103 protein-coding genes, 1 tRNA gene, 1 other RNA gene and 1 pseudogene are annotated in these 115,343 nt (G+C 42.9%); 22 read left to right on the forward strand and 84 right to left on the reverse strand.

The features are described from left to right. From ADH92_RS07720 to rlmB, 6 genes are all read right to left on the reverse strand, one after another. A partial coding sequence (locus ADH92_RS07720) for a Spy0128 family protein (protein WP_049498025.1) occupies positions 1 to 2,798 on the reverse strand: 2,798 nt, incomplete at its 3' end. A 695-nt stretch (positions 2,799 to 3,493) separates the two neighbouring features. Continuing rightward, positions 3,494 to 3,886, reverse strand: a complete 393-nt coding sequence (gene rpsI / locus ADH92_RS07725; protein WP_000075969.1) for a 30S ribosomal protein S9 — start codon at positions 3,884 to 3,886, stop codon at positions 3,494 to 3,496. A gap of 18 nt (positions 3,887 to 3,904) precedes the next feature. Beyond that, the gene (gene rplM / locus ADH92_RS07730) at positions 3,905 to 4,351 is read right to left on the reverse strand and encodes a 50S ribosomal protein L13 (RefSeq protein WP_002876943.1); all 447 of its coding nucleotides are present in this window, start codon (positions 4,349 to 4,351) and stop codon (positions 3,905 to 3,907) included. Between the two features lie 153 nt (positions 4,352 to 4,504). After that, positions 4,505 to 5,368: a DegV family protein gene (locus tag ADH92_RS07735; RefSeq protein WP_049498026.1), complete on the reverse strand. Its 864-nt coding sequence runs from the start codon at positions 5,366 to 5,368 to the stop codon at positions 4,505 to 4,507. Next, positions 5,368 to 5,880 (reverse strand): NYN domain-containing protein, encoded by a 513-nt coding sequence (locus tag ADH92_RS07740; protein ID WP_049498027.1) that lies wholly within the window; start codon positions 5,878 to 5,880, stop codon positions 5,368 to 5,370. The genes ADH92_RS07735 and ADH92_RS07740 overlap by 1 nt, the downstream gene beginning before the upstream one ends. Positions 5,881 to 5,898: 18 nt before the next feature. Next, positions 5,899 to 6,627, reverse strand: a complete 729-nt coding sequence (gene rlmB, locus ADH92_RS07745) for a 23S rRNA (guanosine(2251)-2'-O)-methyltransferase RlmB (RefSeq protein ID WP_049498028.1) — start codon at positions 6,625 to 6,627, stop codon at positions 5,899 to 5,901. A gap of 96 nt (positions 6,628 to 6,723) precedes the next feature. Between rlmB and ADH92_RS07750 the strand changes: the two genes are divergently transcribed. Next, positions 6,724 to 7,686: an aromatic acid exporter family protein gene (locus ADH92_RS07750; RefSeq protein ID WP_049498029.1), complete on the forward strand. Its 963-nt coding sequence runs from the start codon at positions 6,724 to 6,726 to the stop codon at positions 7,684 to 7,686. 95 nt (positions 7,687 to 7,781) lie between these two features. On the opposite strand, the gene ADH92_RS07755 is transcribed toward ADH92_RS07750, so the two are convergent. The 10 genes from ADH92_RS07755 to ADH92_RS07800 all read right to left on the reverse strand — a co-directional run bounded on the left by ADH92_RS07755 (position 7,782) and on the right by ADH92_RS07800 (position 19,643). After that, a complete protein-coding gene (locus tag ADH92_RS07755; protein WP_049498030.1) occupies positions 7,782 to 9,449 on the reverse strand; it encodes an alpha-glucosidase in 1,668 nt (555 codons plus the stop codon). A 66-nt stretch (positions 9,450 to 9,515) separates the two neighbouring features. Then, positions 9,516 to 10,646: an ABC transporter ATP-binding protein gene (locus ADH92_RS07760; RefSeq protein WP_049498031.1), complete on the reverse strand. Its 1,131-nt coding sequence runs from the start codon at positions 10,644 to 10,646 to the stop codon at positions 9,516 to 9,518. 124 nt (positions 10,647 to 10,770) lie between these two features. Continuing rightward, positions 10,771 to 11,631 (reverse strand): helix-turn-helix domain-containing protein, encoded by an 861-nt coding sequence (locus ADH92_RS07765; protein WP_049498032.1) that lies wholly within the window; start codon positions 11,629 to 11,631, stop codon positions 10,771 to 10,773. After that, positions 11,628 to 12,026, reverse strand: coding sequence for a Mini-ribonuclease 3 (locus ADH92_RS07770; protein ID WP_003004765.1), 399 nt, complete (start codon positions 12,024 to 12,026; stop codon positions 11,628 to 11,630). Before ADH92_RS07770 ends, ADH92_RS07765 begins: the two co-directional genes overlap by 4 nt. Beyond that, a complete protein-coding gene (gene cysS / locus ADH92_RS07775; protein ID WP_003004399.1) occupies positions 12,019 to 13,362 on the reverse strand; it encodes a cysteine--tRNA ligase in 1,344 nt (447 codons plus the stop codon). The genes ADH92_RS07770 and cysS overlap by 8 nt, the downstream gene beginning before the upstream one ends. Positions 13,363 to 13,382: 20 nt before the next feature. Then, entirely contained in the window at positions 13,383 to 14,249 is an 867-nt protein-coding gene (locus ADH92_RS07780) for a GNAT family N-acetyltransferase (protein WP_049498033.1), read from the reverse strand. A gap of 12 nt (positions 14,250 to 14,261) precedes the next feature. After that, entirely contained in the window at positions 14,262 to 14,879 is a 618-nt protein-coding gene (gene cysE, locus ADH92_RS07785; protein WP_003018264.1) for a serine O-acetyltransferase, read from the reverse strand. A gap of 24 nt (positions 14,880 to 14,903) precedes the next feature. Beyond that, positions 14,904 to 17,126 carry a polyribonucleotide nucleotidyltransferase gene (gene pnp, locus ADH92_RS07790; protein ID WP_049498034.1) on the reverse strand — a complete coding sequence of 741 codons (2,223 nt, stop codon included), beginning with the start codon at positions 17,124 to 17,126 and terminating at the stop codon, positions 14,904 to 14,906. Between the two features lie 367 nt (positions 17,127 to 17,493). Next, positions 17,494 to 18,225 carry a hypothetical protein gene (locus ADH92_RS07795; RefSeq protein WP_049498035.1) on the reverse strand — a complete coding sequence of 244 codons (732 nt, stop codon included), beginning with the start codon at positions 18,223 to 18,225 and terminating at the stop codon, positions 17,494 to 17,496. Between the two features lie 101 nt (positions 18,226 to 18,326). Further along, complete coding sequence (locus ADH92_RS07800; protein WP_049498036.1) at positions 18,327 to 19,643, reverse strand: DUF6287 domain-containing protein; 1,317 nt, start codon at positions 19,641 to 19,643, stop codon at positions 18,327 to 18,329. A 155-nt stretch (positions 19,644 to 19,798) separates the two neighbouring features. On the opposite strand from ADH92_RS07800, the gene pepF reads away from it, so the two are divergent. After that, positions 19,799 to 21,595 carry an oligoendopeptidase F gene (gene pepF / locus ADH92_RS07805; RefSeq protein WP_049498037.1) on the forward strand — a complete coding sequence of 599 codons (1,797 nt, stop codon included), beginning with the start codon at positions 19,799 to 19,801 and terminating at the stop codon, positions 21,593 to 21,595. A 127-nt stretch (positions 21,596 to 21,722) separates the two neighbouring features. Next, positions 21,723 to 22,376 carry a hypothetical protein gene (locus ADH92_RS07810; protein WP_049498038.1) on the forward strand — a complete coding sequence of 218 codons (654 nt, stop codon included), beginning with the start codon at positions 21,723 to 21,725 and terminating at the stop codon, positions 22,374 to 22,376. Positions 22,377 to 22,421: 45 nt separating this feature from the next. Here ADH92_RS07810 and trxA read toward each other — a convergent pair whose 3' ends face one another. The 8 genes from trxA to ADH92_RS07850 form a co-directional block, all read right to left on the reverse strand. Next, positions 22,422 to 22,736 (reverse strand): thioredoxin, encoded by a 315-nt coding sequence (trxA, locus tag ADH92_RS07815; protein WP_049498039.1) that lies wholly within the window; start codon positions 22,734 to 22,736, stop codon positions 22,422 to 22,424. A 12-nt stretch (positions 22,737 to 22,748) separates the two neighbouring features. Beyond that, positions 22,749 to 22,973, reverse strand: a complete 225-nt coding sequence (locus ADH92_RS07820; protein WP_049498040.1) for a DUF4649 family protein — start codon at positions 22,971 to 22,973, stop codon at positions 22,749 to 22,751. A gap of 187 nt (positions 22,974 to 23,160) precedes the next feature. Then, on the reverse strand, positions 23,161 to 23,805 hold the full coding sequence (locus ADH92_RS07825) for a CadD family cadmium resistance transporter (RefSeq protein WP_049498041.1): 645 nt from the start codon (positions 23,803 to 23,805) through the stop codon (positions 23,161 to 23,163). 422 nt (positions 23,806 to 24,227) lie between these two features. Further along, positions 24,228 to 24,497, reverse strand: coding sequence for a 30S ribosomal protein S15 (gene rpsO / locus ADH92_RS07830; protein WP_003004251.1), 270 nt, complete (start codon positions 24,495 to 24,497; stop codon positions 24,228 to 24,230). Positions 24,498 to 24,698: 201 nt separating this feature from the next. Then, positions 24,699 to 25,127, reverse strand: coding sequence for a hypothetical protein (locus tag ADH92_RS07835; RefSeq protein ID WP_031576193.1), 429 nt, complete (start codon positions 25,125 to 25,127; stop codon positions 24,699 to 24,701). 56 nt (positions 25,128 to 25,183) lie between these two features. Further along, on the reverse strand, positions 25,184 to 25,912 hold the full coding sequence (locus tag ADH92_RS07840) for a pseudouridine synthase (protein WP_049498042.1): 729 nt from the start codon (positions 25,910 to 25,912) through the stop codon (positions 25,184 to 25,186). Then, the gene (locus tag ADH92_RS07845) at positions 25,903 to 27,066 is read right to left on the reverse strand and encodes an MFS transporter (RefSeq protein WP_049498043.1); all 1,164 of its coding nucleotides are present in this window, start codon (positions 27,064 to 27,066) and stop codon (positions 25,903 to 25,905) included. Before ADH92_RS07845 ends, ADH92_RS07840 begins: the two co-directional genes overlap by 10 nt. Positions 27,067 to 27,171: 105 nt before the next feature. Continuing rightward, positions 27,172 to 28,335 (reverse strand): MFS transporter, encoded by a 1,164-nt coding sequence (locus ADH92_RS07850; protein WP_049498044.1) that lies wholly within the window; start codon positions 28,333 to 28,335, stop codon positions 27,172 to 27,174. Positions 28,336 to 28,480: 145 nt separating this feature from the next. Between ADH92_RS07850 and ADH92_RS07855 the strand changes: the two genes are divergently transcribed. Continuing rightward, positions 28,481 to 29,167 (forward strand): cyclic nucleotide-binding domain-containing protein, encoded by a 687-nt coding sequence (locus tag ADH92_RS07855; protein ID WP_049498045.1) that lies wholly within the window; start codon positions 28,481 to 28,483, stop codon positions 29,165 to 29,167. Between the two features lie 60 nt (positions 29,168 to 29,227). Beyond that, positions 29,228 to 29,842 (forward strand): peptide deformylase, encoded by a 615-nt coding sequence (gene def / locus ADH92_RS07860; protein WP_031576207.1) that lies wholly within the window; start codon positions 29,228 to 29,230, stop codon positions 29,840 to 29,842. A 203-nt stretch (positions 29,843 to 30,045) separates the two neighbouring features. Here the strand turns inward: def and ADH92_RS07865 are convergent, their stop codons facing one another. The 5 genes from ADH92_RS07865 to ADH92_RS07885 form a co-directional block, all read right to left on the reverse strand. After that, the gene (locus tag ADH92_RS07865; protein ID WP_049498046.1) at positions 30,046 to 31,287 is read right to left on the reverse strand and encodes an aminopeptidase; all 1,242 of its coding nucleotides are present in this window, start codon (positions 31,285 to 31,287) and stop codon (positions 30,046 to 30,048) included. Between the two features lie 98 nt (positions 31,288 to 31,385). Then, positions 31,386 to 34,238: an AAA family ATPase gene (locus ADH92_RS07870; protein ID WP_049498047.1), complete on the reverse strand. Its 2,853-nt coding sequence runs from the start codon at positions 34,236 to 34,238 to the stop codon at positions 31,386 to 31,388. Positions 34,239 to 34,388: 150 nt separating this feature from the next. Beyond that, positions 34,389 to 34,538 carry a hypothetical protein gene (locus ADH92_RS11075; RefSeq protein WP_003004689.1) on the reverse strand — a complete coding sequence of 50 codons (150 nt, stop codon included), beginning with the start codon at positions 34,536 to 34,538 and terminating at the stop codon, positions 34,389 to 34,391. Between the two features lie 17 nt (positions 34,539 to 34,555). Then, complete coding sequence (locus ADH92_RS07880; protein ID WP_049485803.1) at positions 34,556 to 34,834, reverse strand: type II toxin-antitoxin system YafQ family toxin; 279 nt, start codon at positions 34,832 to 34,834, stop codon at positions 34,556 to 34,558. After that, positions 34,827 to 35,090: a type II toxin-antitoxin system RelB/DinJ family antitoxin gene (locus ADH92_RS07885; protein WP_009732165.1), complete on the reverse strand. Its 264-nt coding sequence runs from the start codon at positions 35,088 to 35,090 to the stop codon at positions 34,827 to 34,829. Before ADH92_RS07885 ends, ADH92_RS07880 begins: the two co-directional genes overlap by 8 nt. Positions 35,091 to 35,281: 191 nt before the next feature. On the opposite strand from ADH92_RS07885, the gene ADH92_RS07890 reads away from it, so the two are divergent. Continuing rightward, positions 35,282 to 36,865: an ATP-binding cassette domain-containing protein gene (locus ADH92_RS07890; RefSeq protein ID WP_049498048.1), complete on the forward strand. Its 1,584-nt coding sequence runs from the start codon at positions 35,282 to 35,284 to the stop codon at positions 36,863 to 36,865. A gap of 9 nt (positions 36,866 to 36,874) precedes the next feature. On the opposite strand, the gene ADH92_RS07895 is transcribed toward ADH92_RS07890, so the two are convergent. The 12 genes from ADH92_RS07895 to ADH92_RS07950 all read right to left on the reverse strand — a co-directional run bounded on the left by ADH92_RS07895 (position 36,875) and on the right by ADH92_RS07950 (position 56,890). Continuing rightward, a complete protein-coding gene (locus ADH92_RS07895) occupies positions 36,875 to 37,738 on the reverse strand; it encodes a helix-turn-helix domain-containing protein (protein ID WP_049498049.1) in 864 nt (287 codons plus the stop codon). A 286-nt stretch (positions 37,739 to 38,024) separates the two neighbouring features. Next, the gene (locus ADH92_RS07900; protein WP_049498050.1) at positions 38,025 to 42,419 is read right to left on the reverse strand and encodes a PolC-type DNA polymerase III; all 4,395 of its coding nucleotides are present in this window, start codon (positions 42,417 to 42,419) and stop codon (positions 38,025 to 38,027) included. A 195-nt stretch (positions 42,420 to 42,614) separates the two neighbouring features. After that, the gene (locus tag ADH92_RS07905; protein WP_049498051.1) at positions 42,615 to 43,154 is read right to left on the reverse strand and encodes a DUF3592 domain-containing protein; all 540 of its coding nucleotides are present in this window, start codon (positions 43,152 to 43,154) and stop codon (positions 42,615 to 42,617) included. Positions 43,155 to 43,163: 9 nt separating this feature from the next. Further along, entirely contained in the window at positions 43,164 to 43,529 is a 366-nt protein-coding gene (locus tag ADH92_RS07910) for a hypothetical protein (protein WP_239681864.1), read from the reverse strand. 196 nt (positions 43,530 to 43,725) lie between these two features. Then, positions 43,726 to 46,308, reverse strand: coding sequence for an SA1320 family protein (locus ADH92_RS07915; protein ID WP_049498052.1), 2,583 nt, complete (start codon positions 46,306 to 46,308; stop codon positions 43,726 to 43,728). Further along, positions 46,305 to 46,985, reverse strand: coding sequence for a hypothetical protein (locus ADH92_RS07920; RefSeq protein ID WP_049498053.1), 681 nt, complete (start codon positions 46,983 to 46,985; stop codon positions 46,305 to 46,307). Before ADH92_RS07920 ends, ADH92_RS07915 begins: the two co-directional genes overlap by 4 nt. A 63-nt stretch (positions 46,986 to 47,048) precedes the next feature. Beyond that, on the reverse strand, positions 47,049 to 51,458 hold the full coding sequence (essC, locus tag ADH92_RS07925; protein ID WP_049498054.1) for a type VII secretion protein EssC: 4,410 nt from the start codon (positions 51,456 to 51,458) through the stop codon (positions 47,049 to 47,051). A 3-nt stretch (positions 51,459 to 51,461) separates the two neighbouring features. Continuing rightward, on the reverse strand, positions 51,462 to 52,751 hold the full coding sequence (gene essB, locus ADH92_RS07930) for a type VII secretion protein EssB (RefSeq protein ID WP_049498055.1): 1,290 nt from the start codon (positions 52,749 to 52,751) through the stop codon (positions 51,462 to 51,464). 1 nt (position 52,752) lies between these two features. After that, positions 52,753 to 52,995, reverse strand: a complete 243-nt coding sequence (locus ADH92_RS07935; RefSeq protein ID WP_003013697.1) for an EsaB/YukD family protein — start codon at positions 52,993 to 52,995, stop codon at positions 52,753 to 52,755. After that, positions 52,996 to 53,451 carry a type VII secretion protein EssA gene (gene essA, locus ADH92_RS07940; protein ID WP_049498056.1) on the reverse strand — a complete coding sequence of 152 codons (456 nt, stop codon included), beginning with the start codon at positions 53,449 to 53,451 and terminating at the stop codon, positions 52,996 to 52,998. Beyond that, positions 53,448 to 56,471 carry a type VII secretion protein EsaA gene (esaA, locus tag ADH92_RS07945; protein WP_049498057.1) on the reverse strand — a complete coding sequence of 1,008 codons (3,024 nt, stop codon included), beginning with the start codon at positions 56,469 to 56,471 and terminating at the stop codon, positions 53,448 to 53,450. The genes essA and esaA overlap by 4 nt, the downstream gene beginning before the upstream one ends. 131 nt (positions 56,472 to 56,602) lie before the next feature. Beyond that, positions 56,603 to 56,890 carry a WXG100 family type VII secretion target gene (locus ADH92_RS07950; RefSeq protein WP_049498058.1) on the reverse strand — a complete coding sequence of 96 codons (288 nt, stop codon included), beginning with the start codon at positions 56,888 to 56,890 and terminating at the stop codon, positions 56,603 to 56,605. Between the two features lie 486 nt (positions 56,891 to 57,376). Here ADH92_RS07950 and ADH92_RS07955 point away from each other — a divergent pair, with 486 nt between their 5' ends. Next, the gene (locus tag ADH92_RS07955; protein ID WP_049498059.1) at positions 57,377 to 57,937 is read left to right on the forward strand and encodes a hypothetical protein; all 561 of its coding nucleotides are present in this window, start codon (positions 57,377 to 57,379) and stop codon (positions 57,935 to 57,937) included. Between the two features lie 53 nt (positions 57,938 to 57,990). Here ADH92_RS07955 and ADH92_RS07960 read toward each other — a convergent pair whose 3' ends face one another. The 14 genes from ADH92_RS07960 to ADH92_RS08025 all read right to left on the reverse strand — a co-directional run bounded on the left by ADH92_RS07960 (position 57,991) and on the right by ADH92_RS08025 (position 71,770). Next, positions 57,991 to 59,841: a proline--tRNA ligase gene (locus tag ADH92_RS07960; RefSeq protein ID WP_003009975.1), complete on the reverse strand. Its 1,851-nt coding sequence runs from the start codon at positions 59,839 to 59,841 to the stop codon at positions 57,991 to 57,993. A gap of 15 nt (positions 59,842 to 59,856) precedes the next feature. Beyond that, a complete protein-coding gene (gene rseP / locus ADH92_RS07965; protein WP_049482393.1) occupies positions 59,857 to 61,116 on the reverse strand; it encodes an RIP metalloprotease RseP in 1,260 nt (419 codons plus the stop codon). A gap of 36 nt (positions 61,117 to 61,152) precedes the next feature. Next, complete coding sequence (locus ADH92_RS07970; protein WP_023919527.1) at positions 61,153 to 61,956, reverse strand: phosphatidate cytidylyltransferase; 804 nt, start codon at positions 61,954 to 61,956, stop codon at positions 61,153 to 61,155. A 9-nt stretch (positions 61,957 to 61,965) separates the two neighbouring features. Further along, the gene (locus ADH92_RS07975; protein ID WP_049498060.1) at positions 61,966 to 62,715 is read right to left on the reverse strand and encodes an isoprenyl transferase; all 750 of its coding nucleotides are present in this window, start codon (positions 62,713 to 62,715) and stop codon (positions 61,966 to 61,968) included. Positions 62,716 to 62,869: 154 nt separating this feature from the next. After that, entirely contained in the window at positions 62,870 to 63,196 is a 327-nt protein-coding gene (gene yajC / locus ADH92_RS07980; RefSeq protein WP_003004444.1) for a preprotein translocase subunit YajC, read from the reverse strand. A gap of 156 nt (positions 63,197 to 63,352) precedes the next feature. Beyond that, positions 63,353 to 63,598, reverse strand: coding sequence for a hypothetical protein (locus tag ADH92_RS07985; RefSeq protein WP_003009969.1), 246 nt, complete (start codon positions 63,596 to 63,598; stop codon positions 63,353 to 63,355). Between the two features lie 225 nt (positions 63,599 to 63,823). Then, complete coding sequence (locus tag ADH92_RS07990; RefSeq protein ID WP_023919529.1) at positions 63,824 to 65,953, reverse strand: AAA family ATPase; 2,130 nt, start codon at positions 65,951 to 65,953, stop codon at positions 63,824 to 63,826. Positions 65,954 to 66,311: 358 nt separating this feature from the next. Next, positions 66,312 to 67,076, reverse strand: a complete 765-nt coding sequence (locus ADH92_RS07995; RefSeq protein WP_049498061.1) for an amino acid ABC transporter ATP-binding protein — start codon at positions 67,074 to 67,076, stop codon at positions 66,312 to 66,314. A gap of 19 nt (positions 67,077 to 67,095) precedes the next feature. Then, positions 67,096 to 67,782 (reverse strand): amino acid ABC transporter permease, encoded by a 687-nt coding sequence (locus ADH92_RS08000; protein WP_049498062.1) that lies wholly within the window; start codon positions 67,780 to 67,782, stop codon positions 67,096 to 67,098. A 3-nt stretch (positions 67,783 to 67,785) separates the two neighbouring features. Next, positions 67,786 to 68,478 (reverse strand): amino acid ABC transporter permease, encoded by a 693-nt coding sequence (locus tag ADH92_RS08005; RefSeq protein ID WP_049498063.1) that lies wholly within the window; start codon positions 68,476 to 68,478, stop codon positions 67,786 to 67,788. 66 nt (positions 68,479 to 68,544) lie between these two features. After that, positions 68,545 to 69,423 (reverse strand): transporter substrate-binding domain-containing protein, encoded by an 879-nt coding sequence (locus ADH92_RS08010; protein ID WP_049498064.1) that lies wholly within the window; start codon positions 69,421 to 69,423, stop codon positions 68,545 to 68,547. 27 nt (positions 69,424 to 69,450) lie between these two features. Continuing rightward, on the reverse strand, positions 69,451 to 70,452 hold the full coding sequence (locus tag ADH92_RS08015) for a uroporphyrinogen decarboxylase family protein (protein ID WP_049498065.1): 1,002 nt from the start codon (positions 70,450 to 70,452) through the stop codon (positions 69,451 to 69,453). 98 nt (positions 70,453 to 70,550) lie between these two features. Continuing rightward, on the reverse strand, positions 70,551 to 70,751 hold the full coding sequence (locus ADH92_RS08020) for a hypothetical protein (protein ID WP_003009954.1): 201 nt from the start codon (positions 70,749 to 70,751) through the stop codon (positions 70,551 to 70,553). A gap of 17 nt (positions 70,752 to 70,768) precedes the next feature. Next, positions 70,769 to 71,770 carry a uroporphyrinogen decarboxylase family protein gene (locus tag ADH92_RS08025; protein WP_049498066.1) on the reverse strand — a complete coding sequence of 334 codons (1,002 nt, stop codon included), beginning with the start codon at positions 71,768 to 71,770 and terminating at the stop codon, positions 70,769 to 70,771. A gap of 435 nt (positions 71,771 to 72,205) precedes the next feature. Between ADH92_RS08025 and ADH92_RS08030 the strand changes: the two genes are divergently transcribed. Beyond that, positions 72,206 to 73,063: a 5'-nucleotidase, lipoprotein e(P4) family gene (locus ADH92_RS08030; protein WP_003004374.1), complete on the forward strand. Its 858-nt coding sequence runs from the start codon at positions 72,206 to 72,208 to the stop codon at positions 73,061 to 73,063. A gap of 203 nt (positions 73,064 to 73,266) precedes the next feature. On the opposite strand, the gene glmS is transcribed toward ADH92_RS08030, so the two are convergent. The 7 genes from glmS to ADH92_RS08065 form a co-directional block, all read right to left on the reverse strand. Continuing rightward, positions 73,267 to 75,075, reverse strand: coding sequence for a glutamine--fructose-6-phosphate transaminase (isomerizing) (gene glmS, locus ADH92_RS08035; protein ID WP_049498067.1), 1,809 nt, complete (start codon positions 75,073 to 75,075; stop codon positions 73,267 to 73,269). Between the two features lie 380 nt (positions 75,076 to 75,455). Continuing rightward, positions 75,456 to 76,841 (reverse strand): glycoside hydrolase family 1 protein, encoded by a 1,386-nt coding sequence (locus tag ADH92_RS08040; RefSeq protein WP_049498068.1) that lies wholly within the window; start codon positions 76,839 to 76,841, stop codon positions 75,456 to 75,458. A 134-nt stretch (positions 76,842 to 76,975) separates the two neighbouring features. Further along, complete coding sequence (locus ADH92_RS08045; protein ID WP_049498069.1) at positions 76,976 to 77,671, reverse strand: gamma-glutamyl-gamma-aminobutyrate hydrolase family protein; 696 nt, start codon at positions 77,669 to 77,671, stop codon at positions 76,976 to 76,978. A 178-nt stretch (positions 77,672 to 77,849) separates the two neighbouring features. Next, a complete protein-coding gene (locus ADH92_RS08050) occupies positions 77,850 to 79,370 on the reverse strand; it encodes an ABC transporter permease/substrate-binding protein (RefSeq protein WP_049498070.1) in 1,521 nt (506 codons plus the stop codon). Next, positions 79,363 to 80,091, reverse strand: a complete 729-nt coding sequence (locus ADH92_RS08055; RefSeq protein WP_049498071.1) for an ATP-binding cassette domain-containing protein — start codon at positions 80,089 to 80,091, stop codon at positions 79,363 to 79,365. The genes ADH92_RS08050 and ADH92_RS08055 overlap by 8 nt, the downstream gene beginning before the upstream one ends. After that, entirely contained in the window at positions 80,084 to 80,938 is an 855-nt protein-coding gene (locus ADH92_RS08060) for an SDR family oxidoreductase (protein ID WP_049491031.1), read from the reverse strand. The genes ADH92_RS08055 and ADH92_RS08060 overlap by 8 nt, the downstream gene beginning before the upstream one ends. 18 nt (positions 80,939 to 80,956) lie before the next feature. Next, complete coding sequence (locus tag ADH92_RS08065; RefSeq protein ID WP_049491032.1) at positions 80,957 to 81,406, reverse strand: MarR family winged helix-turn-helix transcriptional regulator; 450 nt, start codon at positions 81,404 to 81,406, stop codon at positions 80,957 to 80,959. A gap of 256 nt (positions 81,407 to 81,662) precedes the next feature. Here ADH92_RS08065 and cbiM point away from each other — a divergent pair, with 256 nt between their 5' ends. From cbiM to ADH92_RS08080, 3 genes are read left to right on the forward strand one after another with little or no spacing between them, the layout of a single operon-like run. Further along, positions 81,663 to 82,646: a cobalt transporter CbiM gene (gene cbiM, locus ADH92_RS08070; protein WP_049491033.1), complete on the forward strand. Its 984-nt coding sequence runs from the start codon at positions 81,663 to 81,665 to the stop codon at positions 82,644 to 82,646. Further along, positions 82,639 to 83,427, forward strand: coding sequence for an energy-coupling factor transporter transmembrane component T (locus tag ADH92_RS08075; protein WP_049491034.1), 789 nt, complete (start codon positions 82,639 to 82,641; stop codon positions 83,425 to 83,427). The genes cbiM and ADH92_RS08075 overlap by 8 nt, the downstream gene beginning before the upstream one ends. Before the next feature lie 12 nt (positions 83,428 to 83,439). After that, on the forward strand, positions 83,440 to 84,165 hold the full coding sequence (locus ADH92_RS08080; RefSeq protein WP_049491035.1) for an energy-coupling factor ABC transporter ATP-binding protein: 726 nt from the start codon (positions 83,440 to 83,442) through the stop codon (positions 84,163 to 84,165). 55 nt (positions 84,166 to 84,220) lie between these two features. Here the strand turns inward: ADH92_RS08080 and ADH92_RS08085 are convergent, their stop codons facing one another. The 3 genes from ADH92_RS08085 to ADH92_RS08095 form a co-directional block, all read right to left on the reverse strand. After that, positions 84,221 to 84,634 carry a YjdF family protein gene (locus ADH92_RS08085; RefSeq protein ID WP_049498072.1) on the reverse strand — a complete coding sequence of 138 codons (414 nt, stop codon included), beginning with the start codon at positions 84,632 to 84,634 and terminating at the stop codon, positions 84,221 to 84,223. A gap of 259 nt (positions 84,635 to 84,893) precedes the next feature. After that, positions 84,894 to 87,395, reverse strand: a complete 2,502-nt coding sequence (gene leuS / locus ADH92_RS08090; RefSeq protein WP_049498073.1) for a leucine--tRNA ligase — start codon at positions 87,393 to 87,395, stop codon at positions 84,894 to 84,896. A 123-nt stretch (positions 87,396 to 87,518) separates the two neighbouring features. Then, the gene (locus ADH92_RS08095; RefSeq protein ID WP_049498074.1) at positions 87,519 to 89,498 is read right to left on the reverse strand and encodes a peptide ABC transporter substrate-binding protein; all 1,980 of its coding nucleotides are present in this window, start codon (positions 89,496 to 89,498) and stop codon (positions 87,519 to 87,521) included. A gap of 144 nt (positions 89,499 to 89,642) precedes the next feature. On the opposite strand from ADH92_RS08095, the gene ADH92_RS08100 reads away from it, so the two are divergent. Next, entirely contained in the window at positions 89,643 to 90,965 is a 1,323-nt protein-coding gene (locus ADH92_RS08100) for a DUF1958 domain-containing protein (RefSeq protein WP_049498075.1), read from the forward strand. A gap of 65 nt (positions 90,966 to 91,030) precedes the next feature. Here ADH92_RS08100 and ADH92_RS08105 read toward each other — a convergent pair whose 3' ends face one another. Both ADH92_RS08105 and ADH92_RS08110 read right to left on the reverse strand, forming a co-directional pair. Further along, the gene (locus ADH92_RS08105; protein WP_049498076.1) at positions 91,031 to 92,122 is read right to left on the reverse strand and encodes a glycerol dehydrogenase; all 1,092 of its coding nucleotides are present in this window, start codon (positions 92,120 to 92,122) and stop codon (positions 91,031 to 91,033) included. 402 nt (positions 92,123 to 92,524) lie between these two features. Next, positions 92,525 to 94,420: a M13 family metallopeptidase gene (locus ADH92_RS08110; protein WP_049489274.1), complete on the reverse strand. Its 1,896-nt coding sequence runs from the start codon at positions 94,418 to 94,420 to the stop codon at positions 92,525 to 92,527. Positions 94,421 to 94,612: 192 nt separating this feature from the next. Here ADH92_RS08110 and ADH92_RS08115 point away from each other — a divergent pair, with 192 nt between their 5' ends. The 4 genes from ADH92_RS08115 to tpx all read left to right on the forward strand — a co-directional run bounded on the left by ADH92_RS08115 (position 94,613) and on the right by tpx (position 97,688). Beyond that, positions 94,613 to 95,335, forward strand: a complete 723-nt coding sequence (locus ADH92_RS08115; RefSeq protein WP_023919584.1) for a metal ABC transporter ATP-binding protein — start codon at positions 94,613 to 94,615, stop codon at positions 95,333 to 95,335. Beyond that, entirely contained in the window at positions 95,332 to 96,174 is an 843-nt protein-coding gene (locus ADH92_RS08120) for a metal ABC transporter permease (protein WP_003004302.1), read from the forward strand. The genes ADH92_RS08115 and ADH92_RS08120 overlap by 4 nt, the downstream gene beginning before the upstream one ends. A gap of 11 nt (positions 96,175 to 96,185) precedes the next feature. Next, entirely contained in the window at positions 96,186 to 97,115 is a 930-nt protein-coding gene (gene fimA / locus ADH92_RS08125) for a metal ABC transporter substrate-binding lipoprotein/fibrin-binding adhesin FimA (protein WP_049498077.1), read from the forward strand. A gap of 78 nt (positions 97,116 to 97,193) precedes the next feature. Further along, positions 97,194 to 97,688, forward strand: coding sequence for a thiol peroxidase (gene tpx / locus ADH92_RS08130; RefSeq protein ID WP_021154333.1), 495 nt, complete (start codon positions 97,194 to 97,196; stop codon positions 97,686 to 97,688). A gap of 34 nt (positions 97,689 to 97,722) precedes the next feature. Here tpx and ADH92_RS08135 read toward each other — a convergent pair whose 3' ends face one another. After that, the gene (locus ADH92_RS08135; protein ID WP_049498078.1) at positions 97,723 to 98,748 is read right to left on the reverse strand and encodes a DUF3114 domain-containing protein; all 1,026 of its coding nucleotides are present in this window, start codon (positions 98,746 to 98,748) and stop codon (positions 97,723 to 97,725) included. Between the two features lie 124 nt (positions 98,749 to 98,872). On the opposite strand from ADH92_RS08135, the gene ADH92_RS08140 reads away from it, so the two are divergent. Continuing rightward, a complete protein-coding gene (locus ADH92_RS08140) occupies positions 98,873 to 99,526 on the forward strand; it encodes a metal-dependent transcriptional regulator (protein WP_023919592.1) in 654 nt (217 codons plus the stop codon). Positions 99,527 to 99,547: 21 nt separating this feature from the next. Here the strand turns inward: ADH92_RS08140 and dtd are convergent, their stop codons facing one another. From dtd to ADH92_RS08200, 12 genes and pseudogenes are all read right to left on the reverse strand, one after another. Next, on the reverse strand, positions 99,548 to 99,991 hold the full coding sequence (gene dtd, locus ADH92_RS08145) for a D-aminoacyl-tRNA deacylase (RefSeq protein ID WP_024054704.1): 444 nt from the start codon (positions 99,989 to 99,991) through the stop codon (positions 99,548 to 99,550). Positions 99,992 to 100,268: 277 nt separating this feature from the next. Then, positions 100,269 to 102,488, reverse strand: coding sequence for a RelA/SpoT family protein (locus ADH92_RS08150; RefSeq protein WP_049498079.1), 2,220 nt, complete (start codon positions 102,486 to 102,488; stop codon positions 100,269 to 100,271). A gap of 83 nt (positions 102,489 to 102,571) precedes the next feature. Next, positions 102,572 to 102,865, reverse strand: a complete 294-nt coding sequence (locus tag ADH92_RS08155) for a hypothetical protein (protein ID WP_049498080.1) — start codon at positions 102,863 to 102,865, stop codon at positions 102,572 to 102,574. Further along, positions 102,852 to 103,241 carry a hypothetical protein gene (locus ADH92_RS08160; RefSeq protein WP_049498081.1) on the reverse strand — a complete coding sequence of 130 codons (390 nt, stop codon included), beginning with the start codon at positions 103,239 to 103,241 and terminating at the stop codon, positions 102,852 to 102,854. Before ADH92_RS08160 ends, ADH92_RS08155 begins: the two co-directional genes overlap by 14 nt. Before the next feature lie 3 nt (positions 103,242 to 103,244). Next, positions 103,245 to 104,561, reverse strand: coding sequence for a hypothetical protein (locus ADH92_RS08165; RefSeq protein WP_049498082.1), 1,317 nt, complete (start codon positions 104,559 to 104,561; stop codon positions 103,245 to 103,247). Between the two features lie 5 nt (positions 104,562 to 104,566). Continuing rightward, positions 104,567 to 104,959: a DUF1310 family protein gene (locus ADH92_RS08170; RefSeq protein WP_049498092.1), complete on the reverse strand. Its 393-nt coding sequence runs from the start codon at positions 104,957 to 104,959 to the stop codon at positions 104,567 to 104,569. 57 nt (positions 104,960 to 105,016) lie between these two features. Next, the gene (locus ADH92_RS08175) at positions 105,017 to 105,409 is read right to left on the reverse strand and encodes a DUF1310 family protein (RefSeq protein ID WP_049498083.1); all 393 of its coding nucleotides are present in this window, start codon (positions 105,407 to 105,409) and stop codon (positions 105,017 to 105,019) included. A gap of 93 nt (positions 105,410 to 105,502) precedes the next feature. Then, positions 105,503 to 106,246, reverse strand: coding sequence for a 16S rRNA (uracil(1498)-N(3))-methyltransferase (locus tag ADH92_RS08180; protein ID WP_049498084.1), 744 nt, complete (start codon positions 106,244 to 106,246; stop codon positions 105,503 to 105,505). A 1-nt stretch (position 106,247) separates the two neighbouring features. After that, positions 106,248 to 107,198 (reverse strand): 50S ribosomal protein L11 methyltransferase, encoded by a 951-nt coding sequence (gene prmA / locus ADH92_RS08185; RefSeq protein WP_152904307.1) that lies wholly within the window; start codon positions 107,196 to 107,198, stop codon positions 106,248 to 106,250. A 137-nt stretch (positions 107,199 to 107,335) separates the two neighbouring features. After that, positions 107,336 to 107,809: a GNAT family N-acetyltransferase gene (locus ADH92_RS08190; protein WP_049498086.1), complete on the reverse strand. Its 474-nt coding sequence runs from the start codon at positions 107,807 to 107,809 to the stop codon at positions 107,336 to 107,338. 445 nt (positions 107,810 to 108,254) lie between these two features. Continuing rightward, positions 108,255 to 108,692 (reverse strand): annotated as a pseudogene (locus ADH92_RS11445) (NUDIX hydrolase); the annotation flags it as partial. A 12-nt stretch (positions 108,693 to 108,704) separates the two neighbouring features. Further along, positions 108,705 to 109,175, reverse strand: a complete 471-nt coding sequence (locus tag ADH92_RS08200) for a DUF3013 family protein (protein WP_003014200.1) — start codon at positions 109,173 to 109,175, stop codon at positions 108,705 to 108,707. Positions 109,176 to 109,289: 114 nt separating this feature from the next. Here ADH92_RS08200 and ADH92_RS08205 point away from each other — a divergent pair, with 114 nt between their 5' ends. The 3 genes from ADH92_RS08205 to ADH92_RS08210 all read left to right on the forward strand — a co-directional run bounded on the left by ADH92_RS08205 (position 109,290) and on the right by ADH92_RS08210 (position 110,898). After that, entirely contained in the window at positions 109,290 to 110,561 is a 1,272-nt protein-coding gene (locus tag ADH92_RS08205; protein WP_049498088.1) for a replication-associated recombination protein A, read from the forward strand. A 66-nt stretch (positions 110,562 to 110,627) separates the two neighbouring features. Continuing rightward, a non-coding RNA gene (gene ssrS, locus ADH92_RS10400) (6S RNA) lies at positions 110,628 to 110,820 on the forward strand. A gap of 5 nt (positions 110,821 to 110,825) precedes the next feature. After that, a tRNA-Lys gene (locus tag ADH92_RS08210) sits at positions 110,826 to 110,898 on the forward strand. Between the two features lie 86 nt (positions 110,899 to 110,984). Here the strand turns inward: ADH92_RS08210 and ADH92_RS08215 are convergent. From ADH92_RS08215 to ADH92_RS11530, 4 genes are read right to left on the reverse strand one after another with little or no spacing between them, the layout of a single operon-like run. Then, positions 110,985 to 112,124 (reverse strand): site-specific integrase, encoded by a 1,140-nt coding sequence (locus tag ADH92_RS08215; RefSeq protein WP_048770538.1) that lies wholly within the window; start codon positions 112,122 to 112,124, stop codon positions 110,985 to 110,987. 1 nt (position 112,125) lies between these two features. Continuing rightward, positions 112,126 to 112,314 (reverse strand): DUF3173 domain-containing protein, encoded by a 189-nt coding sequence (locus tag ADH92_RS08220; RefSeq protein ID WP_000369785.1) that lies wholly within the window; start codon positions 112,312 to 112,314, stop codon positions 112,126 to 112,128. Beyond that, entirely contained in the window at positions 112,304 to 113,302 is a 999-nt protein-coding gene (locus ADH92_RS08225; RefSeq protein ID WP_049498089.1) for a replication initiation protein, read from the reverse strand. Before ADH92_RS08225 ends, ADH92_RS08220 begins: the two co-directional genes overlap by 11 nt. Positions 113,303 to 113,347: 45 nt before the next feature. After that, positions 113,348 to 113,530: a hypothetical protein gene (locus ADH92_RS11530; protein WP_046164674.1), complete on the reverse strand. Its 183-nt coding sequence runs from the start codon at positions 113,528 to 113,530 to the stop codon at positions 113,348 to 113,350. Positions 113,531 to 113,743: 213 nt separating this feature from the next. Between ADH92_RS11530 and ADH92_RS08235 the strand changes: the two genes are divergently transcribed. Then, positions 113,744 to 114,256 (forward strand): helix-turn-helix domain-containing protein, encoded by a 513-nt coding sequence (locus ADH92_RS08235; protein WP_003004059.1) that lies wholly within the window; start codon positions 113,744 to 113,746, stop codon positions 114,254 to 114,256. 218 nt (positions 114,257 to 114,474) lie between these two features. After that, positions 114,475 to 114,990 carry an HdeD family acid-resistance protein gene (locus tag ADH92_RS08240; protein WP_003004261.1) on the forward strand — a complete coding sequence of 172 codons (516 nt, stop codon included), beginning with the start codon at positions 114,475 to 114,477 and terminating at the stop codon, positions 114,988 to 114,990. The last annotated feature ends 353 nt before the right edge of the window (positions 114,991 to 115,343 follow it).

The raw sequence follows: 115,343 nt of genomic DNA on the forward strand, positions 1-115,343 counted from the left end.
ACATGGCCATTTTCAAGCAATTCAAAGGTGAAGGCATCAGCTTCAAGCGTTTTTCCTTCCAATTTCTTAGTGAAATTAAATTGTGCTGTAGTTGCACCTGGTGTAAAGGTATTATTGAACTCAGTATCTGTTGGAAGGGCTTTGGTTGCTGTAAGAGTATGACCATCTTTCGTTACAGTCACTGTCACCTCTGCCTTCATTGGGTCATAAGTTACCCCAGTAAGTGAACCTTGAACCTCACGTACGATGTACTTATGCGTTCCTTCTTGACCATTCTTGAAGGTAAGAGCATCAAATTTCACAAGTCCATTGGCATCATTTGTCTTCGTTTGAAGAACTTTTCCGTTTGGATCTGTTGAAGTATCGCTTGGGTCTACCAACTCAAAGCTAAATTCACCAGCATTCAACTGACGACCTGCAAGAGCTTTAGTGAAGTCAAATTGCGCAGTGACAGGAGCAACGACATGGTTATTGAAAGTTGTATCATCTGTACCAGTTGCTTCACCACCTGTTGATTTCATTTCGGTTTGGGCAGTTAACAAACCAGAGTCTTCATCTTTTGTTACAGTCACCTTCACTGCGATAGTCATATCATCGTAGTCTACATCAGGTTTGTTCCCCTTCACTTCTTTAACAGTGTAGTTGTAGACACCCACTTGATCGAACGACAATTCGTTGAAGTTAATCTTCCCATCAGCCTTGTTGGTCACCGTTTCATTAACATTGTTATAACCAGTCAATGTAAAACTGAAATCTCCTGCATTTAAATTACCATTTGAAAGTGCTTTATTGAATTCCAGATTTACTTTAACAGGAGATGATTTGAAGGTATTGTTGAACTCAGTATCAGCTGGCATACTTGTTTGAGCTACGTAGGAATCTCCGTTAGCATTTACCGTGATTGTTACGTTAGCTTTCATTGGATCATAAGTCATACCAGTTTCTGAACCAATGACTTCCTCAACTGTATAATGATAGGTCCCTACAGAATTAAACAAGAGTGGATCAAAAGTAATATTTCCCAAACTATCATTTTTTTGAGTGTCAACAACTTGACCCGTACTATCGTCAATCAAATTAAAAGTGAACTCGCCACGTTTTAAATTTCTTCCTTCCAATTGTTTCGTAAATGATAAATCGACCCTTGCTGGTTTTTTTGCTTTTGTAGCTGAGCCAGATCCTCCTGCCTTAAAGGCAAAAGTTGCTTGGTAACTATACTCTTCTCCATTGTTATAGGTGATTTTAATATCATTTCCGTGTTTTTGTTGCAATTCTTCAAGTGTAGGGTTCGCTGAAACATTCTTCAATCTGGTCATATAACGAACGTAAATCATTTCATTCAGTTGTGCTATCTTGAATGAAAAACCAGACGAACTTGTTTTGATATTTTCTAATAATTGAATTGCATTTCCTTTAGATACCCACGGTGAAATTGACTGAACCTTTTCTGCTCTAAGAGCTTTTCCATTCCACAAATCCACATGATCGGAAGGAATATCATCAGCATGCCCTGCTCGCCATGTTGCTTTTGTTTTATTATCAAACTCTGTTAATACTGCATCACCATCTTGAACCAATTCTTGATCATCTGGAAGACTATCAATCAATTGGTAGTTGTTTAAAACCTGTGGAGCTACTAGACTTCCTGCATTTAAACGGAGGGTCCATCTGATTAATTCAGGATGTCCTGTTACTGCTTCTCCGTATTTTTCAACCTTTGATTTTGCTGCTGGTGTTGGAGCATTTTCGGGGCCTACTGTTACTGTAATCTTGGTTCCATTGAAATCTAGTTCTGTTGGAACATTTGGTCTAACAGTTGATTTCCAACCTGTACTAATGTTTAACGTATAATTTTTTCCAAGATTATTTCTTTCAAAGTAATCTGTAAAAGTGGTGATCACTTTGTTATTGATTGAATCCAAGAAAGCATTCCCGATAACTTGACCACCTGGTCCCGTCACATCATAGTGCAAACTTGTAGGAATTCTTATAGCTTCCGGAATATCAACCACCAGTTTATCATTGCGATTGATGGTTAAACTATCAGGCATATTCATGCGAATGACAGTTTCTACTGGGGCATACAATCCGTTACCATTTGGAAAATTCACCTCAACATCTGGATTTTGTACGGTAATCGTATCACCTGTTTTTACATAGGTTGTTGCACCACCTGATGAAGGCAGTTCTCTTTTAGACCGTCTTGATCTAGTTGTAGGTTGCACCTCAGTTTTTTTCTCGCTAGCTGCAGATGAAGAGGCTTCGGCATTGGCTTTTGAAGTTGGAGAAGTTGGAGAAGCTGACTCAGCTGGTGCAACACTAGTGCTAGCTGGTGTTGCAACTTCATTTGATTGTTTTTCAGTCTTTTCCCCTTTAACCACATGTGCAGGGGCTTCGGCACTAGCTTGTGAAGTTGGAGAGGTCGACTCAGCTGTTGTAGTACTAGTTCTAGCTGGTGCTACAACTTCATTTGATTGTCTTTCAGTCTTTTCCTCTTTAATCATATTTGCAGAGCTTTCGGCACTAGCTTGTGACGTTGAAGAGGCTGATTCACTCGGCGTAACACTAGTGTTAGCTTGCGTTACAGCTTCATTTGCTTCAAGACCAGATTCCTTGTGTCTCTCACCTTGATTTTCTTGTGTGACAACTGAAGTTTGTGAATCTGTATTATTCTTCACTTCGTCCGCAAAAACACTTCCACAAGCAAAAAATAACGTCGATAATAAAACAGAAGCAACTCCGACAGAATACTTTCGGATAGAAAAACGTTCTTTTGTTTCAAAAAAATTGTGTCTCATTGCATAACTCCTTTAATTATAGTCACTATATTATTTCTTTGATTATAGCACTACTTAAAGATAATTGCAAATATTTTATGACAACTAATATTCTAATAGAAACTGAGGCCATTGAAAGAATTATTAATTTATAGCCAACATTTATAAGAAATCCTGACAAAATATAAGAATCCCTTAGACATCTATTTCAACTATTGCATAAGCAATATGTCTTAATAAAAGAAAATGCCAAATAAGCTTCATCTATCAATATCCATCATATTCTATTTCAAAAATTCAGTTGTCCTCATACAAAAGTATCAAAGAATCAAAAGATATTAAGACGACAATCATATATCATATCAACTAAAAATTTAAGGTAATTAACTTCGTCGAATTGCAGCCATATTTGTAAGCGACTAAATTCGCAACAACTGTGTCAATTGCACCAATTTAGTAAAAAAATCTAAAAAAGAACACCTTGAAAGGTGCTCTTTGTATGTATAGTAATTCTTTCGAATTAACGTTTTGAGTGCAGTGGTTGCCATCCAATCAAACATCGCTTCGCTTGTTTTCTTGGGGCAACTGTGCATAGCATATCTCTACGCGACTAAAGTCGCTAGAGCTGTCCTAATTGCGCACCGCCAGTTCTCATACAAAAAACACCTTGCAAGATGCAAAGTGTTTTCGTTTGTATTCTGCTGTCCAGTAACGAATTAACGTTTAGAGAACTGGCTAGCTTTACGAGCTTTCTTAAGACCTGGTTTCTTACGTTCAACTTTACGTGAGTCACGTGTAAGAAGTCCTGCGCGTTTCAATGAATCGCGGAAGTCTGGGTCTACTTGAAGAAGGGCACGAGCGATACCGTGACGGATTGCTCCTGCTTGACCTGCGTATCCACCACCTACAACGTTAACGAAAACGTCGTATGAACCTACAGTTGAAGTAACTGCGAATGGTTGGTTGATTACCAAACGAAGGTCAGCGTGTGGGATGTACTCTTCAACATCTTTTTTGTTAACAGTGATTTTACCAGTTCCTGGAACAAGGCGAACGCGTGCAACAGCGTTTTTACGACGTCCAGTACCTGCATATTGTGCTTGTGACATACTTTATTGTTCCTTTCCTTAGATAAGTCCTGAAATATCAAGAACTTCTGGTTGTTGTGCAGCGTGAGTGTGCTCAGCTCCAACGAATACTTTCAATTTCATACCTTGAGCGCGGCCAAGAGTATTGTGTGGAAGCATACCTTTAACTGATTTCTCGATCAAACGTACTGCATTTTTAGAACGAAGTTCACCAGCAGAGATTGATTTCAATCCACCTGGGTGGTTTGAGTGAGTGTAGTAGATCTTATCAGTTGCTTTTTTACCAGTCAATTTAACTTTTTCAGCATTGATAACGATTACGAAGTCACCTGTATCAGTGTGAGGTGTGAATGTTGGTTTGTTTTTTCCGCGAAGCACGCTAGCAACAACTGCTGAAAGGCGTCCAAGAGGTACATCAGTTGCGTCAACAACGTACCATTTGCGTTCTACTTGGCCTGGTTTAGCCATGAATGTAGTTTTGTTCATGATTTCTCCTATATGAATGTCGTTTTTGTTTACAGGGCGGATGTTCCGGTCCGCAAGTTATTTGAAAGGTTCCGGGGCCTTACAAATGGGGTAAACAATACCGCCTACTATTGTATCAAAATTCTAAGATAAAAGTCAACCGATTTGGAAAAATTATTTGCGATTTTCTTTTCCAATGACAAATCCGATCAAGGAATTCAGGCCGACGTGGGCGGAGATGACTGGTCCAAGGGGCATCACGAGGACTTCATCGATCCCTTCAAGCGCAAGCATTTCTTCCTTCAATGCTTCGGCTCCTTCTAGATCATTGGTATAAGAGACCAAGGCTGTGCTGTCACCGATATCCGCTTTGATCAGCTCCAGTAATTCACGGACAGCTTTTTTACGTCCCCGAACCTTGCTAATAGGGACTAATTTCCCTTCCGCATCAATCCAGAGAATGGGTTTGATGCTGGCTAGACTTCCCATGATCGCGGCACTCTTTGAGAGGCGACCTCCACGCATGAGGTGGTAGAGATCATCAACGAGGAAATAAGTCCGAAGTTTTGGCGCTAGGTCCATGATTTCTTCTTTGGCTTCTGCCAATGAACGGCCTGCATCACGCGCAGCTACTGCCCGCATGACCAGATAGCCCTCTCCAATCCCAGCAGCCTTCGGATCGACAATCTCAATCACGGCTTCCGGATAGTCTTCTAAAACCAGGTCTCGTGCCATGACTGCACTCTGATAGGTCCCCGATAAAACTGATGAAAAGGCCACATAAAGCAGGGATGTTCCTTCTTTGGCAAATTGTTCAAAGGTTTCCTGAAATTGGCCTACATTGACCTGACTGGTTGTCGGTTTGGCTCCATTTTTCATAGCTTCTAAAAGCTCAGGACTGGTCAATTGACCTTGGCCTACTGTCTGGTAAACCGTCCCATCTAACTCAATGGTCAACCCAAGAATGGTCACCTGATGTTCCTTGGCCCAGTTCTGGTCTAAATCTGCGGTCGAATCGGTTAAAATAGCAAATGTCATTACTTGTCTCCCATCATTTCTTGTAATTGTCGCAATACTTCGTGATCGAGCGGTCGCATGGGTGGTTTTTGATCGTTGACCACTCGCTGCGCTTGATTGAGGTCTCCTTTGACGACTGCGACCCGTTTTTCTAACTCTCTAGCAGATACCCGAAGGGCTCCTTGAGCAAAGACGGTCCATTGCTCATTTAAGTCACTGGTCGCTACCGATACTTGGTGGAGGGGCGTGTTAAGCTCTGCCGCCAAGCGCTCGATATAGTCATCTGCCGTCTCATCCTCACCGGTAAAGACCACCTGAACATTGAACTCCTCATAGGTCTGCCGCACTCCTGGCATATACTGGGCATCAAAGACACAGATGACTTCGATCCCTTCAAAGCTAGCATAGTGGCTCAGTTTTTGCAGGAGGATATTGCGGGCTGCATCGAGCTTACTTTTTTGAAAGAGCTGGCGGGTCTCCTGCCAAAAGGCAATCATATTATAGCCGTCAACCAATAAGATTTTTCGTTTCATATCATTGCCTTTCTAGGATTATAGTCGATTGCGAAAGACCTCATACATAAGGATGGCTGCTGCCACACTGGCATTGAGGCTTTGCACATGACCATTCATGGGAATGGTAATCATCTCATCGACTTGCTTTTTGATGTTGGCTGAGATTCCTTTTCCTTCATTGCCAATGATCAAGGCTAACTTGCCTGCCGTATTCCACTGGTGCGATGGCGTGCCGTTCATGTCGGTTCCAAAGACCCAGAAACCCTCTTCCTTTAGCTTGTCTAAGGTTTGGCTAAGATTGGTCACACGCGCAATGGGAATGTGTTCCACTGCTCCGGTAGAAGTTTTAGAAACCACTGGGGTTACCCCGACTGCCCGGTGCTTAGGAATGATGACTCCTGATACATTGGTCGCATCAGCTGTCCGTAGGATAGATCCAAGATTGTGCGGATCTGTTAAACCATCGAGAATCAACAAAAGTGGGTTCTCTTCTTGGGCTGTCTGTTTCAGAATCGCTGCCAAGTCTGTGTAAGCAAAGGCTGCCACTCGAAGAACGAAACCTTGGTGAACAGCTCCTTCCGTCATTTCCTGCAGGGTTTTCTTTGGCGTCCAAGAAATCGACACTTTTTTCTCAGCTGCTAAGGCCTTGATCTTGTCGACATTTTTTCCTCGGAGGTCTTCTTGAATATATAATTTATTGCCTGTATTGGCTTGTAAAGCCTCGGTGACTGCGTGAACACCGTATACGATATCGTTATTTTCCATAGAACTAGTATACCACAAGAAAGGAGGAAGAGGCCAATTCATGATATAATGAAATCAAATCTATCTCAATGAACAAACAGAACTAGAAAGGAAGCCATGCCTCTTTTTCAACGAACCATCAAGCTCACCTTGGCCACCTGTTTAGCAGCTGCCCTTGCTTATGCTCTGGGCTTGACCTATGCCATCTCAGCTGGCGTCATTGCCATCTTGAGTATCTCTGATACGCGTCGCAGTACCATCAAGCAGGCCTACCAGCGCTTTATGTCAACCTTGCTGGCCCTTGCTATCGGAAGTCTCGCCTTTTCCTTTTTAGGGTTCAACCTTTGGGCACTGGGAGTCTTTATCGCTCTTTATGTCCCTTGCGCCTTTTTATTGGGTTGGCAGATCGGCATCACCCCAAGTACGGTGCTGGTCACCCATCTCTTGATTAAGCAGTCTACTTCCTGGGGACTCTTGCTCAATGAACTTGCCCTCTTTTTGATAGGGACCAGCTTTGCCCTGCTAGCCAATCTCTATATGCCTTCGAATCAGGCTGCGATCGATCATTACCATGATGTGGTCGAAGACCAACTAAAGAAGATCCTTGGTCGTTTTGCGGAATTTCTTGGTAAAGGGGATGGTCGCAATGATGCTCGCTTGATCAAGGAGTTGGACAGCATCCTAAAGGATGCTTTAAATCTAGTCTATCTGGACCATTCCAACCACCTCTTTCACCAAACCAACTACCATATTCACTACTTTGAAATGCGCAAGCGGCAAAACGATATTCTGCGAGATATGGCAGAAAACGTCAATCGCTGTCAGTTGGCGGCGAGTGAAAGCATAATCCTAGCTCAACTTTTTAAGAAAACGGCCCAACAGTTAAGCCAGAAAAATCCTGCCCAAGATCTTCTTGATGATATTACTCAGTATTTGGCGATCTTCCGCGAACGCCCTCTACCTAAAACTCGTGCGGAATTTGAAACACGCGCCACCTTGCTCCAACTCTTAAGAGACTTAGAAACTTTTATCCAGGTCAAGGTTGATTTTTACCAACAATTTCATAAGGAGTCGGAATGAGGATTTCCAACAATCCTTACTATTTAAAAACGCATCTTATCACTGTTAAGAAAACATGATAGGATGCGTTTTAGTATATTTGCTGATTTTTTATCTTATTCCACCAATTCCAACACAACCGTTTGGTAAGGGGCCAATTCGAGCACTTGGTCTCCTTCTTGGAATAATCCTGCAGTATTATTTAAAACGACTGTTTTAATCGGAGCTGGCAACTCCATGGCGGCCTGGCGATTTTGGAAATTGCTAATCACCAAGAGACGCTTGTCCCCACGGCGTTCAAAGGCGATGATATTTTCACGGTCCCGATAAGCTGGGATCATATCTCCAAACCGGATGGTATTTCCATAGAGTGGATGGCGATACAAGGCCGTCAACTGGCGATAATAATTCAAGATGGAATTTGGATCCTTTTCCTGATCTTCCACATTGATGGTAACATCTGGTTTAGGACTGATCAACCAGGCTGGCCCATCACTAAATCCCAAACCTGGCTCTGCTGACCATTGCATGGGTGTCCGCGCATTGTCCCGGCTATAGTTGGCAATCGCTGCTAAGGCTTCTTCTTCGCTCAAACCAGCTTCTTTCGCGACATGGTAGCCATTGATGGTCGCGATATCATCAAAGTCCTCCACCGATTCAAAGACTTGGTTCTCCATTCCAATTTCTTGGCCTTGATAGATAAACGGAATTCCCTTGCGCAAAACCTGAATGGTTCCCAGAGCTTTTTTACCGGTATCGTTTGCTGGACCTTCTGCTATATAGTGAGACACACCACGAGGCTCATCGTGATTTTCAATAATGGTTGAGAGAACCCCAATACTATCTGCGCGCTCATGGGCTTGGAAAATACTTTCCTTGAGTTCATCTGCAGTTGGAAGAGCATGGTCGAACCAGCCTTTTCCTTCCTGACCCAGCATAGTTTGTTTGAAGTCAAAGATGGAAGAGAAGACACCATCTTTTCCAATGAAGAAATGCAATTCTTCGTCGGTTTCATTGAAAACTTCCCCTACTGTGAAGGCATTGTACTTAGCAAAAGTACGCTCCTTTAACTCTTGCAAGAAAGGTTCAATCGGTTGGGCATTGACCAGCGATTCCGGTACTGGGACCAGGCCGTTGTCACGATCGGACGGAAGCGAACGCCATTCTAAATCCTTTTTGATATTGATAATGGCGTCAATCCGGAAGCCTGCGATTCCCTTGTCCAACCACCAATTGATCATCTTGTAAATCTCTTCGCGTAAGACAGGATTTTGCCAATTGAGATCCGGCTGATCCTTGTGGAAAGAATGGAGATAGTATTTGTTAGTACCAGGAACCGGTTCCCAGACACTGCCTCCAAAGTAACTTTCCCAGTTGTTGGGTTCCTTGTCACTTTCGATGAAATAAAAGTAATCCGCATAAGGGCCATCTGGATCCGCTAGAGCTTTTTGGAACCACTCGTGATGACTCGAACAGTGGTTAACCACCAAGTCCATAATGATGGAAATGCCTCGCTTCTTGCCTTCCGCGATCAGCTCTTCCATATCTTCCATGGTTCCAAAAATAGGATCAATGGCATAATAGTCGGAAATATCATAACCCTGGTCAATAAACGGACTCTTGTAAATAGGGGATAACCAGAGAATATCAATTCCTAATTTTTGAAGGTAATCGAGTTTCTCCGTGATGCCTTTCAAATCCCCAACACCATCACCATTGCTATCCTTAAAGCTTTTTGGGTAGATCTGATAAGCGACCTTCCCCTTCCACCAGTCTTTTTCCATGTTTTGTCTCCTTAAAATGAAAGAGACCGAGACATATCGTCTCAGTCTCTACAGTTTCAGTAGGTATTAGTATACTGTTTTTTCAGTTTCTTTGTCGAAGAAGTGAGCTTTGTTCAAGTCAAATCCAAGTTCGATGGTTTCACCAGTTCCAAGGTAGTCACGTGCATCTACTTTAGCGATGAATTCGTTGTCACCAACTTGGCAGTACAAGTGAGATTCTGAACCAAGCAATTCAGATACAGAGATGGTTGCTTTCACGACTGATTCTGGGAATGTTTCAAGGAAAGCAGCTTCTGTATTCACGTCTTCTGGACGAATACCAAAGATCAATTCTTTACCATCATAGCCTTTTTCACGAAGAACTTTCAAAGCACCTTCTGGAACTTTCAAATTCAATCCATTAGCAACGATGTTTCCACCTTCCAATTTCACGTTAATGAAGTTCATGGCAGGGCTTCCGATGAATCCAGCTACGAATTTGTTTACTGGGTTTTTGTACACTTCTTGTGGAGTTCCGATTTGTTCTACACGTCCAATTGTACCAGTACCAGCTGGGTTTTTAGTAGCAGACATGATAACGATACGATCAGCCAATGTCATCGCTTCTGTTTGGTCGTGAGTTACGTAGATAGTTGTAGCTCCGATACGACGGTGGATTTTAGCGATTTCAGCACGCATGGATACACGAAGTTTCGCATCCAAGTTTGACAAAGGTTCGTCCATCAAGAATACTTTAGCATCACGGACAATGGCACGACCCATGGCCACACGTTGACGTTGACCACCAGAAAGGTCAGCTGGTTTACGATCCAAGAATTCTTTCAAGCCAAGGATTTCAGCTGCTTCTTGTACACGTTTGTCGATATCTTCCTTGCTGTATTTACGCAATTTCAAACCGAATGCCATGTTGTCATACACAGTCATGTGTGGGTAAAGAGCGTAGTTTTGGAATACCATGGCGATGTCACGGTCTTTAGGTGCCACGTTGTTTACAACGACACCATCGATGGAACATTCACCTTCTGTGATATCTTCAAGACCAGCGATCATACGAAGAGTTGTTGATTTACCACATCCTGAAGGACCTACGAAAACGATAAACTCTTTGTCTTTGATGTCCAAGTTGAAGTCTTCAACTGAATAGTGTTCGCTGTTTGGATATTTTTTGTAAATATTTTTAAGATTTAATTCTACCATGATGGTACTCCTTTGATTTTTATAGTTCTATTGTAAATGAAAACGTTTTACAAATCTATGGCAAGTCTCACAAAAAAGAAAAAGAGTTTTGTGCAAGTTGCACAAAACTCTGGATTGATCCCGTTTAAATCACATCCTGTAGAACCAAATGGTAACAAAGGGCTAGATCAGTCAGATTTTTTAACTGGAGACCCGTTAGCTCTTCCCATTTGTCAATCTTGTATTGAAGGGAATTGCGATGGAGATAAAGTTGCTGGGCCGCCTTGGTTACAACTGCCCCATTGTCCCATAGGGCGACAATGATGTCCTGCAACTGGTCTTGACTCCCAATCAACTGATGCAAGCTTTCTTTGATAGGATGGAGATCCAGATCTGCCTGCTCGATTCCCCACAGATAGAGTTGAGAAAAGCGATAGACACCTTGATGACCTTCTCGAATCCAAGCTCGAAAGACAGCCTGTTCTGCTCGGATGACAGGAGACACTTTCCCAGCTTTTGACTCAGTCCATACTTGCCCGACCAGGATAGATAAACGAATATTGAAGTCATACTCCATGGCAGAGACCGTATCTTTTAAGATATCAGCCACAGCCAGAGACTGCTCTTGATCTAGAATGAGTACATAGTCCTGTCCGCTCAGTTGCAAGGTTGCTCGGAAGTTGGGCAAAAGTGTCTGCATCATCTCTAACCAGGAAGCCGTTCCTTCCGCTGTTGAATGCGAGAGGTGGCAATAGACAAGCTGCATTTTTTTGATAACTTGAGGGGCTTCTCCCTTTCCATCGATCAGGTATTGGTACCAAGGATTAGGGGCAACCTCTTCTTCACCGCCCAACCAGGAAATCAATTGTTTTTCTCGCTCGGTTAGCTCTTCTTCCTTCAGCAGCAACCATTGATGAGCCTGAAGGGGAATGGCTACATAACCAGCTGGTGGATTGGCTTGATCCGTCACCTCTGCATGAGGAAACCACTCTCTGATATTTTTCACTGCTTTCTTCCTTCTTCTACTTGCTGGATGCACCAGTCAATCAGCTCTTCTAGACGAGAGAGTTCCCCCGTCATATGGAGATAACCCATGACAGCCTCAAAGCCCGTCGACATCCGATAGGTCACGACATCCGCATTTTTGGCCTTGGTATGGCTATTGGTATTGCGACCGCGCTTGTAGATCTCCAACTCTTTTTCCGTCAGAATTTCTTGCTCCAGCATGCTTTCAATCAAACTGGCCTGAGCTCTAGCAGAGACATAGCGGGTGGCAGCCTGGTGAAGCTTATTGGGCTTGGTCATCCCTTGAAAAATCAGGTGTCTACGAATATACATGGAATAGACCGCATCTCCCTCAAAGGCCAGGGCAATCCCATTGATTAGATTGACATCAATCACGTGTCCACCTTACACCTTCTTTTGTATCCAAGAGCTTGATTCCTTGCGCAGCCAATTCATCGCGAATGGCATCTGCTCGCGCAAAATCTTTCTTAGCCCGCGCTTCCTGACGTTCAGCGATCAAGGCTTCAATATCTGCATCCAAGACTTCTTCGACAAAGACCACTCCAAAGACTTCTAACATCTTGGTCAAGGCATCCTTGACGTCTTGGTTGTAGTGGCCTGAATTGATCCATTTGGCCAATTCAAAGACGACAGTGATGCCGTTTGCCGCATTGATATCTTCATCCATAGCCACGATAAACTTGTCCACAAAGCCTTGCAAGTCTGCTGGATCCACTTCTCCTGTGAACGGTTGCTCATAGGTATTTTTTAAATACTTGAGGTTGGTTTCCGCATCGCGCACCGCTTTTTCTGTGAAGTTAATGGGCTTGCGATAGTGCTGGGTCGCAAAGAAGAAGCGAAGGACTTGGCCGTCGATAGTCTTCAATGCATCATGCACAGTGATAAAGTTGCCTAAGGACTTGGACATCTTGACATTATCAATATTGACAAAGCCATTGTGCATCCAGTAATTGGCAAAAGTCTTGCCTGTTTTAGCTTCAGACTGGGCAATCTCATTGGTATGGTGTGGAAACTCAAGGTCAGCTCCACCACCGTGGATATCAATAGTATCCCCTAAAATCCCCGTCGACATGACCGAACACTCAATGTGCCAGCCAGGACGACCAGGCCCCCAAGGACTGTCCCAGGAAATCTCTCCTGGTTTGGCAGCCTTCCAGAGGGCAAAGTCTACAGGATTTTCCTTGCGAGCTGTTTCTTCATCTGTCCGACCTGAAGCGCCTAGTTCCAAGTCTTCTAGGGTTTTATTGGCTAACTTAGCATAGTTGTGGGATTTTTCCACACGGAAATAGACATCACCTTGGCTCTCATAGGCATAGCCTTTTTCGATCAAGTCAGCGACAAACCGGATGATGTCATCCATAAACTCGACCACACGAGGGTGGCGGGTTGCAGGTTTCACTCCAAGAGCCGTTACATCCTCACGGAAGGCCGCAATATACTTGTCTGCCACTTCCTGTGGAGTAATGCCTTCTTCTTTGGCACGGTTAATGATCTTATCATCCACATCTGTAAAGTTGGAAATGTAGGCAACTTCGTAGCCACGATACTCAAAGTAGCGACGAATCGTGTCAAAGGCTACCGTTGAACGGGCATTCCCTACGTGGATATAGTTGTAAACCGTTGGTCCACAAACATACATGCGGACCTTTCCTTCCTCGATGGGGATAAATTCTCGCAAATCACGAGACATAGTATCATAAATTTTTAACACGCTTCATTTCCTTTCTGTTTCTACTCTTTTGGCTTCAAGTAAACCACCTGAGTCTGTGTGACAAAGCCAATCTTTTCATACAAGCGTTTGGCACCTACATTGCTGTCTTCCACTGCAATCTGAAATTCCTTATCATTTTGCGCAATGACTTGGTTGACGAGGGATTTGGCTAGATAGCTTCCGTAGCCTTGCCCACGATAGACTTCAGCAATCGCAAGTCCATAAAGGTAATTGCATTTTCCAGATACATCCACCGTACAAACGCCAATCACTTGACCTTCTTTGAGTAATATGTAAAGCAGACTATCAGGATCCTTCAAGGCCTCTGAAATGTATCTGTGGCTCACTTCCGGTGCTTCCACTTCATCTGAAAAGGTTTGGTGGTGAAGCTGGGCAATGGCTTCAAGATAAGAAGGTTCTGCCAAGAGCACATCGACATCCGAACGGGAATCTAATGCATAAGCGGTTCGATCACGTCCTAACCAGGTTTCTGTCTCTTCATCCTCGACCAGTCCCCAATTGCTGACAAAATCAGGATGATTCTCTAGAAAAACACGCTCTGTCTGAAAAGTCACAGACTCAATTGGATAAGATGTCGTTTCTTTCTCAAAACTTCTATACAAAGCCCGCGCAATGCCTTGACGACGATGATTAGGGTGAACTAGGATCGCCACATCCACATCTTGGTCATCTGCATAGACTGTTAATAGGCCAACAAGTTCACCTTTTTCATAATAAAGGAAAAAGGCGGGCATATCGGGGTCAAAATTGAGCATATTGGAGAGGTAAGGATCCCGAAAAGTTCCGTCATAGTTCCGACAGACGGCAATAAGGGCTTTTGCTTCCAGTAGTTGGTGGGCATTCAATGTATTGGTTGATTGAATCATGTAGCGATTTCCTTACAGGCTCGAAGACCGATGGCTAGCTTCCTTAGCATGCTCCAGCTTGTTCATGTAGTATTCCCGTTTTTCTTCTTCTTGGTGAATGACTGGTTCGTCTTTTCGACCGTGCACCCGCACAATCTTGGCAGGAACACCGACAACGGTCACATCACTTGGTACATCTGAGACCACGACAGCTCCTGCTCCGACCTTGGCCTTGGCTCCGATTTCCACCGGGCCGATGACTTGGGCATGGGCGGAGACCAAGGCTCCTTCACGTACCGTTGGATGGCGTTTGCCGACATCCTTTCCTGTTCCCCCAAGGGTCACCCCATGGTAGAGCATAACGCCTTTTTCAACAATGGCCGTTTCCCCTATAACGAGACCCGCTCCATGGTCGATAAAGACACCAGAAGCAATGGTCGCACCTGGATGGATCTCAATCTGGGTCCAAAAACGCCAGAATTGGCTGTGCATCCGCGCCAAGAGCTTAAAACCATGGTTCCACAAAAAGTGGGAAACACGGTGAGCTGCTAGTGCTTTGACGCCCGGATAGGTCAAAAGGACCTCCAGCGAGGTACGCGCTGCTGGGTCATTTTCTTTTACAATATTGATGGTTTCACGCCACCATCCCATACCGTGCTCCTCCTTTTCTAATGCTTATTCTGAATCTTTTTGTGTAATGGTAAAGTCTTTTTTAGGTTTGTGGTCTTTATTGTGGTGACGAGGACGATCGCCATGGCGAGGACCCTTTTCACCTTTTTCTTCTGAATGTTCAGGTTTTGGCGGACGTGGCAATAGTGCCTTCATAGAAGCATCTACACGACCTTTTTCATCAATCTTGATAATCTTGACATCGACTTCATCACCGATAGCTACCAAGTCTTCGACACGGTTGGTGCGCGTCCAAGCCATTTCAGAAATGTGAACGAGAGCATCCGTCTTGTCAAAGAGGTTGACAAAGGCTCCGAATTTCTCGATCCGAACCACTTTGGCATGGTAGACTTCATCCACTTTGGCTTCACGCACCAAACCAGCAATGATTTCTTTAGCACGGTTGATGGCATCTTGGTCGCTAGAGTAGATAGATACGTTCCCTTCTTCGTCGATATCAATCTTAACGCCTGTTTCAGCAATGATCTTATCGATGGTTTCTCCACCCTTACCGATGACAATCTTGATCTTGTCCACATCAATCTTGATGGTATCAATTTTCGGTGCAGTTGGAGCCAATTCTGGACGAACTTCTGGAATGGTTGCTTCAATCACATCAAGGATTTCAAAACGCGCTTTCTTGGCTTGAGCAAGTGCTTCAGTCAAGATTTCTGCAGTAATCCCTTGAATCTTGATATCCATTTGAAGGGCTGTAATCCCATCACGAGTACCTGCAACCTTAAAGTCCATGTCTCCAAAGTGGTCTTCCAAACCTTGGATATCTGTCAATACGGTGTAGTTATTTCCATCTGAGATCAGACCCATAGCAATCCCTGCTACTGGTGCCTTGATTGGCACACCACCAGCCATAAGGGCAAGTGTTCCTGCACAGATAGAGGCTTGAGATGAAGAACCATTTGATTCCAATACTTCTGCTACCAAACGGATGGCATATGGGAATTCTTCCAAGCTTGGCAATACTTGAGCAAGAGCACGCTCACCGAGAGCACCGTGACCAATTTCACGACGACCAGGCGCACCGTAACGACCAGTTTCCCCTACAGAGTATTGTGGGAAGTTGTAGTGGTGCATAAAGCGTTTCTTGTACTCTGGATCCAAACCATCGATGATTTGGGTTTCACCCATTGGTGCCAAGGTCAAGACAGAAAGGGCTTGCGTTTGTCCACGCGTAAAGAGACCTGAACCGTGCACACGAGGAAGATAGTCCACTTGTGCATCCAAAGGACGGATTTCATCGACCTTACGACCATCCGGACGAACCTTGTCTTCTGTGATCAAACGGCGCACTTCTGCGTGTTCCATTTGTTCCAAGATTTCAGCCACGTCCCGCATGATTCGATCGAACTCTTCGTGGTCGGCATATTTTTCTTCGTAAACTGCTGTGACTTGGTCTTTGACTGCTTGAGTTGCAGCTTCACGCGCCAATTTTTCTTCTACTTGGACTGCTTTTTGAAGGTCACTGTTGTAGGCTGCGATGATTTCAGCCTGCAAGTCAGCATCCACATGAAGCAATTCAACTTCTGCTTTTTCTTTCCCAACTGCCGCAACGATTTCTTCTTGGAAGGCAATCAATTCTTTAACGGCTTCGTGTCCTTTGAGAAGAGCTTCCAACATGATTTCTTCTGACAATTCTTTAGCACCAGACTCTACCATGTTGATAGCGTGCTTGGTACCAGCTACTGTCAATTCAAGAAGCGATTGCTCTGCTTGTTCTTGCGTTGGGTTGATGATGATTTCTCCGTCAACATAGCCTACTTGTACCCCAGCGATAGGTCCGTCAAACGGAATATCTGAGATAGAAAGAGCCAAGGATGAACCAAACATAGCTGCCATTGGGGCAGATGCATTTTCATCGTAAGAAAGGACAGTATTGATGACCTGCACTTCGTTACGGAAACCTTCCGCAAACATTGGACGGATCGGACGGTCAATCAAACGCGCTGTCAGAGTCGCATCTGTAGAAGGACGACCTTCCCGTTTCATAAAGCCACCAGGAAATTTCCCAGCCGCATACATTTTTTCTTCGTAGTTGACTTGAAGTGGGAAGAAATCCCCAGTTGCCATTTTCTTAGACATAACGGCAGCAGTCAAGACAGTTGACTCGCCATAACGCACGACAACAGAGCCATTTGCTTGCTTCGCAACCTGACCAGTCTCTACGATTAACTCACGACCCGCAAAAGTCGTTTGAAACACTTGTTTTGTCATTTTAATCCCCTTTGGATTGATAAAATTATACGACTTGCCTACAAAAATCAGGATACAAAGGGCGTGAAGAATCCCGTATGAAAATAGGAGATTGACGCAGTGTGCCACGCACACCAGGAAATCTATCTTTTTCACTAGGGATTTAGCCCGTGTTCAACTATCAAGATACCAAGGCCACCCAACTCAACGAGATAGGAATTTCAAGAGCCTTTCTATATGTTATATCCTCATCTTTGTATCCAAGCACGTATACCTTTTATTTTAACATATTCAAGCCCAAAAGAAAAAGGCTTTACAGGCCTTTTTCTGCGAATCTTCCAAGAGACCTATATAAAAATTTTAGATCCAGGTATAGCTTCTATTTATTTTACGATTTCGCGAATTCCACGCTGTCTACATAAAAGCGTGTTTTGTGGGTTCCACCCTTGTAGTTCTTGTTGTTGCGTTTCAAGACAAAGTGTCTGTAGGGTTCAGAAGTTCCTTGGATGGTCGTCGTCACTTCAACCGAATCATCATTGACCACCCATTCATCCGGTGAAGGAATTTCCATCGGTGGCATCGCTCCGCCACGACCACCAGGTACAATTTCGTAGAAGGCCTTGTCTTTTGTCGAATAGAGCCAGCCATTTTTCTTTTCATTTGTTAGTTGGATCAGCTTGTCTTGTGAAAGACTGCGGATAGAGTCTGATGTCTCTTCTGCCTCTAATTTATCAATGATATCTTGCAGATTATAGGTCCCCGGCGTGTAGGTATTGTAGTAATCAATGAACATGTCTTGTGGGTAACCATCAACCGCACCGTGATCATTGTTCAACTCCAGCAAGCGAGTCGGTTGAACCTGAAGCGAATAGGTCAAAGACGCACTGTTTTCAATGATCGAGTAGATATCCGCTTGGTCTGCTTTTGACAAGTTCCCAATGGCTTCCTCATTCTCTTCATTTGACTTGCTTTCTTCTGATTTTTTATTGGTCTTGTCAGAAGATTGTGTTGCAGATGCAGAATCCACTGGCCCATGCTTGCGCTCATAGCGTTTCGGAGCACAGGCTGCTAGGGAAATTACCGAACCAACTGTTAATAATAAAGTAATAAATTTTTTCATAATATCTCCTATTATTTATCTTAATCTATCAAAGGAAAGCTATTTACTCAGTATCAACGAAGAGAATCACTAGCAAATATAAGTTAATTTTCTAACCTTTTTTAGTCTTCCTTATAGAATAAATCGCTTTGATCTGAAATAACATTTTGACCCCAATAAATAATATCCTTACTATTATCAACAGAAAAATTTCCATATTTTAATGATGCAGGAAACTCTTGACCTGCTGGGAAAAAACTCATTGCTGAAGCACCAGCTGGGGCAGTTGAATGAACACTACTACTTAAGTATCCAAATTCATGATTAAAGCGGTCTACAACCTGGTCTGTTGGTGCACCATTGATCTTTGATATACCGTTATCATCAAATGTTACACTCATTCCTTTCCCATTTCTCCAGGTCCCTGCGATACTTGAGAAATTCCCGTTCTGAATTTCTTGAAGGTTCATTCCACTACTTTTCTTACTTGAAGCAGTTGATTTAGAACCATCCACACGCGTTGTGAAGTCAAGGGCGATCCAGTCTTGCCCAGATTCCAGTTTGCCCCAGGTATGGCCATCTGCCTCTACTGTTTCCGTAATGGTGTAAGTTCCTTTTGCGATCATCCCTGCAGATGGAGCTGAGGTTGAGGGCTCTTTTCGAATGCGGAGATCCGACACACTGACTTGGACCTGGAAGGAGCCTGTCTTCTTATCCTCCGCCTTGGATGTTGATTTGGAATCCCCTGAACCGTCGAATGTTTTCCAATCGAGCTTTGCAAGATCCAGTTTCTTCGCTGAAATACCAAGGGCTTGCTCAGCCGTTTGGTTCCCACCAATTTGAATAGTCGCTTTCTTTTCTTCCTTGGCCTCCCCTTTTCCTAGCAAATAAAGGGTCAAATCCTGGTCTGGATTCACAGATTGCCAAGTGGCATAGACAATTTGCCCATTGTCAAAAACATCTAAACTTGAGCGATAGCCACCTACTGCAGCTGTGTAGGCCGTATGGAGTAATTCGGGTTCTTGGCCTTTTAGATAATAGATGGCAGAAACATATTGTTTGTTTCCAGTGTATTGATTGGACACCAAGAGCTCATCCACACCATCTTTGTTCAAGTCTGTAAAAGCGTATTGGAAGGTTACCGGAGTTCCTAAGCGCTCCAAAGCATCTAGATAGATGCTTTCTTCTGAGCCAGATTTTATCTTACCTAATTCCGCAAAGAGGCCTGCTTTATCGCCATTTTTAAGAGCAGTATCATACTTAGCATACCGCTCCAAAACCTCTTGATAATACTTCTGACCTGTATCCTTCTTTTCTTTTTTAACCGATGATGACGTTGCTGTCTTTGGTTTACTTTGACGTTCATAGCGTTTGGGAGCACAAGCCACCAGAGACAGAACGGACGCACCCGCCAGTATTGAAATCATAACCTTTTTCATAAAAACCTCCTCATATCTATCCTAGTATATCAAAAATGGTCGATTTTTCCAGCTCTTTTCAAGATTTTTACACAAGCATTTTCCCCTCTTCCTCTATGTTTCTGCCCTTTTTTCTGCTATACTTAGTATAGTTATTTGATCAAAAGGAGAATACTATGGAATTAAAAAAACGTTCTGAATTTCCTGAGAAGGAACTCTGGGACCTCACAGCCCTCTACCAAGACCAGGAAGACTTCTTGCGCGCCATTGAAAAAACGCGCGAGGAAATCAATGAGTTTGTCCGTAACTACAAGGGCAAGCTCCAAACCTTTGAAGACTTTGAAGCTGCCTTTGCGGTCTTTGAACAAATTCAAATCCAACTCAGCCACATTGGCAACTACAGCTTTATGCCCCAAACGACGGACTTTGGCGATGAAGCTTTTGCGGAAATTGCCCAAGCAGGGATGGATTTCGAAACTTGGGCCAGCGTTGAACTTTCCTTCTTTGATGATGCTTTGGTCGAAGCGGATGAAGAAGTCCTTGAACGCCTGGGACAACTCCCTCACCTCACTTTTGCCATTCGTCAGGCTAAAATCAAAAAAGCTCACTACTTGGGAGCTGATGTAGAAAAAACTCTGACCAACCTGGGTGAAGTCTTCTACGGACCGCAAGACATCTATACCAAGATGCGGGCAGGTGACTTTGAAATGGCTGATTTTGAAGTCGATGGAAAAGTTTACAAGAATAGCTTTGTCACCTATGAAAACTTCTACCAAAACCATGAGAATGCGGAAATCCGTGAAAAAGCCTTTCGTTCTTTCTCAGAAGGCCTCCGCAAGCACCAAAACACGGCTGCTGCTACCTATCTAGCCCAAGTTAAGTCTGAAAAACTAATCGCCGATATGCGAGGTTACGACTCTGTCTTTGACTATCTCTTGGCTGAGCAGGAAGTGGATCGTGCCATGTTTGACCGTCAGATTGACCTGATCATGAAGGACTTCGCTCCAGTCGCTCAAAAATTCCTCAAACACGTGGCCAAGGTCAACGGCCTTGAGAAAATGACCTTTGCTGATTGGAAGTTGGATTTGGACAGCGCGCTCAACCCTGATGTTACCATTGATGACGCTTATGACTTGGTCATGAAATCGGTGGCACCTCTTGGGGAAGAATATTCTCGCGAAATTGCCCGCTACCAAACCGAACGTTGGGTCGACTTTGCTGCTAATGAAGGCAAGGATTCCGGTGGTTATGCAGCCGATCCTTACCGTGTCCATCCTTATGTCCTCATGAGTTGGACAGGTCGGATGAGCGATGTTTATACCCTGATCCATGAGATTGGACACTCTGGTCAATTCATCTTCTCAGACAACAACCAAAGCTACTTCAACGCCCACATGTCGACCTACTATGTGGAAGCTCCTTCTACCTTTAACGAGCTCCTCCTCAGCGACTACTTGGAACACCAGTTTGACGATCCTCGTCAAAAACGCTTTGCCCTAGCTCACCGCTTGACAGACACCTACTTCCACAACTTCATCACCCACTTGCTAGAAGCAGCCTTCCAACGCAAGGTCTACACCCTGATCGAAGAAGGTGGTACCTTCGGCGCTAGCAAGCTCAATAGCATCATGAAGGAAGTCTTGACCGAATTTTGGGGAGATGCTGTTGAAATCGATGACGATGCAGCTCTAACATGGATGCGCCAAAGCCACTACTACATGGGACTATACAGCTACACCTACTCAGCTGGCCTGGTTATCTCAACAGCGGGTTACCTGCACTTGAAGAACTCCGAAAACGGAGCCAAAGATTGGCTGGACCTTCTCAAATCAGGTGGTAGCAAGACCCCACTTGAGTCTGCTATGATTATCGGAGCAGATATCTCAACCGACAAACCACTTCGGGATACTATCCAATTCCTTTCAGACACAGTGGATCAAATCATTGCTTACAGTGCAGAATTGGGAGAATAAGTACAATTTTCAGACTTAGTTTATTCTAAGTCTGATTTTTTATTTAAATATTACCAGTTAGTAATTAAAAGCGCTCTTATATTTTGGTATGATTATTCTTGGATAAATATCCGAAGGGAGTAACATTATGAAAAAACGGTTGATTTTAACAATCTTAATTGCGTTATTATTTGGAGCTTGCTCAAATCAAAATGAAGCTTCTCAGAAAGAAACTGAAAAACAGGTAGGCTTCGTTCAAAAAGAAGAAAAAGCAAAAAAAGAACGCGACGAACAGGAGAAAGCAGAAAAAGAGAAAAAAGCAAAGGAGGAGCAAGAACGAAAAGAACAAGAAGAACGCGAGAAAAAGGCGAAAGAGGAACAGGATCGAAAAGAAAAAGAAGAACGTGAAAAGAAAGAGGCTGAAGCAAAACAACTTGCGGAGCAAGCTGAATCTTATGTACAACAACTAGAAAATAATCAAATTCAAGATAACGTTGCCCCGGCACAAGCAGCTGTCGATCAAGTTGTTGATCCAACAGTAAAATCTACGTTAACTGAACGCATTGGACGTGTACAAAATGCAATTAATGAAAAAGCTAAAGTAGAAGCACAACAAGCTGCTGCCGCTCAACAAGCTGCTGCCCAGGAACAACGTATCGTCTATGTTGCACAATATGGAAAATCACCTGCCTATTGGTACAATATTAATAATATGCCATCAAATACTCGTAAGGACAAAGTTATCACAATGAGTGAAGCTGAAGCAATTAGAGCTGGAAAACATCATTCAAACAAGGAATAACAAAAAAGCTAAAGAATCATTTTCTTTAGCTTTTTCCTTTTTAACTTAATTCAACTCAGCAATAATTGCCTTAATTTGCGCTGCAGTGTGTACCCCTGCAACTTGTTTGACAACCTGTCCATCTTTTTTAAAGAGCAAGGTTGGGATGGACATAATGCCGAAATCACGCGCTGTTTCAGGATTTTCATCCACATCCATTTTCAGGATTTTTAACTCATCTTCCGAAAGTTCTTCCGATAATTTTTCTAAGATAGGAGCTTGCATGCGACATGGGCCACACCAGGTTGCCCAAAAGTCTACCAAGACTAATCCTTCTTTAGTTTCTGCTTCAAATGTTGCATCTGTAATTGCTTTTACCATTGTTTTTCTCCTTTAGTTTTTGTATTGATCGAGGTCTTGCTTCATCAAATAGAAGAAGACATCTCCGTAAGTGCCTTGGTAATCGAGTTCGTGCCCATTATAGGTCAATTTTTGTACGGGATAGTAATCCGCTACACCAATCAAGCAGGTCTGTTGGGATCGTTCAAACTCTTCATAGGAATCAAAATGCATGACTCTTTCATGTTTTGCACCATCTAGATATGTAATTTCAATCATATCGGTAACCTCTATTTCTTAAGATGTATCCATTGTAACTCCGTTCGTTACATCTGTCAAACAAAACGACTTCCTCAGAATGATGGATCTTGTGCGATAAAGAAAAGACAATAAAACAAAAAATCTCCCCGAAGGGAGATCGATCTGGTCTATTTTACCTTACGATGCTAGGAACCGTAGCTGAAGATTATACTGGATAAAATCGTTCTAGAAAAGGCGACGAACCGAAGATTGTAGGCTCTATCGTGCCATTTTCATACATGATGTATAGTCCAAGTAGAATGAATACTAAGGGCACAACGATTCGCTCATATTTTTCAATTGTCTCGGATATTAACGGCATAGAGGATAGCACACGACTAAGCTCGCAAAAGATAATTATGCCGATTGCAAACACAAGCAACGCCACGAGTGTCTGTGACCAATCTAACGAAGCAAAATAAGGTATATAGATACCTAAATTATCTCCGCCAGACGCAATTGTCAGTAATGTAACTGTCCAAAACAGTTGATTTGACTTGCTTTGTTCAAATCTTTCAATAATTTCTTCCTCTTCTTCCTCACCTTCTCCAACAATTGCAAAGCGAATCCCTAAATAGATAGGGATTAAACCAAGCAATCCAACCATCCATTCTTCAGGCACGAAATTGACGACATAAGCAGCAACTAAACTCGCCCCTACAAGTAAGCCTGTACCTAGATATTGCCCTGCATAAATATGCCATTTCTGTTTATTCTGTGATAGCTGTGCAAATAAAATAATTAAAATAATTAAATAATCGATACTGGTGGAAATATAAACACCAATAGCAGATATGATTGTCTGTCCCATAAAAAAACTCCTGTATTAGTCAGTAATAAATCAGCAGATTTTAGGGAAGCACAGACACATTAATTTAGCTATCGCTAGTGGGTAATGTCGAACGTAGGAAAGCATTTTACTCCTCCTCAAAACGTAGTTACAAAGTAATTTCTAACTGGAATTCGGTGACTACTTCCATGTAAAGTATAACCCACTATACTTTACTTCGTAAAGTGTGGGCTCTCCAAGGGGGCTTGCAGACTGCTACCATTTGAGATTTTTGTAGTCTCCAAAATTGTGGCCGATAAAACCTCAATAAAAAAGCCCTCTGAATTCAGAAGGCTCCATTCTTGCTGGATAAAACGTTTCTAGACAAGGCGCCGAGCCGAAGATTGTACTGATGGTACATCGAGGCGAAGTCAACGAAGTATAGAAACGTTTTAGACGCAAGATTAACGACGAAGTCCAAGAGAGTTGATCAACTCACGGTAACGGTTAACGTCGTTTGTACGAAGGTAAGCCAACAAGTTACGACGGCGACCGATTTTCTTCATCAAACCACGGTAAGTAGCGTGGTCTTTTTTGTGTTGTTTGATGTGTTCGTTCAAGTGGTTGATTTCCCAAGTAAGGACAGCAACTTGTACTTCTACTGAACCAGTGTCACCTTCGTGACGTGCGTATTGTGCAATGATTTCATTTTTTTTCTCTTTTGAGATTGCCATGATAAGCTCCTTTTCTTTATGCTCTATCCGAGTGGCAGGTTTGGCATATCCTGCTACCAAGAAAGAGTTAGTTGTCTATTCGACCTTCTTATTCTATCAGGATTGATCCCGTTTGTCAAACAAATAGAAAATACAGTAGCTTGATGATTTTAAAAGTTAGTTTGTACATAAACTTAAGCAAGAAAAAACATCTCCATAATATCAACTCACTCGTTGGATATCAAGTAACCCTATTGTAGAAAGCTTAGACAGATCCCCTTCGTCAATACCAATATCTTTCCTCATCGCAATGAGTAATTGAAAATATTTAGTATTTTGATCCTCTTGTGAAGTGCAACCTCCCCATGTTTGAATATATTCATTTAACGTATAAACTACTTCCACACTGCCAATCATGTTTACTATATTTATTTTAGAAATAATTTGTTCAAAATTAACTCCTGGATTCTTCAACACTATTGTTAATAGATCTATTAATTCTACATAGTTTTGTAACTTAATATTTCTATTGTCTTCTTTTAACTTATTTTTATTTTCAATTTTCTTATTTATCATATTAGGAACAATTGAAATCAATGCACCAACAATAACTGGCATTAAAACTATAAATAAATTATTAAAGTAATTCACTACAAACTCCTTATATATTGTAATTATCCAATTTTTAACTTTAACATTGTACTAACTTAAAGTTTGATCCCAAATATACTGATAGATTTCAATTCAGACTCATTCAGCCGTCTCCAGTCCCCAAGCTCTAAATTTGGATCTAGCCTTAGAGGGCCCATAGAAATTCGCTCTAAATCCACTACTTCCTTGCCACAGGCAGCGACCATGCGCTTGACCTGATGGAATTTTCCTTCTGCAATTTCAATTTCGACATAGGAACTGGCGCTTGCCTCATCCACCTCTAAGATCTGCAATCTCGCAGGCAAAGTCGTGAAGTCTTTGAGGGCAATACCTGCTTCAAAACGGGCCACATCTGCCTCATCCATGATCCTAACCACCTGGGCACGGTAGATCTTCGACACATGCTTCTTTGGCGAAAGCATGGCATGAGCGAGCTTGCCATTATTGGTCAAAAGCAGCAAGCCATGGGTATCGATATCCAGGCGCCCGACAGGAAAGACTTCCTTGTGACGGGCTGTCTCATCCAATAGATCTAGCACAGTTTGGTGGTGGTCATCTTCAGTCGCTGAGATGACTCCAGCTGGTTTATTGAGCAGATAATACACGAAGGTTTCATGGACCAGGTCTTCTCCCATAAAGGTCACCTGATCCTTGTCTGGATCAATCTGCAACTTTCCTGCTGTCTCTTTTTTTCCATTTACTGCAATTTTCATTTGCTTGAGGAGTTGCTTGACCTCGGTCCTGCTCCCCACGCCACAATCTACTAAAAATTTATCTAAGCGCATGATTTCTTCCCGCTCTTTCGCACAATCCAAAGGCCAAAAAAGGAAACCAGGATCATGAGGATACCAGAAAATCCAAAAATGAAGACTGGAGCTGATGAGATCGTCCCTAATAGACTAAGGACAAAGGTCGTTGCGATCGAACCTGTACTACATCCCAAAACCGCAATGGACGTTGCCTGGCTCAAGACCCCTGCTGGCATCTTATCAGATAAGACATTGTAAACTGTTGTCAAAGCTACACTGTAGGCGAAGCCAGAAGCAATGGTTACAAGGGCAAGAATCAAGAGATTTGGAGAGACCCCGATCAACATTTGGGCCACACCATAAGCTACTCCCGAAACCAATAATAAACGATCACGGAATAGATAGGTCAAGGGCGAGAAGGCCAAACCTGCCAAGATCCCAACAAATTGCATGGCTGCTAAAATAACCCCCGCAGTTTGGGCAGTGCCATGTCCAACTTGTTCTACCACACTTGGAATCCGAACAGTGATCATGACATTGGACAAGACGATAGCTGCCGCAACGACTGCTAAGCCGAGTGCAGTCCGCCATTGTCCCCCCGTCATCTTGACATCCCGGTGTTTTTCCTCCACTGCTTCCGTCGTAGATCCATAGGGCACAAATAAGAGATACAAAAGTAAGATAGGAATACTGATACCGTATACGAGAAAGGCCGCCTGCCAGCCAAAGCGAATCAAAAGGCTGACTCCAAAGGTTAAAACGGCCGTCCCAACAACCTCTGCAGAACCACGAATACCAAGAGTTTGGACGCGTTCTTTTCCTTTATAGCGCTCACTGATAATGGCAATGGCAGAAACATTGAGCAAACCAACTGCCATCCCGAAAATAATCCGAGACAAAAAGACAACCGGATAGGCTGGACTGATTAAGGGAATAAAGCCACATAGAGCGTAAGCAACTAAGCCTGTCACAATCATCTGACGCTCTGAAAATAGACGTCCAATCCATTTATTGAAGATGAGTGAAACCATGATCCCAGCAGAAGGAAGCGAGACCAAGAGCTCAATCATGCTGTGAGGAATTCCCTTGTAATAGGCAAACATGGCCGACTGCGCACTCGAAATCGAAAACGAGGTCGTCAAAATAAATGAAAGCGCGAGAATACTCACTTTCTCCATGATTTTTTTCATTATTCTATCCTTTAAACTAATCTTTTTTTCACACTTCTCCTATAATAACACGAGCTAGTGACAGGACGCAATAGATTGAATTAAAAAAACGAAATGATTTCTCCATCATTTCGTTCGTGCTAGCAATTGTGAAGCGAAAACTCCTGTTAGGACCATCAAAGCGCCAATCCAGACAAAGAGCAGGTGATTGGAGGGAGCTAGTGGCGTCACCAACTGGATGAAGAAAGAAGAGAGGGCTGATCCGAGATTGCAGCCAATCAAGACCAGCGAGGTCGCAAGGTTTAGGAGATTGGTCGGGATTTTTTCAGATAGGTGATAGAAGATACTGGTGACTCCCGTACTGTAGGTAAATCCTGCTAAAAGGGTTCCTAAAACCAGGCTCCACAGCTGTCCGGACAAGCCAATCAAGGCCAGAGCTAGTCCAAAACCAAAGCACATGATCATGAGCAAGTTCTTTTTGAAAACATGTGTCAAACTAGCAAAGCCCACTCCTGCTACAATCCCTGTCAATTGCATCAGACTCAAGACGGTTCCAGCTGTTGTCGCCGTTCCCATACGAGCATCAACGATGATATCCGGCACGCGCAGGCTGATAATAGAATTGAAACAAATGATGATACCAGCAATCACGGCTAACATCAGACTAAAACGCCATTGAGGAGAGCGAAGGCGTGCGGAACCTTTCTTTTTCTCCTTCAAGTTAGCCTGTTTTTTCTCCTTAGGATAAGGGACAAAAAGGAGATAGAGGAGTAAAATCAAGTAACCACCACCGTATATGGCAAAGATCGCTGGCCATCCTAGAGGCAAGAGTTGCCCCACGATAAAGGTCAAGATGGCAGAGCCCACCACTTCAGCAGAGCCCCGATAGCCCAGCATCCGGGTCTTGTCATTGCCCGAGTAGCGCTCACTGATAATCGAAATAGCCTTGGCATTGATCATTCCTGTCCCCAAACCAAAGAGCAAACGACTCAAAAAGATGAGAGGATAGTCCTGTACGACCAAAGGCAAGAGCCCGCTAGTTGAAAAGAGCAAGAGCCCTGCGACAATCATCTGGCGCTCACTCATCCACCGCTCGATCACGCTATTTAAAAAGAGCATGGCCACGACCGCAAAGGCTGGCAGGGAAACCAAGAGTTCTACCTGACTTGCTGAATATCCGAAGTGGCTAAAATAAGCCTTCATTGCCGGCAAACCGGCTGTAATTGAAAAGGATGAGATCAGCATGAGCGACAAACTCAAGAGACTGATTCTTTCCATTGTTTTTTTCATTGTTTATTTCCTACACTTTACTGGTAACATTTTGATTTTACTAGTTTTTTCAGAAAAAATTCAAACTAGTATTTTCAATAGAATCCTAGTATAATCAATTTAGAAATAGAAAAACAGGACATTTGTCCTATTTTAGGAGATTGAGATGAAAAAAATTTCCCCATCTACAAGACTCAAGGAAATCATCACAGACTACCAATTGGACCAGATCTTTCCAGGCGACTGTCTTAGCCAGCTGGACCTTGTCCTCTATCAGGCTGGAGAGTATATCTGCCGCCAAGGTTCTGAGCAAGATGTCATTCCTTATTTTCTCAAAGGCCGGCTCAAGATCGTCCACAGTCTTGAAAATGGCAGCGACACCATCCTTGAAATTCAAGAAAAACCTGGACTCTTAGGAGAAATTGAGCTCCTGCTCGATCGGGTCTGTATCACATCGGTCATTGCAGACCAAGACTCACTAGTCGTCCAGCTCCCAGCCCAGCACTTTAAGAAGCGCCTCCTGCTTGATCCAACCTTTTTGCGCTCTACGGCCAAGACCTTGGCTGAGAAATTGCACCAGATCAACTATTTGGCTCCTGCTAACTTTCATTATTCGGTCAAGGAACGCCTCGCTACGCATTTTCTGGAGCATTGCGATGAAAATGGGACCCTCAAGCCCAAGATGAATCAGCTGGCCCTGCGTTTTGGGATCAGCTACCGCCACCTTAGCCGTGTCATCAAGCAGATGATTGAAGAGGGCTTAGTCCAAAGAGAAGGGCGAGTCTATACGATTTTAGACGCAAAAAGGATGAGTGATTTGTCCATCAAACATGCGGAAACCGTCGACAGATAACTTTAATTTTAGGCTCTTTTGTGTTATCATGGAGGATAGAAAGAAAGTGAGAGTAAAACGATGAAAGCAATTGAAAAAATTACAAGAGCATCCCATTTGATTGATATGGATGACATTATCCGCGAAGGAAATCCAACACTTCGAGCTGTTGCGGAAGATGTGACCTTCCCTTTGTCTGATCAGGAAATTATCCTGGGTGAAAAAATGATGCAATTTTTGCACCATTCTCAAGACCCTGTTATGGCTGAAAAACTTGGCCTCCGTGGAGGAGTTGGACTCGCAGCCCCTCAGCTGGATATCTCTAAACGAATCATCGCTGTTTTGGTTCCCAATCCAGAAGATGCCGATGGCAACCCACCAAAAGAAGCCTATAGCCTTCAAGAAGTCATGTACAATCCAAAGGTTGTCGCTCATTCTGTTCAAGATGCGGCGCTTGGCGACGGGGAAGGCTGTCTCTCTGTTGACCGCAACGTCCCAGGCTATGTGGTTCGCCATGCCCGCGTGACGGTTGAGTATTTCACAAAAGACGGTGAAAAGAAACGCATCAAACTCAAAGGTTACAACTCCATCGTCGTTCAACATGAGATCGACCACACCAACGGCATCATGTTCTATGACCGCATCAATCCAAACAATCCATTTGAAATCAAAGAAGGACTTTTGATTTTAGAATAGCGTAAATGACAAAAAAGTAAGGTAGTAGTGATGATTCACTACTACCTTACTTTTTTACGAGACTTCGTCTACCGATTTCTGTCTCTTAGCACAGTGGTTGATTGACGGTACTTGAACCTTTCGGTTCTTCGTCCAGTCTAATCAACTGTGTGGGGGCAGGACTACGAAATCGAGACTGCGTCTACCGATTTCTGTCCTGCTCCCTATATTGCCCAATCTCCGTTGCGGAAGACTGGGACGCGGGTGCCGTCTTCTCGGATACCGTCGATATTCATTTGTCTTGAGCCGATCATGAAGTCGACGTGGACGTCTGAGCGGTTAAGGCCGGCTGCTTCGAGTTCTTCTTCTGTGAATTCTGCGCCACCTTCTACGCTGGTTGCATAGGCTGCCCCGATGGCCAAGTGGTTAGAGGCATTTTCATCAAAGAGAGTGTTAAAGAAGGTAATTCCTGACTGTGAAATTGGGCTTGGATCTGGTACGAGGGCACATTCACCCAAGGCACGCGCTCCCTTGTTTTTGAAGACCAAATCTTTCATGACTTGATCGCCTTTTTCTGCTGTGATATCTACGATTTCTCCATTTTCAAAGGTCACTTTGATGCCTTCGATGATGTTTCCATTGTAGCTAAGCGGTTTTGTAGAGGTGACATAGCCTTCTGCACGGCGGAAGTCAGGAGCTGTGAAGACCTCTTCTGTCGGCATGTTTGGCAAGAAGCTTTCACCTTGGGCATTGATGGCTCCGGCAGATTCCCAGACGTGGTTTTTCGGCAAGCCAAGAGTCAAATCTGTACCAGGCGCTGTGTAATGAAGGGCTGAGAATTGTTCCTTATTCAGTGTATCTGCCTTGCTCTTAAGAATAGCAGCATGCTCTTCCCAAGCCTTGACTGGATCTTCCTCATACACTCGGCAAGTCTTGAAGATTTGATCCCACAGGAGATCCACTGCTTCTTCATCGCTCGCCGCATTTGGGAAGACCTTTTTCGCCCACTCTATACCAGCTGCAGCAGCAACGGTCCAGCTGACCTTGTTGGATTGAGTGGCGATGCGCATTGGTTTCATGGCCATGCCCAAAGCCTTAGCAGAAGCAGAAAGCTTCTCTGCATCGACACCATTTAAGGCACCTGGATCAGACGAGCGCACACCCAAGCGACTAGCCTTGTGTTCCAAGAGGTAGTTCATCTCCGCAATCTTGTAGTCTGGCACATTGTCCAAACGATCCATCGGTGCATGGAGGAATTTTTCCCGGGTAGTGAAGTCATCTGCCCATTGGATGATCACTTCGTGCGCACCCAAGGCATAGGCTTCCTTCACAATCAAGTGGGCCAATTCTCTTTGTTCCACATCGATGTTCAAAGCCAAGGTATGGCCAGGTTGCACGTTGATGCCATTCGCCACCAACAATTTAGCGTATTTTTCGAGGTTTTCTTTAAAATTTGGTAAAACCATTTTTTTCTCCTTCATAAGTGAATGATCTTCTCTTAGTATACCACAAGTCCATGCAAAAAGGATTCCGCTCCTGCAGAATCCTGATTCTTCTTTCTCGATCAAGGAAGAACATAACCTTGATCATCTACTGTATGGGGATGCCCAGAATTGCCATTCTCCCTCAAGGCTTCCAAATCTTGATCCAAAATCGAATTGTAATCCGTACTACCTTCACGAGTTACTCGCGTCGATACTTGGCGCAAGAGTTTTTCATTGAGATTGCGGACCCAGCGACCATTACTATGGTCATTGGCACGCATATAATTTTCTCTGACGATCTCTCCGTAAAGGGATTCATTGACTTGGTAGCCTTGCTTGCGCAATCCCAACAGACCGATCTCGACGATCTCATCTGGACTATAGTCTTCAAAGTCAAATGTAGTCGGGATCCGGCTTTGCAGACCTGAATTGACCTGCAAGAAGTCGTGCATCTCTTTCGTGTAACCAGCAAAGATAATGACGATATCGCGGCGGTGGTCCTCCATAAATTTGAGGACTTCATCCAAGGCTTCTTTCCCAAAATCATCATTTAAACCGGTGTAGAGCGTGTAGGCCTCATCGATAAAGAGGACTCCACCCAGTGCACTCTCCAAAACTTCACGCGTCTTCAAAGCCGTTTGACCTTGGTAGCCTCCAACCAGATTGCTCCGCGATACTTCGATGAATTTCTTCTGCTTGATAACTCCTTTTTGGAAGAGGATATTGCCCAAAATGCGCGCCACGGTGGTCTTCCCTGTACCGGGATTTCCAAGAAAGAGAGAGTGCAAGGTCGTGTCTTCGACGATGCCACCTTGTTCAGCCCGTTTTTGATTGAACTCAGCCATGGCTACGAATTGTTCGACTTGCTCTTTCACCTTGGCAATTCCAACCAAACGGTTGAGGGCAGCCATCCCATCTTCTTCCTTGTCGGCTCCTGCTTGATACTTACCTTGGTTAAGGACAGCATCGATATCGCTATTGAGGATGGTCTCAATATCGTCAGAACCTTGGGCTACCACCCGATCCGCCATGGTCTTGGTCAATTGCTCATCCAGGTTGCGGATCCAGCGACCATTGCTCTTATCTAGCGAGCCATCATAAGCCCGCTTAACATGCCGCGCATAGTAATCCCGGTCTTCGAGCTTGTAGTCTCCTTTGCTTAGGATCATTTCGCCCAGCTGAACAATCTCATCTCCTGTAAAATCTTCAAAGATGAAATTATTTGGCACCCGAGAACGGAGTCCTGGATTGGTCTTTAAGAACTCCTCCATTTCCTTGGTATAGCCGGCAAAGATAATCATGATGTCATCGCGATTGTCCTCCATAAATTTGAGGATGGTATTGATCGCCTCGATCCCAAAATCTGCACCGCTGTCCTTTTTATCCAAGCTATAGGCTTCATCAATAAATAGGATGCCTCCTCGCGCTTTTTCAAGTAGGGCTTGGGTCTGTTCAGCTGTTCCTCCAATATTCGAAGAGATCAAATCGGACTCCGTTGCTTCCACGAAACGAAATTCTTCCCCTGAGAGGACACCCGCATCAAAGAGCACTTGTCCCAACAGACGGGCCACAGTGGTTTTCCCTGTACCAGGATTTCCCATAAAGGCAGCGTGAAGGGTTTGTTTTTCAGGAGCCTTGCCACTAGCGATTCGTTTCTTGTTAAATTCCACCATGTTGATCATTTTCTTGATCTCATGTTTGACTTTTTCAAGACCAATCAGACTATTGAGTTCTTGAAGAGCATCTTGTTTCTTCTCTGGTCCAGAGCCCGTTGTAGGGGTTGATGCCACCGTTGCATCCGTCGCCTGTCCCGTAGGAACGACTTGCACATTGCCCTTGGCCACTTCTCTACCGACAAGATAATCACAGTCATCCTCGATTTCCTTGGTCAGATCACGCGCATCGCCCTGCCTATAGGTCACGGTGCCCACCTTAGCAAAGGCTCCACCTTGAAGCCGTATATTGGGATCCGCAATCTTATGACAAATCATATGCTCAGCCATCAGCACACTATCATCAAAAACGCCAAATGAAATGGTTTGGGCATTCTCATTCAAGAAGGTTGTTTCTCCAGTCAGGGAAGCAAAGGATTCTTCATAGGCGCATAAAAATTCTGAAAATGTAGCTTGGTGAGCTCGGATCATACTATTGTATGAATTGATGGAGGTCATATGATCCGAATCAGAATTGAATTGAACATTATTATCAAGACAGACCCCAGTACCGGTAGGCAACTCAATTTTACAGTTTTCAGACTCCCAGATGACATTTCTCAACCAAACTGGTGGAAAATCCTTTTCCAGATCCCCGCCTGTAATCGTTGAATTTTTTGCGATCACTTCTGAGTCCTTGGCATGGATGGTATTATTCCCAAATTTTTCAATATGGACATTTTCTAAGGCCAATTTAGAGCCTTCTGATAGGTCTATCTTAGAAAAAATCGTTGAATTTTGAATGGACAATTCCGATGCTGACATTCCGATGACACTTTGGTGTTTTTCCGGAACCTTCATCCCAACTCCATCCAATGTCATTTTCGAATGCGTATCCATATAGATAAAAAATTCACTATTTGTCGGAGTGGTTGCTTCAAAATAGACCTGTTTACAGGTGATAGCTGACTCATTCCATAAGGTCAAGGCAGTATGGTTCCCACCAACTTTAAACCACAGATCTTCAAATGTCACCTGAGCTCCCTCTACAAATCGGAAAGAAGCCTCAATCGTGTTGTTAAACATGCGCCCATTACCATTTGGATTTGGAACTACATGCCCCACAAAATGAAGGCTCTTGTTGATCACAATTACCTCATCTGTCGGCCATTGAAACACATACCCATTTTCAAACTCGATGGTATCTCCATCCTGCGCTTTTTCAACCGCATCCATAAAGTTCCAACTATTATTGTAAGGCCCTACTAAATATCTTGCCACGCGCTTTTCCTCTGTTTCATTTTTTCTGTTCCCTTGTTATAAACACTTGTTACTAAAAATTGTAACACAATCCAGTGCCAAAGAAAACACTTATAAGATCTGAAAGGACTGAAAAACCTCTATTTTCAAAAGGAAAATAGAGGCTGTCCGTTAATCTTTCAAGGCTGAAAATAAGCCGGCTAGAGCAATCGCTCCTGAGAGCATGGCGGTGGAAAGGAGCAGCACATTGTCTGCCACCTCTAGCTTGTACTCAAAGACTTTTTCAGCTGGTTTGTCTTCTGCAAAAATTTCTAACTTCATGTTCTCCTCCTTTGTTTCTAGAACAAATCACTGTGACTTCCTGTCCTTAGCAAGTTTAAAATCAATTCATCCTGATCTACTTTGTAAACCAAAAGCCAATCCGGCTGGATATGACACTCTCGAACACCTTGGAAATGCTTGGAATTGGTCAGTTGATGATCACGATATCTGACAGGAAGTTCTTTTTCTTGAACCAGAAAATTTAAGACTTCTTCTAACAAGTCTGCCTTCAAACCTCGCTTCATTGCCAACTTAAAATCTTTTTTAAACTGTTTATGATAACGAATCTTAAGCACGCAAGTCCTCCATCAAGTCTGAGACTGATTCAAAGGGTTGACTCATATTCCGATTTTGCTCTACATCCGTTACTACTTGAAGCAACTTCCCATGATCGTCTAATCGAACATCAAAAGGTAAGCCCTGATATTGAATAGCCTGACGAAGGAAAATGTTGATAGCCGTGGTCATATCCATCCCTAAATGATTGAACACCAGTTGGGCTTGCTCCTTAACCTCACTATCCAAACGGATACTCATGCTCGTCTTTGACATATTCTCACCTTCTTTCTATCTTTTATTGTATCAAAAAAGAAGGCTATTGTAAATCCATCGGATATACAATGGATAGCTGTAAACTAAAATATAGTAAAGAAATAAAATTAGTATCCCAAATATGGGAGATCTCAGCCTGAGTTTTAGTTTTAGAATATAATGTTGCTATCATATATTAAGAGGTGAAAAATATGAAGCAGATTACGAAACAATATAAATTACTATATTTCTTGCTTATTTTATTAAGTCTGACAAGTGCTCTTTTAATGACATTCTTCTCTCTTCAATTAGGAAGAATACTTGATAGTATATCTAATTCAAATAGTGGATTACTCTTTCATATCACTATTTGTGTAAGTTCGATTTTACTGTGGTTCTTGATTTCTTGTTCCTATTCCTATCTTAAAAACCAATATGTAAAAAAAGTTATTTTAGATCTAAAAAGGCGTCTCTTATTACATTATTTATCGCGTGAATTTAACCAAATTGACAACCGTAACCATTCAGATTTCTTAAATAATATCACCAAAAACAGTGACCTTATTCAAGAAAATTTATTAATCCCTAAAATCTCTCTAATTGCAAATTTAGGGAGCCTTATCATGAGTGTGGTTGCTATTATTTATATAGAATGGCGATTAGCATTAGTCTTTCTTTTATTGTCGAGTATAACAATTTTTCTATCACAAATTCCTGGAAAGTTAATGACTAAATCAACAAATAATTATTCTCTACAAAATAATCACTATTTATCAAAAATGACAAACTTTATTAATGGTTTTGAACAAATTAAGTTATTAAATATTCAAAGCTGGACCCAAGAAAAAATTCAGGGAATCAGTTTAGAATTTGAAGAGTCCAAAAAAACATATCAATTCTTAAAAGACTTAGCTTCAACTACTGGAATTTTACTAAGTTTTGGCTCTCAACTATCCTGTATGGTTGCTGGTATCTTTTTTGTAAGAAATAACTTACTGACTATTGGATTACTCGTAGCAAGTATTCAATTATTAAACGGTGTTTTTGCTCCATTACAATCTATTCTTTACAATAAAAATTTAATCAGCAGTAGCAAGTCCATTATTGATAATATCCAAGAAAATTTATATGAGACAAATCATGAAATTTTCCATAAAACAAGGATAATTGATTGTGATAACATTTCGACCATTTCTATTAGCCAATTACATTATGAAATTGAAAATAAAATATTATTTGATCATTTTTCCTATGAATTTAAAAAAGGCAAGCGCTATGCAATTATAGGTGCTTCAGGAGCTGGGAAAACAACTTTAGTAAAATTAATACTAAACTATTATTCCAAAAATCTTTATGATGGGGAAATAAAAATCAACGGAAAACAGAATATTGATATTCCCTCAGAGGAGTTATATAAAGATATTGCATTTGTGCAAAAAAATGATTTTCTGATTGAAGGAAATGTCCTAGAGAATATCAAACTATCCAGAAATCTTTATTTAACTGAAAAATTAAGAGAAGCCTTAGGATTTAATGAAGACTTCCTTAATAAGAGTCTATCTCAATCAGGCCAAAGTATTTCAGAAGGAGAAAAGCAACGAATTGATTTAGCTAGGTTTTTAGTCAAACCATATTCTGTATATATCTTTGACGAACCTACAAGCAACCTTGATCCAATAAAAGCCAAAGCAATGATGGACTACATTCTATCCATTAAAGATGCAATTGTTATTGTCATTACTCATGATCAAAATCCAAAAATATTGGAAGAGTTTGATCACGTTATTACCCTATAGATAAATGGCCTAGTCTACTAATTGAATGATGTGTTTCTCAAAGTATTCTTTGTAATTTTTGTAGATTGTTTTATTGAAGAGATCAAAAATTTTTAAAGCTTCTTCGATTTTTAAAAGTGATTTTTGATTATGATAGAATTTCAGTTCCAAATATCCATCTAAATATAGCAAAATAGTTTGTTCAAAAAAATCTGTGGAATCCGCTAGTATATTCTTCGTAGCCTGTTTTAAAAATAAAGATTCCTCATATAAGTCGTTCTCAATCATTATAATCAAAGAATTGAGAAGTAGTTGAATGAGAGATTGTCTATTTCTAGGTATAGAACCATACAACTTCCCTTTTTTGAGCGCCTCTTTGGCATATCTAAATAATAAATCTGGAGATAGAACACGACAGCAATTTCCAAGGATAAGCGTTTCATAATAACCCCAGTTTTCAACAGAAAATAAATAATTTGTAAGATAAGAGGCGTCTTGACGACTCAATTGATGATTTTTATCCATTCCCGAAACAATACTTTCAATGAAAATAGCATTTAATTTATGGTAATGAGAATTTGTCCCATGAAAAAGTTCTATTTCTTTCTCTACCATATCTAGTAATGCTTGAGCATCTTCATTATATGCAGCTTGTTTAACAGAAGCTATTAAGGTATTAAAATCCGAAGGTTGATAATGATTACAGATAAGCAGAAATTCTTCTAGTGTCACTCCTATTCTTTCAAGAAGATACAATAACTTAAAGACAGAAATCTCTGTTTCTCCTAATTCAAATCTAGATATTTGAGATTTTGAAATTTCAGCACCTGCTAATGAAGAAATAGAAATTCCCTTTTCTTCTCTTATTTTCCTATAAGTTTCACCTAAAATCATACTTATCTCCATTCCATATCGAAAAGTTATTAAGGTATAGCAAACACTACTTCCGTTAAGCCTACTCTTGTTTGAGAGTATCATTATTAATAATTTATAGCGATCATTTTTGATAATTTCAATATATAACTTCCTAAAGTTTTAGTCTCTGGATAAAAACTTATTTATATTCTATCATATCTAAAAACCAGCAGAAATGAAAATCATAAAAATCATCTCTACTGGTTTTACTGTTAAGTCTTAATTAGATGAAACTGGATCAACTTTTGTAAATGGATTCCCTCCATCAAAACAAATCATCAAAGAGGCTCAACTGGTTATCCTCTGGCATATTGCCAAGAATACCCATCTCATCCATCTTTTCAACCAGGGTGGACGAAACACCGCCACGCTTCCGGAGCTCGGTCTTAGAGAGGAATTCTCCTTCTTCACGCGCTCGCACGATTTGCTTGGCGACGTTCTCTCCCAGACCATCCATAGCAACAAATGGTGGAATCAGGGTATCCCCATCGATCAAGAATTCTGTCGCCTGACTGCGATAGAGGTCTAGTTTGCCAAACTTGAAGCCCCGCTCCCACATCTCATTGACAATCTCAAGGGTGGTGTAGAGGTCAATCTCTACATTGGAAGCTTCGTTGTTCTTGCGTTTCTCAGAGATTTCTTTCATCCGCGCTTTCACGGCCTCAAGGCCTGCACCCATGGTCTTGACGTCAAAGGCCTTGGCCCGAATCGAGAAGTAAGCACAGTAGTAATAAAGTGGATGATGCACTTTAAAGTAGGCCACACGAAGGGCCATCATAACATAGGCCGCTGCATGGGCTTTAGGGAACATGTACTTGATCTTCCCACAGGACTCGATGTACCATTCAGGGACATTGTTTTCCTTCATGGCTTGGATGTAACCGTTGCGCTCTTCTTCTGAGATCTTGAGCCACATCCCTTTCCGCACGCGCTCCATGATGGTAAAGGCCATCTTAGGCTTGAGACCCGCGTGCATGAGGTAAACCATGATGTCGTCCCGACACCCGATAACGGTCGATAGATCGGCAATGCCCGCCTTGATCAAGTCTTGGGCATTTCCCAACCACACGTCGGTACCGTGAGACAGACCAGAGAGCTGAAGTAACTCTGCGAAGGTCGTCGGATGGGTCTCTTCGACCATGCCCCGAACAAAGTTGGTTCCAAACTCTGGAATCCCCAACATTCCTGTCGGCGTTCCGATCTGCTCGGCTGTCACCCCTAGCACTTCCGTCCCAGAAAAGAGGGCCATGACCCCTGGATCATCCATAGGGATATCATTTGGATCAATACCTGACAAGTCTTGAAGCTTACGAATCATGGTCGGATCATCATGTCCCAGGACATCGAGCTTGAGGACGTTCTCATCGATATCGTGGAAGTTAAAGTGAGTGGTCTGCCATTCGGCTGTCACATCATCTGCCGGATACTGGACCGGAGTAAAGTCATAGACATCCATATAATTTGGAATAACAACGATTCCCCCCGGGTGCTGACCGGTCGTCCGTTTGACCCCAGCTGCACCAAGAGCTAAGCGCTCGACCTCGGCATCTCGGTAGTACTTGCCAAAATCACGCTCGTATCCCTTGACAAAACCGTAGGCAGTCTTAGCTGCGACCGTACCTACCGTTCCTGCCCGGAAGGCATATTCTTCCCCAAAGATATCCCGGACATCCAAGTGGGCACTCGGCTGGTCTTCCCCAGAGAAGTTCAAATCGATATCGGGTACCTTGTCCCCATCGAAACCGAGGAAGGTTTCAAAAGGAATATCCTGCCCGTTTTTGCTGAGCTTGTGGCCACAGTTTGGACAATCCTTGTCCGGCATATCAAAACCAGATCCATAAGAACCGTCTGTGATGAATTCACTATACTGGCACTGGCTGCAGACATAGTGAGGCGAGAGCGGATTGACCTCGGTGATCCCAATCATGGTCGCCACAAAGCTGGATCCAACGGATCCACGCGATCCAACCAGGTAGCCCCGCTCATTGGAACGGTGCACCAGCATTTGCGATGCCAGATAAATCACTGCAAAGCCATTCCCCAAGATAGAGGTCAATTCTTTTTCAATTCGCAGATCGACAATATCAGGGAGCGGATTACCATAGATCTCAAAGGCTCGCTTATAGGTCAATTCCGCAACTGTTTCTTCGGCCTTGTCGATAAATGGCGTATAGAGGTCCCCCTTAACCACTTCGACCGGCTCAAAGGTCTCTGCAAGCGCATTGGTGTTTTCAATAACAATCTTGCGCGCCAAATCTTCTCCCAAAAAGGCAAATTCATCCAGCATTTCATTGGTGGTTCTGAAATGCGCTTTTGGCAGTGGCGCTGGCTGGGCATCTTCTCCGTGCCCAATGGTCCGGTTGATCATAGCACCCTGACCGAGACTACGGACAATGATCTCCCGATAGATCTCATCTTCCGGCTCCAGATAGTGGACATTTCCTGTCGCAAGAACAGGCTTGCCGAGGCGATCTCCCACTTCGATCAAGCTCTTGATTATAGTCTGGAGCTCGTCCATGTCCTTGACCTGCTCCTTGGCAATGAGAGGTGCGTAGATAGCCGGTGGCATAACCTCGATAAAGTCATAGTACTTAGCCACTTCGACTGCCGCATCCACACCTTGCGACATGACCGCATCAAAGACTTCCCCTTCTGAGCAGGCCGATCCAAGGATCAAGCCCTCGCGGTGGGCGTCCAGCACGGTCTTTGGAATCCGTGGGACTCCTTCGAAATACTTGGTCCCAGAAAGTGAAACCAGTTTAAACATGTTCTTAAGGCCGGTCTGATTCTTGACATAGATCGTGGCATGCTTGACCCGCGCCTTCTTATAGGAATTTTCATTGATCAGATCGATATTCAGATCCTTGAGATTGGTCACCCCGTGCTTTTCAGCGACATCTTTGATGAAGATAAAGAGTAGGCGCCCCGTCGCTTCCGCATCGTAGTTGGCCATGTGGTGGTGTTCCAAGCCTACCCCAAAGCGCTTGGTCAATGGTCCCAAGCCATGCCGTTTAAAATCTGGATAGAGGTTACGGGCAAATTCCAGGGTATCGATGACCGGCTGGGTGATCTTGGGAAGACCATGACGCTCATAGTTGGCATTCATGAAGCCCACGTCAAAGGTAGCATTGTGGGCAACGAGAACGGTTCCCTCACAGAAGGCTTGAAATTCCTTCAAGACCTGCACCAAGGGCTTAGCACCCCGGACATGCTCGTTGGTGATCCCTGTCAATTGGGTCGTAAAGGCGGACAAAGGATGGCCTGGATCGATAAACTCGTCAAACTCCTCAATGACATTGCCCTTGTACATCTTAGAGGCAGCGACCTGGATCAAGTCATTGTAGATGGCTGAAAGTCCCGTCGTTTCCACGTCAAAGACCACATAAGTCACTTCATTAAGGTCCAGGTCCACCTCATTATAGGTGATGGGCACCTTGTCCTCTACGATATTGGCTTCCATCCCATAGATCAGCTGGATCCCAGCTTTCTTGGCTGCTTTAAAGCCATGTGGGAAGCTCTGCACATTGCCATGGTCAGTGATAGCCACCGCCTTGTGGCCCCACTCAGCTGCCTTGGCGATCAGCTCTTCGACTTCCGGCAGGGCATCCATCGTCGACATATTGGTATGCGCGTGGAATTCCACCCGGCGCTCGCCTTCTGGCATCAGGTCCTTGCGGGCGTAGTGCACGACTTCCTGTATATCTTGGACATTCATGGTCAAGTCGCGCGTGAAATTGTTCATTTCGATATTTCCCCGCACCCGGAGCCAGCTGTTCTTCTTGATCATGTCAAACTTCTGGGCTTCTTCCTCATTTTTGACCCATTTCTGAAGGGAAAAACTCGAGGTATAGTCGGTCATCTTAAAGCTGATCAAGACCCGACCGGTCCGTGTCACCTTGTGCTCCACGTCAAAGACTACACCCTCAAAGACAATCCGGTTCTCTTCTGTCGTGATCTCGATCATCGGAGTGATCTCGGCCTTGTCTAGCTTAGGTTTAGCTGCCACCTTCTTAGCCTTGAAGTCAAAAACTGGCTTTTCTTCAACCGCTGGTGGCGGAGCCATCTGGGCCAAGGATTCCATAGCCCGCAAGGTCTCTTCATTGGCTGCTTGGAAGATCTTTTCATTTTCCTGCTCAAATTGCGCCACTTCTTGCTCTGTCAACTCCTCATCAGACTCCACTCGACAGGTGAAATGCGGAAAACCAAAGGCTTCCAACTGCTTAGCAAGATTGGGCAAATGGTTCTTACGAAAATGCTCCGTATCAACCGAAGAAGGCCCTGAGATGATCAATTCCTGCCCTTCTGCGCGCACCTGCAAGTCTTGGTAGAGTCCCTTAAAGCCTTGACTAGCACAAGGTCCTTCCTCAAAGACCTCATGGTAGTAGGCCTGCAATAAATCCGTAGAAAAATCCTGATTGGCCACTTGGATGGTAAAGGTCGCCTGGTTTCCCGTCTTTGAAAATTCGTCCTTCAAGCGCTGGCGCAATTCCTTAAACAAAGCAATGGGCAAGACTTCCGCAAAAGCAAAGCGGAACTCCCAGACCCGACTGACCTTGTGCACCACGACTTCTTGAATCTCCGCATGCAAAAAGGCACTGGAAGATCGCATCTCCAGCGGCATATCCAGCTGATCCATTAAAATTTCAAAGGTGTTGGACATTGTTTCTCCCTTGATCTTGATTCTTTTGCTCGCTTTTGAGTGGCCTGACTCTAAGAAAAAACAGACCATTCAAAAACATTCGTAACCCTTATTCTATCACAATTTAAGGATTAATTCGAGGGAGAAGTGAAGACGAAAAAATCACCTATAGGACGGTGATTTCTCTTCATCTTTTATTCAGTTAGAGCTGATCCATCATTTATACTTCATCCCCATGACAATGGCCACAACTGCCAAAATAGGAAATAAAATTAACATCCAGATTCCAATCCACATCTGCCGTTTAAAAAGCCCGTCTAATCCACCATAGCGTTCAACGTATGATTCTTTTGGACAGGCTGGATTATACCAGACCGTCATGCTCGATCCCAGTGGAAAAGCATCTTGAAAAAGATTGCCCTTTGAGACTGTAGAATTGGTGTAAATGGTTATCCTTTGCGCCATCAAATCGATGTCGCTAGCCGCTTGATTCGTTTTCCAAGGAAGGGTCACTCGCACCACCCGATAATATTTCAGGCTATTTCGATAGGTCTGACCATCCACTCTATATTCTACAATTGAAGCCGCTACAATTTGTGCCCGCTTATAGCCAACTACCACTCCCTCAACGCTCTTTGACGAGAGGGTTTTAATCCTAACTTCTCTTCTATAGAAATGTCCAAAAAAGAGTACGACAAACAAAGGAAATCCAATAACAGCCACAGCAATGACTAGAAGTATTCTGATATCAGGCATCCCCATCACCTACTTCATCAAAATGTCTGTGATACTCAGACTCATCTTCGTTTCATCTGATATCTTCTCTACGATCGAGCTTTGTTCGCTCGTCAAAGGAAGCAACAAGAGGGTCGCTGATTGCGTTGGTAACTTAGGGTTGTTCGATAGACTATACTGGACTACTTGATCTTGGTAAACAGATTGCCCATCATAACTCCAGCTAATTTTAAAAGTTGCATCACGATCAATATTCGTTGTCGTTTTATTGACCAACATAAATACTGCATATTCTTGTTGCTCTACAGTATAAGTGTTCCCTGTATAATATACAGTGACATCCTCTTGATCGCCAACTTCCGGATGCTCCTTAACTAACTTCTTCCCCAGTTCCATCAAATCCGATGTTTTTCCTTTCAGTAGTGGTTAAAAGTACTGTAAGAATTAAAGGCCTCTTGTTTTCTATGTTCAAGGTTCTGAACTTTTTTCTCAATATCAATGTCATAATAAAAACACCTCAAAAGTTAGATTTTTCTGTCTAACTTTTGAGGTACAGTTCAAAGGGGCTCTCTCTAAAAAATATTAATCATTATCAATTTCCAAAACAATCATCAATAACATGAGATACATTCCCCATCAGATTCGTCATATCTCCAAGTTTGTATCCTAGCGCATCTGATGCGGCACCTGAAGATAAACTTTCCAAATCTCCTTTCAAGTTAACAAATCGAATTTGTAACGATTTAATAACCGTCGCAACTGCTTTTTGAGCACGAACAATACCTTGCAAATGAGCAGCTCCATAAAAAGCATCCTCCATCCCATTTCTAAATACCGTTTTAAAACCTCCTAACATAGTTAATACCGTATTAATTGTTGTCGATGCTGTGGTCAAATCTAAATCTACAGAATCAATATCTGAAATAGCAGTTCGAATTACACCTGATACCGAAATAAGTGGCTCTACAGTACTATAAAGTTTTTTCTTATTTTTATCATCAGATTTTAACTTGTAGTATATTTTAGTTGGAAATTCATTAACAATTGTTTGGAGATCATATTTAGCAGTGGTCATCACCTTGTTTGTATGTTCAACAGCAGCTTTTACACTATCAAGATAATCACTAAATGCTGGAGACATTTGATTGGCTAAAGCCTCAGATTTAACATCTATTTGATCGTCAAAAGCACTAATTACATCACGATCATCGAATATACCACTCTCCTCTAAGTAAGCATTATAATCCTGTGAAACACTAATATTTACATCTGGAATCGAACTGAAATTTAAAGTGTCAATATTTCTGGCCAATCCTCTATCAGTTTCTTCTAAAGCTGATTTAATAAGCTCAGCTACTGAAATAGTATATGAAATGCAAGAGATAATTGTTTGAATATTTTGTGCTAACACTTTTAAAATTTCATCAACAGCTTGTGGAATTCCATCACCAAAATGAGAGCGATTTGCCAATCCATTTGTACTTTTTTCAATCATATCCTCAAATGAATTCACAAGTTCTGCACCTTTGGTTCCAAATTTCGTATACATGTTTGCTTGAGGCCATATATTCCCGTATTTCCCTTCAGAAGCTATTTTATGCATATTGATATCTGCCTCTATATTTAAAGCATTTGAGTTCATGCCATTCAGCTTAGAAGTAATTGCTCCATGATTAAATACATTTCCAGCACTATCTAAATAATCATAAAATATACTGGAACCTCTCCAATCAAATTTTCTTGAAAACTCGTATGAATCATAGTTACTAAGTGTATCAAAAGTTCCTGTAATACTATTATAGTGACTATAAGCCTTGTCTATCTTTTGGATAGCTTCAATTAAACTTATCGATTGTAAATGTTGGAAGACCACCTCCTTAAGATTATTTGTGCGACTCGACAAATTATTCAGAACATTTTCATTTGCTTGAAGAGTTTGTTGAGTAACTGATGCTAAATTTTGTGCCTGTTTTAAACATACTTTTAAATTAGTAATCAAAATTGTCATAGATGTAGTATCTATTTTAACTTGTAGTGAATCTCCACTTTTTGGTAATAAATCTCTGGTAGTTGTATTTTCAGGAGTGACCGCAAAATCAAGAATACCATCTCCTTCTATATCAACAGTAAATAATTGTTCTAGAACTATTTGCTTTGTATATTGCATAGCTTCTTCATTTTTTCTATATGCTGTCATATTATGATAAATTGGTAAATCAATTGCAACAACTCTCCCTGGATATTTTGTTTCCATGCTTATTCCAGTAAAATCTAGTATTCCTGGAGTATTAGCATCTAACAACCATTGCAAAAATGCTCCATCTAGTGCCTGTCCTTCAAATTGAATTTCTAATTTATTTTGATTCCATACTAAATTAGTCAATACATCACGAGTTGAGGAAAAAGTAATTGATTGTCCCTTGTAATTTTTCCTTAATTCTTCTATCCGCTTAGCTTCTTTTTCCGAGGATTTTAACATTTCAGGAGAAATATTCTTTAAAGATGAAAAGTAGGTCCAGTATTGCTTAAGCACTTTATCACTTGGCATACTCAGCCCTGTTTGATTAGTTTTCACTTCAACCATGGTTTTGAAATGATCAAAATCTTTATTTACTAGAATTTCATTAAATAATTTAGAATCTCCGTCCTTAATCATCTGCTGAGCTGTTTTCCCATTTACTGACTGAGGAGCCCCCTGATACCCGAAATTATAGGGTACTTGTCTCTCCAATGCTACTCGTCCGCTATGAAATTCTCCATAGGAATGTCCCGTTGTTGTTGTGATATAGTTTCCTTTTGCTTCTACTCTATCATAAAAATCAAGTGCAGGTTTGTTCTTTTTTTTAAGATATAACGAATCATTGATACCAATTGCAGCATCTACAATAATATCTTTATGACCGTCAGCTTTATAGTTAGTTCCTGCGTAAGAGATATAGGTTTCTTCTGTAAACTTATCATATACAGCAATTGCGGCAACTCCCGAATCTTTATCGTACATGCAGTCTACGATTTCATAACTACTACTATCCACGCCAGCATCATCCAAAACCCCTACAGCCATCTCTGTTGGATTTTTACGACCAGCAGTATAGGCTATCTCGTATTTATATACAGCATCAGATAAGACGGCTGACATTTCAACTCGACGATTACTTTTTTCAATTTCATTCATTGATTATCCTCCCGTTGTTTAAATATAGTTAAATCTATTTGAACAGCCTCATCCTTAGATTCCATTAGTATTGAAATTCCATAGATTGTTCCACTAGAGTAATCTAATATTATTCGACAGGTCGTATCTTCTGGCATATCGTACTTATTTTTAAGATATTTATAGAGGTCAGAATGATTTTCAGGCTGGTAGATAATATCGCTCAATTCAGTTTCAGCACTCTTAAAGGTTTCTTTTATATTCAAGGAAGCGAAATAATCTCTTTGTACTACCAAATTAAGAATTTCTTCGTCAAACAAAGGTTCTAACTTCGATTCGTACTGTAATCTCCCATTAGAGTAAGTAACAGGAACTGTTTCTTCATTATCCCCAATTTTTATTGTATACTCACCCTTAATGTCAGATTGGCTAGTATCTAAGAATACTTTATAATCCTTTACTACGTTTCCACTCTCTATATAAATACTATTTTTGTAAAGCTTTAACCCATTAAACTCTTTCTTGTCTTTTTCCAAAAATTCAAACATAGGTTCAAACGTTTTTTCAAATTCGTACTGTTCCTTTGTTCTGTTTTTGGGAATAGTTTCACCACCCAAACTACATCCATTTAATAACGATGCTGTCATAAGTATAACTCCTCCTATCAGTAGCCATAAAATTATTTTTATTTTTTTCATCTTTCTTTACTCCGCGATTACAATGTTCACTATTGACTCGTGATTGCGTCTTTAATCATGCGTTTAGCGCATCAATCCCTTGATCTTAATGTATGTACTCTCACAAATAAAATAATGGACTTGTTTTTCTAATATAGACTCTCGTAGAGGTTTCTTTGCAACAGGTACAACGGTTTGATCATTGAGTCTCATGCTTACCAAGGCTTGTTTGAAACCTTTTGCTAAGCGCAACGGTGCCTCGATATTACGAGAAATACTTTGGTTCGTTATTACAATTGATGCATAGCCAACAAATAGACCTTGTTTAAAGATAAACTCTAGTCTCTTCTGTGCAATAGGTGTTAGATTTCCAATGATCTCCGTTACATTATAAAGAACAATAGTAGCTACTTGTTCCGTCAATCCTTCTTGGATACGTTTATTTATCTCATTTTCAAGTAGTTCCAACCTATTTTCTATATCTTGTATTACATTCTCACAGATAACTTTCTTATCAAATCTTTCTAAGTTTAGTTTAGAAAATTGTGGCGCCAACACAATTACCTTTTGCTTGCTGCGAGCAATTTGTTTAACGAATTGTGTCATCTGCTCTTCTTTGTCTGTCAGATAGAGAAGGTTGCCTTTCTTGAGATCCCATGTCACAGGCTCAACTGTTTCCAGATCCAATCCGAGTGGCACTTTTCCTTCATCCAGCAAGGCTGCTACATCCTCACGTCCATAGAAGGTTGCTTCTGTCAACTCATCTGGCACCATTGGGATGCCTGCTGGTGTGCGGCCTGTCCACATCTCTTTAAGACTTTGGACTTGGTCTCGGAGGTTGTTGATGATTTGGATATCATTGTCCCCTGCGACTGGTAGGGCGAACTGGACGACATCGACTTCGTCACGCTTCATGAGAGCGCGTCCCTTGATGTCTTCCATAGTAGACGCCAGTGGGGTTGCTCCCACGATACCGCGGACTTCAGAGAAATCATTTTGTGGCAAGGTCAGCTGGTGCTTGAAGTTTGAATAGAGTTGAGCCCGTAGGTTGTTCTGACGGCTAGCTGTGATGATCAAGTGCACACCGATGCTGAGACCTTCACGGGAGATCCGCATGAAGAGCTTGAAGAGGTCTGTCTCATAAGGCTCGTCCTTCATAGACTCATAACTATCCATGAGGATGACCATGGTTGGCTCTTGCTTACCGGTCACTTCACGGTAGAGGGCGATGGTGCCGACACCATGCTCCGAGAGGAGCTTCTTACGGCGATCCAACTCGCGATTGATGATTCGGATGAATTTCTGGATTTTCTCCGTCTGATCCAGCAAGAGGCTATCGGCCACATGCGGCAATTGAGTCAAGGGTGCTAAACCGTTGGTCCCGAAATCCAGCAGGTACATGGTCAGGTTTTCTGGACTCTGCTTACGAGCTAGATCCATTGCGGCAGTCTGTAGGAAAGTGGTCTTTCCTGTACTTGGACTTCCGTAAAGGAGGATATTGCCATCTTTTGATAGGTCGATAGCGACAGCTTCTTGCTTTTGCGCTTGCGGGATATCGGCGACCCCGATTAGGACGCTTGGAGCTGTCCGTTTTTGCCAAGCCTCGATCGGCACGACCTTGTCCAACTCATCCAGCGTGATCCGCTCTTTGAGCGGTGGCAACCACGGTTGGGCCACAGCTGCGATCCCTTCTTGTTGGTGCAAGTGGTTGATTTCCTGCACGATGACATCCAGCTCTGTTGGCACTTCCTTGATTTCTTCTGCCATATCCAGACCGGATAGGTCTTGGTTGAGGACTTCGTATTGGCCCAGTTCATTAATCAAATAGATGGTATGGTCTTCGATCCCTAGCTGATCTTTCTCAGGCTGATAGTCTGCTCCTGACCAAGCGGTTTGGAAGAGTTCATAGACTTCGTTATTTCCGACTTGGAGGTAGGCACGACCGGTTTGGGTGATCTCAGCCGCATCTGCCGTCCGCAGCATCTCCATAGAGTCACCACGGTCTGCCACCTTGAGGGCTAGCTTGAAGCGGGAGTTGGACCAGATCTGGTCATCCACGACCCCAGAAGGTTTTTGCGTCGCAAGGATCAAGTGTACCCCGAGGGAACGCCCGACACGCGCGATAGAGACCAATTCCTTGATGAAGTCAGGTTGGTTGACCTTGAGTTCGGCGAACTCATCACTGATTAAGAAGAGGTGAGGTAGCGGTTCTGTCGCTTCACCCAGTTTAAATTTCTTTTGATATTGGTTGATATGGTTAACCCCATATTGACCAAAGAGCCGCTCCCGACGATGGATCTCCGCATTGATAGAGGCTAGGGCCCGCATAGACTGGGCACCATCCAAGTTGGTGATGGTCCCAAGCAAGTGAGGCAGATCCTTGAAGAGGTTGGCCATTCCCCCACCCTTGTAGTCGATGAGGAGGAAAGCCACATCATGTGGATGGAAGTTGACAGCAAGGCTCAGGATATAAGACTGAATGGTTTCAGACTTACCGGAACCGGTTGTCCCTGCGATCAAGCCGTGTGGTCCATGGGCTTTTTCATGGAGATTGAGGTAGACCAAATCGTCCTTCCCGCGCAGACCGATCGGCACGGCCAAACTTTGGTAAGGGGCATGGCTCTCCCAACGACTCAAGACCTTGAGGTCATTGAAAGTTTCCGCTTGGTACATTTCAAGGAAGGTCACCGAGTCTGGAATCGAGCTCTTGAGCTGTTGGATATGTTTCAGTGGGGCTAGGCCGCGCGAGATGGCTTCCTTGTCATAGCCTTCAGGGAAGTGATCCAATTGAAAGTCAAGCTCCCGAAGAACCCCTTCTTGCAAGAGCAATTGCCCTTGGTTACGGTCCTTGATAGAGATAACGGTTTGGATATTTTCAGAAAGTGATGAGAGCACGTCTGCCACATAGATGATGGAGCAGCCGAGCTCTGTCGGATCCTCACGGAAGAACTCCATGATGACATGGTCCAAAATCAAAGTCTCATCGGTGATGAGGACCACATAGTGAGGATGGAAGATCTTGGTATCATTGGCTTTTTCTTCCTCTTTTTGCGCCTTGCGGAGCTTGAGGATCTGGTTGAGACTGTTCAAGACCTGATCGCGTGTCCGCTGATTGTAGACGAAGCTACGGACATTCATGTCTTGCAGAGTTGCATGAGGCAACCAGCGCATCCAATCCCAGCTTTCTTTTTCTTCTTCTGGAATGATCGGAATAATGGTCAGATCATGATAAGAGTGAAAGACAGCCAATTGGGCAACGAGGAGTTGCAACTGCTCTAACACGATAGGACGAGGACCGACATACCCTACAGGTCCCCGATTAAGGCTAGCTACAATCGGAAGATTGTCGATCTTTTGGTGAGCTTGGAAAAGAGCGTAGCCTTCTTCTTCCAAGGCATCTTTCTTCCCACTACGCTCTTCCTGACCATATTTGAGCTCATAGCTGGTTGGAACCTTGCCCAAGCCCAAGCGATAGGCCAAAAAATCAAAATGAAGGGGTGTTTTTTCGTAGATCCGCGAATCATAGCGTTTGACCATCTTTGTCAAGTCTTCAATCGCTGGGAAATGGTAAAACATGCCTTCTCGTTGTTTCCGAGATAGCTGTTCCAAGTCCTTGGCCTTATCCTTGAGATAGAGATGGTAGAGCTCCACACGCTCTTTCTTGTCTTCTTTGTATTTCTTACGATTCTTGAAGAATCCTTGAACCGAAAAGATCACACTAACCACAGACATGGATACTGTCGCGATGATATAGAGACCCCGCGGTTGGAAAATGGTGATCAAGAGAGTCACCCCAACCATGATGAGGGGTGGCATGATCAACTTCAAGAGTTCATCTGATGGCTTTTGAGGCTCCGCTCCCGGAGGATTGATCAAGATCTTGTCTTCCGAACTCCGGTAGATGATCCGCGGAGAACGGTGGTACTCTGGATAGTCCTTGTAGAAGTCATAGCGTGAATGCAAACGCGGCACTAGATAAGGACTTACTTCTACAGCCCCTTCCACGCCAAATTCTTCTGGATAGAGCTTAAAGGTCACATCTCCAATGGCCAGCTCATCCCCAAAGGCCAGTGGAAAAGTCGCTTCACTGACGAGTTTATGGTTATGGTAGAGTTTTCCAGATAAGAGCTGACAAGTCCAAGTCTGCTCTTTTTTCACAAGGAGAAAGCGTACTGGATAGTGCAAGCGCACATCCGCACCCTTTTCATCTGCTACGAGGATTTCTTCCTTGTCTAGCAGTTCATAGGTATGGACTTCACCTGTCGCCAAGTAGCAGACCACATCCCCAAGGATCTTGCTATTTTCAAGCACGCCCTTGTCTTCACCATACTGGTAGGAGATTTCCCCTTGACTCCATTGGAAATGAAGGGGATTTTCTTGCGAAGCCAGGGTCAACTGAGCTGTTTCTTGATTCGATACGGTCGCTGTTTTTCCCTCTTCTAGCGCTAGCTCATAGCGAAAACCTTTTTTATAGAGTATGATACGTTTTTTCATAGACTACTCCTTATGGTCACTAGACTCAGTCGAGCTTGCAGTTGTAGAAGACAAGCTTTCTGTTGAGGAGCCTTCTGTAGACGAAGCCGTTGTTGAGCTGCTAGTGGAAACTTTGGTTTCATCTGTCTCTGCTTCCAAGAGTTTAGAGCGGGCATCCCAGTATTTCTTGTATTCGCCTTCTAACTCAGAGAGTTTCTTCTCGCGCTGTTCACCAGAGAGTTTTTCGCTATCACGTGTCGCCTTGATTTCTTTACGAAGGGCATAGATGATCAAGTCTGAATCGTCGATCCGCTTGGCTGTATCCAGCGCTTGGGTAAAGTCATGACGGCCGATATAGATCCAGTAGTGGAGATAGAGGCTATCTGACTTGAGTGTGACGTTGTTAAGGATGACCTTCTTTTGCTCCTCTGAGAAATTCAAGCCTTGTAAATAAGACGTTGCCAACTCATATTTCTGTGTCGTTGGAAGACTGCTTGGAGCCACTCCCTCCAACTCATCGATCACACCGGTGTAGTCTACCTTGAGATAGGCTGTATCCGCTTGAAGCAACTTTTCTTTAAAGGGTGCTTGGAAAAAGACCAAATAAATCAAAGGCAAGAGTAAGAGGGCCACTACAGCTGAAAGCCACACTGTTGCCAACTTAAAGATTCGGTGTTGACGGCTTGAAACCAAGGTCAAGGTCTTTTCTTCCTCTTCCTTGCGTTCTTTGTAGGCTTTCTCTAAGAGAACTTTCATCTCTTCTAAGCTCGCAGCATCACGAATTTCCACCAAGAAATCAGGTAGATCTTCTAATTCAAGTGTCCCTTGATAGAGCTCCATGAAATCCCAGTCCCCAAAAAGAGTGACCGCATAGCACTTGGCCTGACGCAAGAATTCCACTTGATCCCACCTGCGTGGCACCATCATCCCCGGAACTCCACGGTAAGCGATCTTGACTTGCGCATCCTTGGTCACAAACAAATTGATGGGATGCACCACAAAGGTCACCGGAAGCTCCAAGGCTGGCGCCAAATCCAAGACATTGATAGCTAGACGCAGACGGTCTGAAACCGGTAATTTCTTGATTTCTTCAGCACTCAAGCCTAGCGCATCAGTCTGATAGGTCAGATGAATCTGGTCTTGATCCGCTGTCATGCTTTGCTCTAAAAACAAGGGATGATGGAGATCCAAAATCCATAAATTGCGTAAATCCTGGCTATCCACTTCTGAACGCTTGAGGTCCAGCCGCCAGCTCGTTTCTTCTTTTTCAAAACGGAAGACTTGTTCTTCCAGTGTAAATTGTTCTTCTTTCACCTTACCACTCCTCAATTTCGATCAGATCACCACTCGTGATCGGATACTCTTGTACCACCTTGCCTTCATCCAGCAAGATGCCTTTATTTACCACGCGCAACTGATACTTGCTTCTAGGCTCCATGGCAGATCCAAAGATCTGATCCAATTCCCGAATCAAGCGTCGCACCTCCATCCGCGTTGGGATTCGGAGGTCATGGCTTGCACCATTCATACGGAAGGTGACATTGATATGTTGGTCCATTTAGGCCTCTTTTCTATAGATTCGATAGGAAATATAGCCAGCAATCCCAAAGAGAAGGGCACTCCAAGCCAGCATTTGCAAGGCTGGAATAAAATCCGCCAAGCTGGCCGAATTGTCCCCCACATTGGACTCGAATTTAGATAATTTTTGATTTTCAGGCTGGAACAGGTCCGCTTCAGGCTCTGTTTTTTTCTTTCCCTTTATAGCAGAAAACAACTGGCCGTCTGAATCGGTCAATTGTTTCTCTTGCTTGCGTTTTTCATCTGCTAATTTTTTCTGATCCTTCTCATTGAAAAGAGACTCAGTGGCATCCAATTGGCCACCAAGTGTCTTTTCCTCTTCTGTCTCAAGACGTGAGTTGTTGACCTGCAGACGATTATCAATAAAATCATCTGCAGAAACAACAGCTACTGGCAAGAGACTAAAGACAAAGAGAAGATACATCATTTTTTTCATAAGCTTGATTCAATTTCCTTTGTTTGAGTAAACTTCTTTGGAAGGAAGATGTTGGCAACAGTCAAAAGGCCGAAGAAAACCAACAATCCAAAGAAGACGGTAAATCCAGCTGTTTGTCCATCAAAGTAACCCGCAAACTGTCCTTCTAGAATAGAGAGGAGGTTAATATTTTTCACAAATGCTGGAAGGCCCGACAAGGTCGCAGTCGTTCCGATCGCGCTTGATAGGTAGACATAGCTGATCAACATGAAGAAGGCCAGTCCCATTCCAATCACACGGAAGTGTTTCAAGAGAAGGTATTGCAGTTGTACCAATACAAACCCCGCCAATACTGCTAGTAACACCCACGAAGGAACATATTCACGACCAACAGAGAGTTGGATACTTGAAATCATTCCGATCACAAGTCCAAGGATAAGGGAAAGTCCTACAAGGACACCGACAGTTAAGAGATCCGATTCTTGCAAACGATTCAATTTGAAACGGTCTTTCACCTTGCGAATAATTGGTTGCGTCGCAAAGAGATAAGCTGTAAAGAGGCTCAAGACTTCCAACATAAAGATCCAGATAAATGGACGGTAGACATTGATGGTCGCTTTCACAGAAGAAGATTTCTCTGCAACTGGATTTGACAAGAAGTCGAGCAAGACTTCATTCGGTACTCCGTTTTCATAGGCATTGTTGAAGACTTTACGGAAGGCTTCGACGAAGTTCCCGTTTTCAGACAATTCCTTGTCGAATTCACCCATCAAACTTTCCGCATTACTAGACAATTTCTCTGTATTGCCTTGGGCTTTTTCCAATTCTTTGTTCAATTGGCTAAAGATTTCATTGGTAGAGTTAGCAGCTTCTACATTGCTACGAGACGAGCTCTTGACGCCTTCTGTCGAGCTCAATAATGACGTGTATTCAGAACCAAGAGCTGACAAATCTGCATCGGTCTTGGTTTGAGCCTGTGTCACTGTTTCTTGTGCAGCTGAGATAGCTTCTAAGCGTTTTTGAAGGTCTGCATACTGCGCCAATTGATCGTTGATATTTTGGGTCAGATCTTTGTTGGTGTTTTCGATTGCTTGAAGATTGGCCTGCAATTGTGGTCCCAACTCTTGCAACTGTTGGAGTGTACCATCTAACTGGGCTTTCACACTCTTCGTTGCATCCCCAGATTCATCCGTTTCAATACTCTTACGGTAGTCCTTCATGTTACTTGAAACAGCAGCCTTCACGATGTCGACCAAAGCGTTTGTCAAATCCATATCTTCGATTGGATCATAGAGTGAATGACGAACATGGTTGTCATCTTCTGGATAGTAGGCATCGATCAATGCTCCTGCGCGTTGATAATCCAAGGCGATTTCACTAGCTTTCGATGCATAGTTAGCGACAGCTGTTTTCAAATCTTCTGCTGATACCGTCACACTGGTTGAAGAAACCCCATTGACAAGGACTTCAACATCAATCGCGCTTGGCATGGCTCCTCCATCTTCAACAAGGTGAATTTGAATTTGTTTGCCATCTTTCAGTTCGACTTCCTGATCGCCGCTACCTGCATAAGTATGTCCATCATAGGTCCAAGTATCAACCTTGACTCCTGCTGGCACTTGGATGCTAACCTTCTGTTTTCCAGATTTAGCATTAAGGACATCCGCAACTGCCGTTGATTTGGCATCCACTTCAGTAGCCAATCGTTTCAAGTCACCGGCGTTCCCTTTTGGATGCGCCTTTGTTCCAGCAAAAGCACTATCAAAATTAATCGCTGCGTTGAGATTTCCATACTTATTCAAATTCAGACTAGCAGGATCTAAAGACGGAAGTTTTTCAATTGCGTTACGAATGTCCGCATCTGCCTTATCACGTGCCTCACTTAAGGTCTTGATAGTCGTCTTTCCAAGCAAGGTACGAAGAGTGACTTTGTCTCCTTCTTTTAGACCATAGTAGTCAAGGATCTTCGCTTTTACAGAAGACTCGATGTTCTTTTCGTGATCATCTAATTTGTCGCGTTCTGCCTTGATCCCTTTTTCGAGGTCTGCCACACGATCATTCACATCCTTAGTCAAACTTGCATAAGTCTTGGTAGCTGAAGGATCTCCTTCACCCTCCGCCGGCTGACTCAATTGTTTGGTAATCGCTTCTTGATTTTGTTGCAACCTCTTGTACAAGTCCTGAGTTTTTTCACTGACAACAGACTGATTCATAGCCATCAATTGGTTCATGAATTCTTCATGGCTGATCTTATCCGCAGAACGTTGCTTAATCAACAAATCAAAATTTTGACCGTACTGATCTTGAGATTGGCTCAATTGATCAAAGGCCTGTGTATAGGATTCAAGGGCTGTCTTCAGAGCATTGTTGGACTCAACGGATGAGGTAGACAAGCTATAGAGACCTGGGAAGATATTCTTGGAATCTAAAGCCGATTCCAACAAGTTACTCCGGTAAGAACCAATGTTGGTCGATTGGATTTTATTGCTTGTCTCTACGTTCTTTTGAGCTGTATAAAGATTGCTTAAAATGCTGACCATATACATATCGACCAGTTGGCTATTCAAGTCTGAAACAATATCCTTGGCAACTTTAGTTGCCTCATTTTCAACTTGAGAATTTCCAGCAGCATTGACCTTATAAGTAACGGTGGTCTTCTCTGCATTAACCGCATTCACTTCCAAGACCTTCTCTGAGAAGTCACTTGGAATGACGATCATCAACTGGTACTTGCCATCTGCAAGCCCTGACTCAGCAGCTCCACGAGGGAGTACAGACCAGTTTTGCGAATTATCCCGTTCGATATTCTTTACATAGCTAGCCCCAAGGTTATATTCTTTATCATTCAGTTTGACCGCCTTGTCTTCATTGACAACCGCAATGTTGAGCTTGGTGTTTTCTGTCGTTTGCACGGTCTTTGCTTCGTTTTGCTTTTGGTCCTTTTGAACAGTGGTATAAAGACCCACGACAGATCCCATCAAAAGGAGCACAACCGCACTCTGACCGATGTATTTTAACCATTTTTTATTTTTAACTTCCATACCTTTTCCTTTTTCTAATTCATAGATACAAAATAGGGGTTAGGAATTAAGAATCTAACCCCTATTTTCTATATATCAAAAGACAAAAGGGTGATCTACCTACAAGAAGTAAGATCACCTCCAAGACTATCTTAGTGGATTTGTGCAGCGATATCTTGGTCAGTTTGTTCAACGATATCAGCAACTTTGATCAATTGACCGTTGATATCTTCCAACAATTGAGCGAATTGTTTGATTTTTGGAGACAATTCGTTGAATTGTGCTTCAAAGCTATCAAATGCAGATCCATCCCAGTTTGCGTCGATGACTTGTTGTTCATGTGTCAAAGTGTTAAGGATTTGATCGATTTCTTGAGAACCTTGTGCATAGCGTTGTGCTGATTGACGTAGTTCTTCTGGAGTTAATTTAATTTGAGTCATATGTTTCTCCTTTTTGGGCTGATACCCTTATATTTTTCATAAACAACACATTTAGTACGAATTAGTAAAATTCCAGATAATTGTATATTTTACCTTTTACTCCCTATTTGTATCATTTACTTAAAAATATCTTAATGAAATATTGCAAGAAAGTCAAGTTTAAAGGGCTAACTGATAAAACTTTGTAACTTTGTCACAGTTTCGAAATGTTTTGTCATGAAATTGTAATGTTTTTCCTAAAACCTTTGCCCCAGTAGTCTTTACATAGTATTATTTTCATGAACAAAATTAGACACTCCGTATCTTAACATTAACTTGACACTTTTATAAATATTGTTGATATTAAATGTCTTAAACAATAATTTACGCTATTATTGTATATTTTTTCATATAAATGACTTTGAGGTTGGTTTATGGTATAATGAAGACTGTATAGAACTTGTTTTATGCAAGATCGAACACTACTAAAACCTACAAGGAGTTTTTATGAAAAAAATATTATTGACCTCTGTCTGCCTCCTAGCTCTCACCGCATGTAGCCAAGGCCAAGCAGAAAAAGGTAAAACTTCAACAACATCTAGCCAAAGAACTTCCCAAGTGAAAAAAGAAAAAGAAGAGAACGTTCGAACCAAAATTTTCTCCACAGAACTTAACGATCACCATCAAAACAAAATTCAAGTCGGCTACAAAAAAGAAGAAATTGTCTCTTTTACTTTTCTTAGTTTTGAACCCATTTCCTCTGATTTGCAAGACTTGGATCTTTCCGAATTAAAGGAAATCTACCAAGAAGAATTAGAACAGAGCGATATCTATAAAAGCTTAAATGGCAAGCCTGGACTTAGCTTCCGCATTCAAATTTCGAAAGATAAACAATCCTATGCTAAGGTCTTACATGCTGACTTCTCAAAAATCAAGAAAGATGAGTTTGCTTCCATCTACGGAGATCAAGGGGAGGAAGAAACAGCCGAGTTCAAGAAATATCTCAATGGTAAACCACAAGATTTCTTTACTTACATCGAAGATCAAGGACTAAAAGAAGAAAAATAAAAAAGCTTCCTGAGTATCGTCACCACAATGGTGAGATCTCAGAAAGCTTTTTCTTATTTGTTCAAGATTGAAAGGGTTTCAAGGAGATTGTCCGCATGAACTTCGATGGTATCTCCTGTCGCTTTGATTTTCACTTCAACGATGCCTTCAGCTGCTTTCTTACCAACTGTTACGCGGATTGGAAGTCCAATCAAATCACTATCGCTGAATTTGACACCAGCGCGTTCATTTCGGTCATCCACCAAGACTTCGTAGCCTTTATTCACCAAGGCTTCTTCGATCCGATCGGTCAAAGCAAGACTCGCTTCATCCTTGACATTGACTGGAATCAAATGCACATCAAATGGCGCCAATTCTTTAGGGAAGTTAATTCCCCAAGCATAACGGTATTCCCCTTTTGGAGTCTTATTGACAAAGAGGCGTGCATGTTGCTCCATAACGGCTGAAAGAAGACGACTGACACCGATCCCATAGCAGCCCATGATGATTGGAACCGCACGACCGTTTTCGTCCAAAACATCTGCTCCCATGCTAGCGGAGTAGCGTGTGCCGAGTTTGAAAATGTGACCGATTTCGATTCCACGCGCAAAGTTCAAGACTCCTTTCCCATCTGGTGAGATCTCGCCTTCACGAACTTCACGGATATCGACGTATTCTGCAGTAAAGTCACGTCCTGGGTTGACACCAGTCAAGTGGTAGCCTGTTTCATTGGCACCGACTACTGCATTACGGCTGTCTTGGACCTTGCGGTCTGCGATAATCTTAACATTTTCAGGAAGATCAACTGGACCGAGAGAGCCAAAATCAGCTCCCAATAATTCTTTTACTTCCACTTCGGTTGCAGGTTCAAAGAAGTCTGCACCGAGGTGGTTTTTCAACTTCACTTCATTGAGCTGATCATTACCTACGAGAAGGGCAACAACAGGCTCACCATCTGCGATGTAAACCAAAGTCTTGATAGTAGCTTCTTCTGGAACATTCAAGAATGCAGCTACTTCATCAATCGATTTGACACCTGGTGTTTCCACGCGCTTCACTTCTTCTTCCGCCACAACACGGTTACTTGGCTTGTATTCGTTAGTAGCCATTTCCAAGTTGGCAGCATAGGTTGATTCACTTGAATAGGCAATGGTATCTTCCCCAGAGACCATCCATTTGAGCAATTCTGCTTTGATTTCTTCTTGGACTTCTGCTGGGATCTCATCAAAGGAAGCCACTGATTTGTCTAAAACAACCCAACGATCCAAGTCTGTACGAGCAGGTGTAACAGCCATAAACTCTTGGCTATCTTTTCCGCCCATGGCACCACCATCACCGATGATGGCTTTGTAGTCGATGCCACTGCGGGTGAAGATCCGCTCATAAGCTGCTTTGTACTCATCATAAGTGACATCCAAGCTATCGTAGTTCGCATGGAAGCTGTAACCATCTTTCATGATGAACTCACGGGTCCGAAGAAGACCGTTCCGTGGGCGTTTTTCATCGCGGTATTTTGGTTGAATTTGGTAGAGATTCAACGGCAATTGTTTGTAAGATTTTACTGAGTCGCGCACAATAGCGGTAAAGGTTTCTTCGTGAGTTGGACCCAAGATAAAGTCAGAGCCTTCACGGTTTTTCAACTTATAAAGGTCTTCCCCGTAAGTTTCGTAACGACCAGATTCACGCCAGAGATCTGCACTCAAAAGGGCTGGAGCTAGCATTTCTACTGCTCCAATTTTTTCGAATTCTTGGCGCATGATGCCTTTTGCTTTTTCAATCACTCGATTGGCTAATGGCAGATAAGAATAAACACCAGCTGATACTTGGCGAACATAACCTGCACGCAACATCAAAGCATGGCTAATGACTTGGGCATCGCTTGGCATTTCGCGAAGCGTTGGAATCAACATTTTACTTTGTTTCATGGACAATATCCTTTTCTATTTCAAAAATAATTTCATAATATCATTCCAGGTGACAGCAATCATCAAAATAACCATTACAGCTACACCTGCAAGCGTCATATAGGTTTCTACTTCTTGTTTCAATGGCTTTCTCCGGACGACCTCGATCAAATTGATCAAGATTTTCCCGCCATCCAAAGCCGGAATCGGGATTAGATTGAAGATCCCAATATTAATAGAGAGCATAGCCATAAGAGACAAGACTGCTGGAATCCCTAATTGAGCAGCTTGTGAGCTGGCATTGTAGATGGCAACCGGACCACCCAGTTTATTGAGACTAAAGTGGAAAATGATATCTTTCAAAGCTCCCAAAATTCGTGTCGCTGTATTCCAGGTATCTGTAAAACCAGACAAGAGTTTATCCACAAATCCTGTCTTAAGGCCATTTGTCACACCCAGATAGTAACGATTCCCTGACTTGGTTGGCTTCACTTTGACTTCTTTTTCTTGGCCGTCTGTTTTGACTTTCAGGGTCAATTCAGGAGCCGTCTTGCTGTCCTTGGTTGCTTTCTCGACAGCATCTGTCAGTTCATCCCAGTTGCTAACGGTATCGTTGTTGACTTGAAGGATCTGAACATTGCTTTTGACACCGACCTTAGCCAGCGCCCCATCAGGTGCCACCTGAACATTGTTGCTGTAGTAGTCAATCGCACCACCACGCATAAAAGCTAGAAGTGAGTAGACGACAATACTGAGAATAAAGTTGTTCATAGGACCCGCAAAGTTGGTAATCAATCGTCCCCAAATGCTGGCATTCTGATACTGAACATCTCTCGGCGCAATCCGCACTTCTGTCCCATCTTCCTCAACGATGGTCGCATCATGATCAACACTATAGGTCTTGGTCTCATCGAGAACCAAGCCCGTAATTTCCAGTTTATCTTCAAAGTCAAACTGGGTGACATTCATGGGAAGGGCTGTCTGATCCAGATTCTTTCCTGAAAGATTGATCCGGACGACCTTACCAGCCTCATTTAGCGTCAAGCTGACAGGCGTTCCGGTTTTAATCTCAGTTGTGTCCTCACCCCAGCCAGCCATACGAACATAGCCACCTAAAGGTAGAATGCGAATGGTATAAGCTGTTCCATCTTGACCAATATGGGCAAAGATCTTGGGACCCATCCCGATCGAGAATTCTCGCACCAGGATGCCCGATTTTTTTGCAAAATAGAAATGACCAAACTCGTGAACGAGAACGATCACTCCAAAAATAACAATAAAGGCAATAAATTGCATCGTTCTATACGTGGTTTCCTTTCTATTTCTTCTGTCTTAGAACAAGCCCAAGAAATGCATCAAGGGAAAGACAAAAATCAAACTATCAAAGCGGTCTAGAACACCACCATGTCCTGGGATAAATTTCCCAGAATCCTTGACACCAAAGTGGCGTTTGATCGCACTCTCTACGAGGTCGCCAAACTGACCTGCAATGCTAAAGAGGATGGTAAAGAAGATCATAGCAAGAAAACCATGTCCACCCGCCACAGAACGATCCACGATCATATAGATCACAGTTACCGCAACTGCAGACAAGATTCCCCCAAGACTGCCCTCAATCGTTTTATTAGGAGAAACCGCAGGCATGAGCTTGCGTTTCCCAAACCGACTTCCTACTAGATAAGCACCTGAATCTGTAGCCCAGACAATAAAGAGGGCCAATAAGACCTTATCAATACCAGCAATTCGCGCATCTACTAAGGAATGGAAACCAAGTCCAACATAAAAGCTAGAGGCAATGGGATAGACCACGTCTTCATAATTGTAATTCTGAGCAAGAACAGTTGTTCCCATGAGAATCAGGACAACCAAACCATAAGCAATCATATTGCCATCTGCTGGAAGGTAAGGGAGGTAGTCCTCGATCGGCAAGGTCAAAACGAAGGCCGCTAACATGGCTAGCGCTCCTTCAAAGGTCGCTGTCTCAAGCCCCTTCATCTTGAGCAATTCATGAACCCCTAGCATGGCGATCAAGCCAATCACAATCTGGAAGAACACTCCTCCAACCATTACTGTTGGAATGAAAAAGAGCAGGGCAATTCCTCCAAAAATCACACGTTTTTGTAAATCTTTCGTCATCATCTTCTCCTAAACACCACCAAATCTCCGATGGCGATGGCTATATTCTACTATGGCACTTCGTAGTGCTTCATCTCCAAAATCTGGCCACATCACATCTGTGAAATACAACTCGCTATAAGCAGCCTGCCAAGGAAGGAAATTACTCAAACGGATCTCTCCGCTGGTACGGATAATCAAATCCGGATCCCTTAGGACACGTGGCAAACTCTCAGTATAGAGAGAATCTGCGATCATCTCTTCTGTGATATCTTCTGGACTGAACTTCGCATCCAAGACCTCTTGGGCGATCTGCTTCACAGCCTGGGTGATCTCTGCACGTCCACCATAGTTAAGCGCAAAATTCAAGATCAAACCCGTATTGAGGTGGGTCATCGCTTCTGCTCTTTCCAAAGCCTCCAGCGTTTCTTTTGGTAATTTCTTAGTGTCACCAATCATTTGAATCTTGACATTGTTGCGATGCAATTCGGGGACGAAACGATCATAAAACTCGACCGGCAAGTGCATGATGAACTTGACTTCATCTTCAGGGCGTGTCCAGTTTTCCGTAGAAAAGGCATAGACAGTCAAGACCTGAACCCCCATATTTTTTGCTGCAATCGTCACTTCTTGGAGAGCTTCCATCCCCGCCTTATGACCAAAGACACGCGGTTGCATCCGCTTTTTCGCCCAGCGACCATTGCCATCCATAATGATCCCAATGTGTTTCGGGACTTCTAAAGGTATCTCGATTTTTTCTTTTTTCTTAAAACGAAACATGTTTTTCTACCTATTTCAATATTTATCGCTTCATTATACCATAAATCCCCATAAAATAGGGACTCTGGCCTCTTTTTTGAACCAGCAAGGCTTTCCTTCATCACATCGTCCTATTTGCCCACCAAAAAAGAGGCCCTTGCCTCTTCTTTGATGATTATTCTTCGATGGCTGAATCGGCATCTGAACTAGCACCTTCTGTAGCAGTAGCTGAGATTCCTTCTGATACAGGAAGAACTGTTTTGATCGCTCCCAATTCAAAGGTCAGGTAGACACCATCAACATCCAAGACAACGGTCTTGCGATCTGTATCGACTTCATCGATGGTTCCGTACAAGCCACCAATCGTGATGACTTCATTTCCTTTTTGAAGTTTATTCAAACTTTCCATCCGTTTTTGGTACTGTTTCTTTTGGCTACGGCTCATGAAGTACATCAAACCGACCATAAGAACGAGCATAATTAGCAAACTTCCGCCTTGCATATGTTTCTCCTTTAATTTTCATATATGCTATACTATATCAAATTTCGCCCGTCTTTTCAAGTTTTCCCATCCTCTTCAAGTAAAATCAGACTCCAGTCTCAGAGAGGAGGCAAGTTTTGATGAAAAAGAAAAAAACCACGAAAAGTGGGCTACTGACTAGTCAATCGTAATGCCATACTTTTCATGATTCTCATCATACCAATCAATCAAGGCCAAAGCCGTTTGATAGGTAATATTTTTGATTTTACTCGTTCCCTTCGTCAAAGTCGCTAGGCTCATTTTGCTGATGTTTGTTTCAGTTGCGACACGATAGCTCGTCAAGCGACCGTCAACCATCAGTTGAACAACGGCTTCCACTTTTCTGTATTCGGGAGTTGAGTAGATATCAATTGTATTGCTCATCTTACTTCCATTCCTCAAATTTTATTCTTGTATAGATTATATACTTATTTTCTTTATTTATTAATAATTTTGCTCAAATTGGATTAATTTCACTAATTATTGATGTTTTTTTACCCCAAATAGGAGGATTTTGGCCTTATACGGCGAATAATTTCCCCCAGGTGGGAAGAAAAAATAAAGACTGCTATATTATAGCAGCCTCTATTTTTCACAAACTAATTCGCCTTAGTCTGCTTGTTTATCAGTGTTTTCTTCCTTCTTTGTGTCTTTTTCTCTAATCACAAGGACACCATCTTCCATGTCAGCTTCGAGATGTTTGGCATCCAAGTTATCCAAGTGGAAGTCTGTGACTTTGTCACGGATTTGTTGTTCAACTACCCGACGGAGTGGACGAACACCCATCACTTCATCATAACCTTCTTCAGTCATGTATTCTTTAGCTGCATCGCTCACTGCTAAGTCGATTTCTTTCTTAGAAAGGGTCTTATTGACATCTACCAACATCAAATCAACAATCTTAGAAAGATCTTCCTTACTCAAGTGTGAGAATTCAATCACAGCGTTGAAACGGTTCAAGAATTCTGGACGGAAGTAAGGTTTCAAACGATCCATGAGTTCTGGTTTATCCGCATCTTCTGTCAAGTTAGCTTCGTAACCAAAGCCTGCGTTTGAAGTTGCGATAATCACAGTGTTCTTGAAGTTGACCGTGTTCCCTTGACCATCTGTCAAACGACCATCATCCAAGACTTGAAGGAGAAGGGTGATCACTTGAGGATCCGCCTTTTCAATTTCGTCAAGAAGGACGATAGAGTATGGGTTACGGCGAACACGTTCTGTCAAAGTATTGCTATTGTCATCATAACCAACATAACCAGCTGTTGTACCAATCAATTTAGAAACGGCTGTGCGGTCGCTGTATTCTGACATGTCCAAACGGATAATGGCATCTTTGGTACCGAACATATCAAGAGCCAATTGTTTAGCCAACTCAGTCTTACCGACACCAGTAGGACCTACAAAGAGGAAGCTACCGATTGGACGGTTCCCTTCGTCAAATCCTGCACGGTTCCGACGGATAGCACGTGCCACTGCTTCAACGGCTTTATCTTGACCGATAACCTTAGTTTGCAAACGGTGACCCATATCTTTCAAACGTTCGATATCAGTTGCACCCATTTGTGATACTGGAATACCCGTCATCCGTTCTACAGATTCAGCCACATCGTTGATTGTTGCTGTTACTTTATGGTCTTCCGTATGGTTTTCAATTTTCTTTTCAAGTTCTTCGATGCGAACTTTTGCTTTCAAAGCTGCTTCGTAATCTTCTTTAGCCGCAGCTTCTTCTTGTTTGGTTTTTTCTTCTTCAATTTCATGTTCCACAGCGTGGACATCTGTTACAGGATGTTGGGCTGCCAAGTGAGCAGCTGTCACATCGACCAAGTCAATGGCCTTATCAGGCAAACTACGTTGTGGAATGTATTGGATCGAATAATCAACCGCTGCTTTCAAAACTTCATCTGGCAAGATGACATTGTGGTGTTTTTCATAAAGATCACGGATCCCTTGGAGAATCTTGAAAGTATCTTCAGCTGATGGAGCATTGACCTTCACTTCGTTGAAACGACGAGCAAGAGCCGCATTCTTCAAGATGGTGTTACGGTATTCATCTTGAGTAGTTGCCCCAATAACTGTCAATTCCCCACGTGAAAGAGCAGGTTTGATGATATCCGCAAGACCTTTAGAGCCTTGACCATCACCTGTGCTACCTGCACCAAGGATTTGATGGATTTCATCAAAGAAGAGAATAACATTTCCCATAGCCTTGACTTCTTGGATCAGATTTTGAATATTTTCTTCAAAGCTACCACGGTATTGCGTACCAGCTTCTAGACCAGAAATATCAATCGAGATGATTTCTTTGTTCTTGATAGCAGCTGGAACATCCCCGTTCACAATAGCTTGTGCCAAACCTTCTACAACTGCTGTTTTACCAACACCGGCATCCCCTACAAGGACAGGGTTGTTCTTGGTACGACGAGACAAGATTTCAGCAGTTTCTTGAATTTCTTTATTACGTCCGATGACCGGATCCAATTTTCCTTCACGAGCTTCTTCGGTTAAGTTGCGACCAAGTTTTGCAAGGATCCCATCTTGTTTCATTCCTTTACCTTGATGGTGTTGCACTTGCTCGCTTCCTTCATTTGGAAGTTGACCAGTTTGGCGGTAAATAGCGAATTCTTCAGGTGTCACTTCACGACCGTTGATCATGTAGCGACGGCTTTCAGAACGAAAACCACCCATGTTTCCCATTAGTTGATTGAAAAGATCATCCATATTGTTAAAGTTGTTGTTCATATTGTATACCTCTAATTTACATAATTTTAATTCATTCTTGAAAATTAGCAGACCAATTGGCTGCTGTTTGATTGTTTACATAATTTTAATTTATTTATTTAATAATAGCCCTACAGGCTAACAGTATCTATTTTTCCTTTTATCAATTAGTTGTATTAATTCTGGAAATAGCATATCACCATCTCCTTTCCACTATTGATCTTGTAAACCAGTAGGTTTTCCCAACCTCTTTTTGTTTACATAAATTATTATAACGCAGACTGATTCCTTTGTCAACACTTTTTACATAATTTTTTACATTTTTTTAAAAAATTTTTCCAGAATCCAAAAAACACACCCTTACTAGGTGTGTCTCTTGTTAAATCATATATTCGACGCTATAAGTAGCATCAGATAAAATCCGTGAGAGGAATTGTTTGGTTCGCTCTTCCTTTGGACTATTGAAGAATTCATGCGGTTCATTTTCTTCAATGATGTGTCCGCCATCCATAAAGATAACGTGGTTGGCCACATCACGCGCAAAGCCCATCTCATGGGTTACGACAACCATGGTCACTCCTTCTTGGGCCAATTGCTTCATGACATCTAAGACGTCACCAACCAACTCTGGATCTAGCGCTGAAGTCGGCTCGTCTAGCAAGATCACGTCTGGTTTCACTGCGATGGCACGCGCGATTCCGATCCGTTGCTGCTGGCCACCTGACAATTGAGAAGGATAGTAATCCTTGTAAGTGAGGAGACCAACTTTTTCAAGGGCTGATTCTGCCCGTTGGATAGCTTCTTCTTTTGGAATCTTACGGGCTACAACCAGGCCTTCTAAGATATTTTCAAGCGCTGTTTTGTTAGCGAAGAGATTATAATGCTGGAAGACAAAGGCTGTCTTTTGGCGGATTTCTAAAATCTCTTTTTTGCTGAGTTTTGAGAGGTCATACTCTTTTCCACCTAGGGTGAGGTGCCCTGTATCTGCCTTTTCCAAGTGATTGAGGCAGCGAAGGAAGGTTGTTTTTCCTGATCCAGATGAGCCCAAAATAACGACGACATCCCCTTGGTTGACCTTAAGATTAACATCTACCAGGACTTGGTGGTCCTTAAATTTTTTCGATACGTGTTCTACTTCTAACATCTTCTTATTTCTCCTTCTTCTATACGAGTGTCAGGCGTTTTTCTAAGAGATTGAATCCCCACTGAATCACCCCACAAATGACAATATAAAGAATAAAAATCACTAGATAGGATTCAAAATATTGATAGCCATAAGAGGCTTCGACCTTGGCAATGGCGGTGATATCCTTGATCGTCATTACAAAGACAAGGGAGGTTCCTTTGACCAAGTTGATGACCAGGTTACACAGATTGGGAAGGGCTGAACGCAAGGCTTGTGGAAAAACAATGCGGATGTAGGCTTGGCGATTGGTCAAACCAATAGCTTGCGCTGCTTCTAGCTGGCCCTTATCTACGGTCAGAATGGCTGATCGTAGAATTTCAGCAAGACTCCCTGTTGTCATCAAGCTAAAGATGATAAAGGCATAGTAAATGGGATTGATCTCAAAGACATTAAAGTGACTGCCAATACTCTTAAAAAAGCTATTTAAGAGACTGGGAAAGAGACTATAAAAGAAGAGAATCAAGAGAATCGGAGGTGTCGCGCGGATAAAAGCTAAGTAAATCACTGAGAAACTGCGAACACCTTTGACCTTATAAATCTGACCGAGTGCCAAAAAGAGGGCTGGAAGAAAACTCAAGAGAATCGATACGACCATGATCAGAAGGGTCACTGGAACACCACCCAAGGTGGCTAGAAATGCTTTACTAATAAAATTGAAATCCATAAGCTACCTTTCTATTACACTGAGTCGTTTCTCAAGGAGTTGAGCGGAGAAGGAGATCACAAGGGCAATTCCCCAGTAGATCACTGCTACAGCTGTATACGTTTCGAGGGAATAATTCCCAAGATTGCGGCTGATCAAGTTGTTGCCTGCTCCCATGATATCGATAAAGCCAATGGTATAAGCCAAAGCGGCATCGCGCATGAGGTTCAAGATGGCAGTCGTCATATTTGGAAGAGCCACGCGAAAGGCTTGGGGAAGGACAATCCGCCAAATAGTTTGAGCTGGTGTCAAGCCGATACTCAAGCCCGCTTCCATCTGGCCTTTTGGAATGGCCAAATAGGCTGCCTTGAAGACCTCAGAGATCATCGCGGCAAAGAGAAGAAACATGGCAACAAGGACAAAGACAAACTTGGACCAGTGGTCAATGTCAATGCCTAACCACCAGTTCAAAAATTGGGGAAGTCCATAAAAGACCAAAAAGAGCAAGACAATCGGAGGGGTACAACGCAAGGTAAAGACATAACCCTTTGCCAGACCTGCTCCTACCTTATCTTCTGATACTTGTGCCCAGGTCAAAACCAAGCCAAATGCAGAACCGAGAACCGTCGTTAAAACCATCAAAGCTAGGGTCGCTGGCAGGGCTTGGACCAAGGTTGGAAGAAATGACCAGACCTTGGAAATGTCGTATGAGACCATGTTTCTTTTCCTTTCTGTATCCGTATAGAAATAAGGAAGCTGGGGCTATGCGCACCCAGTTCCATCTTATTTCTCTTTATCTACATAACTGAAGACATCTTCACCGAAATATTTTTTCGACAATTTAGCAAGTGTGCCATCTTTTTCTAATTCTTTGATGGCCTTGCTGTATTCTTCCGCAAATTTTTCGTTTTTCTTATCCTTATGGATCAATGGGTAAGTTGGAATTCCTTTGTAGGCAAACCAGCTCAGTTTGTCCGCATATTGGTGGTAAGAACCATCTTTATCTGTGACAGCTTTTTCAAAGGAAAGTTTGATGTCAAAGAAGGCATCGTAACGTCCTTCAAGAACCCAAGCATAAGCATCTGCGACTTTGAAAGATTCCGCAGCTGTTAATTCGATTTGTTGGTCCTTATGCTTTTCATTGTATTCTTTAATAACATTCCATTGTGCATTTTGTGGTGAAATTGGAACCAATTTTCCTTTTTCTTTAGCGAAGTCATCGATGTTCTTGTATTTATTCGCATCTTCTTTCCGGACGGTAAATCCGATGATACTTGCACCGATTGGTTCTTTTGGAATGATAAATTTCTTAGCACGTTCTTCGGTATACCAAGCTCCTTTGGTTCCGATATCGTATTTACCAGATTCTAGACCGATTAAGAGATCGTCATCACTTGTTCCAGTGTACTCAAACTTGTAGTCTGGTAGTTTTTCGTCAATGGCTTTGAGAACGGCTACTTCATAGCCATCTGATTCTCCTTTTTCATCAACGAAATCATACGGTACATAGTTTTGAGTGTGGGCTACTTTCAAGGTTGTTACCTTGTTCGATCCTGTTGAACCTTTACTGTCGTTTGCATGGTTCAAGCTCCGTCCAAGAATGGTTGCACCTGCAATGGCAAGAACGGCCACCCCACCGATAATCCATGTTTTTTTACTCATACTCTGTTCTCCCTCTTTCTATTTTCCTTATTCTGCTGCAGCTTCACGAACCCATTCGATTCGTTCTTCATCAATGTCACTTGGGATGGTACAATCGGCACCAATGACCAAGCCTGTGGTTCCTGTTTCTGCGATGATGCGTTTGGTTTCTGCTTGAATCGCAGCCTTATCTCCTGTGTAAAGAAGACCATTTTTTCCATTTTCAAAACCACCAAGAACCGTGCGTCCACCGAAGATTTCGCGTCCTTCTGCTAGGCTGATGCCTTCTGGTCCGACTGCCCAGTTAATGACTTGGGCTGGGTAGTCTGTAAAGAGGTGGATATCATTGCGAGCTCCTTCGTAACCACAGATATGAAGAATATTTACGCCACCGGCTTCATTAGCTGCCTCTAAGACATGGAGTTCACTCGGTGCAATAATGTTTTTATAAACTTCTTGTGTAACCCGCGCATCTTGGATACTTTGAACACTGAGGTAGATCCCGTCTGCTCCTGCTTCTTTGATGATTCGTTGGCTCAAACTTGCAATATCTTGGCCAATCGTATCCAATACTTTTTTAAGAGTTGCTGCATCTTGATCGATAAAGTTTGCGATCAAGTCATCTCCTCCTGAAACTTCTCCGACTAACCATTTAAAGTAGGTCACCGGAGCAAAGATATTGTAGATAGCCACAATGTCTTCTTCAAAACCGGCACGGATTTTTTTAACGAGCTCTACCTGCTCTGTGATCCATGGATGATCTGTTCCGAGTGGTTCAATCCCTGCTAAGTCAGAGATATTTTCAAGGCCTTTGTGAATGGCTGGGTTTGGATAAGTAAAGTAACCATCACTCATGAGTTTGACAAAGTCTGGTTTGACCTTGTGAAGGAAGTTTTTATGGCCATTGAGGTTTTTTTCAATAATTTCCGGATTAGAAAATCCTTTCAACCATTCTTCTTCTGTTGTAAAATGATGCCAAAATCCAACTGGCACACGGTCAACTGCTTCTCCTTTGAAAGCTTTTAACACTAATTCTCTTTTTGATGACATGTTCTTACCTCGTTCTATCTTTTCTTGTTTGTTATCTTATCACTTCAATGATGCTTTGACTAATATATATTTTTTATCAAGCTCTTCATCTTTTTTTATCACTGATCTTCGAGAAGAAGAATTCCTGCTAGATCAGACGGTCGAAGGAGGGAGAGACTATGGGCTGGAATTTTCTCCAGTCTTGCCATATCTGGATCTTTTTTTGCTTTCCCCTGACTACTTGCTAGAGCAGCTTTACTAAGCCCTAGAAGCAAAAACAAAACGGTTACCAGGATACACCATACATTGATCTTTTTCATCTCCCTCTCCTTTCTTCTTACAATACAGCTGCTTGACGTACCCAATCTAAGCGTTCCAATTGGAAATCATCTGGCACGGTACAGTCTGCTCCAAGGATCAAACCACGACTTCCGGCTTCTGCCACCAAGCGACGAGTTTCTTGCTCAATAGCTGCTCGTTCCCCTTGATAGAGCAAACCTTTCTTGCCATTGACAAAGCCACCCAAGACGGCACGATCGCCGAAAAGTTTACGACCTGCTGCTAGGCTAAGGCCTTCATGATGGGTCGCCCAGTTAATGACTTGAGCTGGATAATCCTTGAAGAGTTCCACTTCATTGCTGGCCCCTTCAAAACCACAGATATGAAGGATATTGATGCCTCCAGCTTCATTGGCTGCTGCTAGGACAGCGATATTGCTCGGTTCAATGATCTTACGGTATTCTTCCTCTGTCACACGCTCATCTTGGACTTGCTGGGTTGAAAAGTAAATCCCTTCAACACCTGCTTCTTGGATCAAGCGGCGACTTAAAGTAGCGATATCTCCTGCAATCACGTCAAGGACATGAGCTAAAGTTTCTGGATCTTCCTTAATAAAGTCTGCAATCACTTGGTCTCCACGGGATTGATCCGTACGGAACCAGCGTTTCAAATAAGAAATGGTCGAGAAGATATTGTAGAAAGAAGCAATCTCTTCATGGAAATGGGAACGAATCTCCTTGACCACTTCAATTTGTTTTTCAATCCAAGGATGATGCTCCCCAATCGGTTGAATATCCTTCAATTCTTGGATTGATTGGATCTCTCTCGAATAAAGTGCACTCGGATAGCGGAAGAAGCCATCGCTCATGATCTTGACAAAATCAGGTGAAATTTCTTCTACATAGTGTTGGTGGCCCTTAATACTTTTTGCTACTACAGCCGGATTGTCTAGACCCAATTCTTTTTCTTCTTGGGTCACATAATGGAGCCAAAATCCTACAGGGATTCGTTCTACTGTTTCGCCTCGAATGGCACGAAGAACCAATTCTTTTTTACTCATACTGTGCATCCTCCTCAATATTTCTCCAATAGAAAGGCTAACTGCTTTCCTTCTGGAATTTGTAACCATGATATCACCTCGAAAAGTAGCTGACTAATATATTTTCCCTATCAAGGCCTTAAAATTTCTTTATTAAGAAAGGTATCAAAAAAACGCAAGTCCTTGAAAATAGGGACTTGCGGGTATCTTTCTTTATTCTTTCATTTTAGAAGAAAAGGACCGCTTTGATCTTTTCTTGATCCGGTTATAGCAAAAAACTATACCTCTTCTTTTAAAGGAAAAAATGGCGTATGTTAAAGCAAAGAAACCTTTCATAACAGCATTTTTCCTCCTTTGTTCTTTTCACCGATTCCTAGATACCTTCTTCTCTTTCTTGTCAGGCAAGATTGAAAGGAGTATAATTTTTATAGAATAATTTTAAGGAGTGTACGGTTTATGAAAACAACAAAAACCACCTTTACCATCGTTTCTGCTCTTGCTTCTGTCATTTTACTGACGAGTTGTGGAAGCAACACCACTAAAACGCAAGAGACAAAAGCAAGCAGCACTAAAAATCAGGTGACGATGACCTATGATCAGCAGCGCTCACAAGAAAATACCATGTCTGTTCTCTGGTACCAAAAGGCAGCAGAAACCAAGGCTTTGTATTTACAAGGCTACAATGTCGCTACTGACCGTTTGAAAGAGATCCTCCAAACGCCTTCTGATAAGCCATACTCAATCGTATTAGACTTGGATGAAACTGTTTTAGACAACAGCCCTTACCAAGTTCAAAACGTCAAAGATGGTACAGCCTTCAACCCTAAAGATTGGGATGTTTGGGTGAAAAAAGCAGCCGCAAAAGCGGTGCCAGGTGCTAAAGATTTCCTTCAATATGCGGATCAAAACGGGGTTCAAATCTACTACATTTCTGACCGTACAACCTCTCAAGTAGATGATACCATCAAGAATCTTGAAAAAGAAGGCATTCCGGTTCAAGGACGTGACCACCTCATGTTCTTAGAAGATGGTGTCAAATCAAAAGAAGGCCGTCGCCAAGCTGTGCAAGAAAAGACCAATCTTGTCTTGCTCTTTGGGGACAACCTAGTGGACTTTGCAGACTTCTCTAAGACATCCGAAGCTGATCGCGACAAGAAATTGGACGAATTGCAAAAAGAATTTGGTGAAAAATTCATCATCTTCCCAAATCCAATGTACGGATCATGGGAATCTGCTGTTTACCAAGGTAAAAAACTAGATGCCAAGGGACAAACAGAAGAACGCCTCAAAGCCTTGCAAGGTTTTGATAAATAAAACAAATGAGAGTGGGACAGAAATCGGTAATTCGTTGGAATTCGATTTCGTCGTCCCACCTCCGCACAGTTGAGTAGGGCTATAAAAGCTGATGAAATCAGCGTAGTAGAGCCCACTCAACCACTGCGTCTTGCTAGACAATCCAAAAACAATTAAGAGGCTGGGACTTTTGTCCCAGCCTCGTTTTTTCTATATAGACAAGTTTATTCAACCGTTACAGACTTAGCAAGGTTCCGTGGTTTGTCGACATCGAGTCCACGATGAAGGGTTGCAAAGTAAGCAATCAATTGGGTTGGCACCACCATTGAGATTGGAGAGAGGTAAGGGTGAACCGCTGTCAAGACTAAATCATCCGTCTCTTTAGCGACATTTTCTTCTGCAATGGTTAAGACATGAGCCCCACGTGCTGCCACTTCTTGGATATTTCCACGTGTGTGGCTGGCTAGGACTGGATCAGACAAGAGGGCAATAACTGGTGTACCGTCTTCGATCAAAGCAATGGTACCGTGTTTCAACTCACCCGCTGCGAAGCCTTCACATTGGATATAAGAAATTTCTTTTAGTTTCAGACTGGCTTCCATGGCAACATAGTAATCTTGGCCACGTCCGATATAGAAAGCATTGCGGGTTGTTTCCAACAAGCCACGGACTTTTTCATCGATGACTTCTTTTTCTGAAAGGGTTGATTCGATCGATTGGGCAACGATAGACAATTCGTGCACCAAATCAAAGGCTTTGGCCTTTTCATTGCCATTGGCTTCTCCAACAGCTTTGGCAAGAAAGGCAAGGGCTGCGATTTGAGCCGTATAAGCCTTGGTGGAAGCGACCGCAATTTCAGGACCCGCATGGAGCAACATAGTCATGTCTGCTTCACGTGAAAGAGTAGATCCTGGAACATTGGTTACTGTCAAGCTTGGAATGCCCATTTCATTTGCTTTGACCAATACCTGGCGACTATCCGCTGTTTCACCAGATTGACTGATAAAGATGAAGAGTGGTTTTTTGCTGAGAAGTGGCATGCCGTAGCCCCACTCAGAGGAGATACCGAGTTCTACCGGGGTATCCGTCAACTCTTCCAACATTTTTTTAGACGCAAACCCTGCATGGTAAGAGGTACCGGCTGCAAGGATATAGATGCGGTCTGCCTCTTGAACAGCCTTGATGATAGCTGGGTCTACCACTACTTGACCAGATTCATCTGTATAGGCTTGGATGAGTTTACGCATCACGGTTGGTTGCTCGTCAATTTCCTTGAGCATGTAGTATGGATAAGTCCCCTTACCGATATCTGATAAGTCAAGTTCAGCCGTGTAGCTAGCGCGCTCACGACGATTTCCATCGTAGTCTTGGACTTCAACGCTGTCTGCTTTGACGATGACCAACTCTTTGTCATGGATTTCCATATATTGGTTGGTCTCACGAATCATGGCCATGGCATCTGAGCAGACCATATTGTAACCATCCCCAAGACCAATCAAGAGTGGTGATTTATTTTTTGCTACATAGATGGTGCTTGGATCTTCCGCATCCATCAAAGCAAAAGCATAGGCTCCTCGGATGATGTGGAGGGCTTTTTTGAAGGCTTCAAGCGTAGACAAGCCCTCTTCTTCAGCGAATTTTCCGATCAAGTGGGCTGCAATTTCTGTATCGGTTTGCCCCTTGAAATGGTGACCAGCTAGGTATTCTTCCTTGATTTCAAGGTAGTTTTCAATGACGCCATTGTGTACCAAAACAAAACGACCTGTCTCCGAACGGTGTGGGTGGGCATTGTCTTCAGTTGGTTTTCCATGAGTGGCCCAACGGGTATGTCCGATCCCAGCTGTTCCTTCGACACCTTCTGCCTTAGCTGACAATTCTGCAATGCGACCAACTGCCTTTACCAATTGGCTCTTGCCTTCACTAGCCAGAAAAACACCCGCAGAGTCATAGCCTCGGTATTCGAGCTTTTCAAGTCCTTGAATCAAAATATCAGTTGCATTTGTATTTCCTACAACACCAACGATTCCGCACATAGTCTTTACGATATAGCCTTGCTATACTTTCCCCTTTACTTAGTCAAACGACCCATGGTCGATTTCTCAGTTACTTTGAAATTGGTCTAGTCTAATTTACCAAAAAAGTAACCAGCGGAGTCAGTATACAATGCTTCTTCCAGTTTGTCAACTAGGAAATATAAGAAAATTGGTCTAGTTAAGAAAGGGTTAAGAAAAGAGGCTGAGACAAAAGTCCTAGCCTCTTAATTGTTTTTAGATTGTCAAGCAAGATGCAGTGGTTGAGTAGGCTCTACTACGCTGATTTCATCAGCTTTTACAGCCCTACTCAACTTTGCGGAGGCGGGACGACGAAATCGAATTCTAACGAATGACCGATTTCTGTCCCACTCTCTGTTTTTCTATTCTTCAAATCCATTCTGCTGGCTTAACTCACGGAACCAATGGCCGGATTTTTTGAGGGTACGTTTTTGACTCTCAAGATCCAATTCAACTAAACCATAGCGGTTCTTGTAGCCATTGAGCCAAGACCAGCAATCAATAAAGGTCCAGATCAAATAGCCTTTACAATTGGCACCATCTTGAATAGCCCGGTGGAGCTCACGAAGATGGTCTTTGACAAAGTCAATCCGGTAGTCGTCTTGGATCACTCCATCCTTGCGGAATTTTTCCTCGCCTTCGACCCCCATCCCGTTTTCTGTCAGGATCCACTCGATATTGCCATAGTTTTCCTTGATATTTTGGGCAATGTCATACAGGCCTTGCTCATAGATTTCCCAACCACGGTGGGGATTAATCTTGCGGCCTGGCATGACATAGGGTTCATAAAATTGCTCAAAGAGTAGGGGAGAAGCTGGATTCGGAGTATAACGAGGAGCTGCCACACGGAGTGGTTGGTAATAGTTAACACCTAGATAGTCGACGGTATTTTCCTCCATCAAGCGCAACTCAAATGGATCATAATCTGGCAAGAGATCACGCTCCCGCAAGATCTCCACTAATTCTTGAGGATAATGGCCAAGAACGGAAGGATCTAAAAAAGATTTGGCTTGGAAGAGCTCGGCGATACGAGCGGCTTTAACATCTTCTGGATGCTGGCTCCGAGGGTAGGCTGGTGTCAGATTGAGCACAATCCCGATCCGGGAATTGGGATCCACCTCGTGACAGGTCTTGACCGCTAGAGAGCTTGCTAACTGGGTGTGGTAGGCTACTTTTACAGCTGCAGCTGCATCTACCTTATGAGGAAAATGGGCATCATAAAAATAACCAAACTCCACAGGGACAATGGGTTCATTAAAAGTGATCCACTGGTCGACCAGATCCCCATAGGTCTTGAAACAAAAACGCGCATATTCTTGATAAGCATAGGCGGTTTCCTTGTTTTCCCAACCATCGCCCTGCTTTTGGAGAGCCATCGGCAAATCAAAATGATAGAGGTTGACCAAGAGGTGAATCCCTTTTTCCTTAATCTTTTCAAAGACACGACGGTAGAAATCGACACCCGCTTGATTGATCTCCCCTCGGCCTTCTGGGAAAATGCGGGACCACTGAATAGACGTCCGAAAAGCTGTGTGACCGGTTTCTAACAAGAGATCCAGGTCCTCTTCCCAGTGTTCATAAAAAGTGGATGTTTTCTCTGGTCCCTGCCCTTGATAAAAGCGATTGGGTTCGATCCTATACCAGTAATCCCAGAGATTGTCACCTTTTCCATCCTGATCTATACGCCCTTCTGTCTGTGGACCCGAGGTCGAACTCCCCCATAAAAAATCCTTTGGAAATTGAAACATGTTCTAATCCTCCTCATTCTACTAGCTCTATTGTAGCGAATCCTCCCCCAAAACCTAGGCACAATTTACAGTCTTTCTTACGCAGATTAAAGAAAAAGCTCCCTTAGAAAAATTCCTAAGAGAGCTGGTCCTCATTATAAGTCATTCACAACATATTCAAAGAGTTTGTGGTCTGCAGGACTCTTGTCAAAACGCAGTTCCGGATGCCACTGAACGCCGAGAAAACGACTCTCATCTGTGGATTGAACCGCCTCTATGACGTCGTCTTTGGGATCCCGCGCAATTACTTCTAAGCCATCTGCCAAGTCTTTGATACTTTGATGGTGAAAGGAATTGATGCGACTGGTCTTACCATAGATCTCTTGTAAAACCGTCTGATCCTTAGTCACCAGCTCTTGGCTGGTGTACTGACCTGGATTGTCCTGCCAATGATCCTCAATATCTTGATGCAAAGTTCCACCCAATGCAACATTGTAGAGTTGGGTCCCACGACAGACTGTAAAGATAGCTTTTTTAGCCGCTCGCGCTTCCTCAATCAAGGCCAACTCAAAAAGATCACGTTTTAAGAGGTAGTCGTCGCTATCAATGGTGATTTCTTCTCCATAAAACTTGGGCAAGACATTTTGACCACCAGTAATGATGAGCTTATCAATCATCGACATATAGTGTTTGGCCATGTCCGCATCTCCAATTGGCAAGATCAAGGGAATTCCTCCCGCCTCTTTGACCGCTTCGACAAAACCAGTCGCCGCATAACTCATGTTCGCGTCTGGATCATCTGGGAAGGGTCTTTCATTTCCTGTAATTCCAATCACTGGTCTTTTTTTCATACTTGTTTCCATATACTTTCATTCGTTTTCAAGGCTTATTGTAACACAATTTTAAGCTAGACTCAATGGAGAGTTTTTTAAGAGAAGGTCTCCCCCTCTATAACAAAAGCTTGCTGAAAAGGGTTAAAATTGCTTTCTATCAAAAAATCCTCAAGTGCGAAGACTTGAGAATTATTTGTTAATTTTTAATAACCCCTTCTTTTACCAAAAAGTCACGTGCCACTTGATTAGCTGACTTGCCTTCTACTCCGACTTGGTAGTTCATCTGGCTCATTTGCTCTGCTGTGATTTTACCAGCTAACTTGTTTAGAATGCCTTCCAATTCTGGATGTTTCTTAAGAAGAGCTTCTTTCATGAGGGGCGCCCCTTGATAAGGTGGGAAGAGTTGCTTATCATCTTCAAGGACCACCAGGTCATAGCGAGCCAGCTCGGCATCCGTTGAGTAAGCATCTGTGATCTGGATGTCACCGGACTGGATCGCCTGGTAGCGAAGGGCTGGCTCCATGGTGGAGACTTGTAGATGGAGTCCGTAAACCTTCTGCAAGCCCTTGTTCCCGTCCTCTCGGTCATTAAACTCCAAGGTAAATCCTGCCTTGAGTTGTCCTTCCACCTTTTTCAAATCTGAAATGGTCTTGAGGCCATACTCTTGGGCAATTTTCTTAGGCACCGCGACAGCATAGGTATTCTGATAAGCCATGGGTTTGAGCAAGGCCAGGTCGTCTTGTTTCTTGATCCCATCTCGAGCCGCTCGATAGACTGCTTCTGGATCATGGCCGACTTGCGGCGCCGGCTTGAGGAGACTTTCGGTCACGGTCCCTGTAAACTCTGGATAGATAGCAATATCCCCTTTTTTCAGAGCTTCAAAGAGGAAGGTGGTTTTTCCAAAATTTGGTTTAACAGTCACTGTCATGTCTGTGTTTTCTTCGATCAAAATCTTGTACATATTGGCTAGAATTTCCGGTTCAGGACCCAACTTCCCAGCGATGACCAGGTTTTCTTTTTCCGGTTTGGGAAGAAGACTTGGTGTATAGCTAGCTCCCAATCCCAGGATCATGACCGCAAAAGCCGCAAAGATGGTCCGCAATTTAGCCTTTTCCATCCATTTGAGAAGAAGGTTAAAGGCGATGGCTAAGAAGGCAGAAGACAGGGCACCGATCAAAATCAGACTGGCATTATTGCGGTCAATCCCCAGAAGGATAAAGGAACCGAGTCCCCCAGCTCCAATCAAAGCAGCTAGAGTAGCCGTCCCGATAATCATCACAGCTGCTGTCCGAATCCCAGACATGATGACGGGCATGGCCAAGGGAATCTCAAACTTCTTCAAGCGCTCCCACTTAGTCATCCCAAAGGCGACCCCTGCTTCTTCTAGACTTGGGTCAATCCCCTGCAAACCGGTGATAGTATTTTGAAGGATGGGGAAAATGGCATAGATGACGAGAGCTGTCAAGGCCGGAAGTGTTCCAATTCCCATGATGGGAATGAAGAGCCCCAAAAGGGCCATGGAAGGAATGGTCTGGAAGATCCCAGCTACCTGTAAAACCCAGTTGCTGGCTCTCTTGCGTGTACTTAAATAAATAGCTAATGGAACAGCTAGAAAAATAGCAAGGAGCAGGGTCAGTAATGACAGTTGCAAATGTTGCCCTAGTGCAGTGAGCCAGTCTCCAAAGCGTTCTTGAAAGGTTGCAAATAGTTTAGACATGGTGAGCACCTCCAAATAAATCCGCAACAAAGTCGTTGGCTGGTTGGGCTAGAATGGTCTCAGGATCCGCCACCTGCACAATCTCTCCTTCTTGTAACACCGCAATCCGATCGCCTAATTTCAAGGCTTCATCGGTATCGTGTGTAACAAAGATAGTGGTCATGCCGAACTCCTTGTGCAAGTCTTTGGTAAGAGCCTGCAACTGTTTGCGGGAAATGGCATCCAAGGCTGAAAAGGGCTCGTCCATCAATAGAATCTTTGGCTCCCCGATGATGGCCCGCACAATGCCAATCCGTTGTTGCTCCCCACCAGACAGCTCATGGGGTTTGCGATCGGCGTAATCAGAAGCTGGAAGGCCTACTTTTTCTAAAAATTCGACTGTTTTGGAAGCCACTCGCTCCTTGCCCCAGCCCTTCATCTCAGGAATGAGAGCGATATTTTCCGCAACTGTCAAATTAGGAAAGATAGCAATGGCTTGAAGCACATAACCAGTAGACAGACGTAACTCTCGTTCATCATAGTCCTTGATGCGTTTCCCGTCCATATAAATATTGCCATCTGTCGGCTCCAAGAGACGGTTAATCATCTTGATCATGGTGGTCTTTCCAGATCCTGAAGGACCTACGAGGACCATAAATTCACCATCTTCAATACGGAGATTGACATCTTTTAAAATGTCCTTATCCGTGTAGCGCAAGGCTACATGTTTATATTCAATCATATTCTTCCTCAATAAGTTTTCTGTCTCTAAGAGTATCCAATAGGCTACTTGCCGGATGCCCTAGGACTTTTTCGATATCTGTTGAAACCCCAGCTTGTTCCCCAGCTTTAATCGCTGTATAAGTGCTGACCCAGGCATCGTACTCCCAAGTTTGTGCTGGCCATTTTTTCCGTGACTCATAAGCTTCTTCTACTGTTTCATCCACATACGCGATGGCGTCACCAGTCTCTTTTGAGAGAAGCGCTACGATTTCTTCCATGGAAAGATCCTCTGGTCCTGTCAGATGCAAGGTTTGATTTTCCCACTCCTTAGGATTTAAAAGAATCTCTGCTGCAACCCTAGATGTGTCCTTACGGGCAACAGCTGACACAAGACCACTGCCTGCCGGACCACGAATCTCTCCATTTTCAAGCGCCATATCAATCAGGAAGTCCAAGTAAAAATTATCTCTCAAAAAAGTGTAGGTGAAGCCTAACTCCTTGATATAGGCTTCCGTCTGGGCATGATCTCGAGACAAGGTGAAAGTTGCCTTCTCATCTGCCCCATAAAAGGAGGTATAGACGATATGCTCTACCCCTGCTAGCTTTGCAGCATCTAAAAAGTCCTGGTGTTCCTTGACACGCTCTGGATTTTCCCGAGCAGAAACCATCAACAAGATATCGATCCCCTTTAAGGCTTCAACCACCTCTGGTGTATTGGCATACACTATTTTACGAATTTCCGCTGACGCATAGATCTTTGCACGCTCTGGGCTTCGTGCTAGATGGACGGAAGCGATTCCTTTCCTATCGACAAGATTCGCCACATAAGAACCTAATTTCCCTGTTACCCCTGTAATACCAATCATAACTGTTACTTCCTTTCCCTAGATGTCATTCTCTTTAGCTTTTAGATTTGTGATAATCCGCTCTTGATACTCCTCAAATTCTCGGATTTCTTGATCCGAAAATCCTTGATAGAAAATCTCACCCAGTTCCTTACTAACACGATCCCCAATTTCCTTTTGTGCCCAACCGAGGTCTGTCAAAGAAATATATTTTTTCCTTTTATCCTGCGTACAAGGTTGAATCGTAACCAAGCCTTGTTCTTCCAATTTCTTAACCATGCTGGTCAATGTATTGTTGGCTAGACCCGTCGCAAGAGCGATATCGGTCGCAGTAGCGCACTCCAACTCTTGCTTCCACAAAATCGTTAAAATTTTCCCTTGTTCATTTCGGTATAGGGCATCTGGTTCCTTACTCAGCAGTTTTTGAAAGATACGCCCATTTAACAAGCGTATCTGTAAAGCTTGGTAGCCCCCTTGCATCTTGTCCATTTTGTCTCCTTTTTATTTCTATATCGAAATATCACAGCCATTGTATCACTGTTTGTTACATCTGTCAACTATTTCGATATAGAACCAATAATTTTATCTAAATTCACCTTAAAAAGCCTTTCTAGCCCTTCAAACTAGTTTTTTCTCCCTCTTTCTAGCAAGTGTAACAAATGTTGGACTCGTTTTGCAACGACACCTGATTTTATAATGTGGTAATCTGTTAACGAAATTAAATCATACTAATGGAGAATTTGTTATGCATATACCAGATAATTACCTTAGTCCTGCAAGTTGTGCAGTTTTAGCGGTTGCTGCTGCGCCTGTTATTGTCTTGTCCATCAAAAAAGTCAAGGTCCAATTAAACGAAAATAAAGAGCTAGCTCCGATGCTTGGGATTGCTGCTTCTTTGTCCTTCTTATTGATGATGTTTAATGTTCCTGTTCCTGGTGGAACGACCGCTCACGCTGTCGGAGGGACCCTTCTTGCCATTCTCATAGGTCCCTATGCGGCCTCTCTAGCGCTGACAGTCGCCTTACTCCTACAGGCCTTCTTATTTGGTGACGGAGGGATTCTCGCTCTTGGGGTCAACATTTTCAACATGGCCATTGTGATGCCTTTTGTTGGCTATGCTATTTATAGCTTGTTCCGCAAGCACCATCAGGAAACGCTTGGTGTCATTGTCGGCTCTTTCCTTTCGATCAATGCCGCTGCCTTCTTAGCTGGTGTTGAACTGGGCTTGCAACCCCTTATCGCTTCAGAAGCTGGTCAGCCACTCTATAACCCTTATGGATTGAGTATCACGGTTCCTGCCATGTTGGGAGCTCATCTCCTTGTCGCTGGCTGGGTCGAAGCCTTCTTCACCTATGTGATTTACCGCTTTGTCAAACAAGTGGCCCCATCTGAATTGTATACACCAAGTACAAAAAATACGACTTCATTTGTCAAAAAAATCCGCTGGGTCCTCTTGGGGCTGATCGTTTTGAGCCCTCTCGGTCTCCTAGCAGAAGGAACAGCTTTTGGGGAATGGTCTACTGAAGAATTGGGTAGCCTGCTTCATGGCAAAGTCCCAACAGGGATCAAAAATGGATTCTCTTTTGAAGCCTTGTTCAGTGATTACACCATTCCTGGGACAAAAATTGCGATTGGCTATATTCTATCAGCCATTACAGCTGTTCTCATTTTCTATATCATCAGTAAAATCATTCGATCAATGAACGGAGAAAAAACTTCTCATGCGTAAACTCCCTGACTGGCTTCATCAAGAGCAAGCGACTCTAGAAGCATCCAAAAGCCATCACTATTTACAAATGAACCTTCACACATTGCGCCATTTTCTTGGCAAAATGAGACAAACGACGCCCGCTTTCAAGGCCAAAACTTCCTCTTGGATGCGGCTTGTTTACTTTTTAACCCTAGCCATTCTCATTACAACAGCCCACCATACGATCCAGCTCTGGATCCTCGGTATCCTCTTACTACTTCACATTGCGATGCTTCCTGGTGAGGTCCTACTCCACCTCTTTAAGGTCCTACTCAAGGTCCTTCTCTTCTCGATCATTGTAATTTTACCGAGTATCTTATTTCAAGGATTTCAAAATGGTGGGCTCTTTTTGTTGCGTGCGGGGATCATTGTCCTTAATATTTCTCTCTTTTTAGCCACTACCACAAGCATCCAACTGGTTGAGGCCCTAAGGCAGCTACATGTCCCCAAGACCTTTGTCCAAACCATTGATATTACGCTGAAATATAGTTATATTTTGGGAAAACACCTTCACCAACAAATTGAGTGCGTCCAACTCCGGACAGTTGGTCAAAAAGTAAACCTCCATCTCTTTGGCTCTCTTCTGGGTCTCTTGTATCTATCAACGAAGAACCATACCAAAGAGGTCTACGAGGCCATGTTGCTGAGAGGATATGGCATGGACACAAAGCGCAAAGAAGCCTTCCACTGGAAGAAGGAAGACATCTTTTTCCTATTGGAATTGGTTCTTCTAACGACCTTCACGACCTTACTTGGCTAGAAAGGAAAGCATATGATTCGCATTCAAGATGGGAATTACCACTACACAGAGGAGACTGGAATCCATGATATTCAACTCCAAATCCAAAAGGGGGAAACCGTTGGCCTGATGGGTCCAAACGGAGCGGGAAAATCTACCCTCTTTAAAATTCTGGTTGGACTCCTGCCCCTCTCTTCTGGTCAGTACCACTTCAAGAACTGGACCATTGACCAAGACTTCTTGAAAGATCCCCATCGTGCTGGGCAACTCTTCCAGCAGGTTGGACTCATTTTTCAAAACAGCGATACCCAATTGTTCAATACAAGCGTCTATGATGAGCTTGCTTTTGGGCCACGCCAATTAGGCTTAGCCGAGACCGAAGTCGAACAACGCGTTAAGGATACGCTCGGTCTTCTAGAGATTGAGCACCTGAGAGATCGTATTCCCTACCATCTTTCTGGTGGCGAAAAGAAGCTAGTCGCCATTGCCAGTGTCCTCACCATGAATCCTAGTCTCTTGCTATTTGACGAGCCCTTTAACGGTCTCTCCCCCAAATACCAGAAGCTGATTGTCGCCTTGTTCCAAGAACTCAAAACAGCAGGAAAAACGATTGTTATTTCCTCCCACCATTTCGAGCAAATCGCTCCGATTGTGGAACGGGTTCTGCTCTTTTCTGAAGAGCACACCATTACAGGAAGCTACAATCGAGCTGATTGGGAAAATCATCCAGATATTCAACAATCGTTTTCAACATGTTAAAAAAGCCTCGGTAGGGTTCTTCCTACCGAAGCTTTTTTGATGAAAGAGATAAGGGTTAATGTCCTTTACGCTTCTCCCTTCGTTTTTGCTGTTTGCGTTCAAATTTCTCTTGTTTGAGCAATTGCTTTTGGACACTAGATTGATGTTTTGAAATCTTTTTCCTTTCCTCATACTGCAACTGCAATAGTTCTTTCGACTTGGAAGAAACTTTCTGATTTACTTGTTTCTTCACCATTCGCTGTAATCGTTTAGGATTCTTGATTTTTACATGTTGCTTAACTATAGCTTCTGGACTAAAAGATAATTGAGTAAACTGAGTCTGTAAGATCTCTAAAATTTCATCATCTTTTGGCTCCTGACCAAATGTCACACGACAAACTTGATAAGTTTCTCGATACACTTGTTCGAACAAACCATGCCAAAATCCATCTTCAAAATAAACTGTCAATCCAATTGAAATTGTTTCCACGACAGCACCTCCTTAAATCTATCCCTAAGAATGGACAACCAAGGAGGAAGGTTACTGATAGGCTTGCCTACGTCTGGACTACCAACCAGAACTGTGTTTTTATCTTAGTTGGAACTATTATAGCATATAGCAATACAAAAATCCTCCAGAACTTAGCGCTGAAGGACTTTTAATTTTATTTCATAATAATATTTACAAGTTTGGTTGGCTCAAACAGTTTGGGAAACTGTTTGAGGTTGGAAATCAGCAAATAAATTGGTTATTTTACAACAATATTAACCAATTTATTTGGTACCGCAATTACTTTCACGATTTCTTTGCCGTCAATCTCTGCCTTGACTTTTTCGTCAGCCAGAGCAACTTCTTGCAATTCTTCGCGAGAAAGGTCTTTTGCGACCATCAATTTCGCACGGACTTTTCCTTTAATTTGAACAACGATTTCGATTTCGTCTTCAACCAATTTGCTTTCGTCCCATGTTGGCCAAGCTACGTAAGAGATTGAATCGCCTGTTGCTGCGACTGTTTGCCAGAGTTCTTCTGCCAAGTGAGGGGCAAATGGGGCGATCAATTGGATGAAGCCTTTGGCGTAATCCACATAGAGTTTGTCTTCCTTGTTTGCCGCATTGACAAAGACCATGAGTTGAGCAATGGCTGTATTGAATTTCATCGACTCGATTTGCTCAGTGACAGCTTTAACGGTTTCGTTGTAAACCTTGTCAAGAGCGCCATTGTTTTCTGCAACGATTTCTTTACTTGTGATCAAACGGTAAACACGGTCAAGGAATTTACGGCTTCCTTCTAGACCTTCTTCAGACCAAGCGATAGAAGCATCGAGTGGCCCCATGAACATTTCATAGACACGAAGGGTATCGGCACCGTATTGTTCCACCACATCGTCTGGGTTGACCACGTTCTTGAGGGATTTCGACATCTTAGCTGGTGCTTGCTCCAATTCCTCTCCTGTTTCCATGTGGAAGAAGGAACCGTCACGTTTTTCAACCTTGTCAGTCGCTACAAGAGCACCACGGTGGTCACGGTAGCTAGTTCCCAAGATCATTCCTTGGTTAAAGAGTTTTTGGAATGGCTCTTTAGTCGGTACAACACCAAGGTCATAGAGGAATTTGTGCCAGAAACGAGCGTAAAGCAAGTGAAGAACAGCGTGTTCTGCACCACCTACATAGATATCGACTGGCAGCCATTGTTTGAGGAGGTCCTCATCGGCCAATTTCTCAATGTTATGTGGATCGATATAACGGAGGTAGTACCAGCTTGAACCGGCCCATTGCGGCATGGTATTGGTCTCGCGACGACCTTTGACGCCATCTTCACGAGTCACTTCCAGCCAGTCTGTCAAGTTAGCTAGTGGGCTTTCACCAGTACCTGAAGGGCGGATGTCCTTGGTGACTGGCAAGACAAGTGGGAGTTCATTTTCTGGAACAGCTGTTGAAGTTCCATCTTCCCAATGAATGATTGGGATTGGTTCACCCCAGTAACGTTGACGGCTAAAGAGCCAGTCGCGGAGACGGTAGGTAACCTTTTCTTGACCGCAGCCTTTTTCTTCCAACCAAGCCACGATTTTAGCAATTGCTTCTTCTTTGTTGAGTCCGTTCAAGAAGTCTGAGTTGACGTGAAGGCCATCTTCTGTGTAAGCAGCTTCTGCTACATTTCCACCTTCCAACACTTCTACGATTGGAAGGCCAAACTGGTTAGCAAATTCCCAGTCACGTTGGTCGTGGGCTGGTACGGCCATAACGGCACCTGTACCGTAGCTAGCAAGAACGTAGTCCGCAATCCAGATTGGAATTTCTTTCCCATTGACAGGGTTGATGGCATAAGCACCCGTCCAAACCCCTGTTTTTTCCTTAGCAAGGTCAGTACGAGCCAAGTCTGATTTAAGGCTAGCTTGGTGTTTGTAATCAGCCACAGCCTCAGCTTGTTCAGGACTTGTGATAGCATCTACCAAGTCATGCTCAGGAGCCAAAACAGTGAAAGTCGCACCAAAAAGGGTGTCAGGGCGAGTGGTAAAGACGGTGAATTCCTTGTCAGTACCTTTCACCTTGAAAGTGACATTGGCACCAGTTGATTTTCCAATCCAGTTGCGTTGCATGTCCTTGATAGACTCTGGCCAATCAAGATCATCCAAGTCAGTCAGCAAACGCTCTGCATAGGCAGTAATTTTAAGCATCCATTGGCGCATCGGTTTGCGAACAACTGGATAGCCTCCACGCTCAGAAGTTCCATCTGGAAGGACTTCTTCGTTGGCGATGGCTGTTCCCAATTCTTCAACCCAGTTTACTGGCACTTCAGCTTCATAGGCCAAACCTTTTTCGTAAAGCTTAGTGAAGATCCATTGTGTCCATTTATAGTAGTTTGGGTCTGTAGTATTGACTTCACGGTCCCAGTCGTAAGAGAATCCAAGGGCATTAATTTGACGTTTGAAGTTGGCAATGTTTTCCGCCGTGAATTCCGCTGGGTCATTCCCTGTATCCATCGCATATTGCTCTGCAGGCAAACCAAAAGCATCCCAGCCCATTGGGTGAAGGACGTTGTAGCCTTGCGCACGTTTGAAACGGCTAAGGATATCTGTCGCCGTGTAGCCTTCTGGGTGTCCTACGTGTAGACCCGCTCCAGATGGGTAAGGGAACATGTCCAATGCATAAAACTTAGGTTTTGAAGCATCTGTTCCTGTCTTAAAAGTATGATGGTCAGCCCAGTATTTTTGCCACTTAGGCTCGATTTCTTTATGATCGTAAAAACTCATAGCGTCTCTCCAATTTTCGTGATGCTCCTATTATACCATTTTTAGGCGATTTTTAAAGGTTCAGACAAAGAAAAAGACAGGTCCCATACGGGACCTGTCCATCCTGTTTTCTCTAAGAAAAGTCTATTTCACATGCTTTTCAAGTTCTTCTTGCGCTTTTTTATTGGATTTTTCTTTTTCTTTCTTCCATTGTTCACGCGCTTTGTCGTAGTCTTTCGCCGCTACAACCTTGTCTTGAACTTCTAAATATTTATAGTTGAAAGATTGACCCTTGTGGCCTGTCCAAGCAAAGGCTGCAGAGTATGGTACAGTCTCACGGACGCCTGGAGAAGCCCCATCTGAATGGATCGGAATCAAGAGGGCACTATCGGTCAACCAAGCTTGAGCGGCAGCATATTTTTCATAACGCTTGTTGACATCTGTGGTTTCTTTTTGAGCATCCTCAATTAATTGATCGTATTCATCAAAACCAGCTGCTTTTGCGGCCGCATTATCCGTACCAGCATCGAATCCAAAGTAGGCATTGGCATTTTCGCCAGATTTACCACTGGTGATGTCGATGTAAGAAGATGGGTCCGTATAGTCTGGTCCCCAGCCCAAGTTATTGTTTAGATCCCAGTCTTGTTGGGAAGCATTTTCAGCAAAGTAGGTAACCCGTTGCAGGTCATCATCTGAGATCATTTTCAGATCAATAACAATATTTTCTGCTCCTAAAGTTGACTCGATCGACTGTTTGAAGGATTGGGCTTGTTTGATTCCTTCCGTATAAGTCGAAGAAGTTGGAAGGTCTAAATGAATTGGGAATTCAACTCCTTGAGCCTGCAAGTCTGCCTTAGCTTTGGCAAACTCTTCTTTGGCCTTGCTTGGATTGTAGAGGGTGTCTTTTCCATCTGCGACAGAGACACCTTTCCATTCATCCCCATAAGCTTCTAAGTCTTTTTCTACTGCATCCCCAAATTGTTGGCCATTGATTTGGACAAAGTTTGGTGGCGTAAAGGTATTACGGATCACCTTATTGGCAGCAGCTTCTCCGTTTGCTTGCGCTACGTATGCCTTTCGGTTGAAGGCAAACATAATGGCTTGACGGAAGTCCTTATTTAAGATTGCTTTCTTAGTAGAAGTCTTTTGAGCATCCGTGGTCTTGGCTGTAATTTCATAAGACTGACGGTCGATGTTGAAGGAAAGATTGTAGGTAGATGAACCTTGGTCGCTAAAGACGATATCATCTTTGTGCTTCTTCTCTACACTCTTATAGTTAGAGCCACTTGGGAAGACACGGGCAACCGTATAGTCGCCTTTGTCAAATCCACGAATCAAGGATTCTGAGTCTTGTCCATCATAATAGGTCAGTTTGACTTTACTGATCTTGACATTATCTGCATCCCAGTAAGTTGGGTTCTTTTCCAATGTCGCTGAGGATTTAGAAGTGATGGATTTGATCAAATAAGGACCGCAGTAAAGGATACTAGACGGAGTAGTTCCTTGACCATAGCCATCTCCTTTAGATTTCAGGAATTCTTCATTGACCGGCATCAGGATCCCCATCGTAGTCTTGGAATTCCAGAAGCTTTCTGGTTGGCTCAAGGTATATTGGACCGTATAATCGTCAATCGCTTTCACACCAACGGTTGAGAAATCAGATGTTTTCCCTGAAACATAGTCATCCAAGCCTTTGACAGATTTTTGGACCAAGTAAATCGCTTGTGATTTCTTATCTGCCGCGTGCTTGAGACCTGTCACAAAGTCTTGGGCCTTAACCTCTCCTCCATATTCTTCCCCTTCAGAAGTCATCCATTTGACCCCTTTGCGGAGTTTATAAGTATAGGTCAAGCCATCTTTGGAAACAGTCCAGTCTTTAGCAAGTGATGGGATTAAGTTCCCATACTTGTCTACTTCCAATAATCCATCTACCGCATTTCCTGTAAACTCGGAAGTCGATTTTTTATTGGAAATCGAATAGTCGAGCGTATCTGGATCCTGGGTATAGACATAGCTATACGTCTGTCCGCCGGAACTTCCAGATTTTCCACCTGAGCAAGCTACGAGGACACCAGCTGATAAAAGCAGAGCGCTGGTAGCTAAGAGTACCTTTCCTTTGTTCATATAATTCACCTCATTATAAAAATGTTATATTCAATTTAAATTATAGCACTTTCCAGGGAAATGTAAACGCTTTTACTGCGAAATTATTCTCTTTTTTCTTTTTCTAGAATTTTTTCCGTTTTAATCCCTAACCTGTATGATATAATGGAATTTATGAATAACGGGAGACATTTACACAAACGACTAAAATACAGCCTCTTGTCCCTCCTTGTAGGAGTCTTGACATTAGGCCCTATCTCTACTGCTTTTGCGGACGATATCTATCAGCAAGAAGATGTCATGAAAATCGCAGCCGATGCTGGACTGGTATTGGATGATTTTTACAAGCCTAAGGCCGACATCGTCATCGATGCTAATACTGGAGCCATCCTATACGGAGACAATATCGACACGGTCCGAGACTCAGGCAGCATGGCCAAGCTCATGAGTGCCTATGTGGTCTTTCGGGCTCTCAAAGAAGGTAAGATCAAATACGATACCGTGGTCACAGCAACAGAGGCTGATCAAGCTATTTCGGAAAACAATTTGTTAAGTAACTCACCTATTGTAGCTGGTGTGGACTATAAGGTATCTGAATTGATCAAGATGCTCTTTGTTCCCTCTTCCAGCGCAGCTGTGATCATGCTCGCAAACGCTGTTACGGACAATGATCCCGATAAGTTTTTGGACTTAATGAATCAGTACGCGCAAGAAATGGGGATGAGCCATACCAAATGGGGCAATCCAAATGGGGCAATGATTTCGGTGCTTCAAGGCTACTACAATCCGCAACGCTACGATGTCAATGCCAATAACGAAATCACAGCGCGAGACATGTCTATTCTGGCTTATCACATCGTAAACGACCTGCCAGAAATGTTGGAATACACCAAGCAAGCTCACACCACTATCATGGAAGGAACCCCTTACGAGCAAAGCTACGATAATTACAACACTTCCCTCGAAGGTGGAAAGTTCGCCCTCAAAGGAACAGATGGACTCAAGACCGGATCCAGCCCGACTGCTGACTACAACTACACTGCGACAACCAAGCGGGGTAAACAACGGATTATCGAAGTCATTTTGGGGGTTGGAAACTACGATGTCGAGATCGCCGAAAGCTACCGCAATCAGATCGGAAATACCTTGGCTGAGAAAATGTTTGCGGATTACCAATACAAAAAAGTTCTCTCTGCAGGCCAACACACGATCGACGGGAAGACCATTCAATTGAAGCAAGACTTCTATGCAACCGTTAAAAAAGGTACGAATCCAGCAATTAAACTGGAAAACAACCGCCTGGTCGTCCAAAACAGCTTGCAACAGGTATCTCCAAGTATTAAGGCAGGAATAGCCGTGAGCGATTCTAAAGCAACAAACTCTAGCAGTAAACAGAAGGGACTAGATGCCATGTGGCTCTTCTGCTTCTTGCCAGCCGGAATCTTATACCTGATCTTTAAACAAACCGATCCAAAAAGAAGAAAGTAAAGCAAGAACTCCCATACCTTATGGTAATGGGAGTTCTTGCTTTAGAAAGGAGTTCCGTTCTATAGTTAGCCTAAGGACTTGACATAAGCATCTACTGCTACAATGGCTTGAGCAATATCAGATGCTTGTACCTTGAATGGCATTTGGTGAATGGTTTCTCCTTCGATGGTGGCTTGTTGGCCAACCTTGAGAAGATCTTCGTAGCTTGCAGTTTCAAGATGCATTTCTTTCAGAGTCGTTGGCATGCCAATTTGTTGATAGAAACGAATGTATTTGTTCAATTCTTCTTTTGGTCGGTTTTCCAAGAACAATTGAACCAAGGTTCCATAGGCTACTTTTTCACCGTGAGTCAAATGGTGAATGTCTCCGGTGAGGGCCGTAAAGCCATTATGGATGGCATGGGCAGCAGCTAATCCCCCACTTTCAAATCCAATACCACTGAGAAGGGTATTGGCTTCAATGATGTTTTCAAGAGCAGGGGTTACGACTTTGGCTTCACAAGCAGCCATGGCTTGGAGACCATCAGCAAATAAGGTTTCTTCACAACGTTGTGCAATGGCGACACCCGCTAAGGTTTGTCGTTGACCCAACATGGTTTTTCCATTCGCTTGCATCACTGCACGCGCTTCTACCCAAGTTGCTAGGCCATCTGCGATACCAGAAGCGAGCAAGCGTTTTGGTGCTTGAGAGATCACTTTGCTATCCACCAAGACCAATTCTGGGTTTTTAGAGTAGAAGATATAGCGCTCAAAGGCACCCTCATCCGTATAGATAACTGACAAGGCTGAAACGGGAGCATCTGTAGAAGCGATGGTAGGAGCAATGACAACTGGTGATTTTAGAAGATCAGCAATAGCTTTAGCACTATCGATGGTCTTTCCTCCACCAAGTCCAATGACCAAATCACAGCCATTTTCTTCTGCCAGACTAACCACACGATTGATTTCGTTGTCAGAAGCTTCACCATTGAAGAAGACTGGCAAGACCGTGAGCCCATTTTGACCAAGGTATTCTTCAAAACGCTTCCCTACAATATCATAGACCACTGAATCACATAGCAAAACAGGGTGAGTCCCTAATTCTGAAATAGATTGCGCATTTTCAAATAAGGCATTCTCACCTTGAATGTAACGTGACGGACTTGCAAAATTTCTCATAGTCTGCTCCTTTAAAATTTATTTAGTTCACACTCATAGTAGCATTTATTTCTATGAAATTCAAAGAATTATACAAGGCTCCAATCAATTAAATTTATCTGTTCACGCAGTCATTGGAAACGCTTCATTTTTATTTGATGAATCTTATTATCAAAAATCCCCAAAGCTAGTTTCAGTAGGTTGAAACTTAACTTTGGGGATTTTTATTTTTTTCACGAGCAATCAAGAAAATCAATCGCTTAACTGAAGTCGAGACTACTTCCTTTGATCAACAAAACTAGTATCGCTAAATTGAACTCGCCCTAAAAGCGTCGAGAAAAAGAGAGATTGACTGGTGGGCATGGCCCACATAGTCAATCTCCTATTTTCTTCTCGCTTTTTTTACGGGCTTAGTATCTTAGACTACCAAATAATCACACGATCCTCTGGTGCACGCCACATGCCGTCGCCTTCTTTGACATCAAAGGTTTCAAAGAATTCGTCAAAGTTTGGTAATTGGACATTGGTACGGAGTTTTCCTGGTGCGTGGACATCGACACTTGCGAGGAGTTGCATGTACTCTGTCCGAGCTTTCATGCGCCAGATGCGAGCAAAGTTAGTGAAGAATTCTTCTGCTGAGAAATCTTCCTCTTTTTTCGCTGCTTCAAGAGCTGCAGCGATACCGCCGAGGTCTGCTACGTTTTCAGAAACAGTCAATTTCCCGTTGATCTTAGCACCGTATGAATCTTGGCCTTCAAACTGATCGATGACCTTTTGAGTCCGAGCGGTAAAGGCTTCGTAATCTTCTGGTTTCCACCAGTCTTTCAAGCTACCGTTCTCGTCAAAGGATGCTCCATTGGTGTCAAAGGCGTGGGAGATTTCATGGGCAATGACCGCACCGATTCCACCGTAGTTGGCTGATGATGATTGGTGAAGGTCATAGAAAGGTGCTTGCAAAATCGCTGCTGGGAAGACGATTTGGTTTTGTTGCGGATCATAGTAGGCATTGACCATATTAGCTGGCATGTGCCATTCGCTCCGATCGACTGGTTGGTTCCACTTGCTCCAAGTATGGGCAATGGAAATTTGAGCCAATTTTTGGGCATTTTCTACCAAGTTTTTGCTCTCGTCGATGATCTTTTTGGCGTATGTTTCTGGTAATTTTTCAGGGTAGCCGATATGCGGTGTGATGACATTGAGTTTGACAATGGCTTTTTCGCGGGTTTCAGGAGCGAGCCAGTCTGCTTTTTCAAGACGATCCTTGTAGACCTCAATCATGGTCGCTACTTTGTGCTCTACATCTGCTTTTGCTTCTGGTGAGAACTTTTCGCCCGCATACCAGAGCCCAAGCGCTTGGCTATAAGGTCCTTCTGCCAAAGCCAAAGCTGCCTTTTCTTTCGGACGTGCTTCTGGTGTCCCTGTGATGGTCCGTCCATATTCACCAGACAGGACACGGATTTCTTCGGTCAAGAAGGAAGTCCAAGAAAGAGCTGCGCCGAGTTTCAATTTAGCATGAAGGGTTTCCCAGTTGGCTGCTGAGTAGAATGTTGGTGCGAATTCCTTCCAGAAACGCTCTTCTGGCACGATGATAGTATCTGGCGTTTGTCCGATCACTTCTGTAAAGAAAGTATCGAGTGGCAATTCTGGAACCAAGGCCTTGAAATCTGCCCATTCATAAGGATGGTAGAGTTTGTTGTACTCTGATTTTTCTTCGTTTGACAAGACATATTTGGCCAATTCTGCATCAGCCGCAATGACCTTATCTAGGATATCTTTGATTTCTTCCTCTGAGAAATCGAATTTTGCCAAGAGTTTTTCAACCATTTGACGCCAAACAGCTAATAACTCTGGTCCTTTTTCATTGTCTTCTTCATAGTAGGTTGTATCAGGCAAAATCAAACCGAGTGCTTCTCCCCACAAGACATTCATTTGGGCATTCATAAAGTCTGGTGACACGCTAAATGGCAAGAGATTTGGTTTGCCAGCTAGCTCATAGGTGCCCAACTTGCTGGTATAGTCTTCAAAGGAAGATAAGGCCTTGATTTCGTTGATCAAGGGCATAGCTGGAGCCACACCAGCTGCTTCCCGTGCATCAAAATCTGCCACCATTTTGTGGTATTTGACAAAGTTTTGCAGAATGCTATCTTCAGGCAATTCTTCTCCTCTTTGCCATTTTCCGGTAATATCCAACATCAAGTTTTCGATATCTTGGATCAAGTCCATAAAACCACCGGTTGACGGTTTGTCATCTGGAATCACAGCTGTCTCAGCCCATGCCCCATTGACGTAATCATAAAAATCATCTTGTAAACGTACCATGATCTTCTCGCTTTCATTCTTTTGTAATAACCTTATCAAAAATAGGAACTTTTTTCAATGATTTCAAGAGATTTAAGTTGAATTATTTTAAAAATTAACTTGACTTAACTTTTTATTCGTGTATAATTATTTCAAAAATTAACTTGACTTAATTTTTTTATTCATGTATATTAATGGTAAAGGAGCAAAATCATGATTCAAATTGAACATCTCAGTGTTGCTTACCAGCAAACACTGGCCTTGGAGGATCTTTCCCTCACCATCCAGGGTCCAACCATCCTAGGCATTCTTGGCCCCAATGGGGCTGGAAAATCAACCCTAATCAAGGCCATGCTAGGACTTCTCCCTCATGCGGGAAAGGTCCAGCTCGATCAAAAAGATCTCAGCCAAGTTCTTCAACGGGTGGCCTACGTCGAACAGAAATCCGCTATTGATTTCCACTTTCCCATCACGGTGAGAGAGTGCATCTCACTGGGTCTTTATCCCCACCTTTCTATCTTCAAGAGAAAAAGCAAAGAAGATCTCCAAAAAGTGGAAAATGCCTTGAAACTTGTCAATCTTCTTGATCTAGCGGATCGCCAGATCGGCCAGCTTTCAGGAGGGCAATTCCAACGGGTGCTGATCGCCCGCTGCTTGGTCCAAGAAGCGGATGTCATTTTTTTGGATGAGCCCTTCGCAGGGATTGACTCTGTCAGCGAAGACATCATCATGCAGACCCTCCAGACCTTGAAACAAGAAGGCAAGACCATTCTGATCGTCCATCACGACCTCAGCAAGGTCCCAGCTTATTTCGACCAGGTCCTCCTCCTTCATCGTAAACTGATTGCATTTGGGAAAACAGAGGAAACCTTTACCAAAGAAAATCTGCATGCAGCCTATGGGCATGAACTCTTTATAGGAGGTGGCGTCGGATGATTACAGAATTTATCGATGGATTACAGCAATTCCACTTCTTACAGAATGCCCTGATCACAGCCATCGCCATCGGGATTGTCGCTGGAGCCGTTGGATGCTTCATTATTTTAAGAGGCATGTCTCTCATGGGAGACGCTATCTCACACGCAGTTCTTCCTGGTGTGGCTCTCTCCTTTATCCTGGGCATCAATTTCTTTATTGGCGCTATTGTCTTTGGCCTCCTGGCGTCCGTCCTTATCACCTATATCAAGAGCAACTCCATCATCAAGAGCGACACTGCAATTGGGATTACCTTTTCTTCTTTCCTCGCCTTAGGAGTCATCCTGATTGGAGTCGCTAAAAGTTCCACCGACCTTTTCCACATCCTCTTTGGGAATATCTTGGCCGTCCAAGACCGGGATATGTGGATAACCATCGGTGTTGGTGCTGCGGTCTTGCTGGTGATTGTCCTACTCTTTCGACCCTTACTGCTCACATCTTTTGATCCTGTTCTGGCTCAATCCATGGGCGTCCGGGTCAAGGTCTATCACTACCTCCTTATGGTGCTCTTGACCTTGGTTTCTGTCACTGCTATGCAGAGTGTCGGAACCATTCTCATCGTCGCCATGCTCATTACACCCGCTGCGACGGCCTATCTCTATACCAATAGTCTCTGGTCCATGATGCTCCTTTCATCCGGATTAGGTGCTCTTGCATCCATCCTGGGACTCTTTATTGGCTATAGCTTAAACATCGCCGTCGGGTCTTGTATTGTCCTCACTTCTGCTGTCTTCTTTCTCATCAGCTTCTTTATCGCTCCTAAGCAGAGAAAGAATAAGCACGCTCTTTCATCTCATTAAAGGAGAAACACATGAAAAAAACCGCTTCTATCCTCGCCCTCTTTGTGGCGCTCTTATTTGGTCTGTTGGCCTGTAGCAAAGGCTCTTCTTCTGGAGCTTCTGGTAAATTGAAAGTGGTCACCACCAATTCAATCCTTGCAGATATAACTAAAAATATTGCTGAGGATAAGATCGATCTGCACAGTATCGTTCCTGTCGGCAAAGATCCTCACGAATACGAACCGCTTCCAGAAGATGTCAAAAAGACTTCGCAAGCAGACCTCATCTTCTACAACGGGATCAACCTCGAAACCGGTGGCAATGCTTGGTTTACTAAATTGGTCAAAAATGCCAATAAAGTTGAAAACAAAGACTATTTCGCAGCTAGCGACGGAGTCGACGTCATCTACTTGGAAGGCCAAAACCAAGCTGGAAAAGAAGACCCTCACGCTTGGCTCAATCTCGAAAACGGGATACTCTACGCTAAAAACATTGCCAAACAATTGATCGCAAAAGATCCCAAAAACAAGGACTTCTACGAAAAAAATCTAGCTGCCTATACTGAAAAACTCAGCAAGCTCGACCAAGAAGCCAAACAAGCATTCAATAACATCCCAGAAGAGAAAAAGATGATTGTGACCAGCGAAGGCTGTTTCAAGTACTTCTCAAAAGCCTATGGCGTCCCATCTGCCTATATCTGGGAAATCAATACGGAAGAAGAAGGCACACCTGACCAAATCAAAACGCTGGTAGAAAAGCTCCGGCAAACCAAGGTACCAGCCCTCTTTGTCGAATCCAGTGTCGATGAACGCCCTATGAAAACTGTCTCTAAGGATACCAATATCCCGATCTATGCAAAGATCTTCACTGATTCTATTGCCAAAGAAGGAGAAAAGGGCGATAGCTACTACAGCATGATGAAGTGGAACTTAGACAAGATCGCAGAAGGATTGAGTCAGTAGACCATTCAGATTTCTAAACAAATCAGTAGCTCTTCCCCCTTCATTGATGTACAATGAAAAGAAAAAAGGAGTCTTTTTATGGCAACATTTTTAGGAAACCCTGTGACCTTTACCGGATCTCAACTTCAAGTAGGGGAAATGGCCCATGATTTTTCATTGATCACTCCAGCTCTTGAGAAGAAATCTTTAGCTGATTTTGCTGGCAAGAAAAAAGTCCTCAGCATTATCCCATCCATCGACACAGGTATCTGTTCGATGCAAACACGTCACTTCAATCAAACCTTATCGGATATGGAAGACACTGTCGTCTTGACGGTCTCTGTCGACCTTCCTTTTGCTCAAGGTAAATGGTGCGCTGCTGAAGGGCTCGACAATGCCATCATGCTCTCAGACTACTACGACCATTCCTTCGGGGAAGCATACGGCCTCTTGATCAATGAATGGCACCTACTCGCACGCGCTGTCTTGGTCTTAGATGCGGATAACAAGGTTACTTACGTTGAATACCTAGACAATATCAACAGCGAACCAAATTACGACGCTGCAATCGAAGCCGTCAATGCGCTTGGATAAATGAAAAAAGAGGTCTGCGACCTCTTTTCCATTGCTATAAAATCCGATGAAGTCCATTCTGTAGGAGGACGCGCCAGCGTAAGCGAGGGATGCCTCTGAGGAAACTCCGCACGCGCTGTGCCACTTGTTGCTTGTAGCTCTTGCCTCCTTGTGCAAAGACCCCTTTTCGACTCCAGTAGCCTTCGACACTGCGATCATTTTTAGGGGCTAGATAGCGAACACCTTGACGATAAAGGACCTGCTTCCGAAAGGCTGGGTCCCAAGCTTTGACGGGGTCAATATCTAAGTCCTTATGGGTCCGTCCCCTAGCCAGCCCGTAGTTAAAACTAGCCCCATTGACAATGCCATTTTCAGAAACTTCTACTGGATCGACTTCATTGAGAAAACGCCCGGCTTGATCGAGAATATACTCCGTATGAAAATTTAACAAGACCTTGAAATTGACTTGTTGGGAGGCCCCTGATGGATAATGAAGGTGACCATCTGGCCCTAGGGAGATCTTATTGTGAAGGCGGGCAGCCGCATAAGCATCCACCGTGACCGCTCTAGCCTTTTGTATGTAAGCTTGTAAGGCCTCCTCGTCAGTCTGTCCAGCTCTGGCCTTATGCGTCCGAACCCATTGGGCTTGGTAACTTGAAAGTAGGTAGCGTAACTGGTGAACCTGGCGTTTCAAGAGCTGATCTCCCGACTGATCTGCTAAGGGATCCTTTTCAAAGGCGATTTGCACGACGTGTGAAAAAGCCTTCCAAAAGTCGGAACCTGGCGGACAATCTGGAGCCATCCTACTCAGAAGAAAGGCTGTTTCTTCACAAGTTCCGGACAGGTCACTTGGCATAAGAAGAATTTTCATGACTCCCCTCAGTAAGTCTTGGGCAGCCGTTTCCGTTAGATCTTTGATCTCTTGAAACCACATATTTTGAAACAGAGGACTGGCAAAGAAAAAGACAGACTGGTATTGTTCTTGGTAGGCTTGTGGATCTTTCAATCCCTGCAAGTGCTTCTCTAGATAGGCTAAACTACTCTCTCTCCAGCCTAATCTCACTAATTCCCGTCTGTTCATAGTGCCGTCCTTTCTATGCTTCTATACTACCATCTTTTGGAGCTTGAGACAATTCTCATTACTCCACTAGCGTTTTTGAAGAGATTTTTGATATACTAGAAGTGAGCGAAGAAAAGAGGAAAGCATGACACCAAACAAAGAAGATTACCTCAAGTGCATTTATGAAATTGGCACAGAAGTAGAAAAAATTAGCAACAAGGAAATCGCGAGTCGCATGCAGGTCTCTCCACCCGCTGTGACCGAGATGATTAAGCGCATGATCTCAGAGGGTCTCTTGGTGAAGGACAAGTCTCGTGGGTATTTGCTAACGGATCTAGGATCGCAGTTGGTCTCTGATCTCTACCGCAAGCACCGCTTGATCGAAGTATTTCTTCTGGAAAAACTTGACTATACAACTGAAGAAGTCCATGAAGAGGCAGAAGTTCTCGAGCATACCGTTTCTGAACATTTCATTGACCAGCTGGATCACATGCTTGGAACTCCTAAGACCTGCCCTCACGGTGGGACAATTCCAAAGAAAGGCGAAAGGCTTGTCGAAGCCTACCAAGACCGTCTCAGCGAAGCGACCCAACCTGGTCTGTATATTCTGCAAAGGGTCCATGACACCTATGAATTGCTAAAATTCTTAGACCAGATCCATCTCCAGATTGGGAATACTATCGCGTTTCAACGGTATGATGACTACACAGGCCTCTATCACTTAATCATCCATGGACAAGAAATTTCTATCAACCAAGTGATCGCCCAACAACTCTATATCGAAAAACATGCAGTCTAAACCGACTGCATGTTTTCTTACTTATGGATTTTTTGTATCTAACAAAATCGTCACTGGACCATCATTGATCAATTCAATCGCCATATCGGCCCCAAAGATCCCTCGTTTGACAGGGACTTCTTTTTCTAATTGATCATTAAAGGCATCATATAACTGACTGGCCATATCTGGCTTGGCAGCCCCTGTAAAAGCAGGACGGTTGCCTTTTTTGGTATCCGCAAAGAGGGTAAATTGAGAGATCGACAAGATTTCCCCTTGGATATCTTTGACCGAAAGATTCATCTTATCTTCCTCATCTGAGAAAATACGCATCTGCGATACCTTGCGGACCGCATAATCTAAATCTTTCTGATCGTCATCTGGCCCGACACCCACTAAGAGCAGCAAGCCTTGCTGGATCGCATTGTAGACTTGACCATCAATGGAAACCGAGGCACTCTTGACCCGTTGAATCACTAATTTCATTTTATTATCCTATTATATAAATCTATCGAGCATTCACTGCTGACCTTGAATAAACATCGACCTCAGAGACGACGAGCCACCAAGCAATAAAAGATAACTGAGCACGTCCTAGCTTCTTCAAAGAAAATCGACCTCAGACAAGGCAGTGAGACGCAGGCATACTATCTGAAAAGTAAAGGCTGTTCAGTTGCTTTTAGTGCGAGGCAGCGAGACGAAGACAGTACTTAAGTACGGCGAGGCGAGCTAACGAAGCAATAAAAGATAACTGAGCAGCCGACTAGCCGTTGGTACGCTTAACAGAGTACACCTCCGGCACACTCTTAATCTTATCCACAACTGTTGTCAACATAGACAAGTTTGGAATCCCAAAGGAAATGTGGATATTGGCAAATTTCATGTCTTTGGTTGGTTGGGCATTGACGGTTGAGACCATCTTAGCTGTATTGGAGAGGACTTGGAGCACATCGTTCAGAAGACCTGCACGGTTGAGTCCGTATATATCGATGTGAGCGATATAGTCTTTGGTCGTGTTGTTATCTTCCCACTCGACATCGATCAAGCGTTGCTCGTAGTTGTCTTGAGCTCGGAGATTCATACAGTCCTGACGGTGAATCGCAACACCGCGTCCTTTGGTGATGTAGCCGACGATTTCATCACCTGGAACTGGATTACAACACTTAGCAATCCGAATCAAGAGCCCAGAAGCACCTTGGATAACCACGCCACCTTCGTGACGGACCTTCAAGGTGTCTTTTTTATTTTCAACCTTGACCTCGCCACCTTTGACTAGCTCTTCTGCTTCTGCGCGTGCCTTAGCCCGTTCTTCTTCCCGGCGTTCATCCTCCGTCAAGCGGTTAAAGATGGTAATAGCCCCAATCTCTCCAAAACCAATCGCCGCAAACAAGGCTTCTTCTGTCTTATAGCTTGATTTTTGTAGCACTTTGTCCATGTGCTTTTTGTCCATGAACTTATTGGCTACCAAGTCATGCTCGTGGAATTGGGCCATCAAGAGGTCACGACCCCGGTTAATAGATAATTCCTTATCTTGATTTTTAAAGAATTGACGAATCTTGTTGCGCGCCTTGCTGGTTTTGACAAGGGTCAGCCAGTCACGGCTCGGACCAAAGGAGTTGGCATTGGTGATAATCTCCACCTGGTCTCCCGTCCGAAGTTTGGTATTGAGGGGCACCATCCGGCCGTTAACCTTGGCACCAATCGCTTTTTCCCCAACCTTGGTGTGGATTTCATAGGCAAAATCGATCGGTCCGGAATCTTTCGGAAGCGAGCGCACGGTTCCATCTGGTGTGAAGACGTAAATTTCTTCTGCCAGGATGTCTTCTTTTACATTTTCAACAAATTCTTTGGCATCGCCTGACTGGTCTTGGAGTTCCATCATCTCCTTGATCCAATTCATTCCAATGGCCGATTCCTTACTGTTGACTTGACCCTTGATCCCTTTTTTATAGGCCCAGTGAGCCGCAACCCCATACTCAGCAACCTCATGCATTTCCTCGGTTCGGATCTGGAATTCAATCGGTCCTTTAGGGCCATATACAGTCGTATGGATAGACTGATAGCCATTGGCCTTCCGGTTGGCAATATAGTCCTTAAAACGCCCTGGCATTGGCTTCCAGAGCTCATGGATGTAGCCTAGCATAGCATAGACATCGCTTGGAGTGTCCAGGATACAGCGGATGGCAATCAAGTCATAGATTTCATCAAAGCGTTTCTTTTTATCCTGCATTTTGCGATAGATCGAATAGATATGCTTTGGTCGACCATAAATTTTCCCATGCAAATGACGTTCCCCAGCATAGGTCTCAATCTTGTGGACAACCTCTTCGACCAACTCTTCTCGCTCGCGACGTTTTTCCTTCATCATATGCGAAATCTTGTAGAATTCGACTTCATTCAGATAACGGAAGGACAAATCCTCAAGCTCCCACTTGACGCTGGAAATCCCGAGACGGTGGGCTAGCGGTGCATAGATCTCCATGGTCTCACGCGAAATGCGCTCTTGTTTATCCTTGCGCAAATGCTTGAGGGTACGCATATTATGCAAGCGGTCTGCCAATTTGACCAAAATGACACGGATATCTTGAGACATGGCCATGAGCATCTTGCGATGGTTTTCCGCCAACTGCTCTTCATGGGACTTGTACTTGACCTTCCCGAGCTTGGTCACCCCATCGACAATCACGCGCACATCATGACCAAATTCGCGCTCTAAATCATCTAAAGTCGCATCCGTATCTTCTACGACATCATGCAAAAAGCCGCAGGCGACTGTCACAGCATCCAGTTTCAGCTTGGCAAGGATTCCTGCCACTTGAATCGGGTGAATGATATAAGGCTCGCCAGACTGACGGAATTGCCCATTATGGCAATCAACCGCATAGACCAAAGCCTTTTGCACAAAAGCAACATCTTCAGGTGATAAATATTTTTTTGTAAGGGCAACGACTTGGTCCCCTGTTAAATTCTCTTCTTTCGGCATGTATTTTCTCCAGTTTCTTGGATACTATTTTAACACTTTTAGAAGCAGATGGGAACCAATGAAGCTACTTTAATATACGGATACTACTTTGTCTTACAAAACTCTTGCAAAGCGCTTAACTCCAATTTTTTTCTTCCAACCCCTTCTTTAACAGAGTTTGAAAATTTTCCAGCCAAATCCGAATCAATAGTTCCAATAACCTGATCTAGAGAACTTTCAAGTTCTGTTAAACTAGATGAAATTCTTTTTTTAATGCTTTTTTGGTCAACAGTTGCCTTTGTTAAGGCTATTTTCCCCATAAATTTAACACTAAGAAGAGCTGCCATAAAACGCTTATCTTCGTATGTTAAATCATTTGTAAGATCAATTTTCGACATACATATCCTTTCGTAATTTTGCAATCTCATTCGCATATTTTTCAGAGGCTACCTGTAATTCTTTTTGTTTTAACTGATGCGCTTCCTCAATATGAGCTAGTTCGTGATAGTGCTCTACATTCAATTCTTCATAAACATCTGATAATTCCCGATAATAATCCGATAAAATTTCCGTATTACCCATCGTCTTAGAGAAATATCCGACTTCCTCTTCCATCATTTCAATGTTTTGTTTTGTAAAACAATACTGATCATGGATATGATTCATTCTTTTCTCTAGTTCTTTCATCTCCATTTTTAATTCTTCTTCAGTACCATTCCATTTTTCTTCTACTTCTCTAATCGCATTAATGTATTCAATCTCTTTATTGCCCATTATTTACCATTGCAATTGAAGTTGGCTTGCCAGAGCAACATCCGTGCCTATTACAGTTGCAATTCCTTTCGCTATGTCTGTTGATAGACTAAAAATACTTTCTTTTATTTTTAGAGTATCTTTTTTAATTTTTTCTAATTCTGTGATGCGATTCGTCTCAATCGTTTCTTTTGTTGCACCAATTTGAGCAAGTGCGCTTATGATATCACTTTCTGTGCAACGGGTTCCTAATACAGTTGAACGGCAAGAAATTAATAATGTCTCCCAGGTTCCTTTTATATCTGCAATACCGAAATCACAGACAGCTAAAATATAATCAGAGGCTATGAGAGCAAATTCCTTCAGCGACTCCACTATTCCCATTGCCTGAGTCGTATCCATGAAAATAAGGTCACTTCCAGAAAGTCCACTCTTTTTCCAAGACTCCAATGCTTGTTTCTTTAACTGCAGTTGTTCTTTTGTCTGCTTTATTCGAGCTAACCGATAGTCATCTAAACTCTCTTCTTTGACGTTCAAGTAGCCAGCCTTGTAGTCGTAGCCACCCCACATATGTTGTTTTCCTAAATTGCCTGCATCCTTACTGTCAATCCGAACAAGTGTTCCAACAACTCCTTCATTACCCTCTTCAGAATGTTCCCATGTGACCAAGTCACGCTTGTCTATAAAATTAAAAATTTTATATTTAATCTTATCGACCTGTTTCTTTTCTGCATCACTTAACTGTGGATAAAGGTTGGGCGCTTCATATATATAAGCCCCATCAATTCTATCTAAATATTTATCCTCTAAAGAACCCAGTGAAGATTGGAGATTTAAGCCCCCTAAAGAATGGGCAAAAAATTTGAAACGCGCATTCGGATATCGATCCATTGCTGCTTTTACTTCTTTCGAAGCCGCATCAAGCTGGGAAATTTTCCCAGTTTTTATCCCAAGTCTTTTAGCCATTGATATTTGTAATGCAGTCGGGGCATCGGTGAGCACCCAATCATCTACGGCCCCCATGAAATTTTTATCAAATTTAGCTTCCGATCCCTCAAACAAAATTGTTACTTCATGCACATCTTCTGGTCTGGTTTCATGAGTGATTTTTTTATCTGTCACAATATATCCATTTAAACCAGATAGAGCTCCTTGAAACCGTGCTTTCAAGTCTTCGAGAGAGGAAACCATATCCTCTTCTGGTGCCTGTCCAAAAACTTCAGAAACATAGCCTATTGTTTTTTCTTTTTCTCCATCACTCTCAATACTAACCTCTTTCCCAACATTAAATTTTGAGTACTCTTTCCACGCAATCCTATTTTTTTCTCGATCGGTATACATTCCCTTTACTCCTCCATCAATTTTTGAAGACCTTCAGAGGCATCCATCCCCACGGATTCAATCGGACCGTTTTTACTAGTCTTCCACAATCCTACGCTACCAGTTATCTCTTTATCTCCATTTATAGTCACATCAAACATAATCCCCCCCATCGGATTGTGTTCGATCGTCTTGTCATCAATCTCATAGGAGCGGATCTTGCCTTTTTCTGTAAGCGCATTAGGATCTTTCAATTTCAGATCATGCTCAATCAACTTTTCCACTTCCTTACTATGCACGATCTGAACCATTTCATGTTGAAATTCAAGATGGTTTTTTACAAGTAAACCTACCCATATCAAAATTCCTAATAGCAACACTCCAAATATATAACGACAATTTTTTATTTTTGGTTTCATCTCCATCATCATAAATTCCTAGTCGTATCGCTTTACATTATTTAGTTTTCAATTTTATTACTCTTCCATAAGTTCTTGAAACCCTACAGAAGTACTCATCCCTACAGATCTAATCGGTCCATCTTCACTACGCTTCCTCAATCCCATACTTCCAGTTATTTCTTTATCTCCATTTATTATCACCTCAAACATAATCCCTCCCATTGGATTGTGTTCGATCGTTTCATCATCAATTTTATACGATTGAATTTTTCCTGTTTCTGTAAACGCGTCCGGATCTTCCTGTTTCAAATCATGTACAATTAACTCTTTCACTTCCTCACTATGTACAATTCGGATCATTTCTTGTTGGAAATCTAGATGATCCTTTACTTTTGACCCAACCCAGATCAAGAGTCCAACAACTATCACAGAAAATATCAAACGTCGTCTATTCTCTTTTTTATTCATATGAATCCTCTCCTTACTTTTATAATTCGTAAAAATTTTTGAAAATAGAAGATTTTTGTAAAAAAAAACTAACGAAGCGATTCCTTCACTTCGTTAGTTCATTAATTCTGTGACAACACTCACTGCGCTAAGAGCGTAGAGTGGAGCTGTTTCTGCTCGAAGGATGCGAGGCCCAAGCCCTGCTAACACCGCTCCTTTAGCTGTAAAACTTTCAATTTCTGCAGGGGAGAGGCCTCCCTCTGGCCCAAAGATAAAGAGCAATTTGCTTCCAGCTTCCAATCCGGTCAGAGACTGAAGTAAAGCTGCTGATTCACCTTCTTTGGCAGACTCTTCATAGGCCACCACGATGCGGTCAAACTGGTCCAGTTGAGCCAGAAAGTCTGCCTTTTTCTCAAAAAGGGTAATACTTGGGACCAGATTGCGTTTGCTTTGCTCGGCTGCTCCAAGGGCGATTTTTTCTAGTTTTTCGACCTTCTTGCCCAATTTTTTGCCATCCCACTTAGCGACTGACCAGTCCGCAGGGAAGGCCCAGATTTGGCTAGCACCGAGTTCGGTTACTTTCTGAGTGATGAACTCGAGCTTGTCTCCCTTGGGAAATCCTGATGCGATGGTCACTTGAACTGGCAGTTCCACATTGTCTGCTAATTCCTCGATTAGCTCTAACTGACGGGATTCTACATTGACCACGCGCGCCAAGCGCTTGATCCCATCATCAAAGACCAAAATCACCTCATCATCTTCTTTCAGGCGCATAACCTGAAACATGTGCTTGCTGGTTTCCTTGTCCTCTATGGTGACAGGTGAGCTAGCCAAACCTTTTACAAAATACTGCTGCATGCTAGCCTCCAATCACACCGGAGACATCCTTGGTCTTCTTGAAGACGCAGGCATTCCATTCCCCTTGGATCATGTGGGTTTCAAGGAAAAATCCAGCTGACTCAGCCGACTCACGCACCATGTCCCACTTGTCCTTGATAATGCCACTCATGATCAGGTAACCTTCGTCCTTGACCAAACGATAAGCATCCTCTGTCAGATGGATAAGGATATCCGCCAAGATGTTGGCCACGATGACATCTGCCTCAATCTCCACACCCTTGAGCAAATCGCCTGGGGCTACATGGATGTTTTCCATGCCCGGATTGAGCTCAATATTTTCCTGAGCGACGCGAACCGCTACATCATCCAAGTCATAGGCAAAGATTTCCTTGGCACCGAGAAGGGAGCTGGCAATGGAAAGGACGCCTGATCCTGTCCCCACATCTAGCACTGTCTCCCCGCCACGAAGGACTTGCTCCAAGGCGAAGAGGCTCATTTTGGTTGTTGGGTGGGTTCCTGTTCCAAAGGCCATACCAGGATCCAGCTTGATAATCTTTTCTCCAGCAGTTGCCTCATAGTCTGTCCATGATGGCACGATGGTCAAGTCATGAGTGATGCGAGCTGGTTCATAGTATTTCTTCCAGTTGTCTGCCCAGTCTTCCTCAGCCAAGGCAGTCGTCCCCATCTTGACCTCTCCTAAATCCATAAAGTCAGTCAATTCTGCGAGCCGAGTCTGCAAGTCCGCTTCAACCGCTGCTACATCAACCGTTTCCGGGTAGTAGGCTGTCACCACGATTTCTTCTTGCTGCTCGACATCAGGAAAAATCTCACCGAAGCGGTCCACATTGCCCACATAGTCCATGCTGTCCTCGATTGCAACCCCTTGGGCCCCTAATTCAATCAAGAGGTTAGAGACCAACTCCTCCCCCTCACGTTTCACTGTAACTTTTAACTCTTGCCATGTTTCCATCATTAAGATACCAAGCCCGTAAAACACAAAGCCAAAATAGGAAACTCTCTGAAGACACTTGTGTCTAAGAGAAGTTTATCTTTTTGGCACCGTGTTTAGGGCGGGTTCAGTTTAGAAATTTAACCGAACCATCCTTTCTATTTCTCTATCAATTTTTTCATGTAGACCATATCCATGCCTTCTTTTTCAGGCTCGATATGGGTTTGATGGTAGCCATTCTTCTCGTAAAAGGCGACCATGCCTGCATCCTGTAACACCGTACACAAATCCCATTGTCTAACGGTTGAAAATTCCTCTTCTAGCAATCGCAATCCTTCAGATCCATATCCTTTTCCCTGATACGGAGGCAGAATCGCTGCGGTCCCCAACCAAGCTTCCGTTAACTCTTCATTGGTATGAATTCGTAAAAAACCAATCTTCTCTTCGTCTTCTTTCACAAAGTAGTAATAGCTATAGGGACGCTCAACTAATTTCCATTTGATTCGCTCGCGATCTTCTAGATAGGGATCATATTCATCTTGGTATTTGTCATAGACCGCCTTAAAACTGGCTCTTTGAATGGCAATAATGGTTTCTAAATCCTCTGCTCCTGCTCGTTCTAGTCTAATCATAGTTTTCCTCGCATAATTTTATTTTTTGCCATGAACTAAAGTTCTAAAATCCATCAGATATTTTCTAGTCTTCCTTACATTCCTTCAGCACATCTGCATAATATCTTTTCATCGCCTTGTGAAGTTGTCTCTTGTATCGACCAATCTTATGGTAATGGACTGAAAGATATGTCGGTATGAATAAAACAACAAACAATACTAAAAAAACCAAGGCCAAAACAACATCATCTAGTCTTCTAAAATTTCCCCCAGCAACCATGATTGGAAAGAAGAAGATCATAAAAATAACGATTAGTTTTGCTATAAAAAATGCTTCTTCTTTCCGCTCTCTCATCCTTAAAAAATCTTTATAGATGGCCGTAGCTTCTTCTCTGCTGTATTGCCCATTCTCTAACTTTCTTTTGACATCCTTATCCAAACTTGTCGTGGTTAAAACAGGCCCGTCTATATTTTCCTCCACATAATCACGTACTCGTTCTTGCAACTGCGGAACAACCCGATCTGAAGTTAAAAACTCTTCAAAGCTCACTAACTTATAGCCCTGTCCCTCATCTCCAAAGTCGATGCGGTCAAACTCTTCTTGGGCTAGATTGCCAACTAGAAAAACAAACTGTTTCTTCTCATCCAAGATGCCAGGATAGATCCCAGACCAGATGACGTCATCTTTCGACAGTTGGATGTTCAATTCCTCATAAACCTCACGCGCCACACACTCAAAAGGTGTCTCATTTCCTTCCCGACCACCACCTGGCAAGTCCCACATATTGGGGTATGGAATCGTTTCTTTATCATCGCGCAAGATGGTCAAAATTTGCCCCTCACAAATCAAGGCAATTTTACAACCCGTAAATTCGAATCGTGCTTCTAAGCAATCCTCAAGCATGAGCTTTCCCTCCTAGTATCTCGGATAAGGATAAAAGGTGCTTTCTTCTAGGCCAACTTTGCCTTCTTCAAAAACTTCTTGGTTCCAGACGATCTCAAAGCTCTCTGCTTCTTCGTCTGCTAAGAAATCCATGAGCTCATCCAAGGCCAGCTCAGCTGTATCTCTAAGGAAAGTCGCAAAATAGGCTAGAAACTCACGAGACAAGCCTTTTTTAGGCTCATAAGGAATCGCTGTTAAATAGGCATCTTCCTCCACATGAGACTTGGCTGGATTGTAGAAGATAACGGCTTCTTCAAAGAAAATATCCTCATCAGATTCTTCGCCAGCTTCATCAACCAGGGCAACCCCTCCCGTATTCTGTGCTTCCAAGAGAAAAGCCACTTCTACCGCATGGTTTTTCTTATCCCAATTGATCTCAAAATCAAAAGGAAAAACCTTGTCCATCTCCTCTTCTAAAACATCCAAAAATCCGTATTTAGACATAGCGTCCTCTTTCTAATTTCCCACTCTTAGAGCGGAATATGATACAATAGTTACTACAATCTTACCATAAAAACCGCCTCTTTGAAAGGAGACAAAGCTAGAAAGGAGAAGGAAATGCCCGACAATCTCGCACTCCGTATGCGACCACGAACGATCGATCAAGTCATCGGTCAACAGCACCTGGTCGGAGAAGGCAAAATCATCCGCCGTATGGTGGAGGCCAATCGTCTATCCTCTATGATTCTCTATGGACCTCCGGGGATCGGAAAGACCAGTATTGCTTCTGCGATCGCAGGAACGACCAAGTATGCCTTTCGGACCTTTAATGCAACGGTTGACAGTAAAAAACGCCTCCAAGAAATCGCAGAGGAGGCCAAATTTTCTGGTGGCTTAGTCCTTCTTTTGGACGAAATCCATCGCCTTGATAAAACCAAGCAAGATTTTCTCCTGCCTTTGCTCGAAAGCGGTCTGGTCATCATGATCGGTGCAACGACTGAAAATCCCTTTTTCTCTGTCACACCCGCTATTCGTAGCCGCGTACAAATCTTTGAGCTGGAACCTTTGACGATGGAGGAGGTCAAGCAAGCTCTAAAAACGGCGCTAGATGATCCCGAGCGTGGCTTTGATTTTCCAGTCGTGCTCGATGAGGACGCTTTGGATTTCATCGCTACTTCGACCAATGGAGATCTTCGTTCCGCCTTTAATTCTCTCGATCTGGCGGTACTGTCGACCTCTGAAAATGCAGAAGGAATTCGCCATATTACGCTAGAGATCATGGAAAACAGCCTCCAGCGCAGCTACATCACTATGGACAAAGATGGAGACGGCCACTACGACGTGCTCTCTGCTCTGCAAAAATCTATCCGTGGTTCGGATGTCGATGCTAGTCTCCACTATGCCGCTCGTTTGATCGAAGCCGGAGATCTACCCAGTCTAGCTCGTCGCTTGACTGTCATTGCTTATGAGGATATCGGTCTGGCCAATCCAGATGCGCAGATTCATACCGTAACAGCCCTTCAAGCCGCTGAGCGCATCGGCTTTCCCGAGGCCCGCATTCTTATCGCCAACATCGTCATCGATCTAGCCCTTTCGCCTAAATCCAACTCAGCCTACGTTGCCATGGACAAGGCGCTGGCTGATCTTAGAAGTTCTGGCAACCTTCCTATTCCTCGCCACCTCCGCGATGGTCATTATGCTGGAAGCAAGGAACTGGGAAATGCGCAAAACTATAAATATCCCCACAACTACCCTGGCAACTGGGTCAATCAGGACTACCTGCCAGACAAGCTCAAACACGCGTCCTACTTTATTCCCAATGAAAACGGCAAATACGAGCGTGCTCTTGGAGCCACCAAGGAGAAGATTGATCAACTTAAGAAAAAGTGACATCGGTTTCAAAAAATTGAGATTTTCCCTTGAAATATTTTCAAAATGTGGTATCATATACATATAGAAACGCTGTGGTGTACGACTTCACACTTAAGTGTTGACCGACTATTTTTTGTATTATTAGGGAAACAAAAGACTTCTGGCAGTATGCAGGCCGTTTCACGCGGAAGCAGCTAAGTCAGAGCGAGTTGCCCACCTGCTTAATTGCGCGGGTTCAATACAAATCGTGAAGTTTCGGCACCAATACAGCTTTTTATATTTGCCTCCTTAGCTCAGTTGGTAGAGCAGTAGACTCTTAATCTATGGGTCACAGGTTCGAGCCCTGTAGGGGGCATCTAAATCAACAGGAAAAAGCCTTGATTTAAAAGGCTTTTTTGCTTGTCTATAACTGATTTGCCCCATCATTTGCCCCACATTTTTTTATGAGCAATCTTTCCATACATCTCTGATTTGATTAAATTCCTCAAAAATTTTCTCTTCTAAAGTGTGTCCATATACTTCTACCAACATTGAAATATCTCTATGCCCTAGAATTTTTGCAATAACTCCAAGGTCAAACCCTTTGTGCCAGAGGTAGCTTCCATAGGTGTGACGTGCTCCTTTTGTCGTGATAATTGGATAAATGTCCAACTCATTTAAGAGAACACTCAAAGCTTTATTGACGCTTGCAATATCTGGAACTGAATGAATATATCCAAAATGTTGAAAGATCATTCGATATCGATTTTTGATTCCTAACTCCATGTTTGCTCTTTCTTGCTCCGTTTGTAAAAGGCGCAAAATTTTGATACACTCTTCGTCTATTGGAACCATCCGAATAGACGTTTTATTTTTTGGTGGAACAAACTTATGAGAGAGAGTATTATACCTCCTGTATGTTTTTAACAATCCTCTGTCAAAATCAACCTCATTCCAAGTTAACGCTACTAACTCTCCAAACCTCATGCCTGTTTTTAATAGAAAATAGACGATATAAGGAACAATTGAACGTTGGTAATCGAATTTTCTCTTTACTGCTAAAAGTAAATCCAGATAGTCCTTTTCTGTATGTAAATATTTCTCTTCTGTCATCTGTTGTTCTTTGGATGAAAACAACTCGACATGTTGTGTAAAATCATCTATTAGAACTTTGTCAGCAATTGCCATTTGGATGCTCTGATGAATCCCCGTATTCAATCTACCAAGAAAATTTCTACCAACTGTTTGCCCATACTTATTCATAATTCTTTGGTATTCACTCGCACGAATTTGAGTGACTTTTTTATTTCCAAATAATCTTTCAATTGTGTTTTTACGGAGAAGATATTTTTTCTTTGTTTCTTCCGACCTACTACTTGGTAAAATTTTTAGTTCAAGCCATTCTTGATATAGATCGGCAAGAGAAATATCTCTAGAAATTCTTTTTCCTAAACGAAGTTCTTGCAGAATCGGTTCAGCTTCTGACTCTGCAAGTTTTTTTGTTTTAAAACCGCTATTATGAGCAACAGTTTTTCCTTCGTTACGAATTTCATAGGTCCATAAATTACTATCTCCTCGCTTTCGGTAACGAACACTTGCCATATTACGCCACCTCTGTTCCTAGAATCTCATTTACAACACTTTTTGGAACAACCATCAAACGTTTGCGATTATAAAATGTATAACCTCGTGATACAAGTAATTCTCTTGCCTGATGAATGATATCATTCGCTGTATGAGGGCGATAGCCCATTTCAATTAATTCTTTGTTACTAATTAAATTATTGTCCATAGTTATCCTCCTTATTTTTTTCTAAATTCAGAAACTCACCTACAAGTAGTTGTAATTCTGAATTTAATTTAGGGAGATTCTGTATTAATACTTCTTTTAATTCTTCCGCAAATTGGTTCGTTTCTTCTCTCAATAGTTTGCGGACTCTTGTTTTTTTCTTTTTGATACTGTCTGATTTTAAATTTGGAAAAGCCAATGATAACAGTTCAGGATTGTTGAGAAAGATAATTGTAAATGCTCTTTGATCCACTCGAATATGTTCTAGCTTATAAAATCCGAAATTATCAAGTCGATTCATAATATCTTGGACCATCTCCTCACCAATCGCTTTGGTCCTGAGTTGGAACTCCAGTCTCCACCAAAACGGATTTACAGCCAAATCTAGCTTCTCTTCGCGCTTATGAGCAATGATTTCTTTATTCTTATCATATAACCTAACTTGTACATTACTACCGCTAGAACCCCAATATTTCGTCTCTAATTCGCCCCCTCTACCATAGAAGACCTTATGGGTAACACCACCTTTAATATGTTGCAAATTAACGATTTCAGGATTGTTGAAAATGTCAAATGCCAAATCAAAACGTGACAAACGTACCGTCAATGAATTCAATCTGGCAAAGTACATTAATTGCCTCCAAACTTTCATTCCATCAAATTCTTTTAAAGTATTAGGATTGAAATCAATTCGAATCAATTGTTCTCCTCCATAAGTGGATAATTGGAAAAATATAATATTGATTGAATCATACTCATTAAAATCCTTAGCTAAAGTAAAGACATCATCTCGCACGTTATCATGTATTTCAAATGAGTCAACTCTTGTACTTATTGCCTGTTTCAGATTTTTGAAAATTCGTCTTAGGGAACCAGTGTCTGTATCCCAGATAACCGTTAATCTATCAATACTGACATCTAACCTCTGTACTAATTCTCCTATTTCACATCGTTCTTGAATGCTTCTTAAATCTTGTATAGAAACCAACAAAATTGTCCCCCCTTCTTTTAGATTTTTTAGGCCTCAGAAACACCGTCAAATCAACGTTTGCTCGTTCCGTCGTTCTTTGGACGTTGTCCTAAGTGTACCTTTTTGCTGGCTGTTAGAATAGCCAGCTTTTGCTTGGCTAGAAATTGTCTGGACGGCAGCCTGCAGGACTTCGCCTGACTTCCCGTCAGGCTCGTCCCTTGCCCTTGCCCACACAATTTCTAGCTCCAAGGCTTCGAATAGTCATCAGTCATAGTCATAGTCTCGTCCTCAAATTCCTCCTCACTCACTATTCCTAAACACATGAATTATTTGTATCATTTATAACTTATTTGTAAGTTATAAATATATTTTATAAAAAATATTTGGAGCAGTCAACTAAAAACTTGATTTGTAAGTTTATAGATGATAGAATAAGTTTAAAATACAACATAGGAGTTTATCATGACCTTTATTATTCAAAATTTTGGACCCAATTTGGCACGACTACGCATAGAAAAAGGAGTGAGTCAAACTCAACTTGCGGAAGATTTAGGAATCGGTAAACAATCCATCTCTGATTACGAAAAACAAAAAAGCTATCCTACCTTTGCAAATTTAGATAAGATAGCAGAATATTTTAATGCAACTCCAACTCAACTTTTTGGAACTAGTAAAGAGATTGAATTAGAAAAGAGTGTTCTTGAATCGAATGAATACTCTGATAAAGTAAGTGAGATCTTAAAGGCTGTCAAATACATCGAACATTTTCTAGAAACTGATGGACAGTACTTAGAGGATTTACTTTACTTAACAAGAGGCAACCAACTATACACAGAAGATGGAGATGAGTTGTATATTGATCCAACTTCTCAGAAAAGAACACTTCATAACCAATATGAACCTGGTTTTATTGAAGCAAGGGATAAATCTCCACTAGAACTCTTAATTGAAAATAAGGAATTGTTTGATAAATAGAAAAAGCGAGGATAACCTCGCTTCAGATTGAAGTTAAAATCTTTAGAAGACACTTTTATAAGGACTTTGTCTTCAATCTGTGAAAAGGAGTGAAAACTCCTTTTCTTTTTGTAAGTCAGACTGAAACTTCCAAATTGTTTATTTATTTTATTGACATTTTCTATAAAAATAAGTACAATAGTTTTATTAGCAAACTATACTATATAGGGGGTATTGAAATGAAATTTTCTAATCGTTTACTGCTATTCCTTGCAGGAGTTGTTTTTGTCCTTTTAGGACTTTTCCTATTTACAAACCCAGTAGCTAATCTTGTTGCTTACAGCTGGTGGATTTCATTTGGTTTACTGGTTTCTTCTATAGCAGCTATTTTAGGCTATTTCTCTGCACCAAAAGAGCTTCGCTCACCTGTTTATCTTTTCCAAGGATTTGTTAGTCTTCTCTTAGCTCTTTACCTCGTTGCTTATGGCTTTGTGACCCTGCCGGTCGTCATTCCGACCATTGTAGGAATTTGGTTAATTGTAGAAGCCATTATTGCTTTCTTTAAAGGCAATCGTCTAAGATTGATTTTCCCTATTATTGGTAGCAATATCATGTGGGTAGCCTTGCTTGAATTTTTACTAGGTCTAGTGATTCTGTTCAATCCAGTGGCTACAGGTGTCTTTGTCGTTTATGTCATTGCCTTTTCATTTTTAGTTACTGGCTTCACCTACATTATTGAGGCCTTTCGTAAATAGTCTAGTTGCTATTTCTATCGCATTCAAAAAAGCTGGGAAATCATATTCTCAGCTTTTTCGTCTCTTTAATTATCACTTTTTCGCATTCCATTCTACGTAGAAATTTGTTTTTCCATTTTATTCTCCAATTTGATCTCGCACTGACATTTATTTATAACAAAACTATATATCTAGAATAGCATAATCATTAGGTATTATAGGTTTTCAAACAAAATACGAGTCATTCGTTTTTGCCCCGCTTTTGCCCCATTTTTAAATCCTGACATTGAAAATACCTAAAAGTATTTCCCTAAAATCAGCTATATTTCAACATTTTTGTTTATTTTCAATATGAAAAGTTCTTACAAATCCAT

It is taken from the genome of Streptococcus parasanguinis, assembly GCF_001073155.1.
Taxonomy (GTDB): domain Bacteria; phylum Bacillota; class Bacilli; order Lactobacillales; family Streptococcaceae; genus Streptococcus; species Streptococcus parasanguinis_D.

What these genes read in the sequence shown, in the direction of transcription:
- rpsI (WP_000075969.1), bottom strand. Translation starts at nt 3,886, where the DNA reads ATGTCACAAGCACAATATGCAGGTACTGGACGTCGTAAAAACGCTGTT.
- rplM (WP_002876943.1), bottom strand. Translation starts at nt 4,351, where the DNA reads ATGAACAAAACTACATTCATGGCTAAACCAGGCCAAGTAGAACGCAAA.
- ADH92_RS07735 (WP_049498026.1), bottom strand. Translation starts at nt 5,368, where the DNA reads ATGACATTTGCTATTTTAACCGATTCGACCGCAGATTTAGACCAGAAC.
- ADH92_RS07740 (WP_049498027.1), bottom strand. Translation starts at nt 5,880, where the DNA reads ATGAAACGAAAAATCTTATTGGTTGACGGCTATAATATGATTGCCTTT.
- rlmB (WP_049498028.1), bottom strand. Translation starts at nt 6,627, where the DNA reads ATGGAAAATAACGATATCGTATACGGTGTTCACGCAGTCACCGAGGCT.
- ADH92_RS07750 (WP_049498029.1), top strand. Translation starts at nt 6,724, where the DNA reads ATGCCTCTTTTTCAACGAACCATCAAGCTCACCTTGGCCACCTGTTTA.
- ADH92_RS07755 (WP_049498030.1), bottom strand. Translation starts at nt 9,449, where the DNA reads ATGGAAAAAGACTGGTGGAAGGGGAAGGTCGCTTATCAGATCTACCCA.
- ADH92_RS07760 (WP_049498031.1), bottom strand. Translation starts at nt 10,646, where the DNA reads ATGGTAGAATTAAATCTTAAAAATATTTACAAAAAATATCCAAACAGC.
- ADH92_RS07780 (WP_049498033.1), bottom strand. Translation starts at nt 14,249, where the DNA reads ATGATTCAATCAACCAATACATTGAATGCCCACCAACTACTGGAAGCA.
- cysE (WP_003018264.1), bottom strand. Translation starts at nt 14,879, where the DNA reads ATGGGATGGTGGCGTGAAACCATCAATATTGTAAAAGAAAATGACCCA.
- pnp (WP_049498034.1), bottom strand. Translation starts at nt 17,126, where the DNA reads ATGACAAAACAAGTGTTTCAAACGACTTTTGCGGGTCGTGAGTTAATC.
- ADH92_RS07795 (WP_049498035.1), bottom strand. Translation starts at nt 18,225, where the DNA reads ATGAAAAAATTTATTACTTTATTATTAACAGTTGGTTCGGTAATTTCC.
- ADH92_RS07800 (WP_049498036.1), bottom strand. Translation starts at nt 19,643, where the DNA reads ATGAAAAAGGTTATGATTTCAATACTGGCGGGTGCGTCCGTTCTGTCT.
- pepF (WP_049498037.1), top strand. Translation starts at nt 19,799, where the DNA reads ATGGAATTAAAAAAACGTTCTGAATTTCCTGAGAAGGAACTCTGGGAC.
- ADH92_RS07810 (WP_049498038.1), top strand. Translation starts at nt 21,723, where the DNA reads ATGAAAAAACGGTTGATTTTAACAATCTTAATTGCGTTATTATTTGGA.
- trxA (WP_049498039.1), bottom strand. Translation starts at nt 22,736, where the DNA reads ATGGTAAAAGCAATTACAGATGCAACATTTGAAGCAGAAACTAAAGAA.
- ADH92_RS07820 (WP_049498040.1), bottom strand. Translation starts at nt 22,973, where the DNA reads ATGATTGAAATTACATATCTAGATGGTGCAAAACATGAAAGAGTCATG.
- ADH92_RS07825 (WP_049498041.1), bottom strand. Translation starts at nt 23,805, where the DNA reads ATGGGACAGACAATCATATCTGCTATTGGTGTTTATATTTCCACCAGT.
- rpsO (WP_003004251.1), bottom strand. Translation starts at nt 24,497, where the DNA reads ATGGCAATCTCAAAAGAGAAAAAAAATGAAATCATTGCACAATACGCA.
- ADH92_RS07840 (WP_049498042.1), bottom strand. Translation starts at nt 25,912, where the DNA reads ATGCGCTTAGATAAATTTTTAGTAGATTGTGGCGTGGGGAGCAGGACC.
- ADH92_RS07845 (WP_049498043.1), bottom strand. Translation starts at nt 27,066, where the DNA reads ATGAAAAAAATCATGGAGAAAGTGAGTATTCTCGCGCTTTCATTTATT.
- ADH92_RS07850 (WP_049498044.1), bottom strand. Translation starts at nt 28,335, where the DNA reads ATGAAAAAAACAATGGAAAGAATCAGTCTCTTGAGTTTGTCGCTCATG.
- ADH92_RS07855 (WP_049498045.1), top strand. Translation starts at nt 28,481, where the DNA reads ATGAAAAAAATTTCCCCATCTACAAGACTCAAGGAAATCATCACAGAC.
- def (WP_031576207.1), top strand. Translation starts at nt 29,228, where the DNA reads ATGAAAGCAATTGAAAAAATTACAAGAGCATCCCATTTGATTGATATG.
- ADH92_RS07865 (WP_049498046.1), bottom strand. Translation starts at nt 31,287, where the DNA reads ATGGTTTTACCAAATTTTAAAGAAAACCTCGAAAAATACGCTAAATTG.
- ADH92_RS11075 (WP_003004689.1), bottom strand. Translation starts at nt 34,538, where the DNA reads ATGAAGTTAGAAATTTTTGCAGAAGACAAACCAGCTGAAAAAGTCTTT.
- ADH92_RS07885 (WP_009732165.1), bottom strand. Translation starts at nt 35,090, where the DNA reads ATGTCAAAGACGAGCATGAGTATCCGTTTGGATAGTGAGGTTAAGGAG.
- ADH92_RS07890 (WP_049498048.1), top strand. Translation starts at nt 35,282, where the DNA reads ATGAAGCAGATTACGAAACAATATAAATTACTATATTTCTTGCTTATT.
- ADH92_RS07895 (WP_049498049.1), bottom strand. Translation starts at nt 37,738, where the DNA reads ATGATTTTAGGTGAAACTTATAGGAAAATAAGAGAAGAAAAGGGAATT.
- ADH92_RS07900 (WP_049498050.1), bottom strand. Translation starts at nt 42,419, where the DNA reads ATGTCCAACACCTTTGAAATTTTAATGGATCAGCTGGATATGCCGCTG.
- ADH92_RS07905 (WP_049498051.1), bottom strand. Translation starts at nt 43,154, where the DNA reads ATGCCTGATATCAGAATACTTCTAGTCATTGCTGTGGCTGTTATTGGA.
- ADH92_RS07910 (WP_239681864.1), bottom strand. Translation starts at nt 43,529, where the DNA reads ATGGAACTGGGGAAGAAGTTAGTTAAGGAGCATCCGGAAGTTGGCGAT.
- ADH92_RS07915 (WP_049498052.1), bottom strand. Translation starts at nt 46,308, where the DNA reads ATGAATGAAATTGAAAAAAGTAATCGTCGAGTTGAAATGTCAGCCGTC.
- ADH92_RS07920 (WP_049498053.1), bottom strand. Translation starts at nt 46,985, where the DNA reads ATGAAAAAAATAAAAATAATTTTATGGCTACTGATAGGAGGAGTTATA.
- essC (WP_049498054.1), bottom strand. Translation starts at nt 51,458, where the DNA reads ATGAAAAAACGTATCATACTCTATAAAAAAGGTTTTCGCTATGAGCTA.
- ADH92_RS07935 (WP_003013697.1), bottom strand. Translation starts at nt 52,995, where the DNA reads ATGGACCAACATATCAATGTCACCTTCCGTATGAATGGTGCAAGCCAT.
- essA (WP_049498056.1), bottom strand. Translation starts at nt 53,451, where the DNA reads ATGAAAAAAATGATGTATCTTCTCTTTGTCTTTAGTCTCTTGCCAGTA.
- esaA (WP_049498057.1), bottom strand. Translation starts at nt 56,471, where the DNA reads ATGGAAGTTAAAAATAAAAAATGGTTAAAATACATCGGTCAGAGTGCG.
- ADH92_RS07950 (WP_049498058.1), bottom strand. Translation starts at nt 56,890, where the DNA reads ATGACTCAAATTAAATTAACTCCAGAAGAACTACGTCAATCAGCACAA.
- ADH92_RS07955 (WP_049498059.1), top strand. Translation starts at nt 57,377, where the DNA reads ATGAAAAAAATATTATTGACCTCTGTCTGCCTCCTAGCTCTCACCGCA.
- ADH92_RS07960 (WP_003009975.1), bottom strand. Translation starts at nt 59,841, where the DNA reads ATGAAACAAAGTAAAATGTTGATTCCAACGCTTCGCGAAATGCCAAGC.
- rseP (WP_049482393.1), bottom strand. Translation starts at nt 61,116, where the DNA reads ATGCAATTTATTGCCTTTATTGTTATTTTTGGAGTGATCGTTCTCGTT.
- ADH92_RS07970 (WP_023919527.1), bottom strand. Translation starts at nt 61,956, where the DNA reads ATGACGAAAGATTTACAAAAACGTGTGATTTTTGGAGGAATTGCCCTG.
- ADH92_RS07975 (WP_049498060.1), bottom strand. Translation starts at nt 62,715, where the DNA reads ATGTTTCGTTTTAAGAAAAAAGAAAAAATCGAGATACCTTTAGAAGTC.
- yajC (WP_003004444.1), bottom strand. Translation starts at nt 63,196, where the DNA reads ATGCAAGGCGGAAGTTTGCTAATTATGCTCGTTCTTATGGTCGGTTTG.
- ADH92_RS07985 (WP_003009969.1), bottom strand. Translation starts at nt 63,598, where the DNA reads ATGAGCAATACAATTGATATCTACTCAACTCCCGAATACAGAAAAGTG.
- ADH92_RS07990 (WP_023919529.1), bottom strand. Translation starts at nt 65,953, where the DNA reads ATGAACAACAACTTTAACAATATGGATGATCTTTTCAATCAACTAATG.
- ADH92_RS07995 (WP_049498061.1), bottom strand. Translation starts at nt 67,076, where the DNA reads ATGTTAGAAGTAGAACACGTATCGAAAAAATTTAAGGACCACCAAGTC.
- ADH92_RS08000 (WP_049498062.1), bottom strand. Translation starts at nt 67,782, where the DNA reads ATGGATTTCAATTTTATTAGTAAAGCATTTCTAGCCACCTTGGGTGGT.
- ADH92_RS08005 (WP_049498063.1), bottom strand. Translation starts at nt 68,478, where the DNA reads ATGGTCTCATACGACATTTCCAAGGTCTGGTCATTTCTTCCAACCTTG.
- ADH92_RS08010 (WP_049498064.1), bottom strand. Translation starts at nt 69,423, where the DNA reads ATGAGTAAAAAAACATGGATTATCGGTGGGGTGGCCGTTCTTGCCATT.
- ADH92_RS08015 (WP_049498065.1), bottom strand. Translation starts at nt 70,452, where the DNA reads ATGTCATCAAAAAGAGAATTAGTGTTAAAAGCTTTCAAAGGAGAAGCA.
- ADH92_RS08020 (WP_003009954.1), bottom strand. Translation starts at nt 70,751, where the DNA reads ATGAAAAAGATCAATGTATGGTGTATCCTGGTAACCGTTTTGTTTTTG.
- ADH92_RS08025 (WP_049498066.1), bottom strand. Translation starts at nt 71,770, where the DNA reads ATGAGTAAAAAAGAATTGGTTCTTCGTGCCATTCGAGGCGAAACAGTA.
- ADH92_RS08030 (WP_003004374.1), top strand. Translation starts at nt 72,206, where the DNA reads ATGAAAACAACAAAAACCACCTTTACCATCGTTTCTGCTCTTGCTTCT.
- glmS (WP_049498067.1), bottom strand. Translation starts at nt 75,075, where the DNA reads ATGTGCGGAATCGTTGGTGTTGTAGGAAATACAAATGCAACTGATATT.
- ADH92_RS08040 (WP_049498068.1), bottom strand. Translation starts at nt 76,841, where the DNA reads ATGTTTCAATTTCCAAAGGATTTTTTATGGGGGAGTTCGACCTCGGGT.
- ADH92_RS08045 (WP_049498069.1), bottom strand. Translation starts at nt 77,671, where the DNA reads ATGAAAAAAAGACCAGTGATTGGAATTACAGGAAATGAAAGACCCTTC.
- ADH92_RS08050 (WP_049498070.1), bottom strand. Translation starts at nt 79,370, where the DNA reads ATGTCTAAACTATTTGCAACCTTTCAAGAACGCTTTGGAGACTGGCTC.
- ADH92_RS08055 (WP_049498071.1), bottom strand. Translation starts at nt 80,091, where the DNA reads ATGATTGAATATAAACATGTAGCCTTGCGCTACACGGATAAGGACATT.
- ADH92_RS08060 (WP_049491031.1), bottom strand. Translation starts at nt 80,938, where the DNA reads ATGATTGGTATTACAGGGGTAACAGGGAAATTAGGTTCTTATGTGGCG.
- ADH92_RS08065 (WP_049491032.1), bottom strand. Translation starts at nt 81,406, where the DNA reads ATGGACAAGATGCAAGGGGGCTACCAAGCTTTACAGATACGCTTGTTA.
- cbiM (WP_049491033.1), top strand. Translation starts at nt 81,663, where the DNA reads ATGCATATACCAGATAATTACCTTAGTCCTGCAAGTTGTGCAGTTTTA.
- ADH92_RS08075 (WP_049491034.1), top strand. Translation starts at nt 82,639, where the DNA reads ATGCGTAAACTCCCTGACTGGCTTCATCAAGAGCAAGCGACTCTAGAA.
- ADH92_RS08080 (WP_049491035.1), top strand. Translation starts at nt 83,440, where the DNA reads ATGATTCGCATTCAAGATGGGAATTACCACTACACAGAGGAGACTGGA.
- leuS (WP_049498073.1), bottom strand. Translation starts at nt 87,395, where the DNA reads ATGAGTTTTTACGATCATAAAGAAATCGAGCCTAAGTGGCAAAAATAC.
- ADH92_RS08095 (WP_049498074.1), bottom strand. Translation starts at nt 89,498, where the DNA reads ATGAACAAAGGAAAGGTACTCTTAGCTACCAGCGCTCTGCTTTTATCA.
- ADH92_RS08100 (WP_049498075.1), top strand. Translation starts at nt 89,643, where the DNA reads ATGGAATTTATGAATAACGGGAGACATTTACACAAACGACTAAAATAC.
- ADH92_RS08105 (WP_049498076.1), bottom strand. Translation starts at nt 92,122, where the DNA reads ATGAGAAATTTTGCAAGTCCGTCACGTTACATTCAAGGTGAGAATGCC.
- ADH92_RS08110 (WP_049489274.1), bottom strand. Translation starts at nt 94,420, where the DNA reads ATGGTACGTTTACAAGATGATTTTTATGATTACGTCAATGGGGCATGG.
- ADH92_RS08115 (WP_023919584.1), top strand. Translation starts at nt 94,613, where the DNA reads ATGATTCAAATTGAACATCTCAGTGTTGCTTACCAGCAAACACTGGCC.
- ADH92_RS08120 (WP_003004302.1), top strand. Translation starts at nt 95,332, where the DNA reads ATGATTACAGAATTTATCGATGGATTACAGCAATTCCACTTCTTACAG.
- fimA (WP_049498077.1), top strand. Translation starts at nt 96,186, where the DNA reads ATGAAAAAAACCGCTTCTATCCTCGCCCTCTTTGTGGCGCTCTTATTT.
- tpx (WP_021154333.1), top strand. Translation starts at nt 97,194, where the DNA reads ATGGCAACATTTTTAGGAAACCCTGTGACCTTTACCGGATCTCAACTT.
- ADH92_RS08135 (WP_049498078.1), bottom strand. Translation starts at nt 98,748, where the DNA reads ATGAACAGACGGGAATTAGTGAGATTAGGCTGGAGAGAGAGTAGTTTA.
- ADH92_RS08140 (WP_023919592.1), top strand. Translation starts at nt 98,873, where the DNA reads ATGACACCAAACAAAGAAGATTACCTCAAGTGCATTTATGAAATTGGC.
- dtd (WP_024054704.1), bottom strand. Translation starts at nt 99,991, where the DNA reads ATGAAATTAGTGATTCAACGGGTCAAGAGTGCCTCGGTTTCCATTGAT.
- ADH92_RS08150 (WP_049498079.1), bottom strand. Translation starts at nt 102,488, where the DNA reads ATGCCGAAAGAAGAGAATTTAACAGGGGACCAAGTCGTTGCCCTTACA.
- ADH92_RS08155 (WP_049498080.1), bottom strand. Translation starts at nt 102,865, where the DNA reads ATGTCGAAAATTGATCTTACAAATGATTTAACATACGAAGATAAGCGT.
- ADH92_RS08160 (WP_049498081.1), bottom strand. Translation starts at nt 103,241, where the DNA reads ATGGGCAATAAAGAGATTGAATACATTAATGCGATTAGAGAAGTAGAA.
- ADH92_RS08165 (WP_049498082.1), bottom strand. Translation starts at nt 104,561, where the DNA reads ATGTATACCGATCGAGAAAAAAATAGGATTGCGTGGAAAGAGTACTCA.
- ADH92_RS08170 (WP_049498092.1), bottom strand. Translation starts at nt 104,959, where the DNA reads ATGAAACCAAAAATAAAAAATTGTCGTTATATATTTGGAGTGTTGCTA.
- ADH92_RS08175 (WP_049498083.1), bottom strand. Translation starts at nt 105,409, where the DNA reads ATGAATAAAAAAGAGAATAGACGACGTTTGATATTTTCTGTGATAGTT.
- ADH92_RS08180 (WP_049498084.1), bottom strand. Translation starts at nt 106,246, where the DNA reads ATGCAGCAGTATTTTGTAAAAGGTTTGGCTAGCTCACCTGTCACCATA.
- prmA (WP_152904307.1), bottom strand. Translation starts at nt 107,198, where the DNA reads ATGGAAACATGGCAAGAGTTAAAAGTTACAGTGAAACGTGAGGGGGAG.
- ADH92_RS08190 (WP_049498086.1), bottom strand. Translation starts at nt 107,809, where the DNA reads ATGATTAGACTAGAACGAGCAGGAGCAGAGGATTTAGAAACCATTATT.
- ADH92_RS08200 (WP_003014200.1), bottom strand. Translation starts at nt 109,175, where the DNA reads ATGTCTAAATACGGATTTTTGGATGTTTTAGAAGAGGAGATGGACAAG.
- ADH92_RS08205 (WP_049498088.1), top strand. Translation starts at nt 109,290, where the DNA reads ATGCCCGACAATCTCGCACTCCGTATGCGACCACGAACGATCGATCAA.
- ADH92_RS08215 (WP_048770538.1), bottom strand. Translation starts at nt 112,124, where the DNA reads ATGGCAAGTGTTCGTTACCGAAAGCGAGGAGATAGTAATTTATGGACC.
- ADH92_RS08220 (WP_000369785.1), bottom strand. Translation starts at nt 112,314, where the DNA reads ATGGACAATAATTTAATTAGTAACAAAGAATTAATTGAAATGGGCTAT.
- ADH92_RS08235 (WP_003004059.1), top strand. Translation starts at nt 113,744, where the DNA reads ATGACCTTTATTATTCAAAATTTTGGACCCAATTTGGCACGACTACGC.
- ADH92_RS08240 (WP_003004261.1), top strand. Translation starts at nt 114,475, where the DNA reads ATGAAATTTTCTAATCGTTTACTGCTATTCCTTGCAGGAGTTGTTTTT.